Raw genomic sequence first — 115,343 nt, forward strand, 5'->3', positions numbered from 1 at the left:
GGTTGTAAAATAAGGATTCCCAGTTCCAGCTCCGAAAATCACAATTCGGTTTTTCTCTAAATGGCGAACCGCTCTTCTTTTGATATAAGGCTCGGCTATCGATTCTATTTTAAGTGCTGTTTGCAAACGCGTTAACATACCGTGATCTTCTAAAGCACCTTGAAGTGCCATACCATTAATTACGGTGGCCAACATCCCCATATAATCACCTTGAACCCTATCCATACCCGAACTCACACCCGAAACACCTCTAAAAATATTTCCTCCTCCAATAACTATGGCAATTTCTACACCTTGATCATGAATTTGCTTAATTTCATTTGCATATTCAGCTAAGCGTTTAGGATCAATTCCATATTGCAAATCACCCATTAGGGCTTCACCGCTCAATTTCAGAAGAATTCTTTTGTATTTCATATGTAAGTCGCGTTTGTTTGTGCAAATATAGACATATTCTGATTTTCTGAAATAGCGATGACTAAATTTAATTAAAGCTTTTTTAACTGTAGTTTGGCGGTTACATTCTTATAATCTTTGATTTTTTTAGTAAATTTAGAAACCTAATTATTAAAATAGTCAACATGAACAGCACCGTAGCTAAATCTTTGTTTTCAAGTCACTCGTATGAAGAATACCGTAAAATCGTAACCGATTTATTAACCGAAGGAAAAACGAGCGGCAATGAACAATCTGAGGACTTAGTAAATTATAGCCGTTTAAATGAAAAAAGAATGGATCGTTTAGAAAAAACCATTCAAATTACACCTGAAACGCAAAAAGTTATAAAAAACCTCAAACACGATTATATTTGGTTGGTCATTTCGGAAGGTTGGTGTGGCGATGCAGCACAAATACTCCCTATCATTCACAAAATGGCCGAAATAGATTCTAAAAAAATTGATTTACGAATTGTATTTCGCGATGAAAACCTGGAATTAATGGACTATTTTCTAACCAATAAAGGAAGAGCTATACCTAAATTAATCATTATTAATAAAGCTACTGCTCAAGTGGAAAATCACTGGGGTCCCCGGCCAATTGGTGCTGCTGAATTAATTGCCTCTTACAAAAAACAAAACAGCAAATTTGATGAGACCATTAAAACGGAACTTCAATTATGGTATTTACACGATAAGGGATTAAGCACCCAAGCCGAAATTATTGAAACCATGCTTTTTGTAGAACGAAATTAAGCCAAACAAAAAGCCCATCGAAACCGATGGGCTTTTGTGTAAAATAAATCGTCGTTATTATGCTTCGAATGGAAGGATAGAAACGTATGATTTGTTATCTCTTTTCTTTTGGAACTTCACAATTCCATCAACTTTTGCATGTAAAGTATGATCTTTACTAATGTAAACGTTTTCACCTGGATTATGCTTAGAACCTCTTTGTCTTACGATGATGTTTCCAGCAATAGCAGCTTGACCTCCGTAAATCTTAACGCCTAAACGTTTCGATTCTGATTCTCTACCATTCTTCGAACTACCGACACCTTTCTTGTGAGCCATGATGTTTTAGTTTTAATATTGTTATTATTCTTTAGTATCTTCTTTTTTTGCTTTTGGAGCAGCTTTTTTTGCTTTTGGAGCAGCTTCTACCTCTTCAGTAGCTGGTTCAGCTGTTTTTTTAGCAACCGCTTTTTTAGCAGTACCTTTAGCAGAAATACCTTCAATTACAATTTGTGTAAGATATTGTCTGTGACCGTTTCTTTTTTTGTAACCTTTTCTTCTTTTCTTTTTGAAAACAATTACTTTATCACCTTTTAAGTGTTGTAACACTTTGGCTTCTACAGAAGCACCTTCTATAGCTGGGGCGCCTAAAGTTACGCTTCCGTTATCATCTACTAAAAGAACTTTATCAAAAGTAATTTTTGATCCTTCTTCGTTTGACAAACGATTCACATAAACCTTTAAGTCTTTGCTTACTTTAAATTGTTGCCCTGCTATCTCTACGATTGCGTACATATCAAATTGATTTATTAATTTTAAGGTTGCAAATATACAACTAAAAAATTACTCTGCAATTGTTAACTTAAAAATTATTACAAATCAAGTAAATTTAATGAATAACAGCTTTTTAAGTCTTTAAAAATAGACTTTAATTTTGTTAAAAATATCAGAAAAAACACCTCCAAAAAGCACTACACAACAAAAAAAAGTATTTTTGAGTAACACAAACCAATAAGCTACTACTTATAAAGTACTAAACTAATTTTATTAATCTTCTATGAAAAAAAAACTAATGGTTTTAGGCGCATCACTGTTGCTAGGTGGAGTTACATCGGCACAAAAAGTTACATTTGAAGAATATGATTTAGACAACGGATTACATGTTATTTTACACCAAGATTCTTCGGCTCCAGTTGTAATCACCTCTGTAATGTATCACGTTGGCTCAAAAGATGAAAATCCAGATCGCACTGGATTTGCCCACTTTTTTGAACACTTATTATTTGAAGGCACCGAAAATATAAAAAGAGGTGAATGGTTCAAAATTGTAACTGCCAACGGCGGCGTGAATAACGCCAACACTTCGGATGACCGCACTTATTACTACGAAGTTTTTCCTTCAAATAATTTGGAACTTGGTTTATGGATGGAATCGGAACGCTTGTTACACCCGATTATCAATCAAATTGGAGTAGACACACAAAATGAAGTCGTGAAAGAAGAAAAAAGAACACGCTACGACAACCGTCCTTATGGCAATATTTTTACTGTCGTAAAAGAAAAAATGTTCGAAGTACACCCTTACCGATGGACAACCATTGGCTCCATGAAAGATTTGGACGCCGCTACTTTGGATGAGTTTAAAGCCTTCAATAAAAAATTCTATATTCCTAATAATGCCGTATTAGTTGTTGCAGGTGATTTTGAAAAAAGCCAAGCAAAAGAATGGATTAAAAAATATTTTGGTATCATTCCTAAAGGCGAAAAAATCACCAAAAAAACCTATCTAGAAAAACCAATTACCGAAACCATAAAGGCCACTTACGAAGATCCAAATATTCAATTACCCATGTTGGTAACTGCCTACCGAACACCTTCTATGAAAACCAGAGACGCCCGTGTTTTGGATTTGATTTCGGCTTATTTAAGCAACGGTAAAAGCTCTAAGTTGTATAAAAAAATTGTAGACCAAGAGAAAAAAGCCCTTCAAATTGGCGCTTTTGGTTACAACCAAGAAGATTACAGCATGTATATTTTGTACGGAATTCCGATGGGAACGACTACATCAGCGGAGCTTTTAAAAGAAATAGATGAAGAAATTGTAAAAATTCAAACTGATTTAATCTCGGAAACGGACTATCAGAAACTTCAAAACAAATTCGACAACAACTATGTCAATGCCAATTCGAGCATAGAAGGAATTGCCGAAAATTTAGCTTCTTTTTACCTTTTATACGGTGACGTAAATTTGATTAATACTGAAATTGAAATGATCCATTCTATCACCAGAGAAGAAATTAGGGAGGTAGCTAAAAAATACTTAAACCCGAACCAACGCTTGGTTTTAGATTACGTACCAGCAAAAGCTAAATCCCAAAACTAATCTTAAGCAAAATGAAAAAAATAACACTCGTAATTTTAGCATTGACTTTCACCGGAATGATACAAGCACAAGATAGGCTCCAACCAAAACCAGGACCAGCACCAAAAGTAAATATTAAAAAACCGCAAAGTTTCACTTTGAACAACGGACTAAAAGTCTTGGTTGTAGAAAACCATAAACTACCTAGAGTCACCTTCAATCTAACCATTGACAACCCTCCTTTTGTAGAAGGATCGAAAAAGGGCGTTGACGAACTCACTAGTGCTATGATGGGAAATGGCACCACCCAAACCACCAAAGAAGCTTTTAACGAAGAAATCGATTTTTTAGGTGCTAATATTAATTTTAGTTCACAAGGAGCTTATGCCAATGCACTATCGAAGTACAGCAAAAGAGTACTGGAATTGCTTGCCGAAGGTTGTTTGCAACCGCAATTTACAACGGAAGAATTTGACAAAGAGAAAAACAAAATCATAGAAAGTTTAAAAGCCGATGAAAAAAGCGTTCCGGCAATTTCCAACAGAGTAGTTGATGCACTGGCTTATGGAACACAACATCCGTATGGCGAATTTATCACCGAAAACACTTTACAAAATGTAACCTTACAAGATGTACAAAACAATTACAAAACTTATTTTTCGCCCGAAAATGCGTATTTGATTATTGTCGGAGATGTTACTTACAGTAAAATAAAACCAACTGTTGAGCAACTTTTTGGTTCTTGGCAAAAAAACACCTTGCCGGTACAAAATTATGCCAAACCAGCAAACGTCTCGCAATTGGAAATTGATTTAATTGATGTTCCAAACGCCGTACAATCGGAAATTGCCTTGGTGAATACCGTGAATTTAAAAATGAACGATGCCGACTTTTTTCCGGTAGTGATTGCAAATCAAATTTTAGGTGGCGATTTTCAAAGTTATTTGAACATGAATTTAAGAGAAGCTCACGCCTGGACTTATGGCGCGAATTCCTCAATAGGCAGCAGTAAATACGCCTCAAAATTCATTGCCAAATCTGCGGTTAGAAATGCGGTAACCGATAGCGCAGTAGTAGAATTTCTTAAAGAAATCAAGAAAATAAGAAGTGAAAAAGTAGACGAAACGACACTTAAAAATGTAAAAGCCGGCTACATTGGTCGTTTTGTAATGCAAGTTGAAAAACCTCAAACTGTTGCGCGATACGCTTTGAATATTGAGACCGAAAATCTTCCTGCCGACTTTTACGAAAAATACATTCAAACCATTAACGCAGTAACTTCGGATGACATTTTACGAGTTGCCAACAAATATTTCTTGGCAGACAACATGCGCATCATCATCACCGGGAAAGCTTCGGAGATAAGTTCGGGATTAGAAAAACTAAATATTCCGATTAAGTATTATGATAAATTTGCAAATCCAACTGAAAAAAAGGCAGCCACCAAAGAAGTTCCAGCGGGTGTAACCGCAAAAAGCGTTTTCGAAAAATACATTCAAAGTATTGGTGGCGAAAAAAACCTATCTAAAATCAAAACCATTGCCATGTTTGGCTCTTCTACCATTCCGCAAGCGCCTTCTCCTTTATCGTTTACCTCAAAAATTGATGTAAGTGGCAAATCGATGGTTGAACTAAACATGAACGGCATGAGCATCATGAAACAAGTAGTTAATGATAAAGAAGCCTATGTGGTTCAACAAGGACAACGCAACAATTTTGAAGGAGCTATTTTAAAAGAAATGCAAAACAACGCAAAACCTTTTGAAGAATTAGAATTAGCCAAACGAAACGACTTAAAAGTGGACCGAATAGAAACCATTAATAATGCTGATGCATACGTTATTTCTAATGACAAATCAACTTATTATTATAATGTGGCAACTGGTTTAAAAGTTGCCGAAACCAAACGCATCAAACAAGGCGATAAAGAAGTTCCCGTTACTACCAATTTTGCCGATTACAAAGAAGTAAATGGAATCAAATTACCTTTTAATATTATTCAAAATGTAGGTTTTGAATTGAATATAAAAATGAAAGAAGTAAAAATAAATGAAGATGTAGCAGCTGCTGACTTTAAATAAAAACATCTAAAAATCACTAAAAAGGCTGTCTTCGGGCAGCTTTTTTTATGCCTTAAATAAATCATTTTTTAGCGGATAAATAAACGCCAATTAAAACTCCAAAAGCACCAATTAACTGAAAAGGCGACAACAATTCGCCATCTAAAAAGCCCCACAAACAAGCCACAATCGGAATAAGATAGGTTACCGAAGTAGCAAAAACCGGTGAGGATATCTGAATTAATTTAAAAAAAACCACATTGGCAATACCAGTACCCATCACACCTAAAATCAAGATAAACCACAAGGATTCTTGCACTTTTTGTATTTGCACTACTTCTGCAAAACCAGTTCCGAATAAAATTATCAAAGCTGGAAATAACAAAATAACAAAATTACCCGTGGTTATACTAAGTGAATTCAAATCAGACAAATACTTTTTAATTAAATTCACGTTTAAGGCATAACAAAAACAAGCAATTAAAATCAGAATCACATAGTAGTAATTTTGATTAGGATGATTGGCCGCACCACTAAAAACAATCAAACTACTACCCAATAAGCCAATAAAAACACCTAAAACTTGACGGCGTTTCACTAAAATCCCAAAAGCTAAAACACCAATTAACAACGTAATTAAAGGTGTTAGCGAATTTAAAATTCCGGTAGTAGAACTATCTATTTGCGTTTCGGCTATGGCAAAAAGATAAGCAGGCAAAAAAGTCCCGAATAAAGAGGTCATGGCAATATATTTCCATTGTTTTTTCGGGATTTTAAGTAGACTTTTAAAACCGATTAGTAGCAAAAACAAAGCGGCAAAAATAATTCGAAGTGAACCCAATTGAAAAGCTGTTAAACCAATTAAGCCTTTTTTTATCAAAATAAATGAGCTACCCCAAATTAAGGAAAGCACAAAAAGGTAAAGCCATTTTAATTGTTTCGCATCCATGTTTTGCAATTAAAGAAAAAAAAGATTTTGAAAATGTAACGATTAGAAATAACCAAAATACACTTTTAAAAAAGCAATCGTTATTTCCATTGCATGGTTTCCATCAAACGTTTCATGTCGTTTTGCAAATAACTTGCTGCTGGCATGATCGAGTCGAAATTGGGTTTAGCATAAAAATAAACCGAACCAGTAATAAAATGTCGGGTACTATCGGTTAGATAAAACTGTGAATTCGTCGCTGCGTTGCCATCTACTTGATAAAACATTCCGTAGACTTTTTTATCAGCATTAACGAAAGGTTGCTCCAAAATATCATCGGCTTTAATAACATGTTCGTAAGTTAGTTTTTGAGCATCACGCAATAATTTATCAATATCGCCCGAAACCGGTTTATAGGTTAAATAAATGGTCGCTTTCATTTTAGGATAGTTAATAGCAAAACCACAATCTTTTTCACCTTTAATAATGGCATTGGCATTCATTTCAAAAGAAAAAGGGCAATTGTTTTGAAAAGCTGCATATTTTGCTTCGGGGTAATCCAAACGCAGATAACTCGCAGGTTTTGGCAAAACATCATCTTTACAGGAAGAAATCGACAACAAAAGCAACACTACCATTACCACAAAAAGTCCATTTTTACTCGCTTTCATTACTCAATTGTTACTTTAATTTGTTTAACTCTTTTTTTATCGACAGTTTCGATGGTGAACATACAATTTTCGAATGCTATTTTTTGTCCTTTTTTTGGAAAATTTCCTACAATTTCTAAAATAAATCCGGCCAATGTTTCGGCTTCTCCTTTTTTTAGTTCAAAAACTTCTTCCTCCACATCTACTATTCGGTAAAAATCCTTCAAATTTATCTTTCCTTCAAACAAGAAATTTTTATCATCTATTTGCGAAAAATTGATATTTTCATCATCAAATTCATCGCTAATATCACCTACAATTTCTTCGATTACATCTTCTAAAGAAACCAAGCCAGAAGTGCCACCGTACTCGTCAACCACGATGGCCAAATGGCTTTTCAAACTCTGAAAATCTTTGAGCAAATTGTCTAATTTTTTATTTTCCGGAACAAAAAAAGGGGCTCGCAATAAGGTTTGCCATTCAAAATTTTCAGAATCGATATGAGGTAATAAGTCTTTAACAAACAAAACGCCTTCAATTTGATCGATAGTATCTTTATAAACCGGAATTCGAGAATAGCCTTTTTCAATAATTTTAGGATAAATTTCGCTAAATGTTTCTTCGATATCCAAGGCAAAAATATCAATACGCGGACTCATAACTTGTTTGGTATCGGTATTTCCGAAAGAGACAATTCCCTCTAAAATTTTTTGCTCTTCGGTTGAAGTATCGTCAGAATCAGTTAATTCAAGGGCTTGCGAAAGCTGATCTACCGAAAAGTTGCTTTTTTGTTTACCCAATTTATTGTGCAAAAATAGTGTAGTGGAACGCATGGGTAAACTTATAGGAGAAAGAATTTTATCTAAAAAAGCAATTGGATAAGCTACTTGTTTGGCAAACTTTAAATTGTTACGACTCGCATACACTTTAGGCAAAACTTCGCCAAATAATAAAATTAAAAAAGTAACCAAAATTACTTCTAAAATAAATTTTAAAACAGCCGATTCTACTCCGCCAAAAATAGATTTCCCGACAAAGGAAAATAAAATCACTACCGCAATATTGATGAAATTATTAGCAACTAAAAGCGTTGCGAGGAGTTTTTTGGGTTTTTCTAATAATGAGGCGATGATTTCTCCTTTAGCATCATTTTCTTGGAGTGCATCGTCAATATCTTTTTGAGAAAGGGAAAAAAGAGCAACTTCGGCTCCCGAAACTAAGGCCGAAAAAAATAGTAAAACCATTATTCCGACAAAACCAATTATCATATTGGCATCTACAACAATTGCAGTGTATAAACTGGGCTCTGGGTCCAAATTAATTCAAATTAGTTAAACATTAAAACGGTAAGTCGTTAATAGGCAAACCATTATTAGAATCGTCAAAGTTAGTGTTTTTTGGCGATTCGGAATTCAAATTTTGCTTATTTGCTTCGTTCTCTTTTTTAGTAGACAAAAAGGTAAACTCGGTAACCTGAATTTCGACCGTATGGCGCATTTGTCCATCATCACCTTGCCATTGTCTTGATTTGATGCGGCCTTCTACATAAATTTTATCACCTTTGGATAAGTATTTTTCGCAAATTTCGGCGGCTTTATTGCGTACAACCAAATTATGCCATTCGGTAGAAGTGATTTTTTCGTTGGTCGATTTGTTGATATACACTTCGTTGGTAGCCAATTGAAAACGCCCAATACAGTTTCCTCCTTCAAAATAATGCATTTTTACATCATCTCCTAAATGGCCAATTAACATTACTTTATTTAAGGTTCCGCTCATGAAAATATGGTATTTCTCCAAAGATACATTTTTTTAAAAAACAATATTAAAGCGATTCTAAAAAATTATGTATCACAATCGGAAAAGGAAAAAGTTTCGCCTCTTGCAGTGAAATCCCCGACTCTAAAACACCTTTTATACGCACTTTCCAAAACTTAATATTTAAATGTTGGTGCGATAATTTATGCACAATGGCTTTACAATTCAATTCTTCAATACCAATAGGAATATATGGCTGAAAAAAGCCTACTTCAATAACCGATGATATATAATCGAAATCTTTCTCTTCACTAGTTTCCAAAAGCGGAAATTCATATAAATTCTGCCAAATTCCTTTTCGAGTTCGTTGCTGCAAGAGTGTTTTTCCTTGCTCATCTTGAACAATAAAATAATTAAAAAAACGGTTGGTAACTTTGGTTTTTTTCAACTTTACAGGTAGCTGAGCAACTTTATTCATTTTTAAAGCCAAACAACTTTCGTTAAAAACACAACTAGCACAATCTGGATTTTTAGGCACACATTGCAAAGCGCCAAACTCCATAATAGCCTGATTAAATTGTGCAGGATTATTTTTGGGCATTAATTCGAAAGCCAAGTTATAAAATTCGGTTTTAGTCGCCGGCAAAGCAATATCCGATTCCATATTAAAATAACGCGCTAGCACTCGAAATACATTTCCATCTACAACCGGAACAGCTTCGTTATACGAAAAAGAAGCTATTGCCGCCGCAGTATATTGCCCAACTCCTTTTAGCTGCAACAACTCTTTATAGGTCTGCGGAAAAACACCGTTTAATTCAGATGCAATATATTGTGCAGTTTGATGCAAATTTCGAGCCCGAGAATAATACCCTAAGCCTTGCCACAATTTAAGGACTTTCTCTTCATCAGCATTAGCCAAATCGAACACCGTAGGAAAAGCTTTTATAAAAGAAAAAAAATAAGGCAATCCTTGCGCTACACGTGTTTGTTGCAGCATGATTTCGGAGAGCCAAATGGGATAAGGATTGCGCGTATTGCGCCAAGGCAAATCGCGCTTGTTTTGTAAATACCACGAAATTAGTAACTTAGAAAAATTCATTATAAATTATTAGACAACAAAAGTAAAAGTTTATGTAATTAAAATTTAACGATTTAGCTTGATTTATTCTTTTTTTAATTCCTATATTTGCAAACTCAAAAAAATAGTACACCAATATAAATACGAAAGAAAATGACGAAAGCAGATATCGTAGCGAAAATTTCAGAAAAATTAGGTCTTGAAAAAGGAGATGTTCAAGCAACAGTGGAAACATTTATGGAAGAAGTAAAATCTTCTTTAGAAACTGGAGACAATGTTTATTTAAGAGGTTTCGGAAGTTTCATCGTAAAAACTAGAGCTGAAAAAACAGGTAGAAACATTTCTAAAAACACTACTATTAAAATTCCAGCGCACAACATTCCTGCTTTTAAACCTGCAAAAGTGTTTGTAGAAGGAGTAAAAACAAATAACGAAGCAAAATAACACTATTAATTAATCATAAAATCGATAAGATATGCCAAGTGGTAAAAAAAGAAAGAGACATAAGGTAGCTACTCACAAAAGAAAAAAAAGAGCGAGAGCTAACCGTCACAAAAAGAAAAAGTAGTTTATAACTACTTTTTTCTTTTTAAACGTTCATTGAAATTGAAAAAAGAAGAAAGAGAAAAGAGAATAGAAAAAAGACGCATAAAAGTCTATCAACTGTACTCTTTTTAATTAATCTTATTTTCTCCGGGTTCAATACCTGTTAAAAATATTGTTTAATCCATCTGTAGATAAGATTTTAGATTTTAGTACCGATAATTATCGGGATCGATTTTAGATTTTTACATCTATTTTCTTTCATCTATTTTCTATTTTCTGAAAAAACAGATAAAAATTTACAGTGTGAATAAAGAATTAATCATTCGATCTAGTTCTGAAGCCGTAGATTTTGCCTTATTAAAAGATGGAAAACTAATTGAATTACATAAAGAAGAAGAAAAAAGCAACTTTCAGGTTGGTGATATTTTTATTGCCAAAATAAGAAAACCCGTTGCTGGACTTAATGCTGCTTTTGTAAATGTTGGCTTTGAAAAAGATGCCTTTTTACATTATCACGATTTAGGACCTAACTTAGCTTCTCAATTGAAATTCATAAAACTTGTAAGCGCAGGTAAATTAAAAGATTTCTCCCTAAAAAACTTTCAGTTTGAAAAAGAGATTGACAAAGATGGCATCATTACTGATATTTTAAGTGCCAATCAATCTGTTTTAGTCCAAGTAGTTAAAGAACCAATATCAACAAAAGGCCCAAGAATTAGCGCTGAGCTCTCTTTGGCAGGACGTTTTATTGTGTTGGTCCCTTTTTCGGATCGTGTTTCTATTTCACAAAAAATAGAAGACAAAAAAGAAAAAGACCGTCTAAAAAAACTTGTACTATCTATCAAACCAAAAGGATTTGGTGTTATTGTTCGTACAGTAGCCGAAGGCAAAAATACAGCCGAATTAGAAAAAGATTTGCAGAACCTGCTAGGCAGATGGACTGCAATGTGTAAAAAATTACCAACTGCTCATCATCCATCAAAAGTATTAGGAGAGCTTAACCGAGCTTCTTCGATTTTACGAGATGTATTTAATGATACCTTTAGCGGTATTCAAATAGATGATGAAGAGTTGTTTCACCAAACGAAAGAATATTTGCAAGAAATTGCGCCTTCAAAACAATCTATTGTAAAGTTTTATCAATCAAACGACACTCCTATTTTTGAGAAATACAACATAGAGAGACAAATCAAAACTTCATTTGGACGTACCGTATCCATGAGCAAAGGTGCTTATTTGATAATCGAACACACCGAAGCCTTGCACGTAATCGACGTAAACAGTGGTAACCGATCAAACAAAGCCACCAATCAAGAAGATACTGCATTAGAAGTAAACATGATTGCAGCAGCAGAAATTGCCCGCCAATTGCGTTTGCGAGATATGGGCGGAATTATAGTAGTTGATTTTATCGATATGTCTAATCCCGACAACAGGAAAGTATTGTTCGACTTCTTGCGAGAAGAAATGAGCGACGATAAAGCCAAGCATAAAATCTTGCCGCCTAGTAAATTTGGATTGGTTCAAATTACCAGACAGCGCGTAAGACCAGAAGTTAACATCAAAACCAGAGAAGAAAATCCCGATAGTGTGAATGGCGAAATTGAAGCGCCTATTTTAATCATCGACCGAATCACCTCTGATTTAGAACGAATTTTAAAAACCCACAAAAAAGTGGTGCTTAACGCCCACCCCTTTGTGGCTGCATACCTCAGTAAAGGTTTTCCATCCTTACGCTCAAAATGGTTTTTTGAGTATAAGAAATGGGTGAAAATCATACCTCGTGACGCTTACACGTATTTAGAATATCATTTCTACGACAACCAAGGAAATGTTATCAAAGAATAAAACCTGAATTCATTCAGAATAAAAAACCGCCAATCTTTTTGATATGGCGGTTTTTTTATGTTCAAAAATGTCACTTTCTTCTGGAAACAAAAAAACGTTTCATCAAATCAGCCGATTCCTCAGCCATAACTCCCGAAACCAAAGTCGTTTTAGGATGCAATTTACCTCCCATGGTCATAAATCCCCTATTTTCATCACGAGCACCAAACACCACTTTCGAAATCTGACTCCAATACAAAGCACCAGCGCACATTTGACAAGGCTCTAACGTCACATACAACGTACAGTCTTTTAAATATTTACTTCCTAAATAATTTGCGGCAGCCGTAATAGATTGCATTTCGGCATGAGCCGTTACATCATGCAGCATTTCGGTAGCATTATGACCTCGCGCGATAATTTTATCAGCTACTACAATAACAGCTCCCACAGGAATTTCGCCTTTTTCAAAAGCAAGTTCGGCCTCTTGCAAGGCGCGTTTCATAAAATAGTCGTCGTTGAAAGGGTTTTCCATAATTGCAAAAATAAGATTTTAAAGCAATTTTTATTATATTTAAATATTGATATTCAAAAATGGAAAGAAAGTATAAAATAACAATTCCAGAGCCTTGTTCGGAAAACTGGGACAAAATGATCCCAAACGAAAATGGTCGTTTTTGCATGAACTGCTCTAAAACGGTTATTGATTTTACTTCAAAAGTTCCAGAGGAAATTCAACAATTTTTTATCAAAAACAAAAGTAAAAACATTTGCGGAAGGTTTAAAAAATCTCAATTAGACACAATAATAATTAAAATTCCGAATCAAGTTTTATACTCCCAAAACCAATATCATAAAATATTTTCATTAGCATTATTCATTTCCATGGGCACTACTTTGTTCAGTTGCCAAGACAAAAACGGAAATAAACAAAAAATAGACAAAATAGAAGTAATTGATGATGCTTCTTCAATTAGTAAAACTTACATTGGTAAGACAATGCTCAACCCTAACGACACCGTTCGAATCCCTCCCCCTCCGCTGCCAAAAGTAAATCAGATTAAATTCGTTAAACCACATATTCAGTCAAATTTCAAAAAACCGACAACAACTAATTGCGAACAAATTGCGAAACAAAACACTGTAACCGATGACATTATTTACAATGGAGGTATTGGATTTGAAACAACTCCTGAATTTGATGGAGGTATTGAGCAATTTTATACCTATTTCACGAATGAATTTATAACTCCAGAAAATATTGACACCAAAAAGACTAAAATTATTATTTCTTTTATAGTTGAAAAAGATGGTTCATTAACATATGTAAAGCCAAGTGTAAATATTTCCCGAAATTTAGAACAAGAAGTAATTCGAGTTTTACAATTATCACCCAAATGGCATCCTGGTCAACAAAATGGTAAAAAAACCAAAACCAGATATACTTTAGTACTAACAATTCAAAAACATAGTCTTAGTACAGCAAGTCATAAACAAAATCCATCTACAATAACTAACATACAGATTGAAAAATTTTGATAGCATAATCAGATAAAGTAATTTAAATTTAAAACCGTAAATTCGCTTTTTACATTACAATGAAAAGCAATATACTTTCAACAATACAAAATCCAACCGATTTACGCCTACTAGACGAGTCGCAATTACCGCAACTCGCTCAAGAATTACGCGATTTTATTATCGGAATTGTTTCGGTAAAGGAAGGACATCTGGGTGCCAGTTTAGGTGTTATCGAATTGACCATTGCCTTGCATTATGTTTTCAACACACCCGATGATTTGTTAATTTGGGATGTAGGGCACCAAGCTTACGGCCATAAAATTTTAACCGAAAGAAAAGAAATTTTCAACACCAATCGTCAATTGGGTGGTATATCGGGTTTCCCTAAAAGAAGTGAAAGTCTTTATGATGCTTTTGGTGTAGGTCACTCCTCCACTTCTATTTCAGCCGCGTTGGGAATGGCGATAGCTTCTCATTTAAAAGGCGATTTTGAAAAACATCATATTGCGGTTATTGGCGATGCTTCTATCGCCTCTGGAATGGCTTTTGAAGGTTTAAACCATGCCGGTGTAACCGATGCCAACTTGTTAGTCATTTTAAACGACAACGCTATTGGCATAGATCCTAGCATAGGCGCTTTAAAAAACTACCTCACCCATGTGAAAGAAGGAAAAAATCCGAAACAAAATAACATTATTAAATCACTGAATTTTGATTATTCAGGACCAATTGACGGGAATGATATTTTTGCAGTAATTCGCGAATTAAAACGTTTACAACAAATAAAAGGACCCAAATTTCTTCACCTCATCACCACAAAAGGAAAAGGTCTTCAAAAAGCAGAAGAAAATCAAGTACAATATCATGCCCCTGGAAAATTTGATGCTTTAACGGGTGAACTTCATTTAAAATCGGAAGAAAATTTACCGCCGAAATACCAAGATGTTTTTGGTCTTACCCTACTCGATTTAGCTCGAAAAAACGAAAAAATTGTCGGAATTACACCTGCAATGCCAACCGGAAGTTCGTTAAAATTAATGATGGATGAAATTCCCGAACGTGCATTTGATGTCGGAATTGCCGAACAACATGCTGTAACCCTTGCAGCCGGCATGGCAACACAAGGCATGACGGTTTATTGCAACATTTACTCTACTTTTTTACAACGTGCTTACGATCAAATAATTCACGATGTGGCTCTTCAAAATTTGCCCGTTATTTTTTGTTTGGATCGCGCAGGTTTGGTCGGAGAAGATGGCGCCACACATCACGGCGTTTTTGATCTTGCCTATTTGCGATGCATTCCGAACCTGATGATTTACGCCCCCTTAAACGAAATTGAACTACAAAATATTCTTTATACGGCGCAATTGGGTTTAAATCAACCCATCGCTATTCGCTATCCAAGAGGTAGAGGGGAAATTATCGATTGGCAGAAAAATCACTTTTCGCATTATCAAAAAGTCAATATCGGAACGGCACACTTTCTACAAGAAGGTACTGAAATTGCTGTTTTATCCACCGGAACTATCGGCAACAATATCACCAAAGCTTTGAACTTGGTAGCAAATAAAAAAATAGCACATTATCATTTCCCGTTTGTAAAACCGCTAGACCAATCATTATTAAAAACCATTTTTGATTCATTCGAAAAAATTATTACTATAGAAGATGGCACAATAATTGGTGGATTTGGTTCGTCTATTACAGAAATGGCTGCTAAAGAACAATATCAAGGAAGTATTGAAATATTGGGCATTCCGGATGATTTTATTACCCAAGGTACTGTAACAGAGTTGCAACAAATTTGTAAGATTGACGTTAAAAGTTTAGAAAAACTTTTTTTAACCCTCTAGAAATAATTATTTTGCGAAACCAAAAACCATTTTAATGAATTTAGTACGTTCCACCATTATAATCTTTTTATTCGTCACGGCAGTTGCAAATGCGCAGGAAGTTTTAATTCGAACAAAATTGCCGCAGAATCCGACTGAACTTTTATCAACCAAAAACAAAATAAGCACACCTCAAGGACTGATTATTCAAACCCAACTAAAAGATACCATTTCGCATTGGTCTAAAAAGAACAAATTGGGATTTGATATTTCGGAAATAGCTTTTGTTAACTGGAGTGCCGGGGGAACCAGCTCGATTTCTGGACTTTTTAAAGGGGAATTTACACGAGTTTATGTAAATGGTAATCACAAATGGGCCAACGAACTTTTGCTTAAATACGGTTTAAACAAACAAGACGGTACCGAACTTCGAAAAACAGACGATGCACTTGTTTTAAATTCGACTTATGGTTACCGAAGTGATTCAACATCCAATTGGTTTTATTCTGGAAAATTCAATTTTAGCACGCAGTTTACCAATGGTTACAAATACCCAAACACGGATACACCTATTTCGAGACCTTTTGCGCCTGCTTACATTTTCTTAGGAGCAGGAGCGGAAAATGCCACGAAAGACCGTAATCGGGTGTTTTACTTTTCGCCCATTACGCTCAAAACTACTTTGGTTTTAGACCAATATTTAGCCAATCAAGGTTCTTTTGGGGTTAAAAAAGCCATCTACGACGAAGACGGCAATCTACTTACTCCAGGAGAACAAGTAAAAGCCGAATTTGGTATTTTGGCTACAGCGTTCTTGAAAAAAGAAATCTACAAAAACATGTTTTTCGAGAATCGATTGAATTTATATACCGATTATCTAAACAAATTTGGTAATATCGATGTTGATTTTGAAACCAAATTGGATTTAGTAGTAAACGAATATGTAAAAGCCAACGTTGGTGTTCACATGATTTACGACGATGACATTAAAACCAAAGACGAAGTCGATGGCGAACAAGTTATTAAAGGGCCCAAATTACAATTGCGTCAAGTTTTAGGCGTGGGCGTAGTATATGCTTTCCAATAGATTTAGGATTTTTTTCTACCTGTAATCGTTTCGAAAAGTTCAAGCGCATTTCCATCGGTTAGCAATGATACAAAATGACAAATATGCATCAGGCGTTCATATAATGTGCCTTTTTCGAGTTGGTGTTTCTCGGGCAACATTTTTAAAATTAATTGATCGTAATTGGTTGCTTTACCTTCGTATTTATTATTATTAGCTGTGATAAAGGTATCGAGCAACGTTTGAATAATCTGGTACCCCACAATTTCCTTTTCGACTACTTCGCGGCTTTGATAAATCTTGGAGACACTCAATTTAATAATATCGTCCATTTGCGCTTTGTATTTGCTTTTATCCATTAAAGCGAATGGAAAATTGCCTTTTAAAATAACCTCTTCGTTTTCGATAAAAACACGCACTGCATCGTTAATCAAACTACCAATAGCCAACGCACGCAAATAACTAATACGATCTTCTTTAGTGGTTAAGGTTTTGTATTTTGAAACACCAATATTGTCTTTTACTAATTTGATTAAATATTCCAAAGCATAGTCCTCCGAAACCAAACCTAAATTAATACCGTCTTCAAAATCGATAATGGTATAGCAAATATCATCGGCCGCTTCGACCAAATACGCCAAAGGATGTCGTTCAAAACCAATATCAGCACCCGATTTATTTGGAAGCAACCCCATATCCAGGGCTACTTTTTCAAAAAATGATTTATCCGACTGAAAAAAGCCATACTTTTTATCGGCTATGTTTGAAGTTGGTTTTTTCGGCAAACTTTCTTTTGGATATTTCATAAAGGCTCCCAAAGTAGCATACGAAATTCGCAATCCTCCTTCTATGCCGGGGCGGCTTCCCGTTAATACCGAAAAACCATTTGCATTTCCTTCAAAATCGATTAAATCTTGCCATTCTTTTGGTTGAAGTTGTTCTTTGTATTGTTTTCCTTTACCAATAGAAAAATATTCTCCAATAGCTTTTTCACCCGAATGTCCAAAAGGCGGATTTCCGATATCGTGTGCCAAAGAAGCAGCAGCCACAATAGCGCCAAAATCGTTCATGTGATAACCGTGCACTTCTTTTAAATACGGATATTTTTCAATGATTTTTTTTCCAACCAAACGACCTAACGAACGTCCAACTACCGAAACCTCTAAACTATGCGTTAAACGAGTATGCACAAAATCGGTTTTAGAAAGCGGAATAACTTGGGTTTTATCTTGCAAACTTCTAAAAGCGGCCGAAAAAATAATCCGATCGTAATCGACTTCAAACCCCAAACGCGTGTCATCTTGTTCAATTCGTAATCGTTTGTTTGTGTCGCCTTGACGTTTTAAAGACAATAGTTGTTCCCAGTTCATTGTAATTTTAGGTTTTTGATTGAAGATTTTTGATTTACTACGCCCTTTCGTTTTCGCGCGGTTTAGATTAAAAGAATCAAAAATACATTTATTTTAAGACTTTCTTTAGGAATTAAAACTCATTTGATTTCAAATCGCCAATGCTGTACTGTGTTTAATCTCGCCCATGACAAAAATACTCTGCGTATTTCCAATGTTTTCGATAGTAGATAATTTGTTCATTACAAAATCCTGATAACTTGCCATGTCTTCCACTAAAATTTTCAGCATAAAATCATAATCACCTGCAATGTTATAACACTCGATAATTTCCGGAAGTGCCACGATGTCTTTCACAAAATTGCTTCCTACATTTCGGGCGTGTTCTTTTAGTCGTACATTACAAAAAACGGTCATGCCAAGGTTTAGCTTTTTCTTATCTAATAATGCCACGTATTTCATAATATAACCATCTCGTTCCAATCTTTTGATGCGTTCGTAAACTGGCGTAGCAGTTAAAAACAACTTTTCTGCAAGCTCTTTTATGTTGATATTGGAGTTCTCTTGCAGCTTTTTTAAGATTTCTAAATCGATGTTGTCTAAATTTTCCATAGTGTTTTTTACTGTTAAAATTCTTTCGTAATGATTTTACAATACAAATTACTTCAAAATAACAATACAACAATTCATTTTACTAAAATAATATCATTTTTTTAGCACAACTTACTAACAGAGTAACTTTGTACCGTAAAAAATATCAGAAAAAATGAAAACAAATAATTTAGGTTACCCAAGAATTGGAAGCAACAGAGAGCTAAAAAAAGCGAGCGAATTATATTGGGCTGGAAAAATTTCGGCCGAAGAGCTTTTGGAAGTTGGTAAAAACATTCGAGCAACTAACTGGCAATTACAAGCGCAATCAGGAATCGATTTAATTCCTTCTAATGATTTTTCGTTCTACGATCAAGTCTTGGATTTGACTTTGACTTTAGGAGCAATTCCAAAACGGTATAACGAAATTGCAAAATCTAATTCAAGTTTGGATTTGTATTTTGCTATGGCAAGAGGTTCGCAAAAAGACGGTCAAGACGTAGTGGCTATGGAAATGACCAAATGGTTTGATACCAACTACCATTACATCGTTCCTGAATTTACAAAAAATCAAAAATTTGAATTGTTTTCGACTAAAATAATCGACGAATTTGTAGAGTCCAAAAAATTAGGAATCAAAACAAAACCTGTACTTATCGGACCCGTTTCGTATTTATTATTGGGAAAAGAAAAAGAAGAGGGTTTCCATAGAATCGATTTGATCGAAAAAATAGTATCTGTTTATTTTGAAATTTTAAACGCATTACAAAAAGAAGGCGCCGAATATATTCAGATAGACGAGCCGTTTTTAGCATTGAACTTGACTGATAAAGAACGTAATGCGATTACTTATATTTACAACGAAATCAACAAAAATTTTCCTTCGTTAAAAATAATTTTAGCGAACTATTTTGACTGTTTTGGAGAAAATTTAGAAACCGTTTTGGCTTTACCAGTTGACACTTTGCATTTGGATTTGGTGCGTTGTTCTTCTCAATTGGATGATATTTTAGATTCTGGAAAACTGGCTAGCAACGTAAAACTTTCGCTTGGAGTTGTGGACGGAAGAAACATTTGGAAAAATGATTTCAAAAAATCGTTGTCTTTAATTGAAAAAGCCGTTAATGCTTTGGGAGAAAACCGAATTCTGATTGCTCCTTCTTGTTCTTTAATTCACTGCCCTTGCGATTTAGATTTAGAAACCAATGACAAAACATTAACGCCCGAAATCAAACAATGGCTGGCTTTTTCCAAACAAAAAACGAATGAAATAGTACTACTTCGGAATTTAGCTTCTGGAGAAATTACCGAAAATGACCAAATTCAGTACGAAGAAAATATTGTAGCTAATGAAAATCGTAAAACTTCAAAATTAATCCACAACGATAAAGTAAAAAGTCGTGTAGCAACTATTTCAAAAGGCGACGATCAAAGAAAAAGTCCTTTTGCTAACAGAAGAAAAAGCCAAATTGACGCTTTAAACCTCCCTTTGTTTCCAACCACAACTATTGGTTCATTTCCGCAAACAACTGAAGTGAGAAGTTGGAGAGCTAAATTCAAAAAAGGCGAATTGAGTCAACAACAATACGATAATTTATTGCAAAAAGAAACCGAAGAAACGATACGTTTTCAGGAAGAAACGGGCATCGATGTTTTGGTTCACGGTGAATTTGAACGCAACGATATGGTGGAATATTTCGGAGAACAATTGGACGGATTTACGTTTACCAAAAACGGTTGGGTTCAGAGTTATGGTAGCCGATGCGTGAAACCTCCCGTTATTTATGGCGATGTTTCGCGTCCCAATCCAATGACAGTTAGATGGGCTGAATTCGCCCAATCGTTGACGCCAAAATGGGTAAAAGGAATGTTGACAGGTCCTGTAACCATCTTGCAATGGTCATTCGTTCGTAACGATCAGCCGCGTTCTGAAACTTGCACGCAAATTGCTTTGGCGATTCGTGACGAAGTCGTCGATTTAGAAAAAGCGGGAATCAAAATCATTCAAATTGATGAACCTGCCATTCGTGAAGGATTACCGTTGCGTAAAGAAGAATGGGCTGACTATTTGGATTGGGCAATCAAAGCGTTTCGAAATGCTGCTTCGGGTGTAAAAGACGATACGCAGATTCACACGCACATGTGTTACAGCGAATTCAATGACATTATTCAAAATATCGCCGATATGGATGCTGATGTTATCACGATTGAATGTTCGCGTTCGCAAATGGAATTATTAGATGTTTTTGCCGATTTCAAATACCCGAATGAAATTGGGCCTGGTGTTTATGATATTCATTCGCCTCGAGTTCCGTCACGAAGTGAAATGGTTTATTTATTAGAAAAAGCCGCTGCTGTTGTTCCTGCCGATCAACTTTGGGTAAATCCGGATTGCGGTTTAAAAACCAGGCATTGGGAAGAAACCAAAAAAGCCTTGATCGAAATGGTGGCAGCCGCTCAAGAAATGCGAGTACAAGTTACTGAAACGGTTTCTTAAACCAAAACACACATGCCTGATGATGAAAAATTGTCAGGCTTTTTTTATCGCTTTAAAACCACATACAACAATCCGAATATTCTTTTAAAAACATCATTTTTTCTGATTACTTTTGCTTCAAATAAGAACACCTATGTCAATAGTAGTAAACAATCTTTGTAAAAGTTACGGAACACAAAAAGCGTTAGACAGCATTTCATTCTCTATTTCTAAAGGAGAAATTGTGGGTTTTTTAGGTCCAAACGGCGCCGGAAAATCTACTTTAATGAAAATTCTGACTACCTATTTAGAAGCCGATTCTGGAACTGCAGTTGTAAACGAATTTGATGTACAAACCCAAGCTCAAAAAGTGCAAAGCACCATTGGCTATTTGCCCGAACACAATCCGTTATACTTGGATTTGTATGTTCGTGAATATTTGGCTTTTAATGCCGATGTGTATAAAGTCCCTCAAAACCGAATTGAAGAAGTCCTAATCCTTACGGGGTTAAAAGCAGAAAGTCATAAAAAAATCAGCCAATTATCTAAAGGCTACCGACAAAGAGTGGGTTTGGCAAGTGCCTTATTACACAATCCAGATGTATTGATATTAGACGAACCCACTACTGGTTTAGACCCAAATCAATTGGTAGAAATTCGAAATGTGATTAAAAATGCCGGGAAAGACAAAACGGTTTTTCTGTCTACACATATCATGCAAGAAGTAGAAGCCATTTGCGACCGCGTGATTATCATCAACAAAGGCAAAATTGTAGCTGATAAAAAACTAGATCAACTCGTTTCGGCCGATAAAGAACAAGTAATTGAAGTGGAATTTGATTTTAAAATTGAAGAACAATTGATTGCCCGTTTGGAAAATTTGGTTTCATACAAAAACATTCATGATATGACGTGGGAATTGGTTTTTAAAACCGAAAAAGACATGCGTCCCGTTATTTTTGATTTCGCCACCGAAAACGGACTAAAAACGCTACAACTCAACGCCAAAAACAAAAACCTTGAAGCTGTTTTTAGAGAAATTACGAAGTAAAGTTTCGGTATAAATCCTATCTACACAAAAAAACTCCCCTAACTTTTCGGCAAAGGTGCTCCCACTGCAATATCGCAACGATGCCCTTCTTGTCCGTGTGGCGGGTTCATGCCTTCTGCGGTTGTTACCGGATTGGTCGAAGCAGTAGACAATAAGGCCGGAACAGGTGGCTGCACGCTTATTTGTTTGGAAACTTCGCCCGAAGTTGCTGTTGCTTGAGGAACAGAAGTCGAGGTAGTTGTAGCAGGCTTCGAATTTAAAGGAGCGCCAACGGGAATATCACAACGATGACCTTTTTCTCCATGCGGTGGATTCATACCTTTTGGTGTTACGGTTTTAGAAACTACAGGCTGACTCAGCTGTACTTGCTGTGTACTATTCGTTGCAGCTGCGGTTTGCACTGAAGTATTAGTATTTAAAGGCGCTCCCACCGGAATATCGCAACGGTGACCTGGTTGTCCGTGAGCAGGATTAATACCGGCGGCTACGGAAGGCGTGGTAATCGCATTGTTTTCGTGAAATAGATTATGCTGAACCGGCTTAGCTGGCTGAGGAGTAGCCGAATAAGCTTGCTGCGTAAAAGGCGTAATTAATCTTGGGTCTGCTTTGCTTTTTTCATCCGATTTGGAATTGCACGAAAAAAGGCTTAAAACAGCACCGTATACAAAATAGTGAATTGCTTTCATAAGTTGGGGACTTGATCAAAATTCAAATATAGTATTTTAATACCAAGCCCCAAAACGAGCTATTTTAATTTCGATGCGACTTCTTGCATAATGTCGGTTATGAATTGAATGTCTTTTTCGGTAGTACGCCAATTCACAAACGAAGCTCTTATTCCTTTTTGATTGCCCAAAACAGTTGGTGTCATGAAAACACTTCCAGTATCGTTTAACGTTTCCAAAAAAGTGCTGACTTTTTCTTGTTTTTCATTTCCCTTTAAAGTAAAACAAACGTTGTTTAGACGAGTTGGAGCAAGTAATTCGAATTCGCTACTATTCGCAATAAAATCAGTTAAAAGTTGTGCCATTTTAATCGAATTCTCAACCCACTCTTGCACGCCCTTTTTACCATAGGCCACTAACGAAAACCAAACAGGCAAAGCCTTCAATCGTCTGGAATTTTCGGGTAAAAAGTTCAGGTAATTAAAATTTTCTAATGGGTTTCCTAAATAAGGCGCATTGGTATTTTGAAAGCTTTCTATTTGCAGCAATTGGCACTCTTCTTTAATCAAATAAAAAGCACTTTCATAAGGTACATTTAACCATTTATGCGCATCAACGGTGATGCTATCAGCATGCTCCCAACCCGAAACCAAATGTTTATATTGGGATGAAACTGCGGCAAAACCACCAAAAGCCGCGTCGATATGCCACCAAAAACGGTATTTTTCTTTCAGTTTTGAAATGGCTACAAAGTCATCAAAATCGGCTGTATTTACCGTTCCTGCACTCGAAATTAAAACAAAAGGAGCACCGTTTAAAGTCTGAATCTGCTTTTCTAAATCCGCAATAGCAATCGCCTCTCGGTCACCTTCGAGTGTTTGAATTTTAATTACATTCTGACTCCCAATTCCCAACATAGCCAAACATTTAACAGAAGATGAATGTTGATTGGCCGAAAAAACGGTTATTTTTTCTGTGATGCCTTCTTTGGCAAAATCCTTTCCGAGTTCTTTACCAAACCATTGTCGGGCAACTGCCAAACCCGTAAAATTGGCCATCGTGGCGCCCGTTACAAATCCACCCAAAAACGAATTAGGGAGATTTAAAAGTTGTCGCAACAAATGAATGGTTTCGAGTTCAATCAACGCCGAAACTCCTCCTTGAGAGTTGGTCGCTTGCGCATTTTGATCGTAAATTGAGGTTAGCCAATCGCCCACAATAGCGGCTGGAGTAGCGCCACCCGTTACAAATCCTAAATAGCGTGGCCCGGCTTGCGCCACAATTAACGGCAGTAATCGTTCCAGAAACTCATCGAGTGCTACTTCGCTACCATAGCCCATTTCCTCTAAAATTCGGTCGGGATGTATTCGGTTTTGGGTAGAAGTGGGTCTTTGCTCTAAAGTATTGAGAAAAACCAGCGCTTCTTGTTTTACTTTATCTAAAATCCTGACTATGTTTTGATGGTCTTGTTGTAAAATGGTTTCCATTACATTTTATTTTAAGTTGTTAGTAAAAGATTTCTTTAAAAGGGAAAATAGCCCGGATAGCAGCGGCATGTCCCGATTTAGAAAAACAAGGCTTTTTAGCCTTAGTTTTTGTTAATTGGGAATATAGCGGATAGCCGGAATAGCTCCTAAAAAAAAAAAGAACCTCAACAATTTATACCAAATTACTGAGATTCTTTTTATTATTTACTTTACTAAAATATTAAAAAAGCTGACTGGCAATTTGTTGAATATTATCTGATTTTCCCATTGAATAATAATGCAAACAGGGAACGCCATATTCCATTAATTCTTTGGATTGTTGAATAGCGAATTCTACTCCAATCTGACGAACGGCTGCATTGTCTTTGGCTTGTTCTATAGCGTGAATTAAATCCTGAGGCATATCCAACCAAAAAACTTGAGGCAATAACTGTAAATGACGTTTTACCGCTACTGGCTTGATTCCGGGAATAATGGGCACCGTGATTCCGATAGCACGAGCCGCTTCAACGAATTTGAAATAACGTTGGTTATCAAAAAACATTTGGGTTACGATATAATCGGCACCGGCATCTACTTTTTCTTTTAAACGTTTCAAATCGGCATCTAAACTTGGTGCTTCAATATGCTTTTCTGGATAACCGGCTACACCGACGCAAAAATCAGGAGCATTTTGCATTGGCAAGGTATCGTGTAAAAATCGGCCGGCGTTCATTTCTTTAATTTGACGAACCAAATCAACGGCATACGCATTTCCTCCTTTTGTCGGTTCAAAATATTTTTCGCCTTTCATTGGGTCACCACGCAAAGCCACTAAATTATCAATATTCAAATACTGACAATCCACTAACAAGTATTCGGTTTCTTCTTTGGTAAATCCGCCACATAATACATGCGGAATAGCATCTACTTTGTATTTGTATTGAATAGAAGCACAAATACCAACAGTACCTGGACGCATACGGGTAATACGACGATCAAAAAGGCCATTTTTTTCGATGTATACATATTCTTCTCGCGAAGTAGTCACATCAATAAAAGGCGGCTTAAACTCCATTAACGGATCGATATTAGCGTACAATTCGTTGATGTTACTCCCTTTTTGTGGAGGTACAATTTCAAAAGAAAACAAAGGTTTGCCTTTGGCGTTTTCTATATGCTGTGTTACTTTCATTAATTATGTCTTAAAGTTGTAAAGTCCAAAGTCTAAAGTCTTTCCTTTCGGACTTTACGACTTTCGACTTTATGACGGTAATTTAATCTGCTATATTCGGATTTAACCATTTCGTAGCCAATTCGTCCGAAATATTTCGGCGTTTGGCGTAATCTTTAACTTGATCTTCTTTTATTTTTCCGAGTCCGAAATACCTACTTTGCGGATTTCCAAAATAATAACCCGAAACCGATGAAGCTGGCCACATCGCCATACTTTCGGTCAAAGTTACTCCTATTTCCTTTTCAATATTTAGTAATTTCCAAATCGTTGGTTTCTCCAAATGGTCGGGACAAGCTGGATAACCTGGTGCTGGACGGATTCCTTTATAACTTTCTTTGATTAATTCTTCATTTGTCAAATGTTCATCAGCTGCATAACCCCAGAATTCTTTACGTACTTTTTCGTGTAAATATTCGGCAAAAGCTTCTGCAAAACGATCCGCTAACGCTTTTACCATAATCGAATTATAATCGTCTAAATTATCGCGGTATTCATCTGCCCATTCATCAACACCAAAACCTGTGGTTACACAAAAGGCTCCCATATAATCTACTTTTCCAGATTCTTTTGGTGCAATAAAGTCGGACAACGCAATATTTGGCGCTCCTTTGGTTTTTTGTGATTGCTGACGTAGGGTTAAGAATTTCTCAATTTCTTTTCCGCTTTCATCATACAACTGAATATCGTCATCATTTACCTGGTTGGCTGGAAAGATTCCGTAAATACCCTTGGCTTGTAATTTCTTTTCTTCCAAAATCACTTTCAGCATGGCTTGAGCATCTGCAAAAACGGATGTTGCTTGCTCGCCAACCACCTCATCGGTTAAAATCGCCGGATATTTTCCGTGCAATTCCCAAGTTTGAAAAAACGGTGTCCAATCGATATACGGAACTAATTCGTCTAATGAAACTTCAACCACTTGTTTCCCAATTACTTTAGGCTGTACTGGCGTAAACTCGTTCCAATCAATTGGGAATTTATTTTGACGCGCATCTTCAATTGTCAAGAAGTTTTTCTCTCTTGTACGACTCAAAAAGGTTTCTCTAAACGCATCGTATTCCTCACGAATACCATTTTTGTAAGTGTCTTTATTTTGATCCAATAAATTTCCAGCCACTGTTACCGCTCTTGACGCATCGTTTACGTGAACGGCAGTTGCACGATATTGAGGAGCAATTTTCACGGCTGTGTGTGCACGCGAAGTTGTGGCTCCACCAATCATTACCGGAATTTGTATATCTCTTTTATCCAATTCTTTGGCCAAGAACACCATTTCGTCTAACGAAGGTGTAATCAAACCGCTCAAACCGATAATATCAACATTATGAGCAATGGCTTCGGCAATGATTTTTTCAGGCGCAACCATTACACCCAAATCGATAATTTCGTAATTGTTACAAGCCAAAACTACTCCCACTATATTTTTACCAATGTCGTGAACGTCACCCTTTACAGTAGCCAATAAAATCTTTCCATTTCCTTCTTTGTCGCCTGCTTGTTTCGAAGCTTCAATAAAAGGCAATAAATACGCCACGGCTTTTTTCATTACACGAGCCGATTTTACTACCTGAGGCAAGAACATTTTTCCGCTTCCAAATAAATCTCCCACCACATTCATTCCCGCCATCAAATTGATTTCGATAACTTCGATTGGTTTTGTGGCGGCTAATCGTGCTTCTTCTACATCTTCTTCAATAAATTGGTCAATTCCTTTTACCAAAGCATGTGTAATTCGTTCTTGAAAAGTGCCACTTCTCCATTCTTGAATCGCTTTTTCAGTTGTTTTTCCTTCCCCTTTTACGCTTTCAGCAAAATCCAATAAACGCTCTGTAGCATCGTCTCTTCTGTCTAAAATTACGTCTTCAACATATTCTAATAAATCCTTTGGAATATCGTCATAAATCGTTAACATCTCCGGGTTTACAATTCCCATTGTCATTCCGGCTTTGATAGCGTGGTATAAGAAAACCGAATGCATCGCTTCACGAACGACATCATTCCCTCTAAATGAAAACGAAACGTTACTCACTCCACCGCTAATGTGTGCGTGTGGCAAATTGGCTCTCACCCACTCCGTTCCTCTAAAGAAATCCAGTGCATTCAAACGGTGTTCTTCCATACCAGTTGCTACCGGAAAAATATTCAAATCGAAAATAATATCCTGTGGTGGAAAGCCTACTTTGTTGACCAAAATATCATACGAACGCTTACAAATTTCTACTCTACGCTCGTAATTATCGGCCTGACCTACTTCATCAAAAGCCATCACGATAGCAGCAGCCCCGTAACGTTTGATTAATTGGGCATGGTGAATAAACTGTTCTTCTCCTTCTTTTAATGAAATCGAATTTACAACGCTTTTCCCTTGAACGACTTTCAAACCGGCTTCAATAATGTGCCATTTCGAACTGTCAATCATAATAGGCACACGCGCAATATCCGGTTCGGCTGCAATCAAGTTCAGGAATTTTACCATCGCATATTCACCATCCAGCATTCCCTCATCCATATTAATATCGATGATTTGTGCTCCTCCTTCTACCTGTTCCTTAGCAATACTAAGCGCCTCATCGTATTTCTCCTCTTTAATCAATCGAAGAAATTTACGAGAACCTGTTACATTCGTACGTTCTCCCACGTTTACAAAAACACTCTCGGGCGTAATAATCAACGGTTCTAATCCCGATAAAACTAAATTCCTTCTTGCTTCTACTTCTGCCATTTTTATATTTTTATCCTGCAAGATTTCTAAAATCTTATAGGTTTACTTTCTTTTATTTTTATTATTTCCATTTAAACCCCTCAAGATACCTGCTAGTTACTCCATCATCATATTTATAATATTTAGTGTAAGTAAAACCTGCTTTAACAAGCGTGAGTGAATCTGGTTTTAATTCATTCTCTAATTCAATATAATTTGATTTAGGGTTTTTTAAATCATATTTTACACGATAAAATTTATTCAAAAATTTAGGATATCTTTTTCGAGTCCCTGAAAGTATTTTTTTATTCGAATCATAAAAATAATATCTCAAAAGACCTCCTTTCCCATTAGTGATCCTCGTTGTAAGCGCTATCGTCTCTCCTTTAAATGTTTCCTTATACTTATCAAATTGTTTCTTTTTATAATAATCATAATAGAATACAATAAATAATATAAATATAGAACCAATTGCAGCGATTTTCAAGTTCTTAAACTTTTCCTTTTTATCTTCTTTCATCCAAAAAAGCAATATCAAATTATTGCAGGAACCATTACATCACAGCCGTAGAAACCCTCGGTTTATAATCCTTCGCAGCCTCAGCCATTAATCGAATGTGATCAGGTGTTGTTCCGCAACAACCTCCGAGGATATTTACTAAACCATCTTCAAGATATTCTCTAATCAAAGCCTGTGTTTGCTCTGGTGTTTCATCATATTCTCCAAAGGCGTTTGGTAATCCAGCATTGGGATGAGCCGAAACATTAAAGGAGGTATTCTGTGACAAAGTCTGCAAATACGGTTTTAACAAATCGGCTCCTAAAGCGCAATTGAAACCAACGCTCAATAACGGAATGTGCGATACCGAAATCAAGAAAGCTTCTACCGTTTGTCCAGAAAGTGTCCTTCCTGAAGCATCGGTAATGGTTCCTGAAACCATGATCGGAATATCAATTCCTCGTTCTTCTTTTACTTCTTCGATGGCGAAAAGTGCTGCTTTGGCATTTAACGTATCAAAAATGGTTTCTACCAAAAGCAAATCACAACCTCCGTCCATTAAGGCCTCTACCTGCTGTTTGTAAGCAATGCGCAAATCGTCAAAAGTTACGGCACGATAACCCGGATCATTAACATCGGGCGACATGCTCGCTGTACGGTTTGTCGGTCCGATCGAACCGGCTACGAAACGTGGTTTATCTGGATTTTTAGCGGTGAATTCGTCGGCTACTTGACGGGCAATTTTAGCCGATTCATAGTTGAGTTCATACACCAAATCTTCCATGTGGTAATCGGCCATACCTATTGTGGTTCCGGAAAAAGTATTGGTTTCAACAATATCCGCACCGGCTTCGTAATACGCGGCATGCACTTCGGCAATGGCTTTGGGTTGTGTAAGCGACAACAAATCGTTGTTCCCTTTTAGCGAATGTGGAAAATCTTTGAAGCGCTCGCCTCTGAAATCTTCTTCTGAGAAATTATAGCGTTGCAACATGGTTCCCATGGCTCCGTCGAGTACGAGTATTCTTTTCTTGATTTCTTCTTGAATGCTATTTGGCATAATTTCTTCTATTTTTTATTTGCACGCAGATGTCAGATATTGAGCAGATTTAACTCTCGTTTTTCACAATGTTGATGCAAATTATAATCTTTATTTTTTTCAAATCTTTCTAAAAAATCACAATTGTTGGCTTTTTAGCCCCGATGGGAACGGTATCCTTTTGTGCTGGGGTTCAGCATAAAAGATATAGTGGACATCGGGAACCCAACTTGGCTGAAAATGCGCCAATCTTTTGCTCTTACTTTCGACTAGGCTCAAGATTGATTTTGTTATTATTTTGGAACTGCAAATTAAAGCAATAGCCTTACCACTTGCAAGTGTTTTTTTTTAAGTTAGTCAGTTCCTAAATCGCTAAGATTCTAAGCAAAAAGGTTCTGAGTGACTAAAAAAACTTAGCAACTCAGAACCTTAGTAACTTAGTAAGTCAAGTACTAAACTATTGCTTTTACAACTGCTTTTGGTGCTTCTTTACGAGTTCCGTCGAATCCGTCAACTCCCGACACTGTTGTATATTTCAATACGTATTTTTTTCCTGGATTGATGATTTGGTAAGCCGCTTGACACATTAAAGTAGCTTCATGGAACCCACAAAGAATCAACTTCAATTTACCTGGATAGGTATTTACGTCGCCAATAGCAAAGATTCCCGGAATATTGGTTTGATAATCCAAAGCATTGTTTACTTTGATAGCATTTTTCTCGATTTCTAATCCCCAATCGGCAATTGGACCTAATTTTGGTGTCAATCCGAAAAGCGGGATAAAATAATCACATGGAATATTACGGTGTGCGCCATTTTCGTCTAAATCGATTGACTCTACGTGTTCTGCACCTTTGATTCCTACTACTTCTGCAGGTGTAATCAATTTAATTTTACCTTGTGATTTTAATTCTTGAACTTTTTCAACAGAATCTAATGCACCACGAAATTCGTTACGACGGTGAATCAAAGTCACCTCCGAAGCAACATTAGCCAAAAAGATGCTCCAGTCTAATGCTGAATCTCCTCCACCAGCGATAACAACTCTTTTATCTCTAAATTTTTCAGGATTTTTGATAAAGTATTTTACTCCTTTATCTTCATAAAATTCAATATCTTCAATTAAAGGTTTGCGTGGTTCAAAACTTCCTAAACCACCCGCAATGGCAATAACTGGGGCGTGGAATTTTTTTCCTTTATTTGAGGTAACAATAAAAGAACCGTCTTCTTGTTTCTCGATCGTTTCCGCACGTTCACCTAAGGTAAATCCTGGCTCAAATTGTTTAATTTGTTCCATCAATCCGTCTACTAAATCTCCAGCTAAAACTTCTGGAAATCCTGGAATATCATAAATAGGTTTTTTAGGATATAATTCTGATAATTGTCCTCCTGGTTGCGGTAAAGCATCCAGTATATGGCATTTTAATTTTAAAAGTCCAGCTTCAAATACAGCAAATAAGCCTGTTGGTCCTGCTCCAATTATTAATATGTCTGTTTTTACCATTGTTATGTTATTTATAATAATTCTTAATAATGCAAAGAAACAAATTAAAGTGTCACTACACAATGATTTTTGTCAATAAGTTTCTTATAAAATTGGTTACTCTTTATTTTTTAAAACGGATGTTATTTCGTTCATTTTATTTACTTTATCCTCAAAGTTTCCTTTTAGCGTTTTGCGGTAATCATTCAAATTTTGCACCATTTGATTGATGTTTTCCGGAATTACTTCTTCAAAAAACTCCCGCAATCTCTTAGCGGTTGTAGGCGATTTTCCGTTAGTCGAAATGGCAATTTTCACATTTCCTTTCGTTACGATGCCACCTAAATAATAATCACAAAAATCGGGCGTATCGGCAATATTGCAAATTAAATAGCGCTTTCGGGCTTGCTTGAATATTTTTTCGTTTACTTTTAGCTTATCAGTACACGCAATGACCAAATGGCGTTTTTTTAAAAACTGTTTTTTATATTTTGATTTGGTTAAAGTAACCGACGAATGCTGTTTGGCTAAATCAACTAAATCAGCAATAAATTCGGTTGCCACCACCTCTACATTTGCCTTCGGACTCGATTTAAGCATAAACGAAAGTTTTTCTAGTCCTACGTTGCCCCCGCCCACAATTAAAACATTCAAATTATGCAGTTTTAAAAAAATGGGATATAATTCGTTTGTTTCCATTCTTGCTGATTATTTTAATCGGGTATCAAATTCACCGGAATCTGTACAGACGGAATCTGTACAGACGGGTTTGAAACCCGTCTCTACTACGAAATTTTCGTAAAACCCTTTTAAATTATTTCTTTCTTTTACTACTTCTCCAATCACGATAATAGCAGGCGAAGCTAATTCATTTTCAAACACAACTTGCTGGATCGTATCGATTGTTCCAACTCCAATTTTCTCGTTGGGCAATGTTCCGTTTTGAATAATTGCTATTGGGAGTTCTCCCTTTCCTTGTTTTTGAAATAAGGAAATAATTTGCTGCAATTTACTCATTCCCATCAAAATTACCACCGTTGCGGTTGATTGTGCCGCTAGTGCTACATCGGCAGACAATTCTTTAGTAGAAGTAGTGCCGGTAATAGCCCAAAAACTCTCGGCAATTCCTCTTTTTGTAATAGAAATTCCTTGCGCAGCCGGCACAGCAATTACCGAAGAAATTCCCGGCACGACTACTGTTTCTATTCCAAAACTTGCTACAAATTCCATTTCTTCACTTCCTCGGCCAAAAACAAACGAATCGCCTCCTTTAAGACGCACTACATTTCCATAAGTCAACGCATTATCGACTAATAATTGGTTGATTTCATCTTGCGAATATGCATGATTACCTATTCGTTTGCCCACAAAAATTTTAATAGCATTGGCAGGCGCATAAGACAAGATGGCTTCATTAGCCAAGGCATCATACAAAACCACATTGGCTTCAGCAAGTACTCGGACACCTTTTAAAGTCAGCAATTCAGGATCACCAGGCCCCGCACCTACTAAAGTTACTTTGGGATTTTTGTGATTATGCATTGGCTAATTCTTGCGCTCTGTATTTTTCGATGTTATCAAAAAAAGCAATCGCTTCTTCTATATATTGTTTTGCAAAAGCTTCTGATGGTTCTGTTTTATTGATTTGATACACCAAATCGTTAAATGTAGTACCTAACTCAATTTTTCCTGAGGCTACAAAAACGTTGTCAAACAAATCAATAATTCCAGCGTGGTTGTTTGTTTTTTCGTTTTCAGACAACAACAATGCTTTGGCTCCATTTACAAAACCAGCATAAGCATGGTAAATAGCATCAGACCATTTTGCATCGTTGAAAGCTTCTTGTGCAAAGCTGATTTTTTCTTTTGCTTCTAATAATAAAGTAGCTACCAAATCAATTACCACACCGGCACATTCACCTACTCCAACGGCTTTTACGTAGTTATCTGCATTACCCCAATCTACAAAATCATCTTCGGTTAAATTGGTTGTATCGGATAACGGTTTTAAAATTTCATAGAAATATTTTTCACCTTTTTCATCGTAGTAATTCAAAAATGACAATCCATTAGCATTAGCTCCAAAATCATTTAAAATAGTACGCAAAGCTTCTGGTCCTCTTTTACTCGGAATTTTAATTACTTTATCTGCAAAACGTCCTTCACCATTTCCTAAACGTCCACCGCCTAACAAAACTTGTAAAGCTGGCGCTACTAATTTCCCGGAATTAATTGACATTCCTTGGAAACCAATTGCTGACATATTGTGTTGTCCACAAGCATTCATACAACCTGAAATTTTGATTTCAATTTCACGATTTTCTTTATACTGAGGATATTCGGCATTAATCACACGCTCCAATTCATCTGCAATTCCAGTACTACTAGCAATTCCTAAATTACAAGTATCTGTACCTGGACAAGCGGTAATATCTGCCAAAGAATTATAACCTAGATTTACAAAATCTAATTTGGCTAATTCTTGGTAGAAGAACGGTAAATTTTCTTCTTTGATATTACGAATTACAATATTTTGACGTAGTGAAAAACGCAATTCATTTGCTCCATAATTTTTGATTAAGTCTGCTAATAATCTCGCTTTATCAATGTAAAAATCACCCAATAAAACTTTAATTCCGATAGCGTAATATCCTTCTTGTTTTTGAGCAATTACGTTTGATTTTTTCCAAGCTTCATAAGCAGCAGTATCTTCAATTGTAACTTGCGGCACCTCTAATAATGGTTCTGTAATTGGGCCTTCAAAAGCAGTGGTGTCAATCTCATAAGTTTCAAAAGCAATAGCTTTAGTCTCTGCTTCAACCAACTCTAAAAAGGCATCTTTACCAATATCTTTGATTAAGAATTTCATGCGCGCTTTCATACGTTTAGCACGTTCTCCATGACGATCAAAAACACGAATAATTCCTTCGGCAGTTGGTATAATTTTATTAACTGGTATGAACTCTGAAAGTAATTCGGCATGAGCTGGCTGTGAACCTAATCCTCCTCCAAAAACAACTTTAAATCCTTTTTGTCCATCTTTAATTTTTGGAATAAATCCTAAATCGTGTAAATAACTCAAAGCCGTATCTTCATCAGAAGAAGAGAACGAAATTTTGAATTTACGTCCCATTTCCTGACAAATAGGATTTCTCAACAAATATTGAAACATTGCATGTGCATAAGGCGTAACATCAAACGGTTCGTTCACGTCAATTCCTGCCAATTCACTACCTGTAATATTACGAACAGTGTTACCACAAGCTTCGCGCAATGTAATATCGTCTTTGGCTAAATCGGCCCAAAGTTCAGGTGTCCTGTCTAAGCTTACGTAGTGAATTTGGATATCCTGACGGGTTGTAATGTGTAAACGTCCTGTAGAATATTCTTCAGAAACATCTGTGATACGTTTTAATTGCTCGCTAGTCACTTTTCCGTAAGGCAATTTAATACGAATCATTTGAACACCTTCCTGACGTTGCCCGTAAATTCCACGTGCTAAACGTAGACTACGAAAACGTTCGTCATCAATTTTACCTCCACGGAATAAATGTATCTTTTTCTCTAATTCAATAATTTCTTTTTGAACTATCGGATTTTCTATTTCTGTTCTAAAACTTTCCATTTCTTTCTTAGTTGTTGGTTGTTGGTTGTTGGTTGTTGGTTGATAGTTGTTGGTAGCGTACTATCAACTAAAAACTATCAACGATCAACTATTTAATAAATCCTACTCCAGCTGTTGTGTTGGTTGAAGTATCAATTAAGATAAAGGCTCCATTTGATTTATTTTTATCGTAAGCATCAAAATATAATGGTTTACTTAATTTGATAGTTACTTCTCCAATTTCATTAATTGCCAACTGATTTGCTTCTTTAGAACCTGAATAATCAGTAGCTATCACACTCTTAATGGCATCAACTTTTGCTAAAATACGATTGGTGTTGTGCTGTACTAAATATTTGGTACCCGGAACTAATTTTTTTGAATCCATCCAACAAACCGTTGTATTGATATCTTTTTCAATGGTTGGTAACTCATTTGATTTTACAATCATATCACCACGCGTTACATTGATATCATTTTCTAATTCAATTGTGATTGATGAACCAGCATTTGCCTCAGAATATTCTTTATCAAAAAAGTGAATTTTACTAATTTTTGATTCAGTTAAAGAAGGTAAAACCGTAACAGCATCACCTACTTGAAGTGAGTTTCCGTATAATTTTCCTGCATATCCTCTAAAATCATGATATTGTTGTGTTTTAGGACGGATAACCGTTTGTACTGGAAAACGAGCCTGAGCACTTTCATAAACATCAGAAGATTTCAAAGCTTCTAAATGTTCTAACACACTTTGACCTGTGTACCATGGCATTTCATCAGCATGTTGTGCCACATTTCCACCAGTTAAAGCACTAATCGGAATGTAACTTACATTTTGTTCTTTAAATGAACTTTTTGCATTTAATGCTTCAAAGTCGGCTTTGATTTTATTGTAAACTTCTTCCGAATAATCAACTAAATCCATTTTATTAATAGCCACAATCACCTCTTTAACTCGCAATAAGTTATTGATAAAAAAGTGACGATACGTTTGTTCAATTACACCTTTACGAGCATCAATCAAAATGATTGACACTTGCGAAGTAGAAGCTCCTGTAACCATATTTCGGGTATATTCTACGTGACCTGGCGTATCGGCAATGATGTAACTTTTTTTCGCAGTCGAAAAATAAATATGGGCTACATCAATGGTAATTCCTTGCTCTCTCTCAGCCACCAATCCGTCAGTTGCCAATGAAAAGTCAAGATAATCGTATCCTTTTTGTTTACTACTTTTTTCAATTGCTTCAATTTTATCTGTAGTTAAAGATTTAGTATCGTATAATAATCTACCGATTAACGTACTTTTTCCGTCATCTACACTTCCTGCTGTTGCTATTTTTAAAACTTCCATCAGTTTTTTTTATATTTAAATGTTGAATTTTGAATATTAAATGCTTCGGCAATAATTCAAAATTTATAATTTACAATTCTTAATTATTAAAAGTATCCTTGTTGTTTTCTCTTCTCCATTGCGGCTTCCGAGCGTTTATCGTCAATTCGAGCTCCACGTTCAGAAATGGTAGATTGTCTAATCTCACCAACTACCTCAGCAATCGTTGAGGCATACGATTCTACTGCAGCGGTACAACTCATATCTCCCACAGTTCTAAAACGCACAATTCTTTCTTCAATTTGCTCATCTTCTTCTTGGTAAACAAAAGGAGAATGCGACCAAATCAAACCATCTCTTAAAAAGACTTTTCTTTTATGAGAAAAATAAATAGAAGGGATTTCAATATGTTCTTGCTCGATATAACTCCAAACATCTAACTCTGTCCAGTTTGAAATTGGGAATACACGAACGTTTTGTCCAATTTCAATTTTACCATTTAAAATATCAAATAACTCTGGACGTTGGTTTTTCTCATCCCATTGACCAAAGTCATCACGAACAGAGAAAATGCGCTCTTTTGCTCTTGCTTTTTCTTCATCACGGCGCGCACCACCAATACAAGCATCAAATTTAAATTCTTCAATCGCGTCTAAAAGTGTAGTGGTTTGCAAACTGTTTCTACTAGAATATTTTCCTGTTTCCTCCACCACTTTTCCTGAATCGATAGCATCTTGCACATTACGAACAATCAACTCTAAACCTAACTCTTCAACCAATTTATCTCTAAAAGCGATAGTTTCAGGAAAATTATGTCCGGTATCTACGTGTAATAACGGAAACGGAATTTTAGCCGGAAAAAAGGCTTTTTGTGCCAAACGCACTAAGGTTATCGAATCTTTTCCTCCCGAAAAAAGTAATACTGGTTTTTCAAATTGAGAAACAACTTCTCTAAATATGTATATTGCTTCTGCTTCTAGCGCATTTGATTTAAAAACTGAATTCATTTATTTTTTTATTTTAAAAATTTAAAGATTTAATGATTTAATGATTTTCAAATTCTCAGAGTTATTAAACCTATCTTCTTTATTCTATTATCTTTATCTCTTTATACTTTTTTTGCTCCGTGTAAACCACACTCTTTATGACTGGATTCCCACCACCATCTTCCGGCTCGTATGTCTTCACCCGGAAAAATAGCTCTGGTACAAGGCGCACAACCAATACTCACAAATCCTTTTTGATGTAAAGCATTTTGCGGCACGTTAAACTCTTTTAAATACGCATTCACTTCTTCTAAACTCCATCTCAATAAAGGATTAAATTTGATTATTTTGAAATTATCATCATACTCAAATAAATCTAGGTTTTGGCGATTTTCAGACTGCTCGGCTCTTAAACCCGTAATCCAAACTTCATTTCCCGCCAATGCCTTTTTAAGAGGTACTACTTTGCGAATAAAACAGCATTCTTTTCTGTTTTCAACCGAATCATAAAAACTGTTTGGGCCTTTTGTTTGAAGTAATTGCTCTACCGAGGCCGCTTCTGGAAAATAAACCTCAATTTGTTTTTTGTATTTTTTTAATGTTTTATGAAAAACATCGTAGGTTTCCTGAAACAATCTCCCTGTATCTAAAGTAAATACCGTAACAGGAATATCATTTTTAAAAATATAATCCGTAATAACTTGGTCTTCTTGCCCAAATGAGGTTGAAAAAACAACTTTTTCAGGAAATTCATTAGTCAAAAACAACAATGTTTCCTCTAAAGTAAAGTCTTTTGTTTTAGCTAATAAAGTTGAAATTATTGATGCATCCATTGCTATTTGTTTTTCTTTAAAATCTATTACCCTATCGGGTTAGTAGATTACTCTGCAAAAGTAGTACTTATTTATAAATTACAAAACATTCTTTGCTTTTTTTTATTCTGAAAATCAAACAATTTCAAAAAGGCAATACTTTAGCTTATTTTTCAGACAAAAAGAAAAAATAAAATACAAAAACTTAAATACCAACGACTTAAAAAACAATTTTACATTTAAAATTAAATAGTCTACAAAATCGATAGGATTATTATAAATTACTTATTACTTTTGACAAAAATTTTTCAGCATGGATTTTCAGATTGGTCTTGTAGTAGCAGGTTTGTTTGTTGGTTTTGTAGTAGGCATGACAGGTGTAGGAGGAGGTTCTTTGATGACGCCTATATTATTGTGGTTCGGAATTCCACCAACAACAGCAGTAGGAACCGATTTGCTTTATGCAGCCTTTACCAAAATGGGCGGCATATTTGTACACCACAAAAAAAAGAACATTAATTGGAAAATTACAGGTTGGTTGGCTTTGGGAAGTGTGCCTGCTGCCTTGGTTACTCTATGGATTTTAGAAAGTATTAATACCGATATAACAACTTTAAACAAACTCATAAAATACAGTTTGGGCTGGGCTTTGTTGGTTACTTCTATTGCCATTTTATTCAAAAAGAAACTTTTGACTTTATCACAACGCCATGCTGGCGATAAATTTCACTCCGAGAGTCAAACTCAAAACTTGTTAACGGTTGCTATAGGTATTCTTTTAGGCGCAACTGTAACCTTAACATCAATCGGAGCAGGAGCATTAGGAACGGTAACTTTGTTTTTTTTATATCCGTTATTGCCTACCACAAAATTAGTAGGAACCGAGATCGCTCATGCCGTTCCGCTAACTTTAGTAGCCGGTATTGGACATGCCACAATGGGCAATTTAGACTTGAGTTTATTAGCACAACTTTTAATGGGTTCGTTACCTGGGATATATATAGGAAGTATGTTAAGCGGAAAAGTGCCAGATTTATTCCTAAGAAACGCTATTGCTATAATGCTTTTTATGGTGGGATATAAATTGGTGTTTTAAATAAAAAGAAAGCAATAAAAAAAGACGATTGTACACACATTGATACAATCGTCTTTTTTTTTACCTATTTTTTTTTGAATTAAAAAGCAATATCGGCCAAGGAATTGCTTTCTAAAATTTTAAGCGTATTATCTCTAACTTCGGTCATTAATCTTCTAGCAGCGCAAGTTACTTCATCATCGCAATCATCACATTTTTCGTAGAAATTATGCGATGCACAAGGCAACAACGCAATGGGACCTTCGAGTATGCGATAGACTTTTGCCATACTAATTTCTTTCGGATCTTTGATTAAATAATAACCGCCACCTTTTCCTTTTTTTGCCCCAAGAAAACCCGAATTTCTAAGTAAAAGCAAAATACTTTCCAAAAATTTAATCGAAATATGCTCACTAGCGGCAATATCGGCAATGGCAACAGGAGTTTGATCTTCCTGCCGTGCCAAATAAGTTAAAGCTTTTATTCCGTATTTTGTTTTTTTAGAAATCATTTTTGTTGAAATAAATAAATCAGAATCCCGATTCTTGATTGATGTAAAGCTACAATCAAAAATCGGGATTCCAAAATGCATTACTTTATGCCAATGCCTGCTCTAAATCGGCGATAACGTCTTTTACAGTTTCCAAACCTACCGAAACACGAACCAAACCTTCGGTAATTCCAACCGCTAATTTTTCTTCTGTCGATAATTTGCTATGGGTTGTAGAAGCTGGATGTGTTACTATCGTCTTTACATCTCCGATATTTGCCGATAGCGAACACAATTTAATTTTATCCAAAAATCTACGTCCCGCTTCGATTCCGCCTTTAATTTCAAAAGCAATAATATTTCCGCCATGAAGCATTTGTTTTTTGGCAACTTCATATTTTGGGTGTGATTTTAAGAACGGATATTTCACACTATTTACATTAGGATGACTTTCTAAAAACGCAGCCACTTTCAAAGCATTTTCGCAATGTCTATCCACACGAACAGCCAATGTTTCTAAACTTTTAGACAACACCCAAGCGTTAAAAGGTGACATTGCCGGACCAGTATTTCTTGAGAACAAATAAATTTGACGAATCAAATCGGCTTGACCAACTGCAATTCCGCCTAAAACTCTTCCTTGACCATCCATTAATTTGGTTGCCGAATGCACCACAATATGCGCTCCGTACTTAATGGGTTGTTGAATGTAAGGCGTTGCAAAACAATTATCTACAATAAAAATTAAATTGTGCTTTTTTGCAATTTGTCCTAATAATTCTAAATCAATAACATCAACACCTGGATTTGTAGGTGTTTCAACATATAAAATTTTTGTATTGGGCTTGATAAAACTTTCTATTGTTTCTGGTTGGTTGATATCAAAATAAGAAGTTTCGATATTCCATTTTGGAAAATAGGTCATAAACAATGCGTGAGTAGAACCAAAAACGCTTCCTGCAGACACAATATGATCTCCTGAACTTAACAATGCTGCGAAAGTCGAATAAATAGCTGCCATTCCAGTTGCAAAAGCATAACCAGCCTCGGCTCCTTCCATTGCACACACTTTATCAACAAACTCGGTTGTATTTGGATTGCTAAAGCGAGAATAAATATTTCTTACTTTCTCTTCTGTAAAAGAAGCTCTCATATCTTCAGCATCTTCAAATACAAAACTTGAAGATAAATATAGAGGTGTAGAATGCTCTAGAAATTGTGTTTTATCTAAATGATTACGTATGGCTTGGGTTTCGAACCCGAATTCTTCTTCGTTCATGATGTCTTTATTCTTTAATTAATTTTTGCTAATTCCACTCCATTCAAAATTACTTTGTAGTGAATAGTCGCAGTTGGTTCTACTGTTTTAGAAACTGAACAATATTTGTCAAAAGACAATTGTGCTGCTTTTGCTGCTTTATCTTCTTTGATATTTCCTTCTAAAGAAAATACCACGTAAATGTCTTTGAATGGTTTTGCTTCTCCAACCTGTACACGTTCTCCCTCCACTTCCGCTTTAAAAGAAGTTATTTCCTGTCGTTGTTTTTTTAGAATCGAAATCATATCAATTCCACTGCAGCCTGCTACACCCATTAAAACCAATTCCATCGGACTCGGCCCCATATCATTTCCTCCAAAATCTGGACGCGCATCTACATTTACTATATGTCCACGTTCGTTTTTTAATTCGAAGTGAAAGTTTTCGTTTACTCTGTTTAATGTTATTTTCATTTTTATTTTTTTTGATTACTAAAAACTGGAATACTGAATACTAAAACTATCCTTTATCCGACAATCTCAAAATATCTCCAAAAACTCCTCTTGCCGTTACTGCCGATCCTGCTCCTGCTCCTTGAATTACGATTGGTCTATCTCCATACGATTCCGTATAAATTTCGAAGAACGAATCAGAACCTTTTAAGCCACCCAAAGCGGTCTCTTTTGGTACTGAAACCAGTTTCACTTCTAGATTTCCTTTATCATTTTGCAAATCACCGGACAATTCTCCAATGTAACGCAACACGTAATCTGGTTCTTGTGCCGATTTTATTTTATCGTAAATTGGGTCGAATTCTTTTAATTTTGTCAAGAAATCAGCAACATCACCTTCACGTAAATGTTCCGGAATTAGATTCTGAATAGCCACTTCTTCAAATTCATTTTGCAAATCAAGTTCACGAGCCAAAATCAATAATTTGCGGCCCACATCATTTCCACATAAATCTTCACGCGGATCTGGTTCAGTAAAACCGTTATCAATGGCTTCTTTCAAAATTTCGCTAAACGGCACCTCTTTAGCAGAGAAATTATTGAATAAATAACTCAATGTTCCCGAGAAAACGCCTTTTATTTTAGTGATATTTTCACCTGAAAGGTGTAATAATTTGATGGTATCAATCAAAGGTAATCCTGCACCAACGTTTGTTTCATACAAATAACTCTTTTGATTTTCTTCTAAAACCTTTCGCAATTCTTTGTAAAAACCATAAGTCAACGTGTTGGCTACTTTATTCGAAGAAATCAAATCAAAACTGCTTTCAACCAACGGAATATAATTTTCAACAAACGTTTTGCTCGCTGTATTATCTACTGCAATTAAATTTTCAAGATTATTTTCGTTTGCATAAGCTATAATATCGTTAATTGTATAGCCGGCTGCCGTCGCTTGAAGTTCGTTTTTCCAATCGGAAGTAACGCCGTTTTTATCTAAAAGCACTTTTTTGGAATTGGCAATGGCAAAAACATTTAGTTTTATTCCTTTGCGCTTTTCGATGGCTGGAGCCGATTCTAAAATTTGATCAATTAAAGTTCCGCCCACTAAACCGTGACCAAAGACAGCAATATTGATTTTTTTGGCAACTCCAAAAATTTCACCGTGAATAACATTTAGCGCCCTGTTTAATTCGTTTTTTTTAACGACCAAACTTACGTTTTTACCCGTAACGGTGTTGTTAAACAAAATCGGAACAATTTTATTTTTGATTAAAGCGGTGTACGGTTTGTGAAACGTACTCAAATCTTGACCAATAATCGAAATCACCGAGACATCATCAGTCACCGAAATACGATTTACATCTTTAGAATAGAAATCATTTTCGAATTCTTTTTCCAATTCAATCATTGCTTTGGTTGCTTTATCCGCATCTACCACCAACCCAATTCCTCTTTCAGAGGATCCTTGCGAAATGATACTTACACTAATATCATTATCACCCATCACTCTAAAAATTCGAGCATCAACTCCTGTTTTTCCTAACAATCCGCGACCTTCCAAATTAACTAAAGACACATTTTCCAAAACAGAAAGTGTTTTAATACCTTCTTTAGTAGAATCAGCCGTGATTAAAGTTCCTTTATTTTCGTGGTTGAACGTATTTAAAATTCGAAGCGGTATATTTTTTTCTAATAAAGGAATAATGGTTTTTGCATGTAAAATTGTGGCTCCAAAATTTGCCATTTCATTGGCTTCATTATACGATAATGTTTCGATCTTTTTAGCATCCGAAACCAATTCTGGATTAGCCGTATAAATTCCATCAACGTGTGTAAAATTTTGTAATTCTTCTGCATTGACATAATTCGCAATTAAGGATGCGGTATAATTACTTCCATTTCGTCCCAAAGTGGTGGTTTCGTGCTTATTATTCGAACCGATAAAACCCGTAACTACTAAAACGGTTTCCTTATTTTCTTTAAAAAACTGAATGACATTCTTTTTGGAAATAGCATCAATTGGTTGCGCATCACCAAAATTAGAATCTGTAATAATTAAATCTCGGGTATCGGCAAGTTTTGCTGAAATCCCTTTTTGATTCAACAAAAACACCATCAATTTCGCCGAAAGCACTTCGCCTTGAGCTAAAATCTGATCTTGAATCTTGGCGCTATAATCGCCAATTAAACTAACTCCTTCAAAAAGTTTATCTAACTTTTCAAATTCTGTCGTAAAATCAACTTCTTCAAAACCATCTTTTTGATAGGTTTTGAAACTTTCTAATAGTGGTTTATAATTTCCATTTTTAGCGGCTATAGTAAGAATATCATCTAACTCATCGGTAGCATTTCCCCTTGCCGAAACCACTATTGCAATTTTCTCTTCCTGCTTAATTTTACTTTCTATAATATCTAAAACTGTATTAATACCTTCGCCATTCGCTAAAGATTTTCCACCAAATTTTACTATTTTCATCTGTTTTTTATTTTTGAAAACAACTTCTAACAAATTGTCCAATTGTTCGTATTCCATCAAAAAAGCATCGTGCCCGTGCTGTGAGTCAATCTCACTGTAAAACACATTATTCTTAAATTTTTTAATCTCGTTGTAGGTTTCTCTATTTTCTTGTGCGGTAAAAAACAGATCCGAATTAATTCCTACAATGTATATATTCGCTTCAACTTTAGAAATAACTGATTCAAAAGATTGTCCATTTCGAGTTATATCAATCGTTTTTAAAAGTTGGTTCATCATCTTGTATGCTGCAAGCTGAAACCTTTTTTCTAATTTTTCTCCATGATAGTTTAGCCAACTTTCTACTTGAAATTTTTCAAGCTGAACATTAATATCTCTATTAAATTTTGCCTTGAAGGATTCGGGAGTTCGATAGCACAACATGGCGTGGATGCGAGCGTCTTCGATAGGCTTTTTAGAATTATTCAGGATTTGCTCTTGCAAGTAACAATTCGCAATCAGCCAATCGGTCGATTTCCAGTCGGTCGCAATCGGAATAAAATTCGCTGCTAATTTGGGTTCTAAGGCTAAAATTTCCCAGGCTATTCCGCCACCAACAGAACCTCCAATTAAAGCGAATAATTTTTCAATTTTTAATATTCTAAGTCCTTCGATAAAAATTCTAGCAATATCCCTTGCAATAAAATCCCTGTAATTTTCAATTGTAGCCGAGTTAAAACCATTTCCTGGCACATCGAAAGCAACAATTGTATATTTTAGAGTATCAATTGTTTTTTCTTCACCTACAATATCGTTCCACCAGCCCGACTCACCTATAACCTGAGAGTTCCCAGTCAAAGCATGGTTGATTAAAATAACGGGAGCCGAATGCAAAGGCGCACCAAAAACTTGATAGCTTAAGTTTAGAGTACTACAAACAGCACCATTATGTGTGGTGAAATCAGTAAGTATAATATTTGTGGGTTTATTTTCCAATGTCAAATCTTTTTTATTATTGATTTGTATTTGGAAATATTAAAAAGAAAACTAGAAGTAAACTAGAAAAACTCTTATTGTTATCTTTCCACGTTGGGCGTGGTAGAATGCAGCACCTTCTTCGATTTACCGAAGGGTTGCTAAGGATTCATCGGGTCTAATCCCTCGTCCTTTCTTTATAACATTTCAATACTTTATTTGAACTTAACTGCGCAAATTAACTACTATTTTTGCAAACAAACAAATTTAAAACTTTCGTTTTGGCTACTCTAACAAAAAAATAACAAATAAAAAGCAAGCAACTTATAAATCGAACAAATTCCAGACTTATAATTGCTTGCTGCTTTTGTGATTTTTCATAATGTTAAATAAATAGATTTTCATTTTCTTGTGAATACATTAAAAACGTCAAAGAATTTGTTGGATTCTTTTCATTTTTTTTAGTGCTATTGGTCACACCAAATCTAGGGTGAATCAATTCGTTCGCAGTCATAACTGCATTTTTTTTGGCTCTGAAACTCCTCAAGTAACTCACCGTCCTCGTGAAATAATTTTTTGTTTCCATGATTTACAATTGTTTGAATATTAGTATTTGTTTGTTTTAATTTTATTTTTTTGTTAAGTCCCTTTTCAAAATGAAAAAACCCTTTTGGAATAGTGTTACCAAAAGGGTTTAAGTTATAGTGCTTAAAATCTTTTGACATCAACTAGACAGTACCTGAGTACCCCACATATTGATTAGCGAAAAACAGTTCATCTTATTCGAAAAATTTAGTGTCATTTGATTATTCTTTCTTTCTAATTAATTCCGTTTTAAAAACGTAGTTTCAATCTTTTTATCCAAAATCAATATTTGCCTCTCCTTAATTTTGAATATATACAAATATGCAATTCTTTTTTTTAAAATCCAATTTTTTTCTTACAATTTTTCAAAATTAAAATTTTAAAAAAACTACGTATTTTAAACTAATTATCAAGCACTTAAATAAATTATCCTTTTTAAAACTACGTAGAAAAAACTACGTAGTTCTTACATTTTTAAAAAGAATATTTAGATAAAGAGATGTTCATCTTCTTGAAAGTACAAAGGCGAACCCAATAAACTTTTGCTTTTTGCAGCAATATTATGGCTAAAATGATTTTGATTAGCACTTGCTCCTCTTCGAAACAAAGCTAAAAACTGACTATATATGGTGTGTATAGTTTTCATAATTTTTTATTTTTTTATTATATTAAAAAAGCCCTTTTGGTATTTGTAGTTACCAAAAGGGCTTTGTATTATATGCCTTACTTGAGTTTTAAACTCACTTTTGATAACAACAGAGGCAAACGAACATATCCTGCACGTTGCACTTAATCATTTGAATTTTTTTGGATAGTAAATGGATCATTGTTGTAATTTTTACCTTAAAAAAAACCTCTGCTTGAAAAGGCAGAGGTTTTATGAATATATTTTATACTAATATTTAGACAATAAACTGCTCCGCCGAATACTTCGACTGTTTACAAGATTTATTGACCATAATTAGATTCATTTCTCTCTGATTTTATATGGCACAAAATTGCAAAGTCTTTTTGAATTATCCAAATTTTTTTACAAAATATTTCAAATAAAAACAAGCTCTATGGTTTTTAACTTTTGTTTAAAAGAAAAAAGTAGCGTATTAATTTGCAAATCAAAATGGTTTCATACCTTTGCATCCGAATAAAGAGGAAAAATTTGAACTGATTGCAACCTCTTCATAATGAAATCATTCGTTATGAGTACCAAATCAAAAAATTTGGTAGTAAAAAATGCTAAAGCAGACACTCTCCTTTAGTATTTCGCAATTCAATTTCTTCCCAAATTAATTTAATTTAGAATAATTATTATGGCTTATTTATTTACGTCAGAATCTGTTAGCGAAGGACATCCTGATAAAGTAGCAGATCAAATTTCGGATGCATTAATTGATAATTTTTTAGCTTTCGATGCTGACTCAAAAGTTGCATGCGAAACGTTGGTAACTACTGGGCAAGTAATTTTAGCAGGCGAAGTAAAATCAAACACGTACTTAGATGTACAACAAATTGCTCGTGATGTCATCAAAAAAATAGGATATACCAAAAGCGAATACATGTTCGAAGCCAATTCTTGTGGTGTATTATCGGCAATTCACGAACAATCTGCTGATATTAATCAAGGTGTAGACCGCACAAGTAAAGAAGAACAAGGTGCTGGTGACCAAGGAATGATGTTTGGATACGCCACAAACGAAACCGAAAACTTCATGCCATTGGCACTGGATTTATCGCATAAATTATTACAGGAATTAGCTATTTTGAGACGTGAAAACAACGAAATAACCTATTTACGTCCCGATGCAAAATCGCAAGTAACTTTAGAATACAGCGACGATAACAAACCAACCCGAATTGATGCCATTGTAATTTCAACCCAACACGATGATTTTGATTCGGAGACAAACATGTTAGCAAAAATCAAAAAAGATATTATCGATATTTTGATTCCACGTATTGTTGCCAAAAACCCAGAACACGCTCACTTATTTAACGATGCTATCAAATACCACATCAATCCAACCGGAAAATTTGTTATTGGTGGTCCGCATGGAGATACTGGATTAACCGGAAGAAAAATTATTGTGGATACGTACGGCGGAAAAGGAGCTCATGGTGGAGGTGCTTTTTCTGGAAAAGACCCAAGTAAAGTAGACCGAAGTGCTGCTTATGCCACAAGACATATTGCCAAAAATTTAGTAGCCGCAGGTGTTGCTGATGAAATTTTAGTTCAAGTTTCGTACGCAATTGGTGTTGCCGAACCAATGGGAATTTTCATCGAAACATATGGAACATCAAAAGTGAACTTAACCAACGGTGAAATTGCTAAAAAAGTAAGCGAAATTTTTGATATGCGTCCTTACTTTATCGAACAACGTTTGAAATTGAGAAACCCTATTTATAGCGAAACTGCTGCTTATGGCCACATGGGACGCCAACCAGAAACGGTAACAAAAACTTTTTCAGCTCCTGGAGGAGAATCAAAAACACTTACCGTGGAATTGTTTACTTGGGAAAAATTAGATTTTGTTGACAAGATTAAAGCTGCTTTCGGCTTGTAATTTTCAAATAAATAATTCAATCATAAAAGGCCATCTTATACAAGGTGGCTTTTTCTTTTTTTGTACTTTGGCGTTTCGATAACTTCATATCATATGCCAAAATTCGCAATCACTTTACTTCTTTTTACCTTATTTTCTTCGTACGGGCAAACCGAAGATGGCATCACGGCTAAACTAGTATCGCAATCGAATATCACGCACTCCCTTTTTATAGGTTCGGATTCATTTGGTTATCACTATTTTATAGAGAACAACGTATTTTTTAAAGAAAAGTCTAGCGAAATTAAATCGTACAAAAACATTCAATTAGGCAAAATATCAAAAGTTGACATTCTTAATCCTTTAAAAATGGTACTTTTTTATGAAGATTTCAATAGCGTTGTTTTATTAGACAATCAATTAAACGAAACAGCAGTATTGCATTTTTCTGAAAACTCAATTCCCATTTCCGCAACGGCTGTTGGAACGGCTTCGCAAAATCAAATATGGATTTACAACAGTTTAAACCAACAAATTGGCCTTTTGAATTACCTAAATAAGGAATACAAAACTGTTTCGGTTCCTTTAAAAAACGAGGCGCTTTATTACCAAACCGATTTTAACCATTTTTTCTGGATAGACCAGCAATACAATTGGTACAGTTGCGATTTATTTGGCAATGTAAAACTGATTACTAAAGTTCCTGATTTCGATCAAATTCAATTTTTAGATGACCGCCAATTTATTTATAAAAAATACAACAAATTGTACTATTCAGCAATAGATAAACTAAAAAAAGTAGCAACCACCGCGATTAACTTTCCACAAAAAAGCTTTGAAAAATTTTATTACAACGACCAAAATTTAGTTATTTTTACAACTTCTGAAAAAATAAATTATAAAATCATAGTACCGTAATGCACATAGCAATAGCAGGAAACATAGGAGCCGGAAAAACAACTCTAACCAAATTATTAGCCAAACACTTTAAGTGGGAACCGCATTACGAAGATGTAGTAGACAATCCGTATTTGGATGATTTTTACCATCAAATGGAACGTTGGTCTTTTAATTTGCAAATTTATTTCTTAAACAGTCGCTTCCGTCAAGTACAACAAATTCGCGAAAGTGGTAAAAAAGTAGTGCAGGACAGAACCATTTATGAAGATGCTTACATTTTTGCACCCAATTTGTACGCAATGGGTTTGATGACCAGCCGTGATTTCGAAAATTACACCTCCTTATTTGAATTGATGGAATCGCTCGTAAAAGCACCCGATTTGTTGATTTATTTAAGAAGCTCCATTCCGAACTTAGTGGGGCAAATTCATAAAAGAGGACGTGATTACGAAAATTCTATTTCAATTGATTATTTAAGTCGATTAAACGAGCGTTACGAGGCTTGGGTTCAGACGTACACCAAAGGAAAATTATTGATTATCGATGTAGACAACATCAATTTCGTTGACAATCCTGAAGATTTAGGAGATATCATTAACCGAATTGATGCCGAATTGAATGGGTTGTTTTAAAACACGAATTTAGCTAATTAACCCTAATAAAAAATGCCTTACTCTCGTGAGGCATTTTTCTTAAATCTCTAAAACAGATTCCAATGATTTTTTAAATTTATTTTTTAGCTTTACTTTGTTGCCTCAATTTTAGCTTTTATTTCGGCATCTGTGCCTTCAAAAACTTCAGTAGTAGTTTTGCCGTTTTCCGATTTTGTAATCGTTCCAATGGTTTTACCATTTTCTTTTTTTACCTCAACACGAACTGATTTTTTATCGTATTTCGTAACATCAAAACAATCTGTTTTTTGATGTAGATAATTCCCCTCATCATCAAAATTAGCTAAACATTTTTTAGTTTCTTCCGGGGAGCAGCCTTTTTCTTTACACATTTTTTCACATTCGGCTTTTGTCATGGTGGACATATTGCTCACACAACAACTATTATTTGAATGCATTTTCATTTCTGTTTTCGAACAACAATTAAGATCGCTCATCCCACTATCATGACCATTACCTAAAATGGGGGCAATAACCAAACCTATCAAACACGTTAGCTTAATTAAAATATTCATCGAAGGACCAGAAGTATCTTTAAACGGATCACCAACCGTATCACCCGTTACGGCAGCTTTGTGCGCATCAGAACCTTTATAGGTCATTTCGCCGTTAATCATGACTCCTGCTTCGAAGGATTTTTTTGCATTGTCCCAAGCTCCACCAGCGTTGTTTTGAAAAACAGCCCAAAGCACTCCCGAAACGGTGACTCCTGCCATATAACCGCCTAACATTTCAGCAATCAGCTGATTATTATCTACATAAACTAACTTTCCTAAAAGCACAATGGCAATCGGAAAACCAATGGTTAAAATTCCTGGGAGCATCATTTCGCGCAAAGCCGCTTTTGTAGATATCTCCACACATTTTCCGTATTCTGGTTTTCCGGTTCCTTCCATAATACCCGGAATCTCCTTAAACTGTCTACGCACTTCATACACCATATCCATCGCTGCTTTCCCCACTGAATTCATTGCCAAAGCAGAGAAAACGACCGGAATCATTCCGCCAACAAACAACATGGCTAAAACGGGCGCTTTAAAAATATTGATTCCGTCTATACCTGTAAACGTTACATAGGCTGCAAATAACGCCAACGAAGTTAAAGCCGCCGAGGCAATAGCAAAACCTTTTCCGGTTGCCGCTGTTGTATTTCCCACCGAATCTAAAATATCGGTTCGGGTACGCACTTCTTTTGGTAATTCGCTCATTTCGGCAATTCCTCCTGCATTGTCAGAAATGGGGCCAAAAGCATCGATAGCCAATTGCATGGCTGTAGTTGCCATCATAGCCGAAGCCGCTAATGCTACTCCGTAAAATCCAGCTAAAGCATAGGAAATCCAAATTGCTGTTGCAAATAACAATACGGTCGGAAAAGTCGAAATCATTCCTGTTGCTAAACCGGCAATTACGTTTGTTCCTGCTCCTGTTGCTGATTTTTGGACAATTGCCATAACTGGTTTTGTTCCCAAACCTGTATAATATTCTGTTACCGATGAAATAGCTCCCCCAACTACTAATCCGACTAACGTAGCATAAAAAACACGCATAGACGAAATAGCTTTCGCCCCTTCTCCGAAAAAACTCATTTGCATCGTTTCTGGCAACATATATTGCACTAAAAAGAAACAAGCCACGGCTGTTAAAATAATCGAAACCCAATTACCTATATTTAATGCTTTTTGAACTTGAGCTTCTTTTGCATTATCATCTGAAATTTTTACTAAAGTGGTTCCTATAATAGAAAATAAAATTCCGAATCCTGCAATCGCCATAGGGAGTAAAATAGGTCCAATTCCGCCAAAAGCATCATTGATACTGCCTCCCATATCTTTAATCACATAATTCCCCAAAACCATTGCAGCCAAAACTGTTGCCACATACGAACCAAATAAATCGGCTCCCATACCGGCAACGTCACCCACATTATCTCCTACATTATCCGCAATTGTGGCCGGATTACGCGGATCATCTTCAGGGATTCCAGCCTCAACTTTACCGACTAAATCGGCACCTACATCGGCTGCTTTGGTATAAATTCCACCTCCTACTCTGGCAAACAAGGCAATAGATTCTGCACCCAACGAAAATCCTGCTAAAGTTTCTAAAACAACGGTCATGGTTTCGGTATCTTTCCAAACTCCGCCAGAAAACAAATTAAAGAAAATGATAAAAAAACCAGTTAAACCTAAAACAGCTAAACCGGCAACCCCAAGTCCCATAACCGTTCCACCTCCAAAAGACACTTTTAATGCCTGAGGCAAACTGCTACGAGCCGCTTGCGTGGTTCTAACGTTCGTTTTGGTTGCTATTTTCATCCCGATATTTCCAGCGTAGGCCGAAAATAGCGCTCCAAAAATAAAGGCAATTACAATTAATAGATGTGTTTTAACGCCCGGAATAAACGTAATGCCCGCTAAAGCTACACTGGCAATAATAACAAAGATGGTTAATAATTTATATTCGGCTTTTAAAAAGGCAAGTGCCCCTTCGTAAATATGATCTGAAATGGTTTTCATCTTTCCATCTCCGGCATCTTGTTTAAGAACCCAATTTCTTTTTATTGTCATAAAAAGCAATCCTAAAAATGCCATAAGTATTGGCAAGTAAATCATAAATGCGTTCATAATTCATCATTTTGGTTAGGTTAATAATCTGAATATGAACGAATTTAAACAAAAAAAGCAATACTTCTAGACGAAATATTGCTTTTTTATAAAATTATAGGTTGAAAATTATTTAATACTAAATAATCCTGCTGGTTTATTTTCAATTGCATTGAAACGGTCTGTACATTGTGCAATGATATCGTATGCTTCTTTTACATCTCCCCAACCTTCAACATCAACTTTTTTGTTTTCAAGATCTTTATAAACTTGGAAGAAATGCTCAATTTCTTTTACTAAGTGTGGATTAATATCCGCAAGATCATTTAATCTATTCCAGATAGGGTCAGAAACGGGTACACAGATAATTTTTTCATCTGGACCTTTATCATCGGCCATGTGGAAAACCCCAATAGGCTTCACTTCCATTACACAACCCGGAAAAGTTGGTTCGTGTACTAAAACCAAAACATCCAAAGGATCTCCGTCTAAGGCCAATGTTTCTGGAATAAATCCGTAATCAGCTGGGTACATCATTGACGAGAATAACATTCTGTCAAAACGCATTCTTTTGATTTCAAAATCGTATTCGTATTTATTTCTACTTCCTCTTGGTATTTCGATTAAAACATCGAAAGTGGTTATTTTGTCTGCGGTCATTTTATTATAATAATTTATTTTCGGTTGCAAAAATAGGCAAAGAATCCATTTTGACAATAGCTTTTTAAGGTTATATCTCTATTAATTTTCAAGCAGATGTGAATTATTTTCAAAAATTGCAATCCTTCTTTAAAAATAAAACCCAAAAGAGCCTTTTACAGCAAATTTATTCGCATCGGGCATTTCGCGGTAATTTCCTCTCCAAGAAAAATCAATACGGAAAACTTTAAAAATATTTCCAATTCCGGCGTTGTATTCCCAATAAACATCTTCAGGCGAATTATACACTAATCCCGAAGCATTAATTGCCCGATTGGCATCGGAAACATGTCCGTAAACCGATTTAATTCCTACAATTTCGCGCCAATTGAGTTTTCGCATAAACGGAATACGGCCAAATAATCGTCCACCAAAATTATGTTCCCATTGCAAAGTTACGTACTCATCTGAAACAAATTCGTAATAACTCAAATTGCTAAATGTATTTTCGATGGTGAAATAACTTTGGTTACCCGGAATAATACTCAACAATCCTAACGGAATTGTTCCGAATGTTTTTCCGGTTTCTAAAATTAAATCCGAGCGACCAAGTGGCCCTATAATAATAGGTTGTTTGTAATACAACTGCAATTTATCGTACTTAAAATCACTATTTAAAACGCCTTTAAAACCATGACTGTAATTCACAAAAAAACGCGCATACGGACTATCCACATCGGTGCGTTCTACCCCAAAACCAATTGTTTTTCGATTTGGCGTAAATTCAATTTGTAAATTCGCTTCAGATTGCTTGACTTCACTTTCCACAACTCCATTTGGATTGGTAGCATCGGGCAAAGTCGTATAATAATCCAAACTAAAGGTATCCGAAGCCGACTCTAACGTTCGATAGGAAAGTCCCAATTGAAACGTTAAGTTTTTAACAGGTTCGATTTCGATAGCAGCATGTGATAAATTGATGTTCGTCAGCTTTCCGTTTGAACCCACTGTAAACAAGGACGAAGAAGCAAAACTCCTACCTAAAACATCGTTAGTAGTTGTTAAACTCGCACCGATTTGCTCAATATCGCGGCGGTTTCCTCCCGAAATAATCAAACGTTTCTTTTTATCGATCATCCATTTTCCCGAAAGTCCGTATTTGAATTTATTGTCATTAAAACCATACGCCGTATACGCCTGAATACGCCAGGGATCATTTGGACCAAAATAAGTACGCCCACCTGCTCTTAAACGAATTCCTTCGACTTCGTTATAACCAAATGTTGAAAAAATGGGTCCGTAATCAAAATTAGGAAACTCCACATAGCCACTTCCTAAAATAGAAACCAAACTGTACAATTGCTTAAAACGCTTTACCGTTTGCAGCGTATCTAACATTTTATAAATACCTTGTTCGTCTTTATTTAATTTTTCAAACCGATTGGCTTCCCAATATTCATTTGATTTTTGATAGACTTCGTTATCAATATAATTGACTTTTTCTCGGTAAAAATCGGCTGGTTTTTCAACATTAAACTGATGATTTCGAAACAAGGTAGTTCTTTTTCCGTAGACTCCTTTTGATTCTTCTTTTTTCTTTAAAGCAAAATCCGACATCATATAATCTCGGGTTAGTAAAAAAACCGAATCATTTTCTACTTCAAATTCTTGTTCAATATAAATATCCTTAACCCAGTTGATGTTGGCACTTTTGGTTACGGCCATGTTGATTTTTTTGATGGCAAAAGTGGTGTCATTTACCCAAAAATCGCCTTTAAACGTGAGTTCATTTTTTCGTCTTGGATAAAAAACGATATTAAAACACCATTTGTTATCGATGTAAGCACTATCCCGCAAAATATAATTGTAAACATCAATTCCGGTTGTAGATAAAGGACTAGTAAAACTTTTATCAAAAAACTTTAAGTGATTGTTGTAGATGTTATAATCGGCATACAAATCTTTTACGAATGCTAAAATTTGTTGATTTCCTTCAAAACCCGATGTTTTATTGGCTTTTACATTTTCTTTGGTTTTCTTAAGCACATTATCTCCGTAAACCTCACTGAGGGATTCGTTTATAAAAATAGGCAAGTAGGTTTTTCCGGTAACACTCGATGTGTCGACATGATTAAAAATAAACTCCATTCCTTTAAAGAGTTTGTTTTTCATGAAAGCGCTATCAATAGTGTTCATATCAAATTCGACTTTTTCGTATTTTTCCATTTGATATTGATTGAAAAGATACAAGCCGTTTTTACGTTTGTGCGCCCAAATTTTCCGAAGAATATCCAGAGCTGGATTGTCTTTTTTAGAGGTTTTTCCGGTATAGATAAAAACTTCATTCAACACTTCGGGCTCACTTAAAACCACTTTTAAATTATAGGAAACTGATTTTTCTAAAGTAATTATTTTATCTGAAAAGCCAGCCGATGAAACCACCAAATTACTAAAATCCTGATTGGTTTCGAGGTAAAAACGACCATCTTCATTAGAAACAGTTCCTATACTGGAGCCTTGAAAAGCAACATTTGCAAACGGAATAGGCACATTTGTTTGATCGTAAACCACACCACTTACTTTGGTTTGCGCAACTACACCTGCCGATATTGCAATGATAAAATAGAGATAGATAAAAAGTTGTTTTCTCATGTTTCCAAAAAAAAACTTCATCAAATAAATAATTAAATGATGAAGTTTAAGTAGTATGTTATTTTGCTTATTTATACATTACTTTCTTAACTGCTTTAACCACATCGGCTGCATTTGGCAACCATTCTTTTAATAAAACAGGCGAATACGGTGCAGGAGTATCAGCTGTTGTGATACGTTGTACCGGTGCATCCAAATAATCGAATGCTTGCTCTTGCACAAGATACGTAATTTCAGAAGAAATACTAGCGAAAGGCCAAGCTTCTTCAAGTACTACCAAACGATTGGTTTTTTTAACCGAATTAATGATAGCATCTTTATCCATTGGGCGAACGGTTCTCAAATCAATAATTTCGCATGAAACACCTTCTTTAGCCAATTCATCCGCAGCGATAAAAGCTTCTTTTATGATTTTACCAAATGAAACAATGGTTACATCGGTACCTTCTCTTTTGATATCTGCAACTCCAATCGGAATTACATATTCACCATCTGGAACTTCTCCTTTATCACCATACATTTGCTCAGACTCCATAAAGATAACAGGATCATTATCACGGATAGCCGCTTTTAAAAGTCCTTTAGCATCGTAAGGCGTTGATGGAACAATTACTTTTAAACCTGGTGTGTTGGCAAACCAGTTTTCTAAAGCTTGTGAGTGTGTTGCTCCAAGCTGACCTGCAGAAGCTGTAGGCCCACGGAAAACGATAGGAATATTAAATTGACCTCCTGTCATTTGACGCATTTTGGCTGCGTTGTTAATAATTTGATCAATACCCACCAAACAGAAGTTAAATGTCATGTATTCAACAATTGGGCGGCATCCGTTCATAGCAGAACCCACTGCAATTCCAGAAAACCCAAGCTCAGCAATTGGCGTATCAATTACTCTTTTTTCGCCAAACTCTGCCAGCATACCTTTAGAAGCTTTGTAAGCACCGTTGTATTCTGCAACTTCTTCTCCCATTAAATATATGGATTCATCGCGGCGCATTTCTTCACTCATTGCTTCGCAAATGGCCTCTCTAAATTGTATTGTTCTCATATTTTTATATTGTTGATCTATTTTTCGAACAGCAAAAATAATTATTTTATATTACTTAAAAGCATATTTTCAGTTTTAAATATTCATATTGAAGGGGTATATTGTGCCAATTCTAACAGAATTCTCAAAAACAATCGCCCTTATCATTCCATAGAAAACTATTTATCACAATTTAAGCTTTGAATTTTATAATATGATTACTCGTTTATATTTTTTATATAGTACTTTCGCTTTTGGCAATATTATACTTTTTTGAATCCCAAACTAAACAACCACAACCTACTACAAAAGAACCAATTGTAGTGTTCACACATTACTCGAATGATTGTTTTTTTTAGAAATATCGTTATTCTTTTGCTTTTTTTTATTACGGCTACAAGTAGAGCTCAAACCGAAAACAAAAGCACTAAAGTCGCCTTTAAATCAATCCATAAATCGGATTTAAAAGAAAGCAACGAAATCAAAACGTTGTACAAATTATACAATTCGGGCAACGAAATTTTAGCTTATAAAAAAGCACACAAATTGGCTAAAACGGCAAATTTGTACAAGACAAAAGCCAATGCTAACTTGTTATTAGCCTATTATTTCAACAAACAATCGGTATTGGATTCGGTTTTATTTTACACCCAAAAAGCGTTGCAATACAATCTTTCTGAAAACGATTCCTTAAAAACCCGACTCACTTCGTTAAGCTATAATTTAATGGCAACCGTTTACAACCGAAAAGGCTTATTAAGCGAAAGTAAAAAATACCGTATAAAAGGTATGGAAGCAGCTCAAAAATACAACGAGCAAAATTTATATTTCACCCACAAACACGGTTTGGCCGTTCTGTATGTCAAAGAACAAAACTATACCAAAGCTTTAGCGCTCTTTAAAGAATGTGCCAAGTTTACCCAAGACCCAGAAATGGTTTTTGGCAGTTACATTAATATGGGTGATATTTATGCCGAACTTAAAAATTATGAGGCTTCAAATGCATACTATCAAAAGGCCGAAATTTTATGCCAACAACACCATAACAATTATTGCAACGCTATTGTTTCACTCAGTATCGGCGATAATTTTTTAATTCAAAAACAAATCAACAAAGCCCTAGATTCTTACCAAAAAGCCTCAAAAATCACGGCTGTACATCATTATCAACAACTAGAACTTACGGCTCAAATTAATATTGGCAAGATTTATTTATCCGAAAAAAATTATCAAGATGCTAAAATTATATTTACGCAATCACTTCAAAATGCTATTGCTCTTGGGCTTTTGCAAGAACAAATCAACTTGTATGAATTTCTCAAAGAAATTGCCCTTGAACAAAATGAATATAAAGATGCTTATCATTTCAGTTCCAACATCAATCATTTAAAAGATTCTATAAACAACTTACAAAACAGAAAAGAGATTAATGAATTGGAAATAAAATTCAATACCCTCCAAAAAGAAAAAGCAATTAAAACGTTGCAATACGATAATGAAACCGCTCATTTAAAACTTCTCAATCAAGAAGAAGCTATTAAAAACCTACATCTTTTAAAAGAAATTACACGTAAAAAAAACGAAAACAAAATACTTAATTTTCAAAACATTACCCAAAAAAAGCAAAATGAAATAGCTTTGCTTACCCAACAAAAACAATTAAAAGGCCTTGAAATAGACCAAGAAAGGACCAAAAAAAAAGCCATTATTATTATTTTTTCCTTACTACTACTTCTCATTTTAGGTTTATTATTTCAATACATTAAGAGATTAAAAACAGAACGCCTACTGCATCAAAAGCAAAAAGAAATCAGCTCACAAAAATTAACCACCGTTTTAAAAGAACAAGAGTTAAAACTGATCAAAGCAGCTGTTAAAGGGCAAGACAAAGAGCGCAAACGCATTGCTCAAGAACTCCATGACAGTATTGGCGGAAATTTAGCCGCTATAAAAATCCAGCTACAAGCACTTAAATTGCTTGAAAACCCAACAATCTTACCGTTATTGGATGAAACATACGATGAAGTTCGTAATTTATCCCACAATTTGATTCCGAAAAAATTTGAACATAACCCTTTTTGCCAAGTTTTAGAAGACTATTTAAAATCTATTTGCCAAGCCAGCACACTGCAACTCGATTTGCATATGTATCCTAAAAACGATATTAATCAACTAGACGAAATCTTGCAAATAGAACTTTTTAAAATTATTCAGGAACTTTCAACCAACACTATAAAACATGCCAAAGCTACCAAAATAGACATTCAGTTGAATATTATTGAACATTCTATAAGTCTTTTATTTGAAGACAACGGTAAAGGATTTCAAACATCCGGACTTAAAAAAGGAATTGGATTATTGAATTTAGAAAGTAGAATTTCAGCTCTTTTGGGTAATTTTGAAATTGATTCCAATCCTAAACGCGGAACTTTGTTCAATATTGAAATCCCGATAAATACCTCATTAAATAAAACCCTACCGTTAACCATTTAACCAATATTTCCCCCAATGAAACCTATACGACTTTTAATTGCAGATGACCATACCATGTTTTTGGATGGTATTTCGGCACTTTTAGACAAAGAAAAAAACATACAAATAGTTGGCAAAGCTGAAAATGGCCTAGAAGCCGTGACGCTTTTAACTCAACACACACCACATTTAGTTATTTTGGATGTTAGCATGCCCGAAATGGACGGCATAGCATTAGTGAAGCACATCAAAAAAAGTTACCCAGAGATGAAAACCTTGGTGGTAAGCACCCATTCTAACAAACAAACGATATCACGATTGATTCGATTAGGAGTAAATGGCTATTTGCTCAAAAATGCAGCAAAAGACACTCTTATCAATGCCATTTACAGTATTATGGATAATATGGATTATTTTCCTGCAGATGTATATGAAATTCACACCAAAAATTGTCAACAAATTGAAAAACAAGCGGCACAAACCGTTGAATTAAGCAACCGTGAAAAAGAAATTTTACAATTGATAGCTCAAGAATTTACCGCTACTGAAATTGCAGATAAAACATTTATTAGTCTAAATACCGTAAACACGCACCGCAAAAATTTGCTTTCGAAACTCAATGCCAAAAACACCGCCGGTTTGGTAAAATTTGCTATTGAAAATGGTCTTATCGATTAAGACGAAAAAACTCTTTTTACAAGTAACGGCGAAACACTGCCACAATAATAATTTGTTACCCACACCAAAAAATTTTCGTGGCTATTTGCCCTCCGCTATTTCATCTTGATTGCAAAACTAGGCGGTAAACTATTAAAACACATCACCGTAAATAATGATTTTACTTTTATCGCTTCTTATTCACAAACAAATAATTAGTTGCTACTTCACTAAAAATGAATACTTCCATAATACGTATTGAAAGCCAAAAGCTATAGTGAATTCAAAAGTTAAATTTTATTAAAAAGCACAAATTTAGTATGCATGCATACTAAATTATTCAAATTAAAACTTTAAATTTGTGAAACTATCATCCAAAAATTATAAAATCAATACTTATGAAAATATTAGTCTGCATTAGTCATGTGCCTGACACTACTTCAAAAATTAACTTTACCAATGGTGATACAGAATTTGACACCAATGGCGTACAATATGTTATTAACCCAAACGACGAATATGGTCTTACAAGAGCCATTTCGTTTCAAGAGCAACAAGGAGCTACGGTAACAGTGGTTAACGTTGGCGGTCCCGAAACAGAACCAACTTTACGTAAGGCATTAGCCATAGGCGCAAATGAGGCCATACGAGTAAACGCAACACCTACAGATGGTTTTTTTGTTGCCAAACAATTAGCAGAAATAATCAAAAATGGCAATTATGATTTAGTAATTGCAGGAAAAGAATCTTTAGATTATAATGGCGGAATGGTTCCGGGTATGACCGCCGGAATTTTAGATTTCAACTTTTTAAATTCATGTACCAACATTACGGTTGATGGCACAAACGTAAAAGCAATTAGAGAAATTGACGGCGGAAAAGAAACCGTTAGCACCACTCTTCCGCTTGTTATTGGAGCTCAAAAAGGATTAGTTGAAGAAAAAGATTTACGCATTCCGAACATGAGGGGAATTATGACAGCTCGTACAAAACCTTTAACCATTTCCGACCCTGTAGAAGCTCCAATTAATACTAAAGCGGTGAAATTTGAAAAACCAGCTCCTAAGTCGGCCGTAAAATTAGTTTCACCAGACAATTTAGATGAACTGATTAATTTATTACACAACGAAGCAAAAGTAATTTAAGATTATAATAGAGGACTTATTTTAGATGAAAAACAAAAATCTAAAATCAATTTAAATCATAAATTAAAATACAATATAAATCATGTTTTTAGTTTCCAGATTCTTAAATCTGAAACCTAAAATCCAAAATCTAAACTTATCATGTCAATACTTATATACGCAGAATCTAGCGACGGGAAATTTAAAAAAGTAGCTTTTGAGTTGGCATCTTATGCTAGTAAAGTTGCCGAATCATTAGGAACCACCGTAACTGCATTAACGATAAACAATACAAATTCTGACGAATTGGCTCAATATGGAGTTTCAAAAGTATTAGCCGTTTCTAATGAAAAACTAAATACTTTTACAGCTAAAGCGTATGCCGATGTTTTAAAACAAGCAGCTGAAAAAGAAGCCTCAAAATTAGTTATTTTGTCATCTTCAACCGATAGTATTTACTTATCATCTTTATTAGCCGTAAATCTTAACGCTGGTTTTGCTTCAAATGTAGTAGGATTACCTATAAGCACTTCGCCTTTTCAAGTAAAAAGAAATGCTTTTTCGAACAAAGCTTTTAACATCACCGAAATAAATACCGAAGTAAAAATTATTGCTTTAGCCAAAAACTCATACGGATTGCATGAAAACAGCGCATCCCTAACGGCCGAAGATTTTAATCCAAGTTTAAACGATGCCGATTTTAGCATTCATATTGATTCGGTTGAAAAAGCTACTGGTAAAGTAGCAATTGCCGATGCTGATATTGTAGTTTCTGGAGGAAGAGGATTAAAAGGGCCTGAAAATTGGCATCTTATTGAAGATTTAGCCTCGGCATTAGGAGCTGCAACTGCTTGTTCAAAACCCGTATCTGATTTAGGATGGCGTCCTCACAGTGAACACGTAGGACAAACCGGAAAACCAGTTGCCACTAATTTATACATTGCGGTCGGAATTTCGGGTGCAATTCAACACATTGCAGGTATTAATGCCTCAAAAGTAAAAGTAGTCATCAACAATGATCCAGAAGCACCTTTCTTTAAAGTAGCCGATTACGGTGTAGTGGGTGATGCTTTTGAAGTTGTTCCGAAACTAATTGAAAAAATAAAAGCTTTTAATGCGCAACACTAAGTAAATTAATTGCATTTCTATTACAAAACACTACCACCTAAAAGCTAGATAATTGTATCTTTGCTTTTAGGTGGTTTTTTATTTTAATTTTTTTGAGTAAAATTGCACCCGTTTTCAATTAAATACAAACATAAAAATTTAGGTTATTATACAACCTTTTATTTCTGGACCTTATGAGCTTAGTCAAATTATCTATAAAAGGAATTTCATACAGTCAAACTCAAAACGGCGCTTATGCTTTAATATTGAATGAGGTTGATGGCGAACGAAAATTACCGATAGTAATTGGTGCTTTTGAAGCTCAGTCTATTGCAATAGCACTAGAAAAAGAGATAAAACCACCTCGCCCTCTTACCCACGATTTATTTAAAAACTTTGCAGAAAGATTTGATATTGTGGTAAAGCAGGTCATCATTCACAAATTAGTTGATGGCGTATTTTATTCGAGTTTAATTTGCGAAAGAGATAAAATAGAAGAGATTATTGATGCCCGAACTTCGGATGCTATCGCGTTGGCTTTGCGTTTTGCAGCTCCAATTTTTACCTATAAAAATATTTTAGATAAAGCCGGAATTTACCTTAAATCCAATCCGCATTCGGAAATGGATCCAAATTCGCAAGAACTTGACGATGTCCTTTCTAACCCCGAAACTTTTGGCAGCAAAGAAGAAAGCAACCAATCGGGTGACCAATACAGTAATCATACTACTGCCGAACTAAACGAACTGTTAGAGCAAGCGGTAGAACAAGAAGATTACGAAAAAGCAGCTAAAATTAGAGATGAAATCTCAAAAAGATAGTAAAAAAACGAAGCAATAAGCCGCTATGAAACAATATTTAGACTTAGTAAAACACGTTTTGGAGAATGGAAACCAAAAAGGCGACCGAACAGGAACCGGGACAAAAAGTGTTTTTGGTTATCAAATGCGTTTTGATTTAAGTGAAGGATTTCCGATGGTGACCACAAAAAAACTACATCTAAAATCCATAATTTACGAATTGCTTTGGTTCTTAAAAGGAGACACCAATATTCAATACCTCCAAGAAAACGGAGTGAAAATTTGGGATGCTTGGGCAGATAGCAAAGGCGATTTGGGTCCCGTATATGGCCATCAATGGCGTAATTGGAATAGTGAAGAAATTGATCAAATTTCGGAATTGATTACCGAATTAAAAAATAACCCTAACAGCCGCCGCATGTTAGTTTCGGCGTGGAATCCTTCTGTGTTACCTGATACATCAAAATCTTTCGAGGAAAATGTTGCCCATAACAAAGCGGCCCTTCCTCCTTGTCATGCTTTTTTTCAATTTTATGTAGCCAGCCCTAATCTTGAAAAAGGAGAAACCAAAGGAAAATTATCTTGTCAACTGTACCAACGATCGGCCGATATTTTCTTAGGAGTTCCTTTTAATATTGCCTCGTATGCTTTATTGACTATGATGATTGCTCAAGTTTGCGAGTTGGAAGTTGGTGATTTCATCCATACTTTCGGAGATGCGCACATTTACAACAACCACATTGAGCAACTCGAATTGCAACTTTCTCGCGAACCAAAACCACTTCCAAAAATGATTTTAAATCCCGAGATAAAAAATATCTTCGATTTTGATTACAGTGACTTCACTTTAGTGGATTACGAAGCCCACCCAAGCATCAAAGGAAGTGTAGCAGTATAAAAAAAATCCGCAAATGCGGATTTTTTTTATACCATAATAACACTATTTTCACTTCCTGCATAATCATTCCAACGAAACGAATCTGCCTCTGGTTCGTTTAAATAAGCTCCGTCAATCAAATATTTGAATTCATACGAAGCATCTTTTTCTAGATTTAAAGTTGCTTTAAAAGTTCCATTTTTAAGTTTACTCAGACTACCTAAATCGGCATTCCAATCATTAAAATCACCTACTACAGCAGCCGAATTTGCATTTTTCGCATCAATCACAAAAGTAACCTTACACACAGGTTTTGTCTTCACAAATTGTTTTTTAATAGCCATAACTTACTCACTTTTAAAATGATAACTAAAGTAAATAATAATTTAGCAAACCACAAAACACATACTTACGATTTAGGAGTTTTCAAATAATTGACACTAAATTTAGTTGGATTCTTATTTTTTTTAGATTAAAATACATATTCAAAATTTTATTCTCCTTTTAAGAGAAATTAACTGTAATTCAAAAGTCTGATTTATAAAAAATAAATTTTAACTTTATGAACTAAAATGATTTAGAATGGAAAACGAATTACACGAGCAATACGAATATGCACGCAGACGTATTAAACAAAAAAAAGGGCTTTATTTTCATTTTGTACTCTTCCTATTAGGAAGTTTATTCATGTTTGTTGCCAATCGGTTTTTAAATATAGGAGCAACTGTAAATTGGGCTATATGGGCCATTACATTTTGGTTTTTTATACTAATTTTACATTTTATAAAAGTGTACATCACCGATCGTTTTATGAATAAAGACTGGGAAAGAGCACAAATTGATAGATTAGTCGGACTTCAACAAAAACGCATCGCACAATTACAAGAAACTATAAATCAAGAAGAACAAGATTTACCACAATAAAATGATTATTTTGATTGCGGCAATTGCCGAAAACAATACCTTAGGAAAAGACAATCAATTGGTTTGGCATTTACCAAATGATTTCAAACGATTTAAAGAACTTACTTCAAATCACTACATTATTATGGGGCGCAAAACTTTCGAAAGTTTTCCCAAACCATTGCCTAACCGAACCCATGTAATTATTACGCGCCAAAGCGATTATAAAGCTGCTGGTTGTATTGTGGCAGACAGCATCGAAAATGCCATAGCACTTTGTCCTAAAACCGGAGACATATTTGTAATTGGCGGCGGAGAAATTTACAATTTAGCCATGCCTTTTGCTGATGTGATCGAAATCACTCGCGTACATGAAAAATTTGAAGGTGATGCTTTTTTCCCAGAAATAAATCCGAATGAATGGCTTTTAGTAGAATCGGAACCCAACAGCAAAGACGAAAAACATGCTTATGATTACACTTACGAAACTTACGTAAGGGCCTAAATAAAAAAAAACATCCAAAAATGGATGTTTTTTTATGACCAGTTCGAGTTATGACTCACTCTAGAAAGAGGATTTGATAACATAAAATAAAAATTACAAATATTAATAACACACCAGAAATGAAGATAATAATATTTGATATTTTTTGAGAGTACATCTCAAAAAAGCCTTTAATACCAAATACCACGAAGGTACTAAAGACAAAGAAAATTAAAATTTCCAAAAACAAATTTAATCCTAAGAACGTATTTTGCGTTTTAAAAAAAGAACCGCTCTCAAAAACGGCACTCTCAAAACATCTTACTAGAACAAATGAAATTATTAACGCAAAAAATATCCATTTGAATTGAGCCATCGTTTCTCTGTTGGTCATCGTAAATATTACTATTTTACTTTGGCTAAATTCATAAATTAATACACATGCTACAATACCCACTTTTAGTGATTTTAATAAAAAAACCTAAAAGAGAACTTTTAATTACATTTTTGAAATAAAAAAAACCAACTACTTCCGTAAATCGTATTTATTTAAGAAATCTATTTTTAACCCCTATCACTTATTAAGTTATAGCTCTTTATGCTATATTTGTGCAAATTAAAAATAATGACTCAAAAAATAACCCCATATAAAGACTCCGATTTAGGTAAAAAAGAGCAAGTTGCTCAAATGTTTGACACCATATCAGGTGATTATGACAACCTAAATCGAGTTATTTCGTTTGGAATTGATGTAAAGTGGCGCAAAAATGTTTTAAAAATTGTAGCCGAAAAAAAACCCAATACCATTTTAGACATTGCTACCGGAACTGGGGATTTAGCCATTTTGTTAGCTCAAACGAATGCCGAAAAAATAGTGGGTCTTGATATATCGGAAGGAATGCTTCAAGTGGGCGAAAAAAAAATAAAAGCCAAAAATCTTTCAAAAACCATCGAAATGGTTTTAGGGGATTCCGAAAAAATTCCATTTCAAGACAACACTTTTGATGCTATTACAGTTGCTTTTGGGGTTCGGAATTTTGAAAATTTAGAAACTGGGTTAGCCGAAATTTTACGTGTTTTAAAACCAAATGGGATCTTTGTTATTTTAGAAACTTCGGTTCCGGTGAAAACTCCTTACAAACAAGGTTATCATTTTTACACCAAAAACATCTTACCGCTTATTGGAAAATTGTTTTCGAAAGACAACAATGCGTACGGTTATTTATCCGAATCGGCAGCAGCATTTCCTTATGGAGAAGCGTTAAACAATATTTTAAGAAAAATTGGGTTTATAGATGTTAAAGCACAACCCCAAACATTTGGAGTTGCCACAATTTATTCAGCCTCTAAAAAATAGTATGAAAAAACTTGTTGTTATTTTTCTTCTCGCTTTTGCAGTTAATACAAATGCCCAATTTGCTAAAAATCTCTTTAGCAAAGACCCGATAATTAACTTAGAAACTTGGCAAAAAAAACGCCTTTACTTTGGGTATTATCTCGGATTTAACAGCTATGATTTTAAATTTAACTACAGAAATTACAATCCGAACGGAACCGATGTGCAGGTAAGAAAATCGACTGGTTTTAACGTGGGAGTCGTTGCCGATTTACGATTGCATGAATACTTCAATCTTCGTTTTGAACCCGGATTGTATTATACCAAACGTGATTTGTATTTTCCTGGTTTTAGCGATGAAATTGATTATTTGAGAGAAGTGAGCAGCACCTATATCAATTTTCCTTTATTACTAAAATATTCAGCTTTGAGAACAGGAAATATTCGCCCTTATTTGTTAGGAGGAGCTTCAACTACTTTGAATTTATCTGCCAACAATAAATCGACAGATGATAATTACGACCAAAAATTTAGAGTTAAACCATGGACTTTTAATTACGAAATTGGTTTCGGAATCGATATTTTCACCGAATATTTTATTTTTTCTCCATCCATCAGAGGTCAATTTGGCATCGGTGATGAATTAATTAGAGACAATTACCCAACCAGCCCTTGGACTAGTAATATTGACTCGATGAAATCACGCGCTTTGTTGGTCAACTTTACCTTTCATTAAACCGAAGTCTTTCGTTTAAACTCACTTAAAACAATTGCTGTTGCAGTGGCCACATTTAAACTTTCTGTTTTTTGAAGATTTCCAAATCTCGGAATAGCTATTCTTTGAGAAACTTTAGCTTCGATTCCTTCGGAAATTCCGTTGGCTTCATTTCCCATTACAATTATTCCTTCCGCAGGCAAATTTGTTTCATAAACAGATTCGCCATCCATAAAAGTTCCAAAAACAGGAAGTTTTGAATTGCCAATCCATTTTTCTAAATCTGTGTAAACTACCTTTACTCTTGTAATAGAACCCATTGTGGCTTGCACCACTTTCGGATTATACAAATCGACCGTTCCTACAGAACAAACCACTTGTTCAATTCCGAACCAATCACACAGGCGCAAAATAGTTCCCAAATTGCCTGGATCCCGAATATCATCAAGTGCCACAACTATTCCTTTTTGTTCAATTGTTTGTTCTTCGGGCATTTTAAAAACCGCCAAACACGAATTAGGCGTAGTTAAAGCGCTTATTTTTTTTAAATCTGCATCCGAAATTTGCGTTCTATTAGACAATGAAACCGACTGAAAATCGTTTTGAGTAGTATACAAATGCTGAAGTTCGAGTTTAGAATCTAAAAGTTCTTGGATTACCTTTGTACCTTCGGCAAAAAACAATTGATTTACCAAACGGTATTTTTTTTGATGCAAACTCGATATAAGTTTTATTTGGTTTTTACTAACCATAAAATAATGTACTTTTGAATTAAATTTAGTAAATCACTTGAGAAATAGTTTCACAAAAATAGCTTTATTTATTATAACAGGTGTTATTATCTCTGCTTGTAACGCTATTAAAAGGGTTCCCGACGGAAAAAACTTGCTCACCAAAAACACCATAATCGTTAACGAAAAAGCGGTTAATAACGAAGATGCTTTTAATCAGTTGTATCAAAAACCAAACGGAAAATTATTAGGTTATCGTTTACGTTTGAATTTGTACAATTTAGCCAATTTAAATCCGGATTCTACTTTTCAAGCCAAATTTGATCAAAATCCGGGTCGTTACGAGCGAATGTCTAAAATTTTATCGGCTAAACAAGTCGATCGTTTGGGACAATCTTTTTTATATTCGGGTATTAATGATTTTTTCAAAAATACCGGCGAACCTCCTGTAATTATTGATACTACCAAAATCAACAAATCGATGTTACGTTTAAAATCCTATTATTTTAACGAAGGTTTTTTTGATGTTGAAACAGATTACGCCATTGACAGCACGGGTGTTAAAAAAGCAAAAGTCGACTACAAAATTACTACTGGAAGTCCTTATTTAATCGATTCGGTTCGTACGACTATTTACACACCGGTTTTAGATTCGCTACTAAAAACTACCCGAAGACAAAGTTTTTTGGTTCCGGGTCAGCAATACAAAACAACCGATTTTGAAGAAGAAAAAAACCGTATTACAACCTATTTTAGAAATCACGGTGCTTACAATTTTCAATCCAATTACATTACTTTTGATATAGATACTATCGACAAAGGAAAAAAAATCGACATCAATTTAATCATCAGCAACTACACGTACCAAGATGGTGATTCGACACAAACACACCCTTTTAAATTATACAAAATAAGCGATGTACAAGTTTACACCGATTACTCGCCTGCTTATGCAAAAGCTGCCATTAAAGATAGTACCAACTATAACGGCGTTACTTTGTATAGTTACGAAAAATTAAAATACCGCCCAAGAGCCATTACAGACGCCATTTTCATCAATAAAGGGGATTATTTTGCCGATAATAATACCATTTTAACTTCGCGGTATTTAAATAATTTGAAAATTTTCAACTACCCCTCTATTCAATACGAAGTTGATAAAAGAGACCCAACCCAGCATTCCTTAATCGCAAAAATATATTTAACACCTCGTAAAAAGTTTAGTTTTGGAACCTCGTTGGATTTCACACATTCAAACATACAGGATTTCGGAATCGGAATGAGTTTATCACAAACCATCCGAAATGTATTTAATGGAGCCGAAACTTTACAAATTTCGGCTCGAGGAAATATTGGTGCTTCTAAAGATTTTGCTAATCCTAAAAATGTATTTTTCAATGCTAACGAATTTGGAGTTGATTTAAGTTTGAATTTTCCTCGAATTTTATTTCCGGTTAAGACAGAAAAAATCATCCCGAAAAGCATGATTCCGTCTACTTCATTATCAGGAGGTTTTTCCAAACAAAATAATATTGGTTTAGACAAAGAAAATTTCACCAGTACTTTTACCTATAACTGGACGCCAAAACGAAATCAAACGGCCAGATTGGATTTATTCAATGCGCAATATGTACGTAATTTGAATCCGGACAATTACTTTAATGTGTATACCTCTTCTTATGAGTCGTTAAATGATATTGCCCAATTTTACAATACCGATCCAGCAAACGTAGATACAGATGGCAATTTAATTATCAACTCCGGAACCACGAATTTTACCAACGAAGTGCTTTCGAACCAAACCGCATTATCACCTAATGATAAAGACTATCAAACAGTTGAAAGTATTGAAGAAAGACGCATTCGATTATCCGAAAACGACTTTATTTTAGCTACCAATTTCACTTTCACCAAAACCACAAAACGTAATTTACAGGACAATAATTTCTATGTAATCAAAGCAAAGATTGAATCGGCAGGGACTTTGTTATCCTTATTTTCGAAAGCAGCCAATTTGAAGAAAAACGACAACGGCAACTACGAAATTTTTAATTTGGAATATTCCGAATACATAAAAACCGAATTCGATTATATCAAACACTGGGATTTTTCTAGAGAAAATGTGGTTGCTATCCGTAGCTTTTTCGGAATTGCAATACCATTTGGCAATGCCGATTATATTCCGTTTTCACGAAGTTATTATTCTGGTGGTTCTAATGATAATCGAGCTTGGCAACCTTATGCTTTAGGGCCTGGAAGCACGAATGCTAAAAATGATTTTAACGAAGCCAACATGAAAATTGCCCTAAGTGGCGAATACCGCTTTAAAGTTTTAGGCGATTTTAAAGGTGCTATTTTTGTAGATGCGGGCAATATTTGGAACATTGCCGATAACGTAATTGATTCGGAAGCACGTTTTGACAATTTAAAAGATTTGAAAGAAATTGCAGTAGGCACCGGATATGGTTTTCGATACGATTTAAGCTTCTTTGTGATACGATTAGACTTAGGCTTTAAACTGTACAATCCTGCAAATGAATCGGGAAAAAGGTGGTTTAAAGATTTTAATTTAGGTAAATCCGTTTTAAATTTTGGTATAAATTATCCATTCTAATGCTAATTAATTCTTATTTTTGCTACCTAAAACTAAAAAACTAAAAGACTTAAAAAATGACACACAACATCAAACCCGGCGTAGCCACTGGAGATCAAGTTCAGGAAATTTTTAAATATGCAAAAGAAAAAGGATTTGCGCTTCCTGCTGTAAACGTAACTGGTTCAAGCACTATCAATGGTGTTTTGGAAACAGCTGCAAAACTTAACGCTCCCGTAATTATTCAGTTTTCTAATGGTGGAGCACAATTTAATGCTGGAAAAGGTCTTTCAAACGCTAATGAAAAAGCGGCCATTGCAGGCGGTATTGCTGGTGCAAAACACATCCATACTTTAGCCGAAGCGTATGGCGCTACCGTTATTTTACATACCGACCACTGCGCTAAAAAATTATTACCGTGGATTGATGGTTTATTAGATGCTTCTGAAAAACATTTTGCCGAAACAGGAAAACCGCTTTTTAGCTCTCACATGATTGATCTTTCAGAAGAACCAATTGAAGAAAATATTGAAATTTGCGCAGCATATTTAGCTCGAATGAGCAAAATGGGAATGACTTTGGAAATTGAATTAGGAATTACTGGAGGTGAAGAAGATGGTGTAGACAACTCGGATGTAGACAGCTCTAAATTATATACTCAACCAGAAGAAGTGGCTTATGCTTACGAAGAATTAGCCAAAATAAGTCCTCGTTTTACCATTGCTGCTGCTTTCGGAAACGTACACGGTGTTTACAAACCTGGTAACGTAAAATTGACTCCGAAAATTTTGAAAAATTCGCAAGAATATGTTCAAAATAAATTCAACACCGGAGAAAATCCAGTTGATTTTGTTTTTCACGGAGGTTCTGGTTCGACATTAGACGAAATTAGAGAAGCCATTGGATATGGTGTAATCAAAATGAATATCGATACCGATTTGCAGTTTGCCTTTACCGAAGGAATTCGTGATTATATGACGCAAAACATCGAGTACTTAAAAACACAAATTGGAAATCCAGAAGGAGCTGATGCTCCAAATAAAAAACATTATGACCCTAGAAAATGGGTTCGCGAAGGAGAAATTACATTCAATAAAAGATTAGAACAAGCCTTCGCCGACTTGAATAACGTAAATACATTATAGTTACCAATTAACAATTGATAATTGATAATTCTAAATTATTAATTGTCAATTATCAATTATCAATTAATAAATATGGCTTGGTTTAAAAGACAGGAAAAAGGAATTACGACCGCTACAGAAGACAAAATGGATGTACCAAAAGGATTATGGTACAAGTCACCTACTGGAAAAATAATTGATGCAGACGAATTAGCACGCAACTTATTTGTTAGTCCAGAAGATGATTTCCATGTTAGAATTGGAAGCGCAACGTATTTTGAAATATTATTTGACAACAACGAATTTGTGGAATTGGATGCCAATATGACCTCTAAAGACCCTTTACATTTTGTTGATACCAAAAAATATTCGGAGCGTTTAAAAGACGTAATGGAAAAAACACAACTAAAAGATGCGGTTCGTACTGGAGTAGGAAAATCGAAAGGAAAAGACGTTGTGATTTGCTGTATGGATTTTGCTTTTATTGGTGGTTCTATGGGAGCTGTGGTAGGTGAAAAAATTGCAAGAGGAATTGATCATGCCATCAAAAACAAAATGCCTTTCATCATGATTTCAAAATCGGGTGGAGCTCGTATGATGGAAGCCGCTTACTCCTTAATGCAATTGGCTAAAACTTCTGTAAAATTAGCACAACTAGCCGATGCAAAATTACCTTACATTTCGTTATGTACCGATCCAACCACTGGAGGAACAACAGCCTCGTATGCCATGTTAGGAGATATTAATATTGCTGAACCTGGCGCTTTAATTGGTTTTGCTGGTCCTCGAGTTGTAAAAGATACCACAGGTAAAGATTTACCAGAAGGCTTTCAAACTTCCGAGTTTTTGTTAGAGCATGGTTTCCTTGATTTTATCACACCAAGAAAAGATTTAAAAGACCGAATTAATTTGTATATTGATTTGATTCAGAATAATGAGATACGCTAGTATCAAAACTCAAAAAGCCGTTTCAATTGAAGCGGCTTTTTTTATCATATTAAGGCGCAAAATTTAGGTATCAATAAGATGCTTGGGCTAGCAATAAAAGCTCGCTGAGGCTAGTTATCCTTTTTTAAAGTCCAATTTTAAACAGCAGTTGTTCTTCCACTTAAAAAATAGAATAAGCCAACAAAAAAACTAAACAGTACAAAACCCAGTGTCCAAAACAGTTTCTCAGTCTTCTGTATTTTCTTAGAACTGTTTACTTCATAGATACCAATAATGACATAAGCGAGAGTCAAAATTATTCCAATTATTAGAAAAATGGAAGCATACTCTTGATGCGTAATTTTCATAAACGCTCCGATGAGCGAAAAAATTAACGCAATAACAAAAACTTTTTTAAACAGGTTCTTTTTTTCGATTTCCATTGTAAATTTTTATTTAGCTGGTTAGTGTTTTTTTTAACGTTTCGCGGCTCACGGATCGTGGCGGCATTCGGAGAAAGTACTCTCTGCCGAACGTAAATGTACTTAAAAAACGTATATTTACAATCTACCGAAAACCCGCCATGGCCGTGAACCGCTGTTAGCGGCAGTAATAATTATTCTTCTATTACGTAATCAAAATTTCCACTGGCAGGAATTTGAAGCATTTTTGCTTTGTGCATTTCGTTGGTTGTCTGAGTGTAAATAAAATGATACCACCAGATAAAAAATTCCTCGAAAGAAATTTCTTTGTCGTAACCCAGTTTCTTATACATTTTTTCACAATAAGGTCTTTCCTTTTCGAGAATATTTAGCAAGTCGGGAAGAAAAATTTCTGCCATTTCCCCAAAAATTTCATTGTCCACTTTAGATACAATATTTTGGGAAGACGTAACTTTTAAATTCAATCTGTTGTTGCCATAAATACTGATATACTTGTTGTCGCCAACTTGTTGCGACTGATTTCCATATATTCCGAATGATTCAATTTCGGAATTTGTATTTTCATCAATTTTATAGTAGTAATGTTTTCCGTTTCTCAACGGTCTGTCTTCCTGTTTAAGAAACTGTTTTTCAACATTATCAATCTGCCAGGAGTCCAACAGAACATCACTTAAAATAAGGAAAGACCAATGAAGAAAATCGTCTTTTTGAGAGAGTTCAGTCTTTTGAAATTCAGATTTGATTACCGTCAATCGTTTGTTTATGGCTTTGACAATCTTTGATGAAATAGGTTTTGCGTACTGGTACAACAATTTTCCATCGTTTGCATCTGCAATAAATACAGTAGGCTTGTATTCATTGTTAATTTTGTGAAGCCAATTCTTGTTTTGTAAAAGAGATAACAAACTTGATATTTTTTCGTTACTAAAATTTGTATATTTCTGAAAGTCAGTAACGGAATATCCTTTATGAAGGGCAAAAAGAAATTTGTCGAGACTATCTTTTTTTACCCGAAAATCGGGGAAATTATCTCCTCTGGAAATCAATGCTTGTTCAATCTTAAGTTTGAAAATGTAATCAATTCGATTCTTTTCTTGTCCCCATATTTTTCCTGTGTAGAAAATTAATACAAACAGGATGATTTTTAATTTCATTTGCTTGGGTTTTAGATTATTGCCGCTAACTAGTTTATACCCGCATAAATCCAACTTATTTTGTACGAAATAAGTATGTTATGCGCATGTTTACCTTATTGCATCAAATATATTGTTTTTTCTTGCAAATCTTCAAGCTAAATATTCAGTATCCATTTAGTTTTAAATCAAGTTTGCCCCAGATACCGAGTATCTAGCGTGAAATGAATTGTGTTTGCCTTAGATACCGAGTATTTAGCATTAAAACAACTGTGTTTGCTTCAGATACTGAGTATCTCGTATGACGAGAACCAAAATGACCATAAATACTCGGTAAATAGACTTACAGTAGCATTTTTTTTTGAAAAATGACCTTTTTTTTGAAATTTTTGATTTCTCCGTACAATAATGATAGCACTGAATTAAGGGGTAAATCTGTAGATAAAGAAAACTTACCCAAAAGTGTGGATTATGCAAAACCGATAGTGAACTGGATTCGAAGTCAGGAGACTTCGAAGAGCGGGAGAACTCGTCAAACCACTTTGATTGTCTCCCCAGCGGCGGGAGAACTCGACAGACCACTCTGACAGCACCCCTTTTTTTGAAAAATGGCTTTTTTTTTAGATTTTTATATATAAAACTATGACCCTTTGTAACCTTTAGCCTTTGCGGCTTTAAACTACATCCCCGTTCTGATAGCCTCTACAGGATCAAGATTAGCGGCAGATATTGCGGGTAAAATTCCCGAAATCAAACCAATAAGCGCAGCCAAACCAGTCCCTAATAAAACATTCCCCATTCCGAGTACAAACTCAAAGTCCAATGCTTTTGATAATACCAAGGCAATTATCCATACCAAAAACAAACCGATCAAACCGCCAATAACAGATAAAATAACCGCTTCGAATAAAAATTGAAACAAAATAAACTTGTTTTTGGCTCCTAAAGATTTTTGAATTCCGATTAAATTGGTACGTTCTTTCACCGAAACAAACATGATATTCGCAATTCCGAAACCGCCCACTAAAAGCGAAAATCCGCTAATAATCCATCCCACTACATTCATTTGACCAATAATACCATCTATAAAATCGGTAAATCCCGATAATACATTAATGAAAAAGTTATCCATTTCACCCGCTTTCATTCCTCGAATAGAGCGCAATTTGTAACTAACCTCCGCTTTATAGGCATCCATATCAATTCCTTTCTCAGGTTTCAATACAATTACAGGTGTCATCGCATCGTTATCTCCATACATTCTTCTTAAAAAATTAGCAGGCAAATACACCGATGTATCATTACTATCACCAAAAAAACCAGCACCTTGCTTTTCCATCACCCCAATAACGGTAAAACGTTGCCCGTATAAACGAAGATTTTTACCAATCGGGTCACTCGAACCAAATAAGCCGTCGGCAATATCGTATCCCAACACAATAACAGCCGTTCCCGAATTTGATTCAGCTTCGTTGTAAAACCGTCCTTTTTCAAAAACCAAACCATCAATATCACCCATTTCATACGAAGATGGCACAATATTCACATCCGAAACCGTTTTAGAATCGTATTTCAAGGTTTCGTTTGCCACAAATAATTGAAAGCCCACTTGATCGGTATTAGTAAGTGTTCTTTTTAAATTGATGTATTCATCATATTTTACGTTTGGAAATTGTTCGCGTTTCCATTTTGGAATTTCGGAAGGTCCAAAAGAAAAACGCATCAAGTAAATGGTATTTTTATCTAAGCTACTCAAATCTTTAGCAATTTTTCTATCTAAAGAGTCAACAGCCGCCAATACCGCAATTATCGAAAAAATACCGATGGTTACACCCAACAAAGAAAGCAAGGTTCTTAATTTATTGTTTCGCAAAGCGTTAATAGCAAATCTAAAACTTTCATTTAGCAATCGAAGGTAAAGCAACATAGTTTTGGCGTGTTTCGTTGAAGTAAAATTCAGTAAAAATTGATGAAAATCCTAATAAAAATAACCACAGCTATAAGTCGTATTTTTTATGAAAATGTTACACAAATTCCTTGTCTTATATAATTAAAAAAAAACTACTTTTGCACTTTATAATTATAACTACACATGAGCACAACAAAAACTATTCAATCTGCCTTAATTTCAGTCTTTTCGAAAGACGGACTTGAACCAATTGTTAAAAAATTACACGAACAAAATGTAACGATTTACTCTACGGGAGGCACTGAAGATTTTATTAAAAACTTAGGAATTCCTGTAGTTCCTGTTGAAGATGTAACCTCATACCCTTCTATCTTAGGCGGACGAGTAAAAACATTGCATCCAAAAGTTTTTGGTGGTATTTTGAATCGTCAAGATAATGAAAGCGATGTGCAACAAATGAAGGAATTTGAAATTCCTCAAATTGATTTAGTTATTGTTGATTTGTATCCTTTTGAAAAAACAGTTGCCTCGGGAGCAAGCGAACAAGATATTATTGAAAAAATTGATATTGGTGGTATTTCGTTAATACGAGCTGCCGCAAAAAACTTTAAAGACACGGTAATAGTAGCTTCAATGAACGAATATGCACCGTTCTTAGAAATCATTACCGAGCAAAATGGCGCAACCACCTTAGCAGATCGTAAATTATTTGCTACAAAAGCCTTTCATGTTTCTTCGCACTACGACGGTGCTATTTTTAATTATTTCAACACCGATGAAACTTATTACAAAGAAAGTATTGCCAACGGACAAGTTTTAAGATACGGAGAAAATCCGCACCAAAAAGGCTTCTTCTTTGGCGATTTTGACGCCATGTTTAACAAAGTTCACGGTAAAGAATTATCATACAACAACTTATTAGATGTAGACGCCGCCGTAACATTAATTAACGAGTTTAAAACAGACGGACCAACTTTCGCTATTTTAAAACACAACAATGCATGCGGATTAGCATCAAGAAATACCATCAAAGAAGCCTATGTGGCAGCTCTTGCTTGCGATCCGACTTCGGCTTTTGGCGGCGTATTGATTGCTAACACCAAAATTGATAAAGAAACCGCAGAAGAAATAAACAAATTATTCTGCGAGGTGGTTATTGCACCCGCTTATGACGACGAAGCAATTAGCATTTTACAAGAAAAGAAAAACCGAATTATTTTAGTTCAAAATGAAGTGGAATTACCTTCGAGACAAGTAAGAACTTGTCTTAATGGTTTGTTAATTCAGGACAGAAATAATATTACAGATACTAAAGCGCATTTAAAAACCGTTACAACTACAGAACCAACTGCTCAAGAAATTGAAGATTTAATATTTGCTTCTAAAATTTGCAAAAACACAAAATCCAATACAATTGTTTTTGCCAAAAATGGCACGTTGATTTCATCAGGAACTGGTCAAACTTCAAGAGTAGATGCGTTAATGCAGGCTGTTGATAAGGCAAAAGCTTTTGGATTTGATTTAACGGGTGCTTCAATGGCGAGCGATGCCTTTTTTCCTTTTCCAGATTGTGTAGAATTGGCTAAAAAAGCAGGTATAACCGCAGTAATTCAACCAGGAGGTTCTATAAAAGATGAGTTAAGCATTAACTATTGTAATGAAAATAATTTAGCAATGGTATTTACAGGCACTCGTCATTTCAAACATTAATTTGATTAACTTTGTACGTTAGTAATTTTTAACTTTTTAAACCCCTAAAAAACATATGGGATTTTTTGATTTCATGACCGAGGATATTGCGATAGACCTTGGTACCGCAAACACTTTGATCATTCACAATGATAAAGTTGTAATTGATAGTCCATCTATCGTTGCTAGAGACAGAGTTTCTGGTAAAATCATCGCCGTTGGTAAAGAAGCCAACATGATGCAAGGTAAAACCCATGAAAATATCAAAACCATAAGGCCATTAAAAGATGGGGTTATTGCTGACTTTGATGCTTCGGAAAAAATGATCAATATGTTCATTAAAAGTATTCCGGCTTTAAAGAAAAAAATGTTTACTCCCGCTTTACGAATGGTTGTTTGTATTCCTTCTGGAATTACCGAAGTAGAAATGCGTGCCGTAAAAGAATCTTGTGAACGCGTAAATGGCAAAGAAGTATACTTGATACACGAACCAATGGCAGCCGCTATCGGTATCGGGATTGACATTATGCAGCCAAAAGGAAACATGATTGTAGACATCGGTGGAGGAACTACAGAAATTGCAGTTATAGCCTTAGGCGGAATTGTTTGCGACAAATCGGTTAAAATTGCCGGAGACGTTTTCACCAATGATATTGTATATTATATGCGTACACAACACAACCTTTTTGTGGGAGAAAGTACAGCAGAAAAAATCAAAATACAAATTGGTGCCGCTATCGAAGATTTAGAATCGGCTCCAGAAGAAATGTCAGTTCAAGGACGTGACTTGTTAACCGGTAAACCAAAACAAGTTGAAGTATCATACCGCGAAATTGCAAAAGCATTAGATAAATCAATCCAACGTATTGAAGATGCTGTAATGGAAACACTTTCGCAAACCCCACCCGAATTAGCTGCCGACATTTACAACACCGGTATTTATTTAGCAGGAGGAGGTTCTATGTTACGTGGCTTAGACAAACGTATCTCACAAAAAACCGATCTTCCGGTATATATTGCAGAAGATCCTTTAAGAGCCGTAGTAAGAGGAACTGGTATGGCCTTAAAAAACATCACGAAATTCAAAAGTATTCTTATAAAATAACAAGTTCAAATACGCTAAATCCCAACTTTTATTTAAATTAAATTGGGATTTAGTTTCTGAATTTTATAATTTTAAATAAAAAAAATGCAGCAAATTTTTAATTTCCTTATAAGAAACAGTTACCGAATACTGTTTTTGCTGCTTTTGGGATTATCGTTGGGACTTACCATACAATCACACTCCTTTCATAAAAGTCGAATTATTAGTTCTGCTAATTTTTTAACTGGAAATGTGTACGAAAAAATCAACGACGTAAACGAATACTTAAACTTGCGTTCCCAAAACGAACAATTGGCTTTAGAAAATGCACGCCTAAAAAGTTTAGTTTTCAACATTAAAGACACCTTACAAATTCCAAATCTAGATTCGATAAAAGGAGTAAATCCAGCCGATATCATTGTGACGAAAGTCATTCATAATTCGTATAATGTTCACGAAAATTACATTACCATTGGCGATGGTGCTAAAAAAGGAATTAAAGCCGATATGGGAGTCATTAACAGTCAAGGGATAATCGGAATTGTGGATGATATTTCGCCTAATTACGCAACTGTTGTTAGCATTTTGAATATTAAATCCAGAATCAACGCCAAAATTAAAAAGTCAAATCATTTTGGGTCTTTAATCTGGAACGGAAAAAGCACCGGATTTGTACAGTTAATCGATGTTCCTCGTTTGGCTTCGGTAAGAAAAGGAGACACAATTGTTACAGGTGGTCAATCGGTTATTTTCCCTGAAAACATCAATATCGGAACAATTGACAAAATCTTTATTGATCCAAAAACCAACTATTACACACTTAATGTTCGCTTGTTTAATGACATGACCAATTTAGGACATGTGTATGTTATCAAAAGTAAAGACCGCGAAGAACTTATCAATCTAGAAAACAAACAAAAAGATGAATAGTGCTCTATTAATGAATATTGTTCGTTTTATAGTACTACTCACTTTGCAAGTAGTAATATTTAACAAAATGAATTTTTTGGGATTCATCACCCCTTTTCCTTACATTTTGTTCATTATGTTATATCCAGTTAACGGAAACAAATCTGGATTGCTAATTGGAAGTTTTTTGTTAGGAATTGTAATGGATATGTTTTGCAATTCGGGCGGAATACACGCAACAGCATGTTTGGTTTTGGCCTTTTTTAGGCCTTATGTCTTCAAATTTGCTTTTGGTTTAAGTTACGAATACCAAACCATCCGAATAAATGAAGCCATAACCCCCGAACGCTTTTCGTTTATATTAGTATCGGTAGTCATACACCATTTTACCCTATTTATACTCGAAGCATTCCAATTTAATTTCATTTTAGACATCTTACTTCGTACCTTAGCAAGTACCGTGTTTACCATAATAATTTGTATCATTTTAATTTACCTAATTAAGCCCAATAAAAGATGAGAAAAGTTTTGCTGCCATCCTTAATAATTATAGCAGCATCCTTGCTTGTAATGCGCATATTCTTTTTACAAATCATTGATGATTCTTTCAAATTAAAATCAGAAAACAACGCTATAAAAGTTAAATACGATTATCCCGAAAGAGGATACATCTACGACCGTAATGGCAAATTATTGGTAGCTAACCAGCCATCGTATGATATTATGGTAATTCCAAGAGAAATTAAAAATTTGGATACCCTAGAATTTTGTCAATTACTGAATATAACGAAAGAAGATTTTATAAAAAAAATCGAAAAAGCAAAAGTATACAGTCCACGTTTACCATCGGTTTTCTTGGCACAATTAAACAAAGCCGAATTTGCTGCTTTCCAAGAAAAAATCCGAAAGTTCGAAGGTTTTTATGTTCAAAAACGTTCGTTACGTGATTATGAAGTGGATTATGGCGCCAATATTTTCGGTTTTATTACCCAAGTAAACGAAAGACAAATCAAAAAAAATCCGTACTATAATAGTGGTGATTTAATTGGTCGTCAGGGTGTTGAAGAAAGTTATGAAGAAATTTTACGCGGAATAAAAGGCGTTAAATACATTCAAAAAGACAAATACAATCGCGAAATTGGTTCTTATAAAGAAGGAAAATACGACACTATAGCCGTACAAGGCGAAGATATAAATTTGAGTATTGATGCCGAATTACAAAAATATGGTGAGCAATTGATGATTAACAAACGAGGCGGAATTGTAGCTATAGAACCCAAAACAGGCGAAATACTCGCTTTGGTTACAGCTCCATCTTATGACCCCGGAATTTTAGTTGGCCGTCAACGCTCTAAAAACTACACCTTGTTGTATTACGACTCTATTGCCAAACCACTTTATGATAGAGGATTACTTGCCGAATATCCTCCTGGGTCTCCGTTTAAAATATTAACAGGACTTATTGGCTTACAAGAAGGCGTGATTGACGAAAAAACTACATTTATGTGCCATCATGGTTTTAGTTACGGGAGAGGTCGTTTTATGAAATGTCATGGATTTGGGCCACATCAACTTAATAATGGTATTTACAACTCGTGCAACACTTATTTTGCCCAAACTTACATGTTAACTATCAACAAATACAACAATCCCGGAAAAGCGGTTGATGTATGGAGCGACCATGTAAAAAGTTTTGGTTTAGGAAATTTTATGGGATATGACTTACCAACAGGTAGAAGGGGAAATGTACCTACATCCAAAACCTACAAACGAATTTATCCTAATGGCGGCTGGCGAAGTACTACTATTGTTTCCAACGCAATTGGTCAAGGAGAGGTTTTAATGACCCCGATTCAGCTTGCTAATATGATGGCCACCGTTGCCAATCAAGGTTATTATTACACACCTCATATCATCAAAAAAATTGAGGGCAAAAAAATAGACGAAAAATACACCACCAAACACCAAACTTCAATCGACAAAAAATATTTCCCACCGGTCATTCAAGGACTATTTGATGTTTACAACTACGGTACTGCTAGTTCACTACGAGTAGATGGGATCAATATTTGTGGAAAAACAGGAACGGCCGAAAATTATGCTAAAATTGATGGCGTTCGAACCAAATTAAAAGACCATTCTATTTTTGTAGCTTTTGCACCTAAGGAAAATCCAAAAATTGCCATTGCCATCATGGTGGAAAACGGAGGTTTTGGAGCCACCATTGCAGGCCCCATTGCGAGTTTAATGATTGAACAGTACTTGCGAAAACGCATTACACGAACGGATTTAGAAACTCGTATTTTAAACACAAGTTTAAAAGCACAATATGCAAAATTAGGCGGAATGGAAGCAGGTGCCGGAATTGAATCGACACCTAAAGACCCAAAAATAGAAGCTAAAATCAAACCAGTAACCACTGAACCAGCTCCTAAAAAAACAACGATAGATTCAACGCAGCAAAATTAATTTAGTCATTTATTTCAATGAAAAATCAAAGTGTAAAAAAAAATATTGACTGGTTAAGTGTCATCATTTATAGTATTTTGGTCATTTTAGGATGGCTAAACATCTATTCTTCATCCCTATCTTCAACAGATGGCACTTACGAAAAGCAATTAATTTTCATTGCTTTGACCATTCCTTTGATTTTTGTGGTACTTTTCGTTGACGGAAAATTTTATGAAAAATATGCCAGTATTATTTATGTCATCGGTTTATTATCTTTAGCTGGACTTTTTGTTTTTGGAAAAACCATAAAAGGACAAACCAACTGGTATTCTTTTGGCTCATTTGGATTACAACCTTCGGAGTTTGTAAAAACAACCACTTCGTTGGCATTAGCCAAATACCTCAGTGACACACAAATCAATTTAAAAGATACCAACAGGCAATTACAAGCACTTTGCATAATTGGCTTACCCATTTTGCTTATTGTACCTCATGACCCAGGAAGTGCCCTTATTTATTGCATGTTTTTTATTGTTCTGTATCGTGAAGGATTACCGGGTTGGTACATTTGGACTGGATTTATTGCCATATTATTATTTATCCTTACATTGATTTTAGAACCTGAATACGTTATTTTAATAGCCCTTATTACCATTGTCGCAGTTTACTTCAAAACCCGAATAGTTAATCGAAATTTAATTGCTAGCTCTTTAATTTTTCTTTTAATTAGTGGTTTTGTACTTTCTGTTAATTATGTTTTTACAAATGTTTTCAAACAACACCATAGAGACCGTTTCAATATTCTATTAGGAAAAACGGTTGATATGAAAGGGATTGGTTACAACACTAATCAATCGGAAATTGCGATTGGCTCTGGTGGTTGGTTCGGAAAAGGATTTTTAGAAGGGACACAAACCAAAGGTGGTTTTGTGCCTGAACAACATACCGATTATATTTTTACCACTGTAGGAGAAGAATGGGGTTTTGTAGGTTCACTTGTGGTTATTGCACTATTTGTAACCTTATTATTGCGCATTATTTATTTAGCCGAACGTCAAAAAACCAAATTCAGTCGTGTATATGGGTATTGCGTTGCGTCCATTTTATTTATACACTTTTTTGTAAATATTGCGATGGTTGCTGGCATATTCCCGACTATCGGAGTTCCGTTGCCTTTCTTTTCATACGGAGGTTCGGGTTTATGGGGATTTACCATTTTATTGTTCATCTTTTTAAAAATGGATGCAAACAAAGTAAACGAATGGTAACTTATTCTTTAATCCAATTGGCATAATTGGATTGGCTTTCTAATTCATTTTCGAGTTTGTCATTCATCTTATGAAAAAAATCAATCCCTGTGCTCTTTTCGACTGAATCGACACTCACAACATATTCAGACAAAGGCCTATCGGATTTTTTATTTGGAATTACAAAAGCAATCATTTTATATTTTCCGTTAGAAAAACGGAATAAAATTTTATAAAAAGCATTAGGAACAGCCACCTTTTCTTCACCAATAAAAGAAGTTGTTTCTTTTAAAATACCACCTGTTACCACATATAAACCACCGTATTGAGTTGACCAATACCTCGTTTTTTGTTCCAAACGATTCCAAATCCCACTATTGAAGGCGTGATTTTGTGGAGCAATATTAGACGTATAAAAAGTATCATTGTACGCGTTTTGATTAAAAGCCATATCGGCAGCCGGACACAAATGACCTTTGTCGTAACCCGAATTTTTATAGTTCCTCCAATCGGCTGAATTTGTTTTCACTTTCGGATCTTGGATAAAATAGGGTCGCTTAAACGAATTAGAAGCTTTATAATCCTTTTTTAAGAAATAAGCCACCCATTCAGCCTGTTCGTATTTTTCATGATAAGAAAGCGTATAAAAATCATGTTTTATTATTTGATGAGTTGTCGAAGTAGGTCCGTACTCAAAATCATGTTCCATTAAACTAAATGAAGTAGTAGCTAAATCAGAATTAACGATGGTGCTATTGTTTAATTTTAGCTCTTGTTTACAACTAGACAATATCAGCACAAATAAAAAAGAAAATAATCTCATAATGACAAAAAAAAATAGCCTCAAAAGTAAAACTTTTAAGGCTATCTCTTTCTAACTAGACTAAAAATTACATTTTATCTGCAATTTTTTCTTTTTTATATTTTGATGAAGCAGCGGTTTCTCTGGCTAAATTTTTTGTTTGCAAATCTTGCAATACATTTAAAGCTTCTTCTACATACACATCTTTTGATAACGCTTCGTGCCACGCTTCTCTTTTTTCTTTAAGAGAGGCATCATTTTTCATATCTTCAACCTCATAAGGCAAAGAAGAGAAAATCAAATCATTTTTATAATCAACAATTGGTTTGTATTTTTTTGCTTCTCGCTCCACTTCGTCTTGCGTACGTTTAAAATCATCAATATTTAAACTATACGTATTTTCTTTGCTACGAGTATCAATCCATTTTGCATTTTCATCAATTAATTGAAATTGTGGATTTTGAGCTATACGCATTCTACTATTCGCCACTGCTTGATTAAAATTTTGCGACCCTTTCCATAAAGTATAATCGGCAGCATCAATTTTATCCCATGGCATTGCATTGTCAATATCTCTTTCGCCCATTTTTAAATAGGCGTAACGATCTGGAACCGCCACATCACTGTGAACTCCTTCTAACTGTGTAGAACCTCCGTTTATACGATAAAATTTTTGAGTCGTCGTTTTTAAAGCACCTAAATCACCCATGTCAGTACTACGAACAAATTGATTCAAATCGATAACATTTTGAACTGTTCCTTTACCATACGTTTGCTTGCTACCTAAAATAACTCCACGGTGATAATCTTGGATAGCTGCAGCCAAAATTTCGGAAGCAGAGGCCGAAAAACCATTTACCATAATTACCAATGGCCCATCCCACTCTACTTTTTTGTCTTTATCATAAAGTACTTCTTTTTTTCTACCAGCAGATTTCACTTGTACAATTGGCCCTTGCTCAATGAATAAACCAGCAATATCAACCACTGTAGATAACGAACCTCCACCGTCATCACGAACATCTAATACAATTCCTTGCACATTTGCTTTTTTCAAGCGATCCACTTCTAACGCAATGTCTTTTCCAGCATCACGACTGTCTTTGTTTTCAAAATCAATATAAAATTTAGGCAAATAAATCACCCCGTATTTGATTCCGTTTTTGATTACTACACTCGATTTTGCGTAGGTTTCTTCAATTTCAACTATGTCGCGAATAATGGAAATTACTTCTATAGTTCCGTCTACTTTTTTAACTGTCAAACGAACTTCAGTTCCTTTGTGACCTTTGATTTTTTTAACCACATCATCCAATCGCATACCCACCACATCAACAGGTTCTTCAGCACCTTGCGCTACTTTCAAAATCAAATCTCCTGCCTGTAATTGTTTGCCTCTCCAAGCAGGTCCGCCTGAAATTAATTCGGATATTTCGGTATAATCATTTTTCTTTTGTAATCGAGCGCCAATTCCTTCTAATTTTCCACTGATATTAACATCAAAACGTTCTTTTTCTTCAGGAGCAAAATAACTCGTATGTGGATCAAAACGAGACATAATAGAATTAACATAAACCGAAAAATAATCTTTACGGTTTAAATCATCTATAAAATCGAAATACTCATCTAAAGATTTCAAAGAATTGTCACGCGTTTCTTTTTCTAAAACGGCGTACGATTTTGGTTTATACGAAGGATCTTTTTTCTTTTTATCCTCTTCCATCTTTTCTTTTGTAACCAAAGAAGATAAGGTAGAAAGTTTAATTTGTTTACGCCATTTATCCGTAAGTTCGGCCGAGTTTTTAGCATACGGCGTATTTTCGTAGTCCGTATTCAGACTTTCTTTCTTTTTATAATCGAAAGGCGCAGCTAAAATGGTTTTATACCTTTTTTTACTTTCTTCCATTCTACGTTGCAAACGCGTGTAAGTCAAGTTAAAAAAAGTCAAATCTTTATTTTTAAACTGATCATCTAAAAGCAATTCAAATTTTGAAAATTCATCTATATCCGATTGCAAAAAGAACCTTTTAGAAGGGTCTAAACCCTCTATATAATCTTTATAAATTCCTTTCGAGAATTCATCATTAATTTCTGCTGGTGCATAATGCCCTTTTTCTATCACAAAAGCCAACAATTCCAAAAGCACTTTGTCACTATCCTCTCCCTCATTCGTATCTGTAGTGTTCAGTTTGAAAGCAAACAAAGTTGCCGACAACAATACAACAGCTAAGATTATCTTATAATTTCTTTTCATAAACTCAATTATAGCATTCATCAAAAATTTTTAATCTAAATTACACTAAAAATAAGGCGTTCAATCATAGCGATGCCCCAATTTTTTGTTAAAGATATAAAAATGTTTCAGTCTCAAAAACGTCTTTTAGGGAACTTCACAAAATTATCGGCAATTAGTTCCATTTTGTGTTTTCATCCTGTATTTTTGCTTAGCTACTAAACCATTTTACGCACGCAAGATAAAAAATACGAAATGAAATCAAAAAAACCTTTAATATTAGTTACCAATGACGACGGAATTACAGCGCCGGGTGTACGGACTTTAATAGAAGTTATGAGCGAAATTGGCGACGTAATTGTGGTGGCTCCCGACAAACCTCAAAGTGCCATGGGACATGCCATAACAATAAACAACACCTTATATCTGAATAAAGTTTCGAAAGAAGATGCGGCTATTGCCGAATATAGTTGCTCGGGCACGCCAGTTGATTGCGTAAAATTGGCAGTAAATGAAATCTTAAAACGAAAACCCGATTTGTGTGTTTCGGGAATAAATCACGGTTCTAATTCGTCTATAAACGTGATTTATTCGGGTACTATGAGTGCGGCAGTTGAAGCGGGAATTGAAGGCATTCCGGCCATCGGATTTTCACTTTTGGATTATGATTGGAATGCCGATTTTGAAAGCATACGCAAATTTGTTAAAAAAATCACCTTAGAAACACTGGCTAACGGTTTGGCAAAAGGCGTTATTTTAAATGTAAATTTCCCAAAGTTGAAAGAAAATCAAATTAAAGGAATTAAAATTTGCCGTCAAGCCAATGCGCTTTGGGTAGAAAAATTCGACAAAAGACAAACTCCTTTCGGAAAAGATTATTATTGGTTATCGGGTGAATTTGTAAACCACGACCAAGGCGAAGACACCGATGAATGGGCCTTGCAAAATGGCTATATTTCGATTGTTCCGGTGCAATTTGATTTAACCGCGCATCATTTTAAACAACAACTAAACTCCTGGAATTTAAATGAATAAAACTGCCTTTATATTGGGATTCTTTTCGGGACTTTTAGTCACATTTATAAGTTGTTTTTTATACTTGTATTACGCAACTGATTTACCTGTTTTAGAAAGTTTTGCGCTTATCAAAAACGAAAACAATCTAGGAAAAGTGCTAACGCTCGGTAGCCTTCCCAATTTAATTTTGTTTGGCTACTTTTTAAAACAAAACCAAGAATCGGCTGTTAAAGGAATAATTGCTGCGGTCATTACCATCGGATTATTTACAATATTTGTTTAATTTTATCATTCCGACAGCATTACAATTGCACTTTCTAAAAATCAAAAAATGAAATATTACATTATAGCCGGTGAAGCTTCTGGCGATTTGCACGGATCCAATTTAATGAAAGCCTTACATCAAGAAGATTCGGCAGCCGAAATTCGTTTTTGGGGAGGCGATTTGATGCAAAAAGCAGGCGGCACTTTAGTCAAACATTATCGTGATTTGGCATTTATGGGATTTGCCGAGGTGGTTTTTAACCTGAAAACCATTTTAAATAATATAGATTTTTGTAAAAAAGATATTTTAACATTTCAGCCCGATGTGTTGATTTTTATTGATTATCCGGGTTTTAATATGCGTATTGCAAAATGGGCAAAACCACTTCAAATAAAAACATTCTACTACATTTCTCCTCAAATTTGGGCTTGGAAAGAAAACCGAATTACCGCCATAAAAAGCGATGTAGACAAAATGTTTGTCATCTTGCCGTTTGAAAAAGATTTTTACGAAAAAAAACACCATTACCCTGTAGAATTTGTTGGACATCCGTTAATTGATGCCATTCACAATCGCCCAGATTTTGATATCGCCACCTTCAAAAAAAGCCATAATTTATCCGAAAAGCCTATTATCGCTATTTTACCGGGAAGTCGCAAACAAGAAATCACCAAAATGCTCGAAGTAATGTTAAGCGTAGTAGGCGATTTTAAAGATTATCAATTTGTTATTGCCGGTGCACCCAGTCAGGATTTTGAATTTTATCAGCAATTTATAGACCAATCCCAAAATATTGCTTTTGTTTCCAACGAAACGTATAATTTATTACAATGTGCTACAGCAGCTTTGGTAACCTCGGGGACTGCCACTTTAGAAACTGCACTTTTTAAAGTTCCAGAAGTGGTTTGTTACAAAGCCAATTGGTTTTCGTATCAAATAGCCAAACGAATTATTACCTTAAAATACATTTCGTTGGTGAATTTGATTATGGACAAAATGGTGGTAACCGAATTGATTCAGGGAGATTGTTCATACAAACGAATTAAAGAAGAACTTCAAAAAATCCTGAATCCGGATTACCGTAAAAAATTATTGCATCAATACGATGAACTCGAAACTAAACTAGGCGGATTAGGCGCCAGTCAAAAAACGGCTCAACTGATTGTAAGTGCACTGAAAAAAAACTAATTTGAAAAAAATCATTCCTTTACTGTTACTTTTAATTGGTTTTACATCTTGTAAATCCAGCAGCTCTGTAGTGACAGAAAGCAACAAATCGACCTCTAACTCTAAAAAAATAATTTCTAATTTAATTCGGACTGCCGAAAGCAATTTGGGTGTCAAATACAAATATGCTGGTACTACTAAAGCGGGTTTTTATTGTTCAGGCTTGGTTTTCACTACGTTTCAATCGGAATCGATAAACTTACCCCGAAGCTCATTTGAACAATCTAAAATCGGAAAAGTAATTCCTAGAGAAGAAGCCCAAAAAGGCGATTTAATTTTTTTTAAAACGAATGGTAGTCAAAAAATAAACCACGTGGGTTTGATAACCGAAATCGAAAAAGACGATATCAAATTCATTCATTCCTCTACTTCCAAAGGTGTTATCATATCGTCTATTACCGAAGCCTATTACAAAAAAAGTTTCGAACAAATCAACAGAATTATAAATTAAAAGATTTTTCTTACTAAAAATTATTATTTTAGTACAGATGAAATTTTTGCATTTTCCCTTAACACTATTTGTATGTTGTTTTATAATCGGAATCATTATAGAACACCACTTTCATTTACCCACACAATTGCCCACTTATGTAATCATTAGCGGTATTTTGCTTTTTGCTTTTGCTACAATCTGTTCAAAATTAACCAAAAGCATCACTTGCTTTCAATACATTCCGTTACTTTGTGCTTTGTTTTTAGGCATTACTTGTCAAAAATTACAAAATAAAAGCAATCACAAGGAACATTATACACATTTCGAAAAAGTTTATTCTACATACTCGCATATACAAATAAGTATCAAAGAAAAAATAAAATCGAATGGTTATACGGATAATTACATTGTTTTTATACATTCCATAAATGGCAAAAAGGCTAACGGAAAGATACTTCTCAAAATAAAAAAAGAAGGACAAAACCTAAACCTGCAATCGGGTAAAGCAGTATTAATTAATGGAAAAATAGATGTAATTTCAAAAGCTAAAAACCCTTTTCAGTTTGATTACGGCACTTATCTGAAAAACAAAAATATATTCGGCCAAATAAAAACTTCGAAATCGAAATTATTAATCACAAAAAAAATCACTAAAAACAGTTGGTATTATGCCCATTTATTTCGTGAAAAAATAATTACAAAATTAAACCAAAAAGGATTAAATGACGAATCTTTACCCATTGCAACTGCATTATTATTAGGACAACGACACGATATTAATCCCGATATAGTAAAAGAGTATCAAAACGCTGGAGCAACCCATATATTGGCAGTTTCTGGGCTCCATGTTGGTTTTATTATGCTGTTTTTTGGCTTTTTGTTAAAACAAATTCCCAATCAATTTGGAATTGCAAAACTGCTTATTTTGCTAGCTATTTTATCCGGTTTCGCAATAGTAACGGGTTTATCTCCCTCCATATTGCGCGCCACAATTATGTTCTCTTTTATAGCCATTGCCGATTATTTAAAAAGACCCACTAACATTTACCATACTTTACTGCTTTCGGCTTTTTTCATCTTATTATTTGATTCGAATAGTTTGTATGATGTAGGTTTTCAGTTGAGTTATTGTGCCGTATTTTTTATTGTTTGGATGCAACCTTTATTCAAATCAATTTACACCTCAAAAAATAAAATAATAACTAACCTAATCGACAGTTTCGGAGTAACACTAGCCGCACAAATAGGAACATTACCCGTAACGTTGTATTATTTTCATCAATTTCCAGGATTGTTTTTGATAACTAATTTAGTTGTAATTCCGTTAGTAAGCGTCATCATGTTTGTTGGGATTTTAACCATTATACTCGCTGTTTTGGGGATATTACCCGAATTACTAGTTTGGCTTTTAAAAGTACTAATTGAATTTTTAAATCAGTTTGTAGCATGGATTGCTCATTTTAAACAATTTGTTTTTACAGATATTAGCTTTTCTATCGGTTTACTTTTAGCATCTTACTTATTCATTTTTACCTTTATTCTTTTTTGCAAAAACAAAAAAATCCACACTTTTATTTACTGTGTAATCGCCTTGATTTCTTTACAAAGTATTTACATCTATCAAAAATACGAACAAGAAAATGGAACAGAATTAATACTTTTTAACGATTATAAAAATACCATTATCAGCCTAAAAAAAGGGACTGAAATAACGCTTTATTCACCAAACAAAATCAATTATTTAAATTGGAATATCCATAATTACATGACCCAACATTCTTATAAAATTCAAGCAAGACCTTTTGTGAATTTTATTTATCATAACCAATCAAAAATAATGGTAATTGACAGCAGTTCGGTTTATCTTAAAAACGTAAATCCCGATGTATTGCTTTTAGTTCAATCTCCAAAAATTAATTTAGAACGCGTCATCGAAGAAACTAGACCTAAACAAGTTTTGGCTGATTATTCTAACTATACCGCCGTTATTCAAAAATGGAAAAAAACGTGTACCAAATTAAAAATTCCGTTTCATGCCACAAATGAAATAGGATTTTACCGAAAACCTTAATCGGTAATTTCTTCGTGATTTAGTACATTTTCGCTTTGGTTCATCCAACTTCGCAAACCTTTGTGGTCGTAAATTACTTTTCCCATAAACTGAAAAGTGGTTTTATTATTTCTGAAATTAGCTTTGGTATAACAAACGGTTGGAATTTGATTTACGCCAAAAGCATTTTTAAGCTTCATATTGTCCTCTTTCGTTTGCTCATCTAAAGCCGAATCGGATAAATCCAAACGAACTAAAATCACCTCTTTCTTGGCCCAATCAGTAAAATCATAGGTATTAAAAACTTGAGATTGCAATTCCCGATCTAAATTATTTGCTGTAAATAAAATCAGCATTGGCTTTCGGGTTTTACTGCTTAATACTATAGCATCATTAATATTTGTCTTCCATTCTACACCTTGCGCATGCAAATATCCAGAAAAAATAAAAAGTAAAAATAGTAGTGTTTTATTCATAATTTGGGGTTTAAAAAATTATCAACTAAAAACGAATTTAACATATTTTTTTTACTATGCGTTTTTTTAAGGTACATTTTTTAAATATTCCTCTTTTTTAATATAAACCACAAAATCAAAGAGCACAAAAAAACCTCGTTAGGCAGCCTAACGAGGTTTTTAAAATATTAAAATACAACTATTTGTTTTTCAGTATCGTATTAGCAGAATCCAACCAAGGTTGTGGACCTCCGGCTACATAGCCCGTTCGACCTAATCCTTTAAAATTAATTTTACCATCAGTCGTTTCTACGTTTGCAAAAAAAACAGTTGGAAAACCTTGAATTCCAAAAACTTGTTGCAACTGGTTATTTTGATTGCGGATTTCAGGTGATTGAGCAGTTCTTCTTGGAAAATCCAATTCGACTAAAATCACATTTTCTTGCGCCCATTTGGCAAATTCGGGTGTTTTTAATACTTCATTTTGCAAACGGATACACCAACCACACCAATCACTTCCTGTAAAAAACAACATAATTGGCTTGTGCTCTTTCGCACTTAAATCGACCGCTTCTTTCACATCGGTGTGCCAATTCAACTCTTGCGCTTGCATAGCAAAGCATCCTATAAAGAACAAGAACAACATTACATATTTTTTCATAACTGAAAAATTAATTTATAATATGGAGTAAAAATATAAAATTTAACGAACTCCGTGCATTAACTTTTTAATTACAGGCGACATGATAACCGAGAAAACTGCTACAGCGAGAGAGATAATGGTCAGCATCCAAAAGAAATAACTCAATCCGTGTTCGTTGGCAATTTTGTCGATATTTTCTCCAAACATAGCGGCTCCTTTCATACCAATTGCAACTGCCAAATACCAAACTCCAAACATAAAAGCAATCATTCGGGCTGGCACTAATTTACTCACATACGATAATCCTACTGGTGAGATACAAAGTTCACCCATTGTATGAAATAAATACACCAAAATCAACCAAATCATACTAACCGATGCTGTTTTCGCTCCTGGCTCAATTCCGCTAGAACCAAACGCCACACAAGCCATCCCTAAGGCCAAAAGTCCCATTCCCACACCAAATTTTAAGTTAGCAGAAGGATTGTATTTACTTTCCCACCATTTAGAAAATAAAGGGGCTAACGAAATAATAAATAAGGAATTTAAGGTAGAAAACCAAGTTGCCGGTACTTCGGTAAGCGGCTTGGTTACTTTTTCTATTTTTAAAGCTTCTAGAGTTCCATCACTTAAAGATAAAAAGCCAGCAGTATAATAATCACGGGTTAACATCCACAACGCAATCAACCAAATAATAACGAAACTCGCGCCCAAAATAAGATTCGCTTTAGCATACGTAGCAAAGGTTTGTTTAAACAACAAAATCAAAACATAGGTAATAATAGCCAAAGGCAAAACAGTAATTAAGGTATTGGCAATTAAAAAACCTACACTCCAATTTCCTTCTAAAACACGATTGGTATAATCGTTTGCAAAAATCGTTAAACTGTTAGGCGATTGTTCGAAAATAGCCCAAAAGAAAATGGTAAGAAACGCAAAGAAACTAACTGCCATCATTTTTTGACGCGTAATGGTTGAGTATTGCGTAAAACGATACAACAATAAAATGACAAACAAAATCAAAGCGGTTACAATGGCGATTGAATTACCATTTTCACCTAGAAAAGCAAAGATATTTACCTTTCCTCCCGAGATTTTAGTTGCCGGATCATTTAAAACCCATAACAAACCTAAAATAGCCGAAAGAGCAATAACGCCCAATTGCCAAGGTGTAAACGGATTTCGCTTATCAGTATCAAGCAACTCGGCCGCTTCGGTGGTTTCTTTGTTGGGTTTTAATCCAATTGTTCCGAAAATATTTTGAGAAAACCAAAATTGTAACATTCCGAAAAACATGAAAATTCCAGCTAGGCCAAAACCGTAACTCCATCCTACTTTTTCGCCTAAATACCCACAAAGTAAAATTCCGAAAAAAGCTCCCGAATTTACACCCATGTAAAACAAAGTATAAGCTCCGTCTTTTTTTTCTGGTCGGTCTTTGTACATTTCCGACAAAATTGATGTCATATTTGGTTTAAAAAAACCATTTCCAAAAACCAATAAAACCAGTCCTAAATAAATTGTGAACTCCGTTTCAAGTGCCATGGAAGCGTGTCCTAAAGTCATTAATAACGCCCCAACAACCACTGCCCATCGAAAACCAATAATTTTATCCGCAAAATACCCACCTAACATGGTTGATAAATAGACCAATCCTACGTAAGAGCCAAACAAAGCTGAAGCGTTTTCGCGACTCCATTCCCAACCGCCATCAGTGATAGCTGTTGTTAAGAACAATATCAACAGCGAGCGCATTCCGTAAAACGAAAAACGCTCCCACATTTCGGTAAAAAACAAAACAAACAATCCTGCAGGATGCCCTAAAACGGGATTTTTAAAAAAGTGATCGGTAGAATTTTGACTCATGTTATATATTTAAAACTAATAATTTCTTATAAAATCCGTTTTGTTTATCTCACTTCTTGCATTAACTTTTTAACTAATGGCGAAAGCACAATCAAAATAGCGCCCGCAATTAAAGCGTAAATGGCTAATTGATAATAACCATCTGTAAAAGCGATTAATTTATCTGAAGCAGAAGCATTTTCATCTGGTGATGACATTCCTGCACCTAACAAACCTGCTACATATTGCCCATAAGCACTTGCCAAAAACCACATTCCCATCATCATACCCGACAATCGTTTAGGCGATAATTTTGTCATAATAGATAATCCTATTGGCGACAAGCATAACTCGGCCAAAGTAACAATCAAGTAAGCTCCAGTAAATACATTCAAAGAGCTTTTACCATCAGGCCCTGCAAAAAAACGTGTCGTATAAAAAATATAAAAAGCTGCTGCTAAAAACAAAAAGCCAATACCAAATTTAATCACCGTATTGGGCTCTATTTTTCTTTTTGCCAAGCCTAACCACAACAATCCAATAATGGGACTAAAAACAATTACAAATAAAGAATTAGAAGAATTGTTCACCATATTAGGATCGATGTTAAAAAACAACAATTTGTCCGAAAGATTGTATTTAGCAAATAAGGATAAAGATCCGCCGCTTTGCTCAAAAAAAGCCCAAAACACAATCGAAAACAAAATAAAAACCAAGGCTGCTACTAATTTTTTTCTAGCCGCAATACTGGTCTCTTTAAACATTTCGTAAACAAAATACAAAAGAGCAATTGGACCAATACTATACATAAAATAATCGGTATAATCGGTGTTTTTAATCATCATAAAAACCAATGGAATACTTAAAAGCGCACCAATATACACAGCAATTTCTTTTGATTTACGTTTTGAAGGTTCGTTGGTTTCTAGCAAAGGAGAATCACCAATAGGGCCTAATGATTTTTTAGTATATAAAAATGTGATTAATCCGATTACCATTACAACTGCTGCAGCTAAAAAGGCATAACTCCAACCAAAATCTTCACTTTTACCGAGATAAACACATACAATTCCACCTAAAAAGGCACCCGAATTAATCCCAGAATAAAACAAACCAAAACCGGCATCGCGTCGTGGATCCCCTTCTTTATATAATTCACCCACCATCGAAGAAATATTCGGTTTAAAAAAACCTGTGCCAATTATCGTTAATGTAATTCCGACGTAAAACAACGCTTGAGGTGAAAATGCAATGGTTAAATTTCCGACAATCATGATTAAACCCCCAAAAAACAAAGATTTTTTAAACCCTAAAATCTTGTCGGCAAAAATACCTCCAATAAAAGTAAACGCATACACAAAAGCTTGGATAGCACCATATTTTAAATTAGCATCTTTGTCCGAAAGTGCCAACCCTAAAAGTTGATCGGCCATAAAAATAGTTAGTACGCCGCGCATCCCGTAGAAGCAAAAACGCTCCCACATTTCAACGAAAAACAAATACCATAATTGTTTTGGATATTTTCCTTCGAAATTCTGAATTTCTTCTAAGGTAAGTTTAGTTGTGCTCATTTACGATTTATAGGTTAGCTTTAATAAAATTAGTCATTTTTGTGTAAAGTTGCACACGCGTTTTACCACCATAAATTCCGTGGTCTTTATCTGGATAAATTTGAGAGTCAAATTGTTTGTTAGCCTGAATCAAAGCCTCCATCATTTGCATGGAATTTTGTACATGTACATTATCATCGGCCGAACCATGAATTAATAAAAACTTACCTTTTAACTTTTCAACGTGATTAATTGGCGAGTTTTGATCGTAACCTGCAGCGTTTTCTTGCGGCGTTTGCATGTATCTTTCGGTATAGACACTGTCATAAAATCGCCAATTGGTTACTGGCGCTACAGCAATAGCCATTTTAAAAACATCGGCACCTTGAAAAATACAATTTGAAGCCATAAAACCTCCGTAACTCCAACCGAAAATTCCGATTCTCGTTTTATCCACATACGGATAATTGCCAATAACTTTTGCCGCATCAATTTGATCTTCTACTTCGTATTTGCCCAATTGTAACTGGGTTACTTTTTTAAAATCAGCTCCTTTAAAACCTGTTCCACGACCATCAACACAAGCCACAATATAACCTTGTTGCGATAACATCATAAACCAATAATCATTAGTATTGTACCATTGATTGGCTACTTGTTGAGAACCCGGACCTGAATATTGATACATAAATACAGGATATTTTTTATTCGGATCAAAATCTTTTGGTTTTAAAATCCAAGCATTTAATTCATTTCCTTTTTCTGTTTTTAAAACAAAAAATTCTTTCTGAGGGAAATTATACGAATTGAATTTCTCTAACAAAGCTTTGTTGTCTTCGATTACCTGAATCGTTTTTCCGCTTTTGGTTTCGTTTAATGTATAAACTGTAGGCTGAGAAACATTTGAAAACGAATTGATATAGTACTCAAAATTAGGGCTAAAAGTTGCGCTATTAGTTCCTTTTTCATTAGAAAGAGCCGTTTTACCTTTACCATCCAAACCAATTTTATACACACTGCGGTTAATTGAACCATTTTCGGTTGATTGATAAAAAACGGTTTTTGATTTTTCGTTAAAACCATAATAAGCCGTAACCTCCCAATTTCCTTTGGTTACTTGGTTTTTAAGCTTCCCATTTTTATCGTAAACATAAATGTGATTGAACCCATCTTTTTCAGAAGTCCAAATAAAACTGTTGTCTTTTAAAAAAGTCAAATTATCTGTTACATCAACATAGGCTTTGTCTTTTTCGTTTAAAACAACTTTTGCTTTCGCAGAATTCCCATCAATGAAAAGTAAATCCAAATTATTTTGATGACGGTTTAAAACTTGAGCCGAAAGCACATTGGCATCGTTCGTCCATTTTAAACGAGCTATATAAAAGTCCTTGTAAGTACTCAAGTCAATCTTATGAGTGGTATTAGAAGCCACATCCACTATATGCAACGAAACATCGGAATTCTTTTCGCCTGCTTTTGGATATTTAAAAGTTTCTGCTGTTGGGTAAAGTGATTTTTCAAAAATAGTCATCGTAAACTCGGGCACTTGCGTTTCATCAAAACGAATGTAAGCCAATTTTTTACTGTCTTTACTCCAATCAAAGGCACGCACAAAGGCAAATTCTTCTTCGTAAACCCAATCCGTAATACCATTTATAACAGCGTTTTTTTGACCGTCGGTAGTAATTTGAGTCGTTTTTCGAGTCGCAATTTCATAAACAAATAAATTATTGTCTTTTGCGTAAGCGATTTTGGTTCCGTCTGGAGAAAAAGTAGCTTCTTGCACTTGAAAATCGAATAATTTATTCAATTTATTCGATGCCACATCATATAAATAATAATCGGCTGTAAAAGAATGACGAAAAATTTGATTGGAATTACAGGCTAATAAAATTTGCTTTTCGGCTTCATCAAAAGTATAACTATCAATTAAAGGCAAATCCGAATGTTGCTTAGTATCGATTAAAGTCCATACTTTTTTTAACGAAGCGTAGTCGTACAAATCAATTTGCATGCTTCGGCTGCTGCGATCAAAATTCAATACCGTATATTGGTTGGTGTTTTTCATGGCTTGCAAAGCATCCATTCCTTTTGCCCGAAAGCTACCATTATACAAACTTTCAACAGTAATTTGCTGTTGTGCAAAAACGCTAAAACCCAAAAATAAAAGAACCGTGGTAATTCTGTGTAACTTCATAGTATTGAATTAAATCTAAAAAAGAGCCCAATTTTAGTGAAAAAAAAACACTTTTTACACATATCGAATGTTAAATGTTAAGAAAAAACAAAGCTTTTGTATTATTTAAGTTACTTGTTTAAGTATTAGATTACAAACAATACTTTACTGCATGCGGTAAAATTTTATCTTTGCAGCTTCAAACAAATTTAATTCCTTTAAAATGAACAATGCTGTAGCCGGATTTTCTAAATTAAGCAAACAAGAAAAAATCAATTGGATAGCCGAGCAATACTTCTCTACCCCTAACGAAGCCGAAACTTTATTAAAAAAATATTGGAATACCGACGAAAAAATTCAGCAATTACACGATGAGTTTATTGAAAACACCATAAGTAATTTTTATTTGCCTTTAGGCATTGCACCTAATTTTTTAATCAATGGCAAATACAAAACTATTCCGATGGTGATAGAAGAAAGTTCGGTAGTAGCAGCAGCTTCAAAAGCAGCTAAATTTTGGGCTACACGTGGCGGATTTAAAACTACGATTCTCGGTACCGAAAAAATTGGTCAGGTACATTTTATTTTTGATGGCGAATTGGCACTTTTAGAAGCCTTTTTTGAAAAAATTAAACCTGCCTTATTTGAAGCAACCGAAAGTATTACTCAAAACATGCGCCAACGTGGCGGCGGAATTACCGATATTGTTTTAAAAAATAAAACCTCTGAACTAAAAAATTACTACCAACTCCATGCTACTTTTGAAACTAAAAACAGCATGGGAGCCAATTTTATAAATTCCTGCTTGGAGCAATTTGCTGTTACTTTTAAAGAAAAAGCTGCTGAATATGAGCCATTTCAAAAAAAGGGTACGATCCTCGAAATCATCATGAGTATTTTATCGAATTATGTACCAAATTGTGTGGTTCGTGCTGAAGTTTCATGTCCTGTTTCGGATTTAGCCGAAAAGCATATTCCTGAACCCTTGTTATTTGCCCAACGTTTTGTTCAAGCCGTTCAAATTGCCGAAATCGAACCTTTTAGGGCTGTAACACACAATAAGGGAATTATGAATGGTGTAGATGCTGTCGTTTTAGCCACCGGAAACGATTTTAGGGCTATCGAAGCAGCCGTACATGCTTATGCTGCCAAAAACGGTACCTATTCTAGTTTGTCACATGCAAAAATTGAAAACGGTGTTTTTACTTTTTGGGTAGATTTACCATTAGCACTTGGTACAGTGGGAGGTTTGACTACCTTGCACCCGATGGTGAAATTTTGTTTGACTTTACTCGAAAATCCGTCGGCTACCGAATTGATGGAAGTGATTGCCGTTGCAGGTTTGGCGCAAAATTTTGCTGCTTTACGTTCCTTAACAACCACCGGAATTCAAGCCGGCCACATGAAAATGCATTTAAACAACATTTTAAACCAACTCGAAGCAACCGAAGAAGAGCGACAGTTAGTTCAAAAACATTTTAAAAAACACACCGTTTCGCACAGCGCTGTTGTCAATTATATAACGGCAATACGCAATTAATTGTTAGAGCTATTCTGTTTTTTCTCTTTAATCGAATTCGAATCAAAAAAACATGCAACAAACTTTTTATAGCAACGGTAAATTATTAATTACAGGCGAATATCTCGTTTTAGACGGTGCAATGGCATTGGGTTTACCTACCAAAAAAGGCCAAAACCTAGTTGTAAATCCCAACAACACCAATCATATTAGCTGGAAAAGTTTTGATGCAGATGGCAATGTTTGGTTTGAAACTACATTTGAAACAAAAGATATAGCACTTCAAGATAACAATTCCGCCGAAGGCATTAAAAGCACATTGCTTACTATTTTATACGAAGCAAAGCAACTAAATCCAAATTTCCTCCAACCTAATCAAGGTTTTGATATTGAAACGCATTTAACCTTTCCTCGAAATTGGGGTTTAGGAACGTCCTCGACTCTAATTAACAATATTGCTCAATGGGCTCATGTAGATGCCTTTAAATTGCTTCAAAATAGCTTTGGCGGTAGCGGCTACGACATTGCTTGCGCACAACACAATACTGCCATTTTGTACCAAATTACCGATCATAAACCAAGGGTAAAAGCAATTGAATACAAACCTTCCTTTTCGGAAAATCTCTATTTTGTTTACCTCAATCAAAAACAAAATAGCAAAGCGGCAATTAGTGCCTATCACAAAAACAAAAAATCCAATTTAAACAAAGTCATAACCAAAATAAATGGCTTAACCCAACAAGTTTTAGAAGCGCCGAACGCTAAAGCTCTTGCCGAAATCCTGTTCAAACATGAAAAAACGTTAAGCAACTTATTGGAAGTTGAAACTGTAAAAACCCAATATTTTTCTGATTTTGAAGGGGAAATTAAAAGCTTAGGTGCTTGGGGTGGTGACTTTGTCTTGGTTGTGGCCACAAGTAATCCGACGGCATATTTTCAGAATAAAGGTTTTGAAACCATTTTGACATACGAGCAAATGATTTTATAAAAACAGATATTTTACATCAAAATAGTTCATAAAAAAAGCCGAAACATTTTAAAACGTTTCGGCTTTTACCTTTTATAAAGATGATAAGTTCTTAGTAGTTAAACTGACTTCTGTTATCTACAATTTTTGCATTTTCTTTTAATGCAGGAAGCACTCTACCAGCATCTGAAGCACTTTGTCCTTTAAGGGTATTTACATAAGTAGTATAATCTTTAACCGCGGGAGCTTTTGCAACACTTTTTGTTTTAACTACATAAACCGCAGTATTACCTTCAATTGGTGCTGATAATTTATTAGCCGATAAAGCCAAAGCGGTACCCACCACTTTTGGTTCTAAACCAACTCCCGTTAACATCGGGTTAGCTAAGGTAAGATCGTTAGCTTCTAAAACCGTATTGCCAACTGCTTTTGCCACTGCCTCGATTGAAGAAGCACTCATTTTAGCTTTAAGCATTTCGGCTTTCTTTTGTTTGATTAAAATTGGCTCAACAAAAACACGCGCCTGATCTACTGGCATTAAACCTTCTTTATTTACTTTTTTCAATTTAGCAATTACGTGACCTACGTTCGCAATTTCAAAACGTTTTACATCACCTACATTGGTTTCGTTATCAAAAGCCCAACGTACAATCGTTCTTTGGTTACCAATTGGTCCAAAACGTTCGTCCATCACTTTTACGGTAACGGGTGCTGCAACTGTCAATTTCATTTCTTTAGCTAAAGCATTAAAATCTTTATTAGCTGCATCCATCTCAAATTTAGTTGCTTGAGCAAATACTTTATCAGAAGTAGCATCTGAAGGTTCTACTTTTTGAGCAATTGTTGCCAAACGAATTCCGTCTTGTTTATCGGTAACTTTGATGATGTGGTAACCAAAATCAGTTTCTACTAAACCAATACTTCCGATTGGATTATTGAACACAAAATCATTGAACGGTTTTACCATTTGGTTTGGACCAAAATAACCCAAATCACCACCTTGTTGTGCAGAAGAATCATCAGATGATGTAAAAGCCAACATCATGAAATTATCTGGATTTGCTTTAACTTGAGCCAAAATTTCTTCGGCTTTTGCTTTTGCTTCTTCTTTACTTCTTTTTTGTTTTTGGTTTGGAACCTGAGTTCCTTCGTAACTAATTAAAATATGGCTTGCCTTAACGTTTACACCATTCTTTTTTCCTAATGATTTCGAAATACACAAATAGTTTCCAAAAGTATAAGGACCATAAATTTCGCCTGGAGCCAAATTAAACAACTTGTCCGCATCCACAGCTGGCAAACTGTTTTTAGGGATATAGGTTGAATCATAAGGAACATCTGAATTTGAATTTACAAATTCAGCAATATTTTTTGTCGATCTAAAACCAGCCAAAGTATCGTTTTTACCAGTAGTTTGGTTGTACTCAACACTTCCGTTTAACAATGCATTCAATTTCGACTTAATATCGGCAACATCTGCAGGAGATGCTTTGTCTTCAATAGCAACATATTCTACTTCGCGAGATTCATCTGCTTTGAATTTTTTTTCATTCTTTTTCATATAATCCGTAATATCCGAATCACTAATTTTCACCTCGCTATCTTTTATAGAAGAATACAAACCGGCTACGTAAGCAAAACTCACTTTATCCGACTCCATTTTGTAACGTAATTTCCCTTCGGCGGTTGTAGTATACAATCCTGCTTTTATCATGGTATTGTACAATTGAAATTTCGCATTTAATTCAGCATCTTTTTCTCTTTCTTTTAAGTATTGCGCTTGCTCAGGGTTGCTTTTGAAGAATTCTTTGAATTTATTAACATCAAACATACCTGCGGCATTTAAAAACATTGGATTTCCTCCAATATTTTGATCTGCTTTTAATACTTCTATCAAATGTTTTTCACCTACTTGCAATCCTAATTTTTCGAATTCTGATGATAGTAATGCAATTGATACTTCTTGATCCCAAACACGGTTAGCAGCTTCGGTTGAAGTCATTCCTTGACCACTTTTTTCTACATTGCTTACTTTAAGTCTAAAATCTTCAAACGAAATACCTTTATCATTGATGCTTCCAACATCTTTTGAACTTTGACTAAATGTTCCTTTTCCGATAAGGTCTTGAATTATAAATGCAAATAATGCAAGTGCGATAACCCCTATCAATAAAGCCGAACGCTGTCTAATTTTTGCTAAAACTGCCATTTTTATTGTTGTTAATTTTATATTCAGTTTGCGAAAATACAATTATCTAGTTAATAATAACACAAGTAGCGTTTTATTTTAAAAGATTTTTTTATTTTTTAAAAAAAATCACTCTTTTACAATCATCCGAACCAATTCAATGCGTTTGTTTATGGCTTCTTCGATGATAAAATGATAATTTTCGATGGTGATTTCTTCCCCGATTTGCGGAATTTCTTTGGTATGATCTACGATAAATCCGCCCAAAGTTCCGTAAGAATCGCTTTCGGGAATTTCCAATTTAAAAGTCTCGTTTATGTACTCTACATCCAAGCGAGCAGAGAACAAATATTCATTTTCGCTAATTTGATTTTCGATTAATTCTTCATCCAAATCATGCTCGTCTTCAATTTCGCCAAAAAGTTCCTCGACTATATCTTCAACCGTAATCATACCCGATGTTCCGCCGTACTCATCTAAAACAACGGCTACACTTTTTCTTTTTTTAATTAAAAGATTCAGTACATCTTTTATAAAAATAGTTTCGGGAACAAATTCAACCGGAATCAAAACCGATTGTATGGTTGGGGGTTTTTTAAACAAATCAAACGAATGCACGTAACCCAAAATATCGTCTAAATTATCTTTGCAAACCAATAATTTAGAATAGCCGGTTTCTACAAACAATTCTTTTAAATCGGACACAGTATCTAGAATATCAACGGCAGCAATTTCGGTTCGCGGTGTCATAATATCCCTGGCTTTCACTCCAGAAAATTCTAAAGCATTTTGAAAAATTTGAATTTCGGAATCCACTTCTTCATTATCCTCTACCGTGCTCATTTGCTCGGTGATGTAATTCCCGAGTTCAACTTTCGAAAAAAAAAGTTGAACTTGATCGCCTTCGGTTTTAAAGAAACGTTTCAGAAAAAAATCGGAAATCCAGATAAAAAAAGTTGCGATATAATAAAAGAGTTGGTAAAAAACGTAAGCCGGAACAGCCAAAATCTTGATTAAAGTATTGGCATAAATTTGAAAAAAAACTTTAGGGAAAAATTCGGCCGTAATTAAAACCAGAAAAGTAGACAGAACGGTTTGAATGAGCAAACCAACAAAATCGGAAAAGTGATAACCCGAAGCTTCAATCCATCGCATGAGCAAATCGCCCATAAAAAAACCGTAAACAACCAATGCAATATTATTACCAATCAACATAGCGGCAATAAATTTGGAAGGTGTTTCGGTAAGTTTGGTTAAAATGGTAGCAAGAAACCCTTCCTGCTTTTTTTCAATCTCTAAAAATATTTTATTCGAAGAAATATAGGCTATTTCCATTCCGGAAAAAAAAGCCGAAAAAATCAAGCATAGTATAATAATACTAATCTCCATTCTTAGGATTTTTTATTGCGATCTTCCATCTTTTTAGCAAATCTTCTTCTCACAAAAAACATGGCAATACCCATTGCTGCAATTGCAAAACTCAACCAATAAGTAGTATCTTCATGAGACAGTTTTACAATTCCGTCATAAACGAAATAAAGTCCAAAAAACAAATAAACGTAGGTAGTATATTTTAAATATCTCATAATTATTCTTCTGCTTCCAACTCACCGCTGATGCGTTGCGAGTTTACAATTTTAAAATCTTTGCTAAAATCTATTCCTTGCCCAAAAGAAACTCCTTTTGCTTTATCGGTAAGTTTGAATTTTCTTTCGGTATAAAACCATTCGTTTTTTTGGTCAAAAAACAATTGTTCGGTTTCTAATTGCTGACCCGTTTCGGAAGTAATTTTTACTTTGCCTTGCAAATCGATTATTCCGGTTTTTTTATACGAAATGGCATAATTGGCTACGATAAAGGTACGTTTTCCTTTTTTATCATACAAGGTAACATCAATTCCTTTTGGAAAGTCGGTAAAAGGAAAAGCTACATTGGCATAATCCAACATTTTAGGACTTTTCATCACTCCCGAAATGCGACCCGAATCGGTGTATTTAACCTCAATTGAATCGGCATCACTAGCCGGAACAAATTCGCTATAATTGATCATTTGCACCTGTTTGAAATTGCTTTCACAACTCAAAAACAGACTTACAACCAACGCCATAACGATTTGGAATAAAACGGTATTTTTTAATTGAATCATGTGTAAAATTAATCCATTTTAAATCAAACCAAAACCATAACGGGATTAATCAAATTTGGTTTTTCGGAACCATTTGTCATTAAGAGAAAAGCCTAAACTGATATTAAAGTAGTTTTCTTGAACCAAGCCCGAATTGGTTGTTCCTTTTTTACCCAACTCTAAACCAAGATTAATATTAGAAAAAGTACCCACAATTGGAAAACCAGCTCCTAATGTCAGCGCAACATCATTTATTTCTTCCGAATTGATAATCAGACCTGATTTTTCATAACGAAAACCACCTCGGTACACAATTCGTTGAAAGTAACTGGAAAAGGAATTGTAATTTGGGATATAATAACCCCCAACTGTATACTTTGCATAGTTATTATAAACCACACTAGAAATATTGGAAACATTGGTCGGATTTTCTAACTCGGATGCTCCCTGAAAAGTGGCTTGCGCTCCAATTAACCATTTTCTTTTTTCACCAATACCGGCACCGAAAGTAAATTTCCCAGGTACTTTTAAACCTACTTTTGAACGAGAAGAAGGCAAACTATCTACAACGGTAAAGTTGAAGTTGGCATCGTAAAAACCGGTTGAAATTTGACTCCAATTATCAGAATTAACGTTGGCCGAAAAAGCATAACTAGCACTTCCGTAAAAGTTAAGCTTTTGTTTCAACTTGCGCTCATACATGACACCCATATTAAAATTCACACCCGATAATTCGGCCGAATTTTGTTGCTGCGATCCAATTGGCACTGTCGGAATAAACTCTACACTGGATGTTTCAATTTTACCAAAATTATATTGAACATCGGCACCTACCGATAACCCATGGCTAATCATATAACCCATTCCTAAAAACACCTTATTTAAACCACCACTTCCGTTACTTCTTTTACTAGTAACCGAAGGATCATCTGAAATAGATTGAATTTTGTAACCTACCGAAGAATAAGGTAACAATCCAAAAGCCATCCCGAATTTACCCATTGGTAATCCAACCGCTAAATAATCCAATGTAAATTTATCTACGCTATCCGATTGGTCTTTCGCTTTTATTGTGGTAGTTCCGTAAGTTCCACCCAACGAAAAAGTAGTAAGTTTTAAAGAAGCATAACTCGCCGGATTATCTACATTAAAATGAATACTATCCATTTCAACACCCAAACCACCCATTGCACGGTACTCTGCAGCACCTTTAAAACGAACATCGCCAATACCAAAATAAGAATAAGGAGAAGAGGTACCCTCTTGTGCAAAAGAAACAAAAGACATCAGTAAGATTATGCTTACTATAATTTTTTTAATCATTGTTGAGCTTGTATAGATATAATTGGTTCAAACTTTCTAAAAGAAAATTAGAATTGGCAAATATGGTATTTTTTAATCGTTTAGCCAAAAAATCTGTATCGCCACCCGTTAAAATTATGATAAAATTTGAAAACGATTGGGCATATTCATCTATAAATCCCGCAATCTCATAGACCAATCCGTTCACTATCCCAGAATGTATCGACTGATGGGTTGAATTACCAATAAAATGGGATGGCTTTTCTACTACTAACAACGGTAATTTAGCAGTAAAATTATGCAGACTTTCATAACGCAAGCGCAAACCAGGCGATATAGCTCCCCCTCGATATTGATCATCGGCATCTACAAAATCATAGGTCACACAAGTTCCTGCATCTATAATTAATCTGTTTTTCTTAGGATATAACAAAGTGGCTCCGGCAGCTAGAACCATTCGATCAACTCCTAAAGTTGTAGGTGTAGCATATAAATTTTGAAAAGGCAACACATCTTGATGACTAAAAAAATGAACTATGAGCCGATTTTCCCATTCCAAAAAAGCCTTTTTATCTATTTTACCCACCGAGGCAACTACCAAATGAGCCATATTTTTATTTTTTTTTAAAATTTTTTCAATTTCTTTTTGGAGCAGTTCCGGCTGAAAAACAAAAACCTCTAACAGAGTATCCTCCTCAAAGACAGCCGCTTTGATTCGTGTATTTCCCACATCAATTGCTAAAACCATATTTGCTTATTTGTGAAAGCGAAGGTACGAATAGATTTTTTTTTAAAATTGTTTTGGATAAACTAAAAATCGTTCTATATTTGCACCCGCAACAAGCAAGGTACCTTAGCTCAGTTGGTAGAGCAATGGACTGAAAATCCATGTGTCCCTGGTTCGAACCCTGGAGGTACCACAAAAACCCACTCAAACCGAGTGGGTTTTTTGGTTTTATTATTTTCCTAAAATAAAGAAATCAGGAATCAGTTTCAAAACGGATCAGGTTTAAAAGTCACGAATTTTGCAATTGGGGATTATGCAAAAAGATTAGATAATCTATTTTTGAATAAAAAAAAATCCTTTAACCGTTTACTTAAAACGTTTAAAGGATTTCTAAAGTGCGGATAATAGGACTCGAACCTACACGCCTTGCGGCACCAGATCCTAAGTCTGGCACGTCTACCAATTTCGCCATATCCGCTTAAATGGCTTTGTCATTTTCGATCCTTCTTAAAGAAACCGAAGGAATGATTTAGCGTTTGTGGGTGCAAAGATAATCATATCTTCTAACATTCAAAGGATTTTTTTAAAAAAATAGTTTTTAGATTTTTTGTATTTTTGAAATATCTAAAAAAATGGAAATGGAAATTATAAAATCGTACATTCAACAACATAAAAACCGTTTTATTGACGAATTAATAGAATTGCTCAAAATCCCTTCGGTGAGCGCCGATGCAGCATATTCACAAGATGTAATTGATACTTCTGAAGCTGTAAAAATAAGCTTAGAAAAGGCAGGTTGTGATAAAGTAGAAATTTGTGAAACAGCAGGCTATCCTATAGTGTATGGCGAAAAAATAATCGACCCCAATTTGCCAACAGTTTTGGTTTACGGGCATTATGATGTGCAACCGCCAGACCCAATTGATCTTTGGACTTCGCCTCCTTTTGAACCCGTTATTAAAAAAACCGAAAAACATCCTGATGGTGCTATTTTTGCACGAGGTGCCTGCGATGATAAAGGACAAATGTACATGCATGTAAAAGCTTTTGAATTGATGATGCAAACCAATTCGCTTCCGTGTAATGTTAAATTTATGATTGAAGGAGAAGAAGAAGTAGGAAGTGTCAACTTAAAAACCTTTGTCGAAAACAACCAAGAAAAACTTAAAAACGATGTGATTTTGATTTCCGACACTGGAATGATTTCCAACCAACAACCTTCGATTACCACAGGTTTGCGTGGTTTGAGTTATGTAGAGGTTGAAGTTACAGGACCAAATCGTGACTTACATTCCGGATTATACGGCGGCGCTGTTGCTAATCCTATCAATATATTAGCCAAAATGATAGCCCAATTGCACGACGAAAACAACCACATTACCATTCCTGGTTTTTATGATAATGTAGAAGAGTTGTCTTTAGAAGAAAGAGCTGAGATGGCCAAAGCGCCTTTTAATTTAGAAGATTATAAAAAAGCGCTCGACTTACATGAGGTTTATGGCGAAGCAGGCTATGTAACCAACGAAAGAAATTCCATTCGCCCAACTTTGGATGTCAATGGTATTTGGGGCGGCTACACTGGCGAAGGTGCAAAAACGGTTATTGCCAGCAAAGCTTTTGCAAAAATATCGATGCGTTTAGTTCCAAATCAAGACTGGGAAGAAATTACAACACTATTCACTAATCACTTTACAAGCCTTGCTCCAGCTGGAGTTACCGTAAAAGTTACACCGCACCACGGCGGACAAGGATATGTTACACCTATCGATAGTATTGGTTATCTAGCAGCCAATAAAGCCTATACCGAAACTTTTGGAGTTCCTGCTATACCGGTACGATCTGGCGGAAGCATTCCTATTGTGGCTTTGTTTGAAAAAGAGTTAAAAAGCAAAACTATCTTAATGGGATTTGGTCTTGATAGCGATGCCATACATTCTCCAAATGAACACTTCGGAATATTTAATTTCTTAAAAGGAATCGAAACCATTCCCTTGTTCTACAAGTATTTTGTGGAGCTATCAAAGTAGTTTTTAGATCAAAGTTTACTACGATTGTTTAATTAAAATTTATAAAAGTTCGCAAAGCTTCAGCATAAAGCTTTGCGAACTTTGCGTTTATAAACGTGGTTCCTAATCTACGACCCAAAAACCTGGTTTTTCTAAATCGGGAGATGCTGCTCCGACCCCTGCCACAAAATCACGTTTCATAGCCACTTAATTATAAAATAGTTACAAAAATATTTTGATATTACTTTTTTTACTCTACATTTGTAGAATACATTCTTATTTTGTAGAATAAAAAATACTAACTATGCGTAAAATTGTATCTTTAATTCTCTTACTCCAACTTTTTGGTAGTTGTAAAATTAACCAAACTAAAAATGGTTTAAAAACAGGAAAATGGATAACCGAAGAAACATTTTTCAATACAGTTTCAAAATCCATTGGAAAATATAAAAAAGGTGAGAAAAAAGGAACCTGGAACTATTCGTACAAAGACAGAGTAACATTAACTGAAAAATATAAAAAAGACATCTGCTTTATAATCGAATACCATAATACTGGGAAAATCAGAGCTACTGGTCAGAAAAAAAAATACAAAGACAGTATAAAATCTGAATGGCTACCCACTGGAGAATGGAAGTTTTACGACTCCGAGGGTGTACCATTAGGTACAAAAATTTATGACAAAGGAATTCCGATACAAGAAACATACACCGAATAAAAAAATTAACATGCAACTATCCAACTCAGAAGAACAATTAATGGAACATCTTTGGACGCTTGAAAAAGCTTTCATGAAAGATTTATTAGAAGCATATCCCGAACCAAAGCCAGCAACAACAACCGTTGCTACTTTGCTAAAACGCATGATTGACAAAAAATTTGTGGCTTATGCTGAATATGGAAATTCAAGAGAATACTTTCCTTTAGTCAAAAAAACGGATTATTTCTCTAAACACGTCAACGGATTAATTAAAGATTTTTTTAATAATTCGGCTTCACAATTTGCATCTTTCTTTACTACCGAAACCAATTTAAGCACTTTGGAATTGGAAGAACTCAAAAAAATAATCGACAGTCAAATTCAAAAAAAGAAAAAATGATAGCTTTCTTACTTAAATCGACAATTTCATTGGGTATTTTACTAGCGGTTTATCATTTACTGCTAGAAAAAGAAAAAATACACCAATTCAATAGATTCTATTTGCTGGGCAGCCTACTCATTTCCTTAACTATTCCGTTCATCACAATTGAAATAGTTCAGGAAGTAACCACAATCGCAACCAATCAAAAGCTAACTTTTGAACAAGGAACTGCTACTGTCGTACTTGAAAATAGTTCAAATTATTATCAACTCTCAATTTTAGCGCTTTACACTGCGATTACGTTTCTGCTTTTCGTTCGGTTTATTAAAAATTTGTATACTCTTATTAAAAAATCAAAAACAAATCCCACTTTATCACTTCAAAATGCTACACTTATTCTCGTTGAAGAACCCACTTTACCTTATACGTTTTTCAACAAAATTTATATCAATAAAGAAGATTATACCGAACGCAAAATAGAACCTGAATTATTTACCCACGAACTCATTCATGTCAATCAGAAACACACTTTGGATATTTTGGTTGTTGAAGTTCTAAAAACTATTTTTTGGTTCAACCCGATATTTCGATATTATAAAAAAGCTATACAACTCAATCACGAATTCCTAGCCGATGAGAAAGTTGTGCAATCCCATAAAAATGTTCCGTTTTACCAAAACTTGTTGCTCAGCAAAGCAAGCGCGAACCCAACCTATTACTTGGCCAGTAATTTAAACTATTCTGTAACTAAAAAACGATTAATTATGATGACAATATCCACTTCTTCTAGTAAAAGTACGTTCAAAAAACTACTTTTAATTCCGCTATTATCAGGAATTGTATTTTTGCTTTGTACCAAAACTGTTGCACAAGAAAGTACAAAAACAACAAAAAAATCAGGTTTGTACAACACCTATTATAGCAATACCACTTTTAAAATAAAAGATGAAAAAGGAAAAGTTGTTGCCGAAAAAAAATACAACGAGCTAACGCCTGCAGAACAAAATGTAGCACCAAATGTCTTTGACGGATTAAAGTTCCCGCCTACCAAAGAAGAGCTAGAAAAAAAATTAGAAAAAGGCGGTCCTGAAACCGTAGAAATCGATTTGTACGATCCAAAAAATCAGAAAACTAAAAAAGAAGAAGGGGCGACTTACAACGTAACCGAGCTCACTGAAAAACCCTACTATCCAGAAGGAATTGAAGCTTTTTATAAATTTGTTGGTGAAAATTATAAAATGCCTGTCACTCCAAATGATGTAAACCTAAAAGGAAAAGTATATGTTACTTTCATGGTTGAAAAAGACGGGTCACTATCTGATTTCAAAATTTTAAGAGACATTGGTTATGGAACGGGTGACGAAGCAGTAAGAGTATTAAAACTTTGCCCAAATTGGGTTCCCGGAAAAGTGAATGGTGAAGCTGTTAAAACCATGTACAGCCTACCAATATCGATTCAGTCCAAAGTATAGTAAGTAAAAAAAATCCGCTTCTATGGCAGGAGAAGCGGATTATTAACAAACTAAAAAAATCTAAAATTATTGGGTAACTATTTTATCGGGATCGTATCCGAAATAATTTAATTTTTGTTCTCTGAACAATACACCATATTGTTCTAATTCTTTCAAAATAGGCAAGTACACTTCTTTGGTAATCGGCAATTGAACTCCTGTTGTTGAAATTTTATTATTGAGAATGAGTAAAGTTGCCATAGCTACTGTTAAACCGACCGTTTTTGCCATCGCGGTGTAAGTTTGATCGTCACCCAAACAAACCATTTTCGAATCGATTTGTTTCTTTTCGCCGTTGAGTTCGTAACCCAATTTATGGTACATCACGATCATGTCTTTATCATTGGGAGCTAATGTCCAACTTTGTTTAAATATTTTTGAAGAATTTGTATTGGTATTGTCTTTGGTAATTCCAATTTTTTTAATGTCAAGCAATTTTATTTTGATACTGAATAAATGGTATCTTTGCAACCGGAGGCGATAAGCCCTAAATGATGACGAAATTACATTTTTATGAACAACAAGGAAGGCAATAATAAAAGAGGAGGCTCGAGACCTAATAGCTCCAGACCGAGCTCTAACAAGCCCAAACCGCCCATGCCCAAGCGTGCACAAGGCCCTAAAAAAGCCAAACCAACGGGTAATCTAGCCGAAGAAGAAGCTAAAAAACCCAATCAAGCTCCTAAAAGACAAAAGGCAGCCGATGAAATGCGCTTAAACAAATACATTTCCAATTCGGGAGTATGTTCGCGTCGTGATGCCGATATTTATATTCAATCTGGAAATGTAAAAGTAAACGGCGTTCCAGTTACCGAAATGGGTTATTTGGTAAAAAGTACCGATGTGGTCAACTTTGACGGGGTAACTTTAAATCCGGAGAAAAAAGAATACATTTTATTAAACAAACCCAAAAACTTTACTACGGCTTTAGACGAAGGTCAGGAACACCGCCATGTTTTAGAGTTGGTGCGTGGTGCGACATCGGCTAAAATTGCAGCAGTGGGGCGTATGGATAAAAACACTACTGGTTTGTTGTTGTTTACTAACGACACCGATATGCTTCGTAAATTCACTATTCCGAATCAAAAATCGTCTAAAATTTACCAGGTTTCTTTAGATAAAAATTTGAAGTTTGAAGACTTGGAAAAAATAAGCAAGGGCGTCTTTTTAGACGGACATCGAATTGCGGTTGATGAAGTGAGTTATATTGAAAACGAGCCGAAAAGCGAAATTGGATTAAAATTGCGTTCGGCCAATGTAAAAGTGGTTCGCGCTATTTTTGAAAATGCCGGATACGATGTGCTGCGAATTGATCGTGTATCTTTTGCTGGCTTGACCAAAAAGAATTTACCAAGAGGCAATTGGCGCTTTTTAACCGATCAAGAAGTCATCAATTTGAAAAATATTTAAAAAAAGAAAATCCTGTTTAGAAAATGAAACAGGATTTTTTTTTAGGATACTTTTGAAGAAAATAAATTAGCAAAAATAGAAGTAGTGGCTATTTTTCGGGAATTTTGTTCTTCTATATATTCGTGGTTCGAATAACCTAGTATTATTTTGATACCGCCTGGAATGCTGTTTAAAATGCCTCTTTTTTGATTTTGAAGCAATTCGTTTAAGGCAGGTAGTTCTTGTTTTTGATTGCTTAAAAAAGAAAAAACCAATAAGGCCGCAAAATTAAAAACCTCACAAGCCGTTTCGCTTTTCACACCAATTTCATTTGAAATCATTTCGGTAATGCGTTCTTTTTTATTTTCAAAAAGTTGTGATAAAATCGAATCGCCATAGGTTTTATAACAATTGTCAACCGAAAGCAATCTCGAAGCATCAAACTCAATTTCTTTGTAAAAATCCGATTCGGCTACGTACTCCAGCGTATCCAAATACAAATCTTCTTCGTTGATTTTATTAAAAATCCCCACTAAAACGGTAGCGATTGCAGTATCAATGGTTTTAATTAACAAACCATCGTTTTCGAAATAAAACTTATTTAGCTTGGATAAGACATTAGAAGATATAAAACGTCTTAGTTCAATTTGTAGATTTGGGTTCATACGTACTGACTGTTTTGAAAATAACTTAATTTCTTTCTAAATAATCGACAAAGTGTGGTATTTAATCGATTATGTGATAAATATATACAAAAAAGATACTTAACCCAAAAAAATGTTAATTTTTTTGAAAGTTATTTTAAATAAAAAAAGCGCGAAGCAGTTATGGCAACTGCTCCACGCTCAAACAAACAAAAGTTTACTACTTATTTAATAAAAAAACTACATTCTACTATTTCCACACAAATGGCAAATACCAATTGTTTACATTCATAAGTTTGCTTCGGACTTCGCTAGCATGCGGATTGTTGTCTTTTGATAGCTTCTCGTATATTTTGTCGGCCAAAAAAGCAGGATCGTTACGGCGTAATGCTACTCGCATTAAATCTTCCCAACGATTTCCCTCATAAGCCAACTCCAAAGCCGCTTCATCAATAATGTTATTTTCAATCGAAATCAAACTATCACCCACTACTGGCAAGGCATTTAAACGGGCTCTTCCTCTTAAACCAGCTCCCCTATGCCAAGGCCCTCTGAAATAAGGATAATCTCCAGTACGGGCATCAAAATCATACGGAAATGGTTCTTTTGTTTGTTGAATATCCGCTACGCTTGATCCAGCTACATAATCAGCAGGCGTATAAGCATTATTTATACCCAAATTCAAGAGTGCATTCGCAATCTTGTGCTGCTTGTCTCTGTTTGCTGCTTCGGCATAACGCAAATGCAATTTGGCTGCACGGTACAACATCCATTCACCATCTTTATTAAACGGATCGGCCGCAGCCTCAAATTTGTAAATGTATTTTTTTATCACCGGATCATTCCCATTCATTTTATAGGTAAACTTAGGTCCACGTGCATCATAAGGGAATTTATTTTGTTGAACTTGGCTGTTCCATAAATCCATAGCTCTTTGCGAAGGTTTAGCCATATAACTGCCACCCGTTTTAGAAAAAAGATTGATAAACGGATTAGCGGGTGCAAAATTGCTGGTATAAGGCAAAGACCAAACCCACTCGGTATTCCATAATACATCGCGACTTCTGCCAAAAATAGAGCGCCACCCTTTGGTATCACTATCTACCAAAGTGGTAGCATCTTCCCAATAATCACGCAAATACCCTACTGCTAAATCATCATTAGTAACGACTTCTGCTTGCTTAACACGGTAATAATCCAATGTATTGGCTCCACCTGTTGGAGTACTTTCCATTACATTTTTATAATAGGAAGCAGCTTGTAAATAATTGCCTTTCCATAAATTTAAATCTCCCAATAAACATTCTTTGTTGATGAAAAACTTTTCGGTATTAAACCCATCCACGGTAACCAATAAACTACTACCCGAAGCATACATTTTTTTGTAGTTTAGGTTTTCGGTGAATTTAAGTAATTCGTCTAACAATTGCGGAAACGCCAATTTCGGAAACAAATTAGGATTCTTTAAATCGTCTAAATTCTCTACAGGTTTGGTGATGTACGGCACATTTCCAAAATGAATACCCAATTGCAAATATACCCAAGTACGCAAACAACCGATGTCGGCATAACGTTGGTCGTATTCGGATTGTGTAAAACGTTTTTCGGCCAACATTTGATCAAAATGCAGCAAAGCATCGTTGCAGTTTTGAATAACGATATAAAAATCTTTCGGGTTGATATACGGATTATCATCGGACACATTATGCTCCGACAATTGCTCCAAATAGGGCGTAGAATTGTACGTGGTCGACATTAAATCGGCTCTCATTTCGTTTAAGACCACATACTTTTCGGCCAAATTCATGAACTTACCATAAATTCCGATTACGGCTGCATCGGCATCGTATACGTTTTGGTACATTTGCTCTTCGATCAATTTGTCTTCGGGAGCTACATCCAAATAATCGCTACATGCGTTTAATCCAAAAGCTAAAACCATAGCACATAAAAAGGTTTTGGCTTGTTTTGGGGTTTGTTTTTTTATTGTTGTCATCATTTTCTTTTCTCTTTAATAAATCTATAATCCTAAACGCAATCCTAACTGGTAGCTA

Annotated in this window: 99 protein-coding genes, 2 tRNA genes, 1 pseudogene and 1 riboswitch (2 of these 103 cut by a window edge); of the genes and pseudogenes, 46 read left to right on the plus strand and 56 right to left on the minus strand. The window is 35.0% G+C overall.

Features of this window, described 5'->3' with window-relative positions:
- Positions 1 to 417, minus strand: partial view of a UMP kinase gene (gene pyrH / locus I5M07_RS12235; protein ID WP_200106733.1) — the 5' portion only. It extends 291 nt beyond the left edge of the window; 417 of the gene's 708 nt are visible here — the first part of the coding sequence; the start codon lies at positions 415 to 417; its stop codon lies off the left edge, out of view.
- Between the two features lie 164 nt (positions 418 to 581).
- On the opposite strand from pyrH, the gene I5M07_RS12240 reads away from it, so the two are divergent.
- On the plus strand, positions 582 to 1,193 hold the full coding sequence (locus I5M07_RS12240) for a thioredoxin family protein (protein WP_200106734.1): 612 nt from the start codon (positions 582 to 584) through the stop codon (positions 1,191 to 1,193).
- 57 nt (positions 1,194 to 1,250) lie between these two features.
- On the opposite strand, the gene rpmA is transcribed toward I5M07_RS12240, so the two are convergent.
- On the minus strand, positions 1,251 to 1,511 hold the full coding sequence (rpmA, locus tag I5M07_RS12245) for a 50S ribosomal protein L27 (protein WP_200106735.1): 261 nt from the start codon (positions 1,509 to 1,511) through the stop codon (positions 1,251 to 1,253).
- Positions 1,512 to 1,535: 24 nt separating this feature from the next.
- Entirely contained in the window at positions 1,536 to 1,967 is a 432-nt protein-coding gene (gene rplU / locus I5M07_RS12250) for a 50S ribosomal protein L21 (RefSeq protein ID WP_200106736.1), read from the minus strand.
- A 262-nt stretch (positions 1,968 to 2,229) separates the two neighbouring features.
- Between rplU and I5M07_RS12255 the strand changes: the two genes are divergently transcribed.
- Both I5M07_RS12255 and I5M07_RS12260 read left to right on the plus strand, forming a co-directional pair.
- Positions 2,230 to 3,555 carry a M16 family metallopeptidase gene (locus I5M07_RS12255; protein WP_200106737.1) on the plus strand — a complete coding sequence of 442 codons (1,326 nt, stop codon included), beginning with the start codon at positions 2,230 to 2,232 and terminating at the stop codon, positions 3,553 to 3,555.
- Between the two features lie 11 nt (positions 3,556 to 3,566).
- Positions 3,567 to 5,615 carry a M16 family metallopeptidase gene (locus tag I5M07_RS12260; RefSeq protein WP_200106738.1) on the plus strand — a complete coding sequence of 683 codons (2,049 nt, stop codon included), beginning with the start codon at positions 3,567 to 3,569 and terminating at the stop codon, positions 5,613 to 5,615.
- A 61-nt stretch (positions 5,616 to 5,676) separates the two neighbouring features.
- Here the strand turns inward: I5M07_RS12260 and I5M07_RS12265 are convergent, their stop codons facing one another.
- The 5 genes from I5M07_RS12265 to mutY form a co-directional block, all read right to left on the minus strand.
- Entirely contained in the window at positions 5,677 to 6,543 is an 867-nt protein-coding gene (locus tag I5M07_RS12265) for a DMT family transporter (protein ID WP_200106739.1), read from the minus strand.
- An 80-nt stretch (positions 6,544 to 6,623) separates the two neighbouring features.
- Positions 6,624 to 7,193 (minus strand): gliding motility lipoprotein GldD, encoded by a 570-nt coding sequence (gldD, locus tag I5M07_RS12270; RefSeq protein ID WP_200106740.1) that lies wholly within the window; start codon positions 7,191 to 7,193, stop codon positions 6,624 to 6,626.
- Positions 7,193 to 8,488 (minus strand): gliding motility-associated protein GldE, encoded by a 1,296-nt coding sequence (locus I5M07_RS12275; RefSeq protein ID WP_200106741.1) that lies wholly within the window; start codon positions 8,486 to 8,488, stop codon positions 7,193 to 7,195. The genes gldD and I5M07_RS12275 overlap by 1 nt, the downstream gene beginning before the upstream one ends.
- Positions 8,489 to 8,510: 22 nt before the next feature.
- Positions 8,511 to 8,951, minus strand: a complete 441-nt coding sequence (locus I5M07_RS12280; protein WP_200106849.1) for a single-stranded DNA-binding protein — start codon at positions 8,949 to 8,951, stop codon at positions 8,511 to 8,513.
- A gap of 46 nt (positions 8,952 to 8,997) precedes the next feature.
- Positions 8,998 to 10,032 (minus strand): A/G-specific adenine glycosylase, encoded by a 1,035-nt coding sequence (gene mutY, locus I5M07_RS12285; RefSeq protein WP_200106742.1) that lies wholly within the window; start codon positions 10,030 to 10,032, stop codon positions 8,998 to 9,000.
- A 132-nt stretch (positions 10,033 to 10,164) separates the two neighbouring features.
- Here mutY and I5M07_RS12290 point away from each other — a divergent pair, with 132 nt between their 5' ends.
- Positions 10,165 to 10,455: an HU family DNA-binding protein gene (locus I5M07_RS12290; RefSeq protein WP_200106743.1), complete on the plus strand. Its 291-nt coding sequence runs from the start codon at positions 10,165 to 10,167 to the stop codon at positions 10,453 to 10,455.
- A gap of 405 nt (positions 10,456 to 10,860) precedes the next feature.
- Complete coding sequence (locus I5M07_RS12295; protein WP_200106744.1) at positions 10,861 to 12,405, plus strand: Rne/Rng family ribonuclease; 1,545 nt, start codon at positions 10,861 to 10,863, stop codon at positions 12,403 to 12,405.
- Positions 12,406 to 12,475: 70 nt separating this feature from the next.
- On the opposite strand, the gene I5M07_RS12300 is transcribed toward I5M07_RS12295, so the two are convergent.
- On the minus strand, positions 12,476 to 12,919 hold the full coding sequence (locus I5M07_RS12300) for a nucleoside deaminase (RefSeq protein ID WP_200106745.1): 444 nt from the start codon (positions 12,917 to 12,919) through the stop codon (positions 12,476 to 12,478).
- Positions 12,920 to 12,978: 59 nt separating this feature from the next.
- Between I5M07_RS12300 and I5M07_RS12305 the strand changes: the two genes are divergently transcribed.
- The 3 genes from I5M07_RS12305 to I5M07_RS12315 are packed head-to-tail and all read left to right on the plus strand — an operon-like array spanning position 12,979 to position 16,827.
- On the plus strand, positions 12,979 to 13,923 hold the full coding sequence (locus tag I5M07_RS12305; protein WP_200106746.1) for an energy transducer TonB: 945 nt from the start codon (positions 12,979 to 12,981) through the stop codon (positions 13,921 to 13,923).
- 59 nt (positions 13,924 to 13,982) lie between these two features.
- Positions 13,983 to 15,761, plus strand: coding sequence for a 1-deoxy-D-xylulose-5-phosphate synthase (locus I5M07_RS12310; protein ID WP_200106747.1), 1,779 nt, complete (start codon positions 13,983 to 13,985; stop codon positions 15,759 to 15,761).
- Between the two features lie 34 nt (positions 15,762 to 15,795).
- A complete protein-coding gene (locus I5M07_RS12315) occupies positions 15,796 to 16,827 on the plus strand; it encodes a DUF3078 domain-containing protein (protein ID WP_200106748.1) in 1,032 nt (343 codons plus the stop codon).
- A gap of 2 nt (positions 16,828 to 16,829) precedes the next feature.
- On the opposite strand, the gene I5M07_RS12320 is transcribed toward I5M07_RS12315, so the two are convergent.
- Together I5M07_RS12320 and I5M07_RS12325 are read right to left on the minus strand one after the other, a co-directional pair.
- Positions 16,830 to 18,176 (minus strand): deoxyguanosinetriphosphate triphosphohydrolase, encoded by a 1,347-nt coding sequence (locus I5M07_RS12320; RefSeq protein WP_200106749.1) that lies wholly within the window; start codon positions 18,174 to 18,176, stop codon positions 16,830 to 16,832.
- Between the two features lie 129 nt (positions 18,177 to 18,305).
- The gene (locus tag I5M07_RS12325) at positions 18,306 to 18,767 is read right to left on the minus strand and encodes an Lrp/AsnC family transcriptional regulator (protein ID WP_200106750.1); all 462 of its coding nucleotides are present in this window, start codon (positions 18,765 to 18,767) and stop codon (positions 18,306 to 18,308) included.
- 154 nt (positions 18,768 to 18,921) lie between these two features.
- Between I5M07_RS12325 and metE the strand changes: the two genes are divergently transcribed.
- Both metE and gldA read left to right on the plus strand, forming a co-directional pair.
- Positions 18,922 to 21,243 (plus strand): 5-methyltetrahydropteroyltriglutamate--homocysteine S-methyltransferase, encoded by a 2,322-nt coding sequence (gene metE, locus I5M07_RS12330; RefSeq protein WP_200106751.1) that lies wholly within the window; start codon positions 18,922 to 18,924, stop codon positions 21,241 to 21,243.
- Between the two features lie 133 nt (positions 21,244 to 21,376).
- The gene (gene gldA / locus I5M07_RS12335) at positions 21,377 to 22,273 is read left to right on the plus strand and encodes a gliding motility-associated ABC transporter ATP-binding subunit GldA (protein ID WP_200106752.1); all 897 of its coding nucleotides are present in this window, start codon (positions 21,377 to 21,379) and stop codon (positions 22,271 to 22,273) included.
- Positions 22,274 to 22,311: 38 nt separating this feature from the next.
- Here the strand turns inward: gldA and I5M07_RS12340 are convergent, their stop codons facing one another.
- The 13 genes from I5M07_RS12340 to I5M07_RS12400 form a co-directional block, all read right to left on the minus strand.
- Positions 22,312 to 22,959: a hypothetical protein gene (locus I5M07_RS12340; protein ID WP_200106753.1), complete on the minus strand. Its 648-nt coding sequence runs from the start codon at positions 22,957 to 22,959 to the stop codon at positions 22,312 to 22,314.
- 59 nt (positions 22,960 to 23,018) lie between these two features.
- Positions 23,019 to 24,425, minus strand: a complete 1,407-nt coding sequence (locus tag I5M07_RS12345) for a pyridoxal phosphate-dependent decarboxylase family protein (protein ID WP_200106754.1) — start codon at positions 24,423 to 24,425, stop codon at positions 23,019 to 23,021.
- Positions 24,426 to 24,645: 220 nt separating this feature from the next.
- Entirely contained in the window at positions 24,646 to 25,599 is a 954-nt protein-coding gene (gene metF, locus I5M07_RS12350; RefSeq protein ID WP_200106755.1) for a methylenetetrahydrofolate reductase [NAD(P)H], read from the minus strand.
- 82 nt (positions 25,600 to 25,681) lie between these two features.
- Positions 25,682 to 28,363, minus strand: a complete 2,682-nt coding sequence (metH, locus tag I5M07_RS12355; RefSeq protein WP_200106756.1) for a methionine synthase — start codon at positions 28,361 to 28,363, stop codon at positions 25,682 to 25,684.
- Between the two features lie 61 nt (positions 28,364 to 28,424).
- A complete protein-coding gene (locus I5M07_RS12360) occupies positions 28,425 to 28,862 on the minus strand; it encodes a hypothetical protein (protein WP_200106757.1) in 438 nt (145 codons plus the stop codon).
- Between the two features lie 34 nt (positions 28,863 to 28,896).
- Positions 28,897 to 29,901, minus strand: a complete 1,005-nt coding sequence (locus I5M07_RS12365) for a homocysteine S-methyltransferase family protein (RefSeq protein ID WP_200106758.1) — start codon at positions 29,899 to 29,901, stop codon at positions 28,897 to 28,899.
- Positions 29,902 to 30,332: 431 nt separating this feature from the next.
- The gene (locus I5M07_RS12370) at positions 30,333 to 31,385 is read right to left on the minus strand and encodes an NAD(P)/FAD-dependent oxidoreductase (RefSeq protein ID WP_200106759.1); all 1,053 of its coding nucleotides are present in this window, start codon (positions 31,383 to 31,385) and stop codon (positions 30,333 to 30,335) included.
- A gap of 96 nt (positions 31,386 to 31,481) precedes the next feature.
- Positions 31,482 to 32,063: a precorrin-2 dehydrogenase/sirohydrochlorin ferrochelatase family protein gene (locus I5M07_RS12375; protein WP_200106760.1), complete on the minus strand. Its 582-nt coding sequence runs from the start codon at positions 32,061 to 32,063 to the stop codon at positions 31,482 to 31,484.
- A 9-nt stretch (positions 32,064 to 32,072) separates the two neighbouring features.
- Entirely contained in the window at positions 32,073 to 32,906 is an 834-nt protein-coding gene (gene cobA, locus I5M07_RS12380; RefSeq protein WP_200106761.1) for a uroporphyrinogen-III C-methyltransferase, read from the minus strand.
- Positions 32,899 to 34,989: a HEPN domain-containing protein gene (locus tag I5M07_RS12385; RefSeq protein ID WP_200106762.1), complete on the minus strand. Its 2,091-nt coding sequence runs from the start codon at positions 34,987 to 34,989 to the stop codon at positions 32,899 to 32,901. The genes cobA and I5M07_RS12385 overlap by 8 nt, the downstream gene beginning before the upstream one ends.
- An 88-nt stretch (positions 34,990 to 35,077) precedes the next feature.
- Positions 35,078 to 36,322: a sulfate adenylyltransferase subunit 1 gene (locus I5M07_RS12390; RefSeq protein ID WP_200106763.1), complete on the minus strand. Its 1,245-nt coding sequence runs from the start codon at positions 36,320 to 36,322 to the stop codon at positions 35,078 to 35,080.
- A gap of 86 nt (positions 36,323 to 36,408) precedes the next feature.
- Positions 36,409 to 37,308, minus strand: coding sequence for a sulfate adenylyltransferase subunit CysD (gene cysD, locus I5M07_RS12395; RefSeq protein ID WP_200106764.1), 900 nt, complete (start codon positions 37,306 to 37,308; stop codon positions 36,409 to 36,411).
- A 101-nt stretch (positions 37,309 to 37,409) separates the two neighbouring features.
- Positions 37,410 to 38,120, minus strand: a complete 711-nt coding sequence (locus I5M07_RS12400; RefSeq protein WP_200106765.1) for a phosphoadenylyl-sulfate reductase — start codon at positions 38,118 to 38,120, stop codon at positions 37,410 to 37,412.
- 292 nt (positions 38,121 to 38,412) lie between these two features.
- On the opposite strand from I5M07_RS12400, the gene I5M07_RS12405 reads away from it, so the two are divergent.
- Positions 38,413 to 39,195, plus strand: a complete 783-nt coding sequence (locus I5M07_RS12405) for a sulfite exporter TauE/SafE family protein (protein ID WP_200106766.1) — start codon at positions 38,413 to 38,415, stop codon at positions 39,193 to 39,195.
- 79 nt (positions 39,196 to 39,274) lie between these two features.
- Here the strand turns inward: I5M07_RS12405 and I5M07_RS12410 are convergent, their stop codons facing one another.
- From I5M07_RS12410 to I5M07_RS12430, 5 genes are all read right to left on the minus strand, one after another.
- The gene (locus I5M07_RS12410; RefSeq protein WP_200106767.1) at positions 39,275 to 39,685 is read right to left on the minus strand and encodes an RrF2 family transcriptional regulator; all 411 of its coding nucleotides are present in this window, start codon (positions 39,683 to 39,685) and stop codon (positions 39,275 to 39,277) included.
- Between the two features lie 85 nt (positions 39,686 to 39,770).
- Positions 39,771 to 40,943 carry a trans-sulfuration enzyme family protein gene (locus I5M07_RS12415; RefSeq protein WP_200106768.1) on the minus strand — a complete coding sequence of 391 codons (1,173 nt, stop codon included), beginning with the start codon at positions 40,941 to 40,943 and terminating at the stop codon, positions 39,771 to 39,773.
- A gap of 14 nt (positions 40,944 to 40,957) precedes the next feature.
- Positions 40,958 to 41,395, minus strand: a complete 438-nt coding sequence (locus tag I5M07_RS12420) for an OsmC family protein (protein ID WP_200106769.1) — start codon at positions 41,393 to 41,395, stop codon at positions 40,958 to 40,960.
- Between the two features lie 46 nt (positions 41,396 to 41,441).
- Positions 41,442 to 44,828, minus strand: a complete 3,387-nt coding sequence (gene thrA / locus I5M07_RS12425; RefSeq protein ID WP_200106770.1) for a bifunctional aspartate kinase/homoserine dehydrogenase I — start codon at positions 44,826 to 44,828, stop codon at positions 41,442 to 41,444.
- A 77-nt stretch (positions 44,829 to 44,905) separates the two neighbouring features.
- Positions 44,906 to 45,013, minus strand: a riboswitch (SAM riboswitch).
- 866 nt (positions 45,014 to 45,879) lie between these two features.
- Positions 45,880 to 46,038, minus strand: coding sequence for a hypothetical protein (locus I5M07_RS12430; RefSeq protein ID WP_200106771.1), 159 nt, complete (start codon positions 46,036 to 46,038; stop codon positions 45,880 to 45,882).
- Positions 46,039 to 46,699: 661 nt separating this feature from the next.
- Here I5M07_RS12430 and metK point away from each other — a divergent pair.
- The 3 genes from metK to I5M07_RS12445 all read left to right on the plus strand — a co-directional run bounded on the left by metK (position 46,700) and on the right by I5M07_RS12445 (position 49,461).
- Positions 46,700 to 47,950, plus strand: a complete 1,251-nt coding sequence (gene metK, locus I5M07_RS12435) for a methionine adenosyltransferase (RefSeq protein ID WP_200106772.1) — start codon at positions 46,700 to 46,702, stop codon at positions 47,948 to 47,950.
- Between the two features lie 93 nt (positions 47,951 to 48,043).
- Positions 48,044 to 48,847, plus strand: coding sequence for a hypothetical protein (locus tag I5M07_RS12440; protein ID WP_200106773.1), 804 nt, complete (start codon positions 48,044 to 48,046; stop codon positions 48,845 to 48,847).
- Positions 48,847 to 49,461: a deoxynucleoside kinase gene (locus I5M07_RS12445; protein ID WP_200106774.1), complete on the plus strand. Its 615-nt coding sequence runs from the start codon at positions 48,847 to 48,849 to the stop codon at positions 49,459 to 49,461. The genes I5M07_RS12440 and I5M07_RS12445 overlap by 1 nt, the downstream gene beginning before the upstream one ends.
- 110 nt (positions 49,462 to 49,571) lie before the next feature.
- Here I5M07_RS12445 and I5M07_RS12450 read toward each other — a convergent pair whose 3' ends face one another.
- From I5M07_RS12450 to I5M07_RS12465, 4 genes are all read right to left on the minus strand, one after another.
- Positions 49,572 to 52,124, minus strand: a complete 2,553-nt coding sequence (locus I5M07_RS12450) for a sodium-translocating pyrophosphatase (protein ID WP_200106775.1) — start codon at positions 52,122 to 52,124, stop codon at positions 49,572 to 49,574.
- Positions 52,125 to 52,232: 108 nt separating this feature from the next.
- Positions 52,233 to 52,763, minus strand: coding sequence for an inorganic diphosphatase (locus I5M07_RS12455; protein WP_200106776.1), 531 nt, complete (start codon positions 52,761 to 52,763; stop codon positions 52,233 to 52,235).
- 129 nt (positions 52,764 to 52,892) lie between these two features.
- Complete coding sequence (locus I5M07_RS12460; RefSeq protein ID WP_200106850.1) at positions 52,893 to 55,394, minus strand: DUF5686 family protein; 2,502 nt, start codon at positions 55,392 to 55,394, stop codon at positions 52,893 to 52,895.
- A 67-nt stretch (positions 55,395 to 55,461) separates the two neighbouring features.
- Entirely contained in the window at positions 55,462 to 56,439 is a 978-nt protein-coding gene (locus I5M07_RS12465) for a pyruvate dehydrogenase complex E1 component subunit beta (RefSeq protein ID WP_200106777.1), read from the minus strand.
- Between the two features lie 321 nt (positions 56,440 to 56,760).
- Here I5M07_RS12465 and I5M07_RS12470 point away from each other — a divergent pair, with 321 nt between their 5' ends.
- The 6 genes from I5M07_RS12470 (at position 56,761) to I5M07_RS12495 (ending at position 63,476) form a co-directional block, all read left to right on the plus strand.
- On the plus strand, positions 56,761 to 58,911 hold the full coding sequence (locus I5M07_RS12470; protein ID WP_200106778.1) for a tetratricopeptide repeat-containing sensor histidine kinase: 2,151 nt from the start codon (positions 56,761 to 56,763) through the stop codon (positions 58,909 to 58,911).
- A gap of 15 nt (positions 58,912 to 58,926) precedes the next feature.
- Positions 58,927 to 59,568: a response regulator gene (locus I5M07_RS12475; protein ID WP_200106779.1), complete on the plus strand. Its 642-nt coding sequence runs from the start codon at positions 58,927 to 58,929 to the stop codon at positions 59,566 to 59,568.
- Between the two features lie 377 nt (positions 59,569 to 59,945).
- On the plus strand, positions 59,946 to 60,692 hold the full coding sequence (locus tag I5M07_RS12480) for an electron transfer flavoprotein subunit beta/FixA family protein (protein ID WP_200106780.1): 747 nt from the start codon (positions 59,946 to 59,948) through the stop codon (positions 60,690 to 60,692).
- A 141-nt stretch (positions 60,693 to 60,833) separates the two neighbouring features.
- On the plus strand, positions 60,834 to 61,799 hold the full coding sequence (locus I5M07_RS12485; protein WP_200106781.1) for an electron transfer flavoprotein subunit alpha/FixB family protein: 966 nt from the start codon (positions 60,834 to 60,836) through the stop codon (positions 61,797 to 61,799).
- 173 nt (positions 61,800 to 61,972) lie between these two features.
- A complete protein-coding gene (locus I5M07_RS12490) occupies positions 61,973 to 62,599 on the plus strand; it encodes a bifunctional nuclease family protein (RefSeq protein WP_200106782.1) in 627 nt (208 codons plus the stop codon).
- A 25-nt stretch (positions 62,600 to 62,624) separates the two neighbouring features.
- Positions 62,625 to 63,476, plus strand: coding sequence for a thymidylate synthase (locus tag I5M07_RS12495; protein ID WP_200106783.1), 852 nt, complete (start codon positions 62,625 to 62,627; stop codon positions 63,474 to 63,476).
- Between the two features lie 26 nt (positions 63,477 to 63,502).
- Here the strand turns inward: I5M07_RS12495 and I5M07_RS12500 are convergent, their stop codons facing one another.
- The gene (locus I5M07_RS12500; RefSeq protein ID WP_200106784.1) at positions 63,503 to 63,799 is read right to left on the minus strand and encodes an isoamylase early set domain-containing protein; all 297 of its coding nucleotides are present in this window, start codon (positions 63,797 to 63,799) and stop codon (positions 63,503 to 63,505) included.
- 238 nt (positions 63,800 to 64,037) lie between these two features.
- Between I5M07_RS12500 and I5M07_RS12505 the strand changes: the two genes are divergently transcribed.
- The 4 genes from I5M07_RS12505 to porT all read left to right on the plus strand — a co-directional run bounded on the left by I5M07_RS12505 (position 64,038) and on the right by porT (position 66,914).
- A complete protein-coding gene (locus I5M07_RS12505; RefSeq protein ID WP_200106785.1) occupies positions 64,038 to 64,379 on the plus strand; it encodes a 2TM domain-containing protein in 342 nt (113 codons plus the stop codon).
- Position 64,380: 1 nt separating this feature from the next.
- Positions 64,381 to 64,863: a dihydrofolate reductase gene (locus I5M07_RS12510; protein ID WP_200106786.1), complete on the plus strand. Its 483-nt coding sequence runs from the start codon at positions 64,381 to 64,383 to the stop codon at positions 64,861 to 64,863.
- Between the two features lie 604 nt (positions 64,864 to 65,467).
- Complete coding sequence (ubiE, locus tag I5M07_RS12515) at positions 65,468 to 66,199, plus strand: bifunctional demethylmenaquinone methyltransferase/2-methoxy-6-polyprenyl-1,4-benzoquinol methylase UbiE (RefSeq protein ID WP_200106787.1); 732 nt, start codon at positions 65,468 to 65,470, stop codon at positions 66,197 to 66,199.
- 1 nt (position 66,200) lies between these two features.
- On the plus strand, positions 66,201 to 66,914 hold the full coding sequence (gene porT, locus I5M07_RS12520) for a type IX secretion/gliding motility protein PorT/SprT (RefSeq protein WP_200106788.1): 714 nt from the start codon (positions 66,201 to 66,203) through the stop codon (positions 66,912 to 66,914).
- On the opposite strand, the gene I5M07_RS12525 is transcribed toward porT, so the two are convergent.
- Positions 66,911 to 67,645, minus strand: a complete 735-nt coding sequence (locus I5M07_RS12525; RefSeq protein ID WP_200106789.1) for a TrmH family RNA methyltransferase — start codon at positions 67,643 to 67,645, stop codon at positions 66,911 to 66,913. The genes porT and I5M07_RS12525 overlap by 4 nt on opposite strands.
- A 37-nt stretch (positions 67,646 to 67,682) precedes the next feature.
- Here I5M07_RS12525 and tamL point away from each other — a divergent pair, with 37 nt between their 5' ends.
- The 3 genes from tamL (at position 67,683) to accD (ending at position 72,289) form a co-directional block, all read left to right on the plus strand.
- Entirely contained in the window at positions 67,683 to 70,238 is a 2,556-nt protein-coding gene (gene tamL / locus I5M07_RS12530; RefSeq protein ID WP_200106790.1) for a translocation and assembly module lipoprotein TamL, read from the plus strand.
- Positions 70,239 to 70,294: 56 nt separating this feature from the next.
- On the plus strand, positions 70,295 to 71,362 hold the full coding sequence (gene fbaA, locus I5M07_RS12535) for a class II fructose-bisphosphate aldolase (protein WP_200106791.1): 1,068 nt from the start codon (positions 70,295 to 70,297) through the stop codon (positions 71,360 to 71,362).
- A 72-nt stretch (positions 71,363 to 71,434) separates the two neighbouring features.
- Complete coding sequence (gene accD, locus I5M07_RS12540; RefSeq protein WP_200106792.1) at positions 71,435 to 72,289, plus strand: acetyl-CoA carboxylase, carboxyltransferase subunit beta; 855 nt, start codon at positions 71,435 to 71,437, stop codon at positions 72,287 to 72,289.
- 137 nt (positions 72,290 to 72,426) lie between these two features.
- On the opposite strand, the gene I5M07_RS12545 is transcribed toward accD, so the two are convergent.
- The 3 genes from I5M07_RS12545 to I5M07_RS12555 form a co-directional block, all read right to left on the minus strand.
- Positions 72,427 to 72,711, minus strand: coding sequence for a hypothetical protein (locus I5M07_RS12545; protein WP_200106793.1), 285 nt, complete (start codon positions 72,709 to 72,711; stop codon positions 72,427 to 72,429).
- A 173-nt stretch (positions 72,712 to 72,884) separates the two neighbouring features.
- A complete protein-coding gene (locus I5M07_RS12550; protein WP_200106794.1) occupies positions 72,885 to 73,865 on the minus strand; it encodes a hypothetical protein in 981 nt (326 codons plus the stop codon).
- Between the two features lie 658 nt (positions 73,866 to 74,523).
- Complete coding sequence (locus I5M07_RS12555; protein WP_200106795.1) at positions 74,524 to 75,771, minus strand: ABC transporter permease; 1,248 nt, start codon at positions 75,769 to 75,771, stop codon at positions 74,524 to 74,526.
- 165 nt (positions 75,772 to 75,936) lie between these two features.
- Between I5M07_RS12555 and purH the strand changes: the two genes are divergently transcribed.
- From purH to rodA, 6 genes are all read left to right on the plus strand, one after another.
- The gene (gene purH, locus I5M07_RS12560) at positions 75,937 to 77,463 is read left to right on the plus strand and encodes a bifunctional phosphoribosylaminoimidazolecarboxamide formyltransferase/IMP cyclohydrolase (protein WP_200106796.1); all 1,527 of its coding nucleotides are present in this window, start codon (positions 75,937 to 75,939) and stop codon (positions 77,461 to 77,463) included.
- A 55-nt stretch (positions 77,464 to 77,518) separates the two neighbouring features.
- The gene (locus I5M07_RS12565) at positions 77,519 to 78,547 is read left to right on the plus strand and encodes a rod shape-determining protein (protein ID WP_200106797.1); all 1,029 of its coding nucleotides are present in this window, start codon (positions 77,519 to 77,521) and stop codon (positions 78,545 to 78,547) included.
- An 84-nt stretch (positions 78,548 to 78,631) separates the two neighbouring features.
- Entirely contained in the window at positions 78,632 to 79,456 is an 825-nt protein-coding gene (mreC, locus tag I5M07_RS12570; RefSeq protein ID WP_200106798.1) for a rod shape-determining protein MreC, read from the plus strand.
- Positions 79,449 to 79,955, plus strand: coding sequence for a rod shape-determining protein MreD (locus I5M07_RS12575; RefSeq protein WP_200106799.1), 507 nt, complete (start codon positions 79,449 to 79,451; stop codon positions 79,953 to 79,955). Before mreC ends, I5M07_RS12575 begins: the two co-directional genes overlap by 8 nt.
- Positions 79,952 to 81,904 carry a penicillin-binding protein 2 gene (mrdA, locus tag I5M07_RS12580; RefSeq protein WP_200106800.1) on the plus strand — a complete coding sequence of 651 codons (1,953 nt, stop codon included), beginning with the start codon at positions 79,952 to 79,954 and terminating at the stop codon, positions 81,902 to 81,904. Before I5M07_RS12575 ends, mrdA begins: the two co-directional genes overlap by 4 nt.
- Positions 81,905 to 81,921: 17 nt before the next feature.
- Positions 81,922 to 83,154 (plus strand): rod shape-determining protein RodA, encoded by a 1,233-nt coding sequence (gene rodA, locus I5M07_RS12585; RefSeq protein WP_200106801.1) that lies wholly within the window; start codon positions 81,922 to 81,924, stop codon positions 83,152 to 83,154.
- Between the two features lies 1 nt (position 83,155).
- Here rodA and I5M07_RS12590 read toward each other — a convergent pair whose 3' ends face one another.
- Together I5M07_RS12590 and I5M07_RS12595 are read right to left on the minus strand one after the other, a co-directional pair.
- On the minus strand, positions 83,156 to 83,956 hold the full coding sequence (locus I5M07_RS12590; protein ID WP_200106802.1) for a DNA/RNA non-specific endonuclease: 801 nt from the start codon (positions 83,954 to 83,956) through the stop codon (positions 83,156 to 83,158).
- Positions 83,957 to 84,023: 67 nt separating this feature from the next.
- Complete coding sequence (locus I5M07_RS12595; protein WP_200106803.1) at positions 84,024 to 86,210, minus strand: carboxy terminal-processing peptidase; 2,187 nt, start codon at positions 86,208 to 86,210, stop codon at positions 84,024 to 84,026.
- 213 nt (positions 86,211 to 86,423) lie between these two features.
- Here I5M07_RS12595 and surE point away from each other — a divergent pair, with 213 nt between their 5' ends.
- Genes surE through I5M07_RS12620 form a run of 5 tightly spaced genes read left to right on the plus strand, consistent with a single transcriptional unit; the run spans position 86,424 to position 91,181 of the window.
- Entirely contained in the window at positions 86,424 to 87,203 is a 780-nt protein-coding gene (surE, locus tag I5M07_RS12600) for a 5'/3'-nucleotidase SurE (protein ID WP_200106804.1), read from the plus strand.
- Positions 87,196 to 87,468, plus strand: coding sequence for a hypothetical protein (locus I5M07_RS12605; protein ID WP_200106805.1), 273 nt, complete (start codon positions 87,196 to 87,198; stop codon positions 87,466 to 87,468). Before surE ends, I5M07_RS12605 begins: the two co-directional genes overlap by 8 nt.
- A 48-nt stretch (positions 87,469 to 87,516) precedes the next feature.
- Positions 87,517 to 88,638, plus strand: a complete 1,122-nt coding sequence (gene lpxB / locus I5M07_RS12610) for a lipid-A-disaccharide synthase (protein WP_200106806.1) — start codon at positions 87,517 to 87,519, stop codon at positions 88,636 to 88,638.
- 1 nt (position 88,639) lies between these two features.
- Positions 88,640 to 89,128: a C40 family peptidase gene (locus I5M07_RS12615; RefSeq protein ID WP_200106807.1), complete on the plus strand. Its 489-nt coding sequence runs from the start codon at positions 88,640 to 88,642 to the stop codon at positions 89,126 to 89,128.
- Between the two features lie 37 nt (positions 89,129 to 89,165).
- Positions 89,166 to 91,181 (plus strand): ComEC/Rec2 family competence protein, encoded by a 2,016-nt coding sequence (locus tag I5M07_RS12620; RefSeq protein ID WP_200106808.1) that lies wholly within the window; start codon positions 89,166 to 89,168, stop codon positions 91,179 to 91,181.
- Here I5M07_RS12620 and I5M07_RS12625 read toward each other — a convergent pair.
- The 5 genes from I5M07_RS12625 to I5M07_RS12645 all read right to left on the minus strand — a co-directional run bounded on the left by I5M07_RS12625 (position 91,178) and on the right by I5M07_RS12645 (position 97,850).
- Positions 91,178 to 91,636 (minus strand): thioredoxin family protein, encoded by a 459-nt coding sequence (locus I5M07_RS12625; protein ID WP_200106809.1) that lies wholly within the window; start codon positions 91,634 to 91,636, stop codon positions 91,178 to 91,180. The genes I5M07_RS12620 and I5M07_RS12625 overlap by 4 nt on opposite strands.
- A 178-nt stretch (positions 91,637 to 91,814) precedes the next feature.
- Complete coding sequence (locus I5M07_RS12630) at positions 91,815 to 92,276, minus strand: thioredoxin family protein (protein ID WP_200106810.1); 462 nt, start codon at positions 92,274 to 92,276, stop codon at positions 91,815 to 91,817.
- A gap of 42 nt (positions 92,277 to 92,318) precedes the next feature.
- Entirely contained in the window at positions 92,319 to 94,124 is a 1,806-nt protein-coding gene (locus I5M07_RS12635) for a peptide MFS transporter (RefSeq protein ID WP_200106811.1), read from the minus strand.
- Positions 94,125 to 94,168: 44 nt separating this feature from the next.
- The gene (locus I5M07_RS12640; protein WP_200106812.1) at positions 94,169 to 95,674 is read right to left on the minus strand and encodes a peptide MFS transporter; all 1,506 of its coding nucleotides are present in this window, start codon (positions 95,672 to 95,674) and stop codon (positions 94,169 to 94,171) included.
- A 7-nt stretch (positions 95,675 to 95,681) separates the two neighbouring features.
- Positions 95,682 to 97,850 carry a S9 family peptidase gene (locus I5M07_RS12645; RefSeq protein WP_200106813.1) on the minus strand — a complete coding sequence of 723 codons (2,169 nt, stop codon included), beginning with the start codon at positions 97,848 to 97,850 and terminating at the stop codon, positions 95,682 to 95,684.
- 202 nt (positions 97,851 to 98,052) lie between these two features.
- Between I5M07_RS12645 and I5M07_RS12650 the strand changes: the two genes are divergently transcribed.
- Positions 98,053 to 99,369, plus strand: coding sequence for a hydroxymethylglutaryl-CoA reductase, degradative (locus I5M07_RS12650; protein WP_200106814.1), 1,317 nt, complete (start codon positions 98,053 to 98,055; stop codon positions 99,367 to 99,369).
- Between the two features lie 52 nt (positions 99,370 to 99,421).
- Entirely contained in the window at positions 99,422 to 100,336 is a 915-nt protein-coding gene (locus I5M07_RS12655; RefSeq protein WP_200106815.1) for a GYDIA family GHMP kinase, read from the plus strand.
- Between the two features lie 91 nt (positions 100,337 to 100,427).
- Here the strand turns inward: I5M07_RS12655 and I5M07_RS12660 are convergent, their stop codons facing one another.
- The 6 genes from I5M07_RS12660 to I5M07_RS12685 all read right to left on the minus strand — a co-directional run bounded on the left by I5M07_RS12660 (position 100,428) and on the right by I5M07_RS12685 (position 106,678).
- Entirely contained in the window at positions 100,428 to 102,524 is a 2,097-nt protein-coding gene (locus I5M07_RS12660) for a peptidylprolyl isomerase (protein WP_200106816.1), read from the minus strand.
- Positions 102,525 to 102,632: 108 nt separating this feature from the next.
- Entirely contained in the window at positions 102,633 to 103,892 is a 1,260-nt protein-coding gene (locus I5M07_RS12665; RefSeq protein WP_200106817.1) for a hemolysin family protein, read from the minus strand.
- Positions 103,893 to 103,894: 2 nt separating this feature from the next.
- Positions 103,895 to 104,089, minus strand: coding sequence for a hypothetical protein (locus I5M07_RS12670; RefSeq protein WP_200106818.1), 195 nt, complete (start codon positions 104,087 to 104,089; stop codon positions 103,895 to 103,897).
- A 2-nt stretch (positions 104,090 to 104,091) separates the two neighbouring features.
- The gene (gene lptC, locus I5M07_RS12675) at positions 104,092 to 104,649 is read right to left on the minus strand and encodes an LPS export ABC transporter periplasmic protein LptC (RefSeq protein ID WP_200106819.1); all 558 of its coding nucleotides are present in this window, start codon (positions 104,647 to 104,649) and stop codon (positions 104,092 to 104,094) included.
- Between the two features lie 45 nt (positions 104,650 to 104,694).
- Positions 104,695 to 105,951 carry a hypothetical protein gene (locus I5M07_RS12680; protein WP_200106820.1) on the minus strand — a complete coding sequence of 419 codons (1,257 nt, stop codon included), beginning with the start codon at positions 105,949 to 105,951 and terminating at the stop codon, positions 104,695 to 104,697.
- Entirely contained in the window at positions 105,944 to 106,678 is a 735-nt protein-coding gene (locus I5M07_RS12685; protein ID WP_200106821.1) for a type III pantothenate kinase, read from the minus strand. Before I5M07_RS12685 ends, I5M07_RS12680 begins: the two co-directional genes overlap by 8 nt.
- 99 nt (positions 106,679 to 106,777) lie before the next feature.
- Here I5M07_RS12685 and I5M07_RS12690 point away from each other — a divergent pair.
- Positions 106,778 to 106,850 (plus strand) — tRNA-Phe (locus tag I5M07_RS12690).
- A 203-nt stretch (positions 106,851 to 107,053) separates the two neighbouring features.
- Here I5M07_RS12690 and I5M07_RS12695 read toward each other — a convergent pair.
- Positions 107,054 to 107,135 (minus strand) — tRNA-Leu (locus I5M07_RS12695).
- A 160-nt stretch (positions 107,136 to 107,295) separates the two neighbouring features.
- Between I5M07_RS12695 and I5M07_RS12700 the strand changes: the two genes are divergently transcribed.
- The 4 genes from I5M07_RS12700 to I5M07_RS12715 all read left to right on the plus strand — a co-directional run bounded on the left by I5M07_RS12700 (position 107,296) and on the right by I5M07_RS12715 (position 111,217).
- Positions 107,296 to 108,684 (plus strand): dipeptidase, encoded by a 1,389-nt coding sequence (locus tag I5M07_RS12700; protein WP_200106822.1) that lies wholly within the window; start codon positions 107,296 to 107,298, stop codon positions 108,682 to 108,684.
- A 283-nt stretch (positions 108,685 to 108,967) separates the two neighbouring features.
- Entirely contained in the window at positions 108,968 to 109,381 is a 414-nt protein-coding gene (locus I5M07_RS12705; protein WP_200106823.1) for a hypothetical protein, read from the plus strand.
- Positions 109,382 to 109,391: 10 nt separating this feature from the next.
- The gene (locus tag I5M07_RS12710) at positions 109,392 to 109,763 is read left to right on the plus strand and encodes a BlaI/MecI/CopY family transcriptional regulator (RefSeq protein ID WP_200106824.1); all 372 of its coding nucleotides are present in this window, start codon (positions 109,392 to 109,394) and stop codon (positions 109,761 to 109,763) included.
- Positions 109,760 to 111,217 carry a M56 family metallopeptidase gene (locus I5M07_RS12715; RefSeq protein ID WP_200106825.1) on the plus strand — a complete coding sequence of 486 codons (1,458 nt, stop codon included), beginning with the start codon at positions 109,760 to 109,762 and terminating at the stop codon, positions 111,215 to 111,217. The genes I5M07_RS12710 and I5M07_RS12715 overlap by 4 nt, the downstream gene beginning before the upstream one ends.
- 66 nt (positions 111,218 to 111,283) lie before the next feature.
- Here the strand turns inward: I5M07_RS12715 and I5M07_RS12720 are convergent.
- Positions 111,284 to 111,678: pseudogene (locus I5M07_RS12720) on the minus strand (saccharopine dehydrogenase C-terminal domain-containing protein); the annotation flags it as partial.
- 91 nt (positions 111,679 to 111,769) lie between these two features.
- On the opposite strand from I5M07_RS12720, the gene I5M07_RS12725 reads away from it, so the two are divergent.
- Positions 111,770 to 112,666: a pseudouridine synthase gene (locus I5M07_RS12725; RefSeq protein ID WP_200106826.1), complete on the plus strand. Its 897-nt coding sequence runs from the start codon at positions 111,770 to 111,772 to the stop codon at positions 112,664 to 112,666.
- 41 nt (positions 112,667 to 112,707) lie between these two features.
- Here I5M07_RS12725 and I5M07_RS12730 read toward each other — a convergent pair whose 3' ends face one another.
- The 3 genes from I5M07_RS12730 to I5M07_RS12740 all read right to left on the minus strand — a co-directional run.
- Positions 112,708 to 113,310: a DUF937 domain-containing protein gene (locus I5M07_RS12730; protein WP_200106827.1), complete on the minus strand. Its 603-nt coding sequence runs from the start codon at positions 113,308 to 113,310 to the stop codon at positions 112,708 to 112,710.
- Positions 113,311 to 113,539: 229 nt separating this feature from the next.
- Entirely contained in the window at positions 113,540 to 115,288 is a 1,749-nt protein-coding gene (locus I5M07_RS12735) for a RagB/SusD family nutrient uptake outer membrane protein (RefSeq protein WP_233622057.1), read from the minus strand.
- Between the two features lie 21 nt (positions 115,289 to 115,309).
- Positions 115,310 to 115,343 carry the end of a SusC/RagA family TonB-linked outer membrane protein gene (locus tag I5M07_RS12740; RefSeq protein ID WP_233622058.1) on the minus strand. 3,149 nt of this gene lie beyond the right edge of the window, so only the last 34 of its 3,183 coding nucleotides appear in the window; its start codon lies beyond the right edge, outside the window — the gene reads right to left on this strand; its stop codon occupies positions 115,310 to 115,312.

Origin of the sequence: Flavobacterium agrisoli, from assembly GCF_016522065.1 — a bacterium.
GTDB classification, from domain to species: domain Bacteria; phylum Bacteroidota; class Bacteroidia; order Flavobacteriales; family Flavobacteriaceae; genus Flavobacterium; species Flavobacterium agrisoli.

Excerpts from the sequence above, each read along its gene's own strand:
- I5M07_RS12365 (WP_200106758.1), bottom strand. The coding sequence starts at position 29,901 with ATGCCAAATAGCATTCAAGAAGAAATCAAGAAAAGAATACTCGTACTC.
- cysD (WP_200106764.1), bottom strand. The coding sequence starts at position 37,308 with ATGAATTCAGTTTTTAAATCAAATGCGCTAGAAGCAGAAGCAATATAC.
- metE (WP_200106751.1), top strand. The coding sequence starts at position 18,922 with ATGAAAACAAATAATTTAGGTTACCCAAGAATTGGAAGCAACAGAGAG.
- I5M07_RS12300 (WP_200106745.1), bottom strand. The coding sequence starts at position 12,919 with ATGGAAAACCCTTTCAACGACGACTATTTTATGAAACGCGCCTTGCAA.
- I5M07_RS12305 (WP_200106746.1), top strand. The coding sequence starts at position 12,979 with ATGGAAAGAAAGTATAAAATAACAATTCCAGAGCCTTGTTCGGAAAAC.
- I5M07_RS12375 (WP_200106760.1), bottom strand. The coding sequence starts at position 32,063 with ATGGAAACAAACGAATTATATCCCATTTTTTTAAAACTGCATAATTTG.
- I5M07_RS12470 (WP_200106778.1), top strand. The coding sequence starts at position 56,761 with ATGATTGTTTTTTTTAGAAATATCGTTATTCTTTTGCTTTTTTTTATT.
- mutY (WP_200106742.1), bottom strand. The coding sequence starts at position 10,032 with ATGAATTTTTCTAAGTTACTAATTTCGTGGTATTTACAAAACAAGCGC.
- I5M07_RS12290 (WP_200106743.1), top strand. The coding sequence starts at position 10,165 with ATGACGAAAGCAGATATCGTAGCGAAAATTTCAGAAAAATTAGGTCTT.
- I5M07_RS12625 (WP_200106809.1), bottom strand. The coding sequence starts at position 91,636 with ATGAATAAAACACTACTATTTTTACTTTTTATTTTTTCTGGATATTTG.
- I5M07_RS12735 (WP_233622057.1), bottom strand. The coding sequence starts at position 115,288 with ATGATGACAACAATAAAAAAACAAACCCCAAAACAAGCCAAAACCTTT.
- ubiE (WP_200106787.1), top strand. The coding sequence starts at position 65,468 with ATGACTCAAAAAATAACCCCATATAAAGACTCCGATTTAGGTAAAAAA.
- accD (WP_200106792.1), top strand. The coding sequence starts at position 71,435 with ATGGCTTGGTTTAAAAGACAGGAAAAAGGAATTACGACCGCTACAGAA.
- I5M07_RS12665 (WP_200106817.1), bottom strand. The coding sequence starts at position 103,892 with ATGGAGATTAGTATTATTATACTATGCTTGATTTTTTCGGCTTTTTTT.
- I5M07_RS12385 (WP_200106762.1), bottom strand. The coding sequence starts at position 34,989 with ATGGAAAGTTTTAGAACAGAAATAGAAAATCCGATAGTTCAAAAAGAA.
- surE (WP_200106804.1), top strand. The coding sequence starts at position 86,424 with ATGAAATCAAAAAAACCTTTAATATTAGTTACCAATGACGACGGAATT.
- gldD (WP_200106740.1), bottom strand. The coding sequence starts at position 7,193 with ATGAAAGCGAGTAAAAATGGACTTTTTGTGGTAATGGTAGTGTTGCTT.
- I5M07_RS12320 (WP_200106749.1), bottom strand. The coding sequence starts at position 18,176 with ATGAACTGGGAACAACTATTGTCTTTAAAACGTCAAGGCGACACAAAC.
- I5M07_RS12655 (WP_200106815.1), top strand. The coding sequence starts at position 99,422 with ATGCAACAAACTTTTTATAGCAACGGTAAATTATTAATTACAGGCGAA.
- lpxB (WP_200106806.1), top strand. The coding sequence starts at position 87,517 with ATGAAATATTACATTATAGCCGGTGAAGCTTCTGGCGATTTGCACGGA.
- I5M07_RS12685 (WP_200106821.1), bottom strand. The coding sequence starts at position 106,678 with ATGGTTTTAGCAATTGATGTGGGAAATACACGAATCAAAGCGGCTGTC.
- rpmA (WP_200106735.1), bottom strand. The coding sequence starts at position 1,511 with ATGGCTCACAAGAAAGGTGTCGGTAGTTCGAAGAATGGTAGAGAATCA.
- I5M07_RS12635 (WP_200106811.1), bottom strand. The coding sequence starts at position 94,124 with ATGAGTCAAAATTCTACCGATCACTTTTTTAAAAATCCCGTTTTAGGG.
- I5M07_RS12645 (WP_200106813.1), bottom strand. The coding sequence starts at position 97,850 with ATGAAGTTACACAGAATTACCACGGTTCTTTTATTTTTGGGTTTTAGC.
- I5M07_RS12505 (WP_200106785.1), top strand. The coding sequence starts at position 64,038 with ATGGAAAACGAATTACACGAGCAATACGAATATGCACGCAGACGTATT.
- mrdA (WP_200106800.1), top strand. The coding sequence starts at position 79,952 with ATGAGAAAAGTTTTGCTGCCATCCTTAATAATTATAGCAGCATCCTTG.
- I5M07_RS12280 (WP_200106849.1), bottom strand. The coding sequence starts at position 8,951 with ATGAGCGGAACCTTAAATAAAGTAATGTTAATTGGCCATTTAGGAGAT.
- I5M07_RS12575 (WP_200106799.1), top strand. The coding sequence starts at position 79,449 with ATGAATAGTGCTCTATTAATGAATATTGTTCGTTTTATAGTACTACTC.
- I5M07_RS12525 (WP_200106789.1), bottom strand. The coding sequence starts at position 67,645 with ATGGTTAGTAAAAACCAAATAAAACTTATATCGAGTTTGCATCAAAAA.
- I5M07_RS12360 (WP_200106757.1), bottom strand. The coding sequence starts at position 28,862 with ATGAAAGAAGATAAAAAGGAAAAGTTTAAGAACTTGAAAATCGCTGCA.
- porT (WP_200106788.1), top strand. The coding sequence starts at position 66,201 with ATGAAAAAACTTGTTGTTATTTTTCTTCTCGCTTTTGCAGTTAATACA.
- I5M07_RS12670 (WP_200106818.1), bottom strand. The coding sequence starts at position 104,089 with ATGAGATATTTAAAATATACTACCTACGTTTATTTGTTTTTTGGACTT.
- I5M07_RS12445 (WP_200106774.1), top strand. The coding sequence starts at position 48,847 with ATGCACATAGCAATAGCAGGAAACATAGGAGCCGGAAAAACAACTCTA.
- I5M07_RS12705 (WP_200106823.1), top strand. The coding sequence starts at position 108,968 with ATGCGTAAAATTGTATCTTTAATTCTCTTACTCCAACTTTTTGGTAGT.
- I5M07_RS12640 (WP_200106812.1), bottom strand. The coding sequence starts at position 95,674 with ATGAGCACAACTAAACTTACCTTAGAAGAAATTCAGAATTTCGAAGGA.
- rodA (WP_200106801.1), top strand. The coding sequence starts at position 81,922 with ATGAAAAATCAAAGTGTAAAAAAAAATATTGACTGGTTAAGTGTCATC.
- fbaA (WP_200106791.1), top strand. The coding sequence starts at position 70,295 with ATGACACACAACATCAAACCCGGCGTAGCCACTGGAGATCAAGTTCAG.
- I5M07_RS12480 (WP_200106780.1), top strand. The coding sequence starts at position 59,946 with ATGAAAATATTAGTCTGCATTAGTCATGTGCCTGACACTACTTCAAAA.
- I5M07_RS12660 (WP_200106816.1), bottom strand. The coding sequence starts at position 102,524 with ATGGCAGTTTTAGCAAAAATTAGACAGCGTTCGGCTTTATTGATAGGG.
- I5M07_RS12700 (WP_200106822.1), top strand. The coding sequence starts at position 107,296 with ATGGAAATTATAAAATCGTACATTCAACAACATAAAAACCGTTTTATT.
- I5M07_RS12405 (WP_200106766.1), top strand. The coding sequence starts at position 38,413 with ATGGATTTTCAGATTGGTCTTGTAGTAGCAGGTTTGTTTGTTGGTTTT.
- cobA (WP_200106761.1), bottom strand. The coding sequence starts at position 32,906 with ATGCATAATCACAAAAATCCCAAAGTAACTTTAGTAGGTGCGGGGCCT.
- I5M07_RS12680 (WP_200106820.1), bottom strand. The coding sequence starts at position 105,951 with ATGATTAAAAAAATTATAGTAAGCATAATCTTACTGATGTCTTTTGTT.
- I5M07_RS12725 (WP_200106826.1), top strand. The coding sequence starts at position 111,770 with ATGAACAACAAGGAAGGCAATAATAAAAGAGGAGGCTCGAGACCTAAT.
- I5M07_RS12460 (WP_200106850.1), bottom strand. The coding sequence starts at position 55,394 with ATGAGAAAACAACTTTTTATCTATCTCTATTTTATCATTGCAATATCG.
- I5M07_RS12415 (WP_200106768.1), bottom strand. The coding sequence starts at position 40,943 with ATGAACGAAGAAGAATTCGGGTTCGAAACCCAAGCCATACGTAATCAT.
- I5M07_RS12455 (WP_200106776.1), bottom strand. The coding sequence starts at position 52,763 with ATGACCGCAGACAAAATAACCACTTTCGATGTTTTAATCGAAATACCA.
- I5M07_RS12490 (WP_200106782.1), top strand. The coding sequence starts at position 61,973 with ATGAGCTTAGTCAAATTATCTATAAAAGGAATTTCATACAGTCAAACT.
- I5M07_RS12545 (WP_200106793.1), bottom strand. The coding sequence starts at position 72,711 with ATGGAAATCGAAAAAAAGAACCTGTTTAAAAAAGTTTTTGTTATTGCG.
- purH (WP_200106796.1), top strand. The coding sequence starts at position 75,937 with ATGAGCACAACAAAAACTATTCAATCTGCCTTAATTTCAGTCTTTTCG.
- I5M07_RS12595 (WP_200106803.1), bottom strand. The coding sequence starts at position 86,210 with ATGAATGCTATAATTGAGTTTATGAAAAGAAATTATAAGATAATCTTA.
- I5M07_RS12630 (WP_200106810.1), bottom strand. The coding sequence starts at position 92,276 with ATGAAAAAATATGTAATGTTGTTCTTGTTCTTTATAGGATGCTTTGCT.
- lptC (WP_200106819.1), bottom strand. The coding sequence starts at position 104,649 with ATGATTCAATTAAAAAATACCGTTTTATTCCAAATCGTTATGGCGTTG.
- I5M07_RS12370 (WP_200106759.1), bottom strand. The coding sequence starts at position 31,385 with ATGGTAAAAACAGACATATTAATAATTGGAGCAGGACCAACAGGCTTA.
- rplU (WP_200106736.1), bottom strand. The coding sequence starts at position 1,967 with ATGTACGCAATCGTAGAGATAGCAGGGCAACAATTTAAAGTAAGCAAA.
- metK (WP_200106772.1), top strand. The coding sequence starts at position 46,700 with ATGGCTTATTTATTTACGTCAGAATCTGTTAGCGAAGGACATCCTGAT.
- I5M07_RS12450 (WP_200106775.1), bottom strand. The coding sequence starts at position 52,124 with ATGAACGCATTTATGATTTACTTGCCAATACTTATGGCATTTTTAGGA.
- metH (WP_200106756.1), bottom strand. The coding sequence starts at position 28,363 with ATGGCAGAAGTAGAAGCAAGAAGGAATTTAGTTTTATCGGGATTAGAA.
- I5M07_RS12620 (WP_200106808.1), top strand. The coding sequence starts at position 89,166 with ATGAAATTTTTGCATTTTCCCTTAACACTATTTGTATGTTGTTTTATA.
- I5M07_RS12485 (WP_200106781.1), top strand. The coding sequence starts at position 60,834 with ATGTCAATACTTATATACGCAGAATCTAGCGACGGGAAATTTAAAAAA.
- I5M07_RS12440 (WP_200106773.1), top strand. The coding sequence starts at position 48,044 with ATGCCAAAATTCGCAATCACTTTACTTCTTTTTACCTTATTTTCTTCG.
- I5M07_RS12510 (WP_200106786.1), top strand. The coding sequence starts at position 64,381 with ATGATTATTTTGATTGCGGCAATTGCCGAAAACAATACCTTAGGAAAA.
- I5M07_RS12255 (WP_200106737.1), top strand. The coding sequence starts at position 2,230 with ATGAAAAAAAAACTAATGGTTTTAGGCGCATCACTGTTGCTAGGTGGA.
- I5M07_RS12315 (WP_200106748.1), top strand. The coding sequence starts at position 15,796 with ATGAATTTAGTACGTTCCACCATTATAATCTTTTTATTCGTCACGGCA.
- mreC (WP_200106798.1), top strand. The coding sequence starts at position 78,632 with ATGCAGCAAATTTTTAATTTCCTTATAAGAAACAGTTACCGAATACTG.
- I5M07_RS12340 (WP_200106753.1), bottom strand. The coding sequence starts at position 22,959 with ATGAAAGCAATTCACTATTTTGTATACGGTGCTGTTTTAAGCCTTTTT.
- I5M07_RS12555 (WP_200106795.1), bottom strand. The coding sequence starts at position 75,771 with ATGTTGCTTTACCTTCGATTGCTAAATGAAAGTTTTAGATTTGCTATT.
- I5M07_RS12565 (WP_200106797.1), top strand. The coding sequence starts at position 77,519 with ATGGGATTTTTTGATTTCATGACCGAGGATATTGCGATAGACCTTGGT.
- I5M07_RS12715 (WP_200106825.1), top strand. The coding sequence starts at position 109,760 with ATGATAGCTTTCTTACTTAAATCGACAATTTCATTGGGTATTTTACTA.
- I5M07_RS12240 (WP_200106734.1), top strand. The coding sequence starts at position 582 with ATGAACAGCACCGTAGCTAAATCTTTGTTTTCAAGTCACTCGTATGAA.
- I5M07_RS12410 (WP_200106767.1), bottom strand. The coding sequence starts at position 39,685 with ATGATTTCTAAAAAAACAAAATACGGAATAAAAGCTTTAACTTATTTG.
- I5M07_RS12325 (WP_200106750.1), bottom strand. The coding sequence starts at position 18,767 with ATGGAAAATTTAGACAACATCGATTTAGAAATCTTAAAAAAGCTGCAA.
- I5M07_RS12310 (WP_200106747.1), top strand. The coding sequence starts at position 13,983 with ATGAAAAGCAATATACTTTCAACAATACAAAATCCAACCGATTTACGC.
- gldA (WP_200106752.1), top strand. The coding sequence starts at position 21,377 with ATGTCAATAGTAGTAAACAATCTTTGTAAAAGTTACGGAACACAAAAA.
- I5M07_RS12430 (WP_200106771.1), bottom strand. The coding sequence starts at position 46,038 with ATGAAAACTATACACACCATATATAGTCAGTTTTTAGCTTTGTTTCGA.
- I5M07_RS12475 (WP_200106779.1), top strand. The coding sequence starts at position 58,927 with ATGAAACCTATACGACTTTTAATTGCAGATGACCATACCATGTTTTTG.
- I5M07_RS12730 (WP_200106827.1), bottom strand. The coding sequence starts at position 113,310 with ATGAACCCAAATCTACAAATTGAACTAAGACGTTTTATATCTTCTAAT.
- I5M07_RS12265 (WP_200106739.1), bottom strand. The coding sequence starts at position 6,543 with ATGGATGCGAAACAATTAAAATGGCTTTACCTTTTTGTGCTTTCCTTA.
- I5M07_RS12550 (WP_200106794.1), bottom strand. The coding sequence starts at position 73,865 with ATGAAATTAAAAATCATCCTGTTTGTATTAATTTTCTACACAGGAAAA.
- I5M07_RS12495 (WP_200106783.1), top strand. The coding sequence starts at position 62,625 with ATGAAACAATATTTAGACTTAGTAAAACACGTTTTGGAGAATGGAAAC.
- metF (WP_200106755.1), bottom strand. The coding sequence starts at position 25,599 with ATGAAAGTAACACAGCATATAGAAAACGCCAAAGGCAAACCTTTGTTT.
- I5M07_RS12500 (WP_200106784.1), bottom strand. The coding sequence starts at position 63,799 with ATGGCTATTAAAAAACAATTTGTGAAGACAAAACCTGTGTGTAAGGTT.
- I5M07_RS12710 (WP_200106824.1), top strand. The coding sequence starts at position 109,392 with ATGCAACTATCCAACTCAGAAGAACAATTAATGGAACATCTTTGGACG.
- I5M07_RS12420 (WP_200106769.1), bottom strand. The coding sequence starts at position 41,395 with ATGAAAATAACATTAAACAGAGTAAACGAAAACTTTCACTTCGAATTA.
- I5M07_RS12400 (WP_200106765.1), bottom strand. The coding sequence starts at position 38,120 with ATGGATGCATCAATAATTTCAACTTTATTAGCTAAAACAAAAGACTTT.
- I5M07_RS12260 (WP_200106738.1), top strand. The coding sequence starts at position 3,567 with ATGAAAAAAATAACACTCGTAATTTTAGCATTGACTTTCACCGGAATG.
- I5M07_RS12650 (WP_200106814.1), top strand. The coding sequence starts at position 98,053 with ATGAACAATGCTGTAGCCGGATTTTCTAAATTAAGCAAACAAGAAAAA.
- I5M07_RS12345 (WP_200106754.1), bottom strand. The coding sequence starts at position 24,425 with ATGGAAACCATTTTACAACAAGACCATCAAAACATAGTCAGGATTTTA.
- I5M07_RS12390 (WP_200106763.1), bottom strand. The coding sequence starts at position 36,322 with ATGGAAGTTTTAAAAATAGCAACAGCAGGAAGTGTAGATGACGGAAAA.
- I5M07_RS12465 (WP_200106777.1), bottom strand. The coding sequence starts at position 56,439 with ATGAGAACAATACAATTTAGAGAGGCCATTTGCGAAGCAATGAGTGAA.
- I5M07_RS12605 (WP_200106805.1), top strand. The coding sequence starts at position 87,196 with ATGAATAAAACTGCCTTTATATTGGGATTCTTTTCGGGACTTTTAGTC.
- I5M07_RS12590 (WP_200106802.1), bottom strand. The coding sequence starts at position 83,956 with ATGAGATTATTTTCTTTTTTATTTGTGCTGATATTGTCTAGTTGTAAA.